Annotated in this window: 95 protein-coding genes (1 of these 95 running past the window's edge); 36 read left to right on the forward strand and 59 right to left on the reverse strand. The window is 42.4% G+C overall.

Annotated features, from left to right (window positions below; genetic code table 11):
- Nucleotides 1-369 precede the first annotated feature (369 nt).
- The 5 genes from ACFSYC_RS00005 to ACFSYC_RS00025 are packed head-to-tail and all read left to right on the forward strand — an operon-like array spanning nucleotide 370 to nucleotide 5824.
- Entirely contained in the window at nucleotides 370-1467 is a 1098-nt protein-coding gene (locus ACFSYC_RS00005) for a vWA domain-containing protein (protein ID WP_377121922.1), read from the forward strand.
- Between the two features lie 46 nt (nucleotides 1468-1513).
- Nucleotides 1514-3019: a sigma 54-interacting transcriptional regulator gene (locus tag ACFSYC_RS00010; RefSeq protein WP_377121925.1), complete on the forward strand. Its 1506-nt coding sequence runs from the start codon at nucleotides 1514-1516 to the stop codon at nucleotides 3017-3019.
- Between the two features lie 6 nt (nucleotides 3020-3025).
- Nucleotides 3026-4303 (forward strand): metallophosphoesterase, encoded by a 1278-nt coding sequence (locus ACFSYC_RS00015; protein WP_377121928.1) that lies wholly within the window; start codon nucleotides 3026-3028, stop codon nucleotides 4301-4303.
- A 27-nt stretch (nucleotides 4304-4330) separates the two neighbouring features.
- Nucleotides 4331-5206, forward strand: coding sequence for a UbiA family prenyltransferase (locus tag ACFSYC_RS00020; protein WP_377121931.1), 876 nt, complete (start codon nucleotides 4331-4333; stop codon nucleotides 5204-5206).
- Nucleotides 5207-5209: 3 nt separating this feature from the next.
- On the forward strand, nucleotides 5210-5824 hold the full coding sequence (locus tag ACFSYC_RS00025) for a class I SAM-dependent methyltransferase (RefSeq protein WP_377121934.1): 615 nt from the start codon (nucleotides 5210-5212) through the stop codon (nucleotides 5822-5824).
- Between the two features lie 81 nt (nucleotides 5825-5905).
- Here ACFSYC_RS00025 and ACFSYC_RS00030 read toward each other — a convergent pair whose 3' ends face one another.
- From ACFSYC_RS00030 to ACFSYC_RS00040, 3 genes are read right to left on the reverse strand one after another with little or no spacing between them, the layout of a single operon-like run.
- On the reverse strand, nucleotides 5906-6601 hold the full coding sequence (locus ACFSYC_RS00030; RefSeq protein ID WP_377121937.1) for a response regulator transcription factor: 696 nt from the start codon (nucleotides 6599-6601) through the stop codon (nucleotides 5906-5908).
- A gap of 4 nt (nucleotides 6602-6605) precedes the next feature.
- Nucleotides 6606-8252 (reverse strand): sensor histidine kinase, encoded by a 1647-nt coding sequence (locus ACFSYC_RS00035; protein WP_377121940.1) that lies wholly within the window; start codon nucleotides 8250-8252, stop codon nucleotides 6606-6608.
- 11 nt (nucleotides 8253-8263) lie between these two features.
- Nucleotides 8264-10147 carry an alpha/beta hydrolase family protein gene (locus ACFSYC_RS00040; RefSeq protein WP_377121943.1) on the reverse strand — a complete coding sequence of 628 codons (1884 nt, stop codon included), beginning with the start codon at nucleotides 10145-10147 and terminating at the stop codon, nucleotides 8264-8266.
- A 166-nt stretch (nucleotides 10148-10313) separates the two neighbouring features.
- Between ACFSYC_RS00040 and ACFSYC_RS00045 the strand changes: the two genes are divergently transcribed.
- The 3 genes from ACFSYC_RS00045 to rfbC are packed head-to-tail and all read left to right on the forward strand — an operon-like array spanning nucleotide 10314 to nucleotide 13020.
- Complete coding sequence (locus ACFSYC_RS00045) at nucleotides 10314-12116, forward strand: tetratricopeptide repeat protein (protein ID WP_377121946.1); 1803 nt, start codon at nucleotides 10314-10316, stop codon at nucleotides 12114-12116.
- A gap of 44 nt (nucleotides 12117-12160) precedes the next feature.
- Nucleotides 12161-12463, forward strand: coding sequence for a DUF4286 family protein (locus ACFSYC_RS00050; RefSeq protein WP_377121949.1), 303 nt, complete (start codon nucleotides 12161-12163; stop codon nucleotides 12461-12463).
- A gap of 2 nt (nucleotides 12464-12465) precedes the next feature.
- On the forward strand, nucleotides 12466-13020 hold the full coding sequence (gene rfbC, locus ACFSYC_RS00055) for a dTDP-4-dehydrorhamnose 3,5-epimerase (RefSeq protein ID WP_377121952.1): 555 nt from the start codon (nucleotides 12466-12468) through the stop codon (nucleotides 13018-13020).
- A 72-nt stretch (nucleotides 13021-13092) separates the two neighbouring features.
- On the opposite strand, the gene ACFSYC_RS00060 is transcribed toward rfbC, so the two are convergent.
- From ACFSYC_RS00060 to ACFSYC_RS00155, 20 genes are all read right to left on the reverse strand, one after another.
- On the reverse strand, nucleotides 13093-13962 hold the full coding sequence (locus ACFSYC_RS00060; protein ID WP_377121955.1) for an OmpA family protein: 870 nt from the start codon (nucleotides 13960-13962) through the stop codon (nucleotides 13093-13095).
- Nucleotides 13963-13976: 14 nt separating this feature from the next.
- Complete coding sequence (locus ACFSYC_RS00065) at nucleotides 13977-14642, reverse strand: DUF2461 domain-containing protein (RefSeq protein WP_377121958.1); 666 nt, start codon at nucleotides 14640-14642, stop codon at nucleotides 13977-13979.
- Nucleotides 14620-15027 carry a DUF983 domain-containing protein gene (locus tag ACFSYC_RS00070; RefSeq protein ID WP_377121961.1) on the reverse strand — a complete coding sequence of 136 codons (408 nt, stop codon included), beginning with the start codon at nucleotides 15025-15027 and terminating at the stop codon, nucleotides 14620-14622. Before ACFSYC_RS00070 ends, ACFSYC_RS00065 begins: the two co-directional genes overlap by 23 nt.
- 22 nt (nucleotides 15028-15049) lie before the next feature.
- A complete protein-coding gene (locus ACFSYC_RS00075) occupies nucleotides 15050-15325 on the reverse strand; it encodes a hypothetical protein (protein WP_377121964.1) in 276 nt (91 codons plus the stop codon).
- A 61-nt stretch (nucleotides 15326-15386) separates the two neighbouring features.
- Complete coding sequence (locus tag ACFSYC_RS00080) at nucleotides 15387-15962, reverse strand: DUF420 domain-containing protein (RefSeq protein WP_377121967.1); 576 nt, start codon at nucleotides 15960-15962, stop codon at nucleotides 15387-15389.
- Nucleotides 15963-16061: 99 nt separating this feature from the next.
- Entirely contained in the window at nucleotides 16062-16766 is a 705-nt protein-coding gene (locus ACFSYC_RS00085) for an SCO family protein (RefSeq protein ID WP_377121970.1), read from the reverse strand.
- Nucleotides 16767-17111, reverse strand: coding sequence for a cytochrome C oxidase subunit IV family protein (locus ACFSYC_RS00090; RefSeq protein ID WP_377121973.1), 345 nt, complete (start codon nucleotides 17109-17111; stop codon nucleotides 16767-16769).
- A 22-nt stretch (nucleotides 17112-17133) separates the two neighbouring features.
- Nucleotides 17134-17862, reverse strand: a complete 729-nt coding sequence (locus tag ACFSYC_RS00095; RefSeq protein WP_377121976.1) for a cytochrome c oxidase subunit 3 — start codon at nucleotides 17860-17862, stop codon at nucleotides 17134-17136.
- A gap of 26 nt (nucleotides 17863-17888) precedes the next feature.
- A complete protein-coding gene (locus ACFSYC_RS00100) occupies nucleotides 17889-18464 on the reverse strand; it encodes a cytochrome c oxidase subunit 3 (protein WP_377121979.1) in 576 nt (191 codons plus the stop codon).
- A 2-nt stretch (nucleotides 18465-18466) separates the two neighbouring features.
- Complete coding sequence (cyoE, locus tag ACFSYC_RS00105; RefSeq protein ID WP_377121982.1) at nucleotides 18467-19357, reverse strand: heme o synthase; 891 nt, start codon at nucleotides 19355-19357, stop codon at nucleotides 18467-18469.
- Nucleotides 19354-20415 (reverse strand): COX15/CtaA family protein, encoded by a 1062-nt coding sequence (locus tag ACFSYC_RS00110; RefSeq protein WP_377121985.1) that lies wholly within the window; start codon nucleotides 20413-20415, stop codon nucleotides 19354-19356. Before ACFSYC_RS00110 ends, cyoE begins: the two co-directional genes overlap by 4 nt.
- An 86-nt stretch (nucleotides 20416-20501) precedes the next feature.
- Entirely contained in the window at nucleotides 20502-22385 is a 1884-nt protein-coding gene (locus ACFSYC_RS00115; RefSeq protein ID WP_377121988.1) for a cytochrome c oxidase subunit I, read from the reverse strand.
- 9 nt (nucleotides 22386-22394) lie between these two features.
- Nucleotides 22395-23573: a cytochrome c oxidase subunit II gene (locus ACFSYC_RS00120; protein WP_377121991.1), complete on the reverse strand. Its 1179-nt coding sequence runs from the start codon at nucleotides 23571-23573 to the stop codon at nucleotides 22395-22397.
- A gap of 48 nt (nucleotides 23574-23621) precedes the next feature.
- On the reverse strand, nucleotides 23622-24902 hold the full coding sequence (locus ACFSYC_RS00125; protein ID WP_377121994.1) for a quinol:cytochrome C oxidoreductase: 1281 nt from the start codon (nucleotides 24900-24902) through the stop codon (nucleotides 23622-23624).
- Nucleotides 24903-24914: 12 nt separating this feature from the next.
- Nucleotides 24915-25490 (reverse strand): c-type cytochrome, encoded by a 576-nt coding sequence (locus tag ACFSYC_RS00130; protein ID WP_377121997.1) that lies wholly within the window; start codon nucleotides 25488-25490, stop codon nucleotides 24915-24917.
- On the reverse strand, nucleotides 25483-26019 hold the full coding sequence (locus ACFSYC_RS00135; RefSeq protein WP_377122000.1) for a DUF3341 domain-containing protein: 537 nt from the start codon (nucleotides 26017-26019) through the stop codon (nucleotides 25483-25485). The genes ACFSYC_RS00130 and ACFSYC_RS00135 overlap by 8 nt, the downstream gene beginning before the upstream one ends.
- Before the next feature lie 2 nt (nucleotides 26020-26021).
- Nucleotides 26022-27494 (reverse strand): NrfD/PsrC family molybdoenzyme membrane anchor subunit, encoded by a 1473-nt coding sequence (nrfD, locus tag ACFSYC_RS00140; RefSeq protein WP_377122003.1) that lies wholly within the window; start codon nucleotides 27492-27494, stop codon nucleotides 26022-26024.
- Nucleotides 27495-27513: 19 nt separating this feature from the next.
- Nucleotides 27514-30558, reverse strand: a complete 3045-nt coding sequence (locus tag ACFSYC_RS00145) for a TAT-variant-translocated molybdopterin oxidoreductase (protein WP_377122006.1) — start codon at nucleotides 30556-30558, stop codon at nucleotides 27514-27516.
- 41 nt (nucleotides 30559-30599) lie between these two features.
- Nucleotides 30600-31877, reverse strand: coding sequence for a c-type cytochrome (locus ACFSYC_RS00150; RefSeq protein WP_377122009.1), 1278 nt, complete (start codon nucleotides 31875-31877; stop codon nucleotides 30600-30602).
- A 196-nt stretch (nucleotides 31878-32073) separates the two neighbouring features.
- Nucleotides 32074-33054: a deoxyhypusine synthase family protein gene (locus tag ACFSYC_RS00155; protein ID WP_377122012.1), complete on the reverse strand. Its 981-nt coding sequence runs from the start codon at nucleotides 33052-33054 to the stop codon at nucleotides 32074-32076.
- A 175-nt stretch (nucleotides 33055-33229) separates the two neighbouring features.
- Here ACFSYC_RS00155 and ACFSYC_RS00160 point away from each other — a divergent pair, with 175 nt between their 5' ends.
- Nucleotides 33230-34372 carry a polymerase gene (locus tag ACFSYC_RS00160; protein WP_377122015.1) on the forward strand — a complete coding sequence of 381 codons (1143 nt, stop codon included), beginning with the start codon at nucleotides 33230-33232 and terminating at the stop codon, nucleotides 34370-34372.
- Nucleotides 34373-34389: 17 nt separating this feature from the next.
- On the opposite strand, the gene ACFSYC_RS00165 is transcribed toward ACFSYC_RS00160, so the two are convergent.
- Nucleotides 34390-34953 (reverse strand): SAM-dependent methyltransferase, encoded by a 564-nt coding sequence (locus tag ACFSYC_RS00165; protein ID WP_377122018.1) that lies wholly within the window; start codon nucleotides 34951-34953, stop codon nucleotides 34390-34392.
- Nucleotides 34954-34994: 41 nt separating this feature from the next.
- Between ACFSYC_RS00165 and ACFSYC_RS00170 the strand changes: the two genes are divergently transcribed.
- From ACFSYC_RS00170 to ACFSYC_RS00180, 3 genes are all read left to right on the forward strand, one after another.
- Nucleotides 34995-35852, forward strand: a complete 858-nt coding sequence (locus ACFSYC_RS00170; protein WP_377122021.1) for a transglutaminase-like domain-containing protein — start codon at nucleotides 34995-34997, stop codon at nucleotides 35850-35852.
- A gap of 19 nt (nucleotides 35853-35871) precedes the next feature.
- Entirely contained in the window at nucleotides 35872-36804 is a 933-nt protein-coding gene (locus ACFSYC_RS00175) for a hypothetical protein (RefSeq protein ID WP_377122024.1), read from the forward strand.
- A 138-nt stretch (nucleotides 36805-36942) separates the two neighbouring features.
- Nucleotides 36943-38010 carry a branched-chain amino acid aminotransferase gene (locus tag ACFSYC_RS00180; protein ID WP_377122027.1) on the forward strand — a complete coding sequence of 356 codons (1068 nt, stop codon included), beginning with the start codon at nucleotides 36943-36945 and terminating at the stop codon, nucleotides 38008-38010.
- 125 nt (nucleotides 38011-38135) lie between these two features.
- Here the strand turns inward: ACFSYC_RS00180 and ACFSYC_RS00185 are convergent, their stop codons facing one another.
- Together ACFSYC_RS00185 and dcd are read right to left on the reverse strand one after the other, a co-directional pair.
- On the reverse strand, nucleotides 38136-38420 hold the full coding sequence (locus tag ACFSYC_RS00185) for an ATP-dependent Clp protease adaptor ClpS (RefSeq protein WP_377122030.1): 285 nt from the start codon (nucleotides 38418-38420) through the stop codon (nucleotides 38136-38138).
- A 50-nt stretch (nucleotides 38421-38470) separates the two neighbouring features.
- Complete coding sequence (gene dcd, locus ACFSYC_RS00190; protein ID WP_377122033.1) at nucleotides 38471-39007, reverse strand: dCTP deaminase; 537 nt, start codon at nucleotides 39005-39007, stop codon at nucleotides 38471-38473.
- Between the two features lie 76 nt (nucleotides 39008-39083).
- Between dcd and ACFSYC_RS00195 the strand changes: the two genes are divergently transcribed.
- The 4 genes from ACFSYC_RS00195 (at nucleotide 39084) to ACFSYC_RS00210 (ending at nucleotide 41423) form a co-directional block, all read left to right on the forward strand.
- Nucleotides 39084-39722 carry a 4'-phosphopantetheinyl transferase family protein gene (locus ACFSYC_RS00195; protein WP_377122036.1) on the forward strand — a complete coding sequence of 213 codons (639 nt, stop codon included), beginning with the start codon at nucleotides 39084-39086 and terminating at the stop codon, nucleotides 39720-39722.
- Nucleotides 39723-39724: 2 nt separating this feature from the next.
- Nucleotides 39725-40450 (forward strand): lipoyl(octanoyl) transferase LipB, encoded by a 726-nt coding sequence (lipB, locus tag ACFSYC_RS00200; protein WP_377122039.1) that lies wholly within the window; start codon nucleotides 39725-39727, stop codon nucleotides 40448-40450.
- Between the two features lie 107 nt (nucleotides 40451-40557).
- On the forward strand, nucleotides 40558-40968 hold the full coding sequence (parS, locus tag ACFSYC_RS00205) for a type II RES/Xre toxin-antitoxin system antitoxin (RefSeq protein ID WP_377122042.1): 411 nt from the start codon (nucleotides 40558-40560) through the stop codon (nucleotides 40966-40968).
- Nucleotides 40965-41423, forward strand: a complete 459-nt coding sequence (locus ACFSYC_RS00210; protein WP_377122045.1) for an RES family NAD+ phosphorylase — start codon at nucleotides 40965-40967, stop codon at nucleotides 41421-41423. The genes parS and ACFSYC_RS00210 overlap by 4 nt, the downstream gene beginning before the upstream one ends.
- A gap of 21 nt (nucleotides 41424-41444) precedes the next feature.
- On the opposite strand, the gene ACFSYC_RS00215 is transcribed toward ACFSYC_RS00210, so the two are convergent.
- The gene (locus ACFSYC_RS00215; protein WP_377122048.1) at nucleotides 41445-42872 is read right to left on the reverse strand and encodes an L-serine ammonia-lyase; all 1428 of its coding nucleotides are present in this window, start codon (nucleotides 42870-42872) and stop codon (nucleotides 41445-41447) included.
- Between the two features lie 65 nt (nucleotides 42873-42937).
- Nucleotides 42938-43738, reverse strand: a complete 801-nt coding sequence (locus tag ACFSYC_RS00220) for a mechanosensitive ion channel family protein (protein WP_377122051.1) — start codon at nucleotides 43736-43738, stop codon at nucleotides 42938-42940.
- A 352-nt stretch (nucleotides 43739-44090) separates the two neighbouring features.
- On the opposite strand from ACFSYC_RS00220, the gene ACFSYC_RS00225 reads away from it, so the two are divergent.
- Nucleotides 44091-46571: a leucine-rich repeat domain-containing protein gene (locus ACFSYC_RS00225; RefSeq protein ID WP_377122054.1), complete on the forward strand. Its 2481-nt coding sequence runs from the start codon at nucleotides 44091-44093 to the stop codon at nucleotides 46569-46571.
- Nucleotides 46547-47854: a hypothetical protein gene (locus ACFSYC_RS00230; protein ID WP_377122057.1), complete on the forward strand. Its 1308-nt coding sequence runs from the start codon at nucleotides 46547-46549 to the stop codon at nucleotides 47852-47854. Before ACFSYC_RS00225 ends, ACFSYC_RS00230 begins: the two co-directional genes overlap by 25 nt.
- A gap of 61 nt (nucleotides 47855-47915) precedes the next feature.
- Here the strand turns inward: ACFSYC_RS00230 and groL are convergent, their stop codons facing one another.
- From groL to miaB, 7 genes are all read right to left on the reverse strand, one after another.
- Nucleotides 47916-49547, reverse strand: a complete 1632-nt coding sequence (groL, locus tag ACFSYC_RS00235) for a chaperonin GroEL (RefSeq protein ID WP_377122060.1) — start codon at nucleotides 49545-49547, stop codon at nucleotides 47916-47918.
- 97 nt (nucleotides 49548-49644) lie between these two features.
- Nucleotides 49645-49938: a co-chaperone GroES gene (locus ACFSYC_RS00240; protein ID WP_377122063.1), complete on the reverse strand. Its 294-nt coding sequence runs from the start codon at nucleotides 49936-49938 to the stop codon at nucleotides 49645-49647.
- Nucleotides 49939-50182: 244 nt separating this feature from the next.
- Complete coding sequence (secG, locus tag ACFSYC_RS00245) at nucleotides 50183-50512, reverse strand: preprotein translocase subunit SecG (RefSeq protein WP_377122066.1); 330 nt, start codon at nucleotides 50510-50512, stop codon at nucleotides 50183-50185.
- An 11-nt stretch (nucleotides 50513-50523) separates the two neighbouring features.
- On the reverse strand, nucleotides 50524-52206 hold the full coding sequence (locus ACFSYC_RS00250; protein WP_377122069.1) for a hypothetical protein: 1683 nt from the start codon (nucleotides 52204-52206) through the stop codon (nucleotides 50524-50526).
- 21 nt (nucleotides 52207-52227) lie between these two features.
- Entirely contained in the window at nucleotides 52228-52740 is a 513-nt protein-coding gene (lptE, locus tag ACFSYC_RS00255; protein WP_377122072.1) for an LPS assembly lipoprotein LptE, read from the reverse strand.
- A 5-nt stretch (nucleotides 52741-52745) separates the two neighbouring features.
- Entirely contained in the window at nucleotides 52746-53987 is a 1242-nt protein-coding gene (locus ACFSYC_RS00260) for a sigma-54 interaction domain-containing protein (RefSeq protein ID WP_377122075.1), read from the reverse strand.
- Nucleotides 53988-54030: 43 nt separating this feature from the next.
- On the reverse strand, nucleotides 54031-55452 hold the full coding sequence (gene miaB / locus ACFSYC_RS00265) for a tRNA (N6-isopentenyl adenosine(37)-C2)-methylthiotransferase MiaB (RefSeq protein WP_377122078.1): 1422 nt from the start codon (nucleotides 55450-55452) through the stop codon (nucleotides 54031-54033).
- A gap of 165 nt (nucleotides 55453-55617) precedes the next feature.
- Between miaB and ACFSYC_RS00270 the strand changes: the two genes are divergently transcribed.
- The gene (locus ACFSYC_RS00270) at nucleotides 55618-57480 is read left to right on the forward strand and encodes a hypothetical protein (RefSeq protein ID WP_377122081.1); all 1863 of its coding nucleotides are present in this window, start codon (nucleotides 55618-55620) and stop codon (nucleotides 57478-57480) included.
- Complete coding sequence (locus tag ACFSYC_RS00275; protein ID WP_377122084.1) at nucleotides 57481-59307, forward strand: hypothetical protein; 1827 nt, start codon at nucleotides 57481-57483, stop codon at nucleotides 59305-59307. It abuts the gene before it with no gap.
- 35 nt (nucleotides 59308-59342) lie between these two features.
- On the opposite strand, the gene sov is transcribed toward ACFSYC_RS00275, so the two are convergent.
- The 13 genes from sov to ACFSYC_RS00340 form a co-directional block, all read right to left on the reverse strand.
- Nucleotides 59343-66419: a T9SS outer membrane translocon Sov/SprA gene (sov, locus tag ACFSYC_RS00280; RefSeq protein ID WP_377122087.1), complete on the reverse strand. Its 7077-nt coding sequence runs from the start codon at nucleotides 66417-66419 to the stop codon at nucleotides 59343-59345.
- A gap of 24 nt (nucleotides 66420-66443) precedes the next feature.
- The gene (gene ruvA / locus ACFSYC_RS00285) at nucleotides 66444-67028 is read right to left on the reverse strand and encodes a Holliday junction branch migration protein RuvA (protein WP_377122090.1); all 585 of its coding nucleotides are present in this window, start codon (nucleotides 67026-67028) and stop codon (nucleotides 66444-66446) included.
- A gap of 96 nt (nucleotides 67029-67124) precedes the next feature.
- Nucleotides 67125-69401: an NADP-dependent malic enzyme gene (locus tag ACFSYC_RS00290; RefSeq protein WP_377122093.1), complete on the reverse strand. Its 2277-nt coding sequence runs from the start codon at nucleotides 69399-69401 to the stop codon at nucleotides 67125-67127.
- Nucleotides 69402-69550: 149 nt separating this feature from the next.
- On the reverse strand, nucleotides 69551-70801 hold the full coding sequence (locus tag ACFSYC_RS00295) for a lytic transglycosylase domain-containing protein (RefSeq protein WP_377122096.1): 1251 nt from the start codon (nucleotides 70799-70801) through the stop codon (nucleotides 69551-69553).
- 67 nt (nucleotides 70802-70868) lie between these two features.
- Nucleotides 70869-72296 carry an Asp-tRNA(Asn)/Glu-tRNA(Gln) amidotransferase subunit GatA gene (gene gatA, locus ACFSYC_RS00300; protein WP_377122099.1) on the reverse strand — a complete coding sequence of 476 codons (1428 nt, stop codon included), beginning with the start codon at nucleotides 72294-72296 and terminating at the stop codon, nucleotides 70869-70871.
- A gap of 82 nt (nucleotides 72297-72378) precedes the next feature.
- Nucleotides 72379-72546 (reverse strand): Sec-independent protein translocase subunit TatA/TatB, encoded by a 168-nt coding sequence (locus ACFSYC_RS00305; RefSeq protein ID WP_377122102.1) that lies wholly within the window; start codon nucleotides 72544-72546, stop codon nucleotides 72379-72381.
- 24 nt (nucleotides 72547-72570) lie between these two features.
- Complete coding sequence (locus tag ACFSYC_RS00310; protein ID WP_377122105.1) at nucleotides 72571-73041, reverse strand: Sec-independent protein translocase subunit TatA/TatB; 471 nt, start codon at nucleotides 73039-73041, stop codon at nucleotides 72571-72573.
- A gap of 49 nt (nucleotides 73042-73090) precedes the next feature.
- Nucleotides 73091-74377 carry a murein hydrolase activator EnvC family protein gene (locus ACFSYC_RS00315; protein WP_377122108.1) on the reverse strand — a complete coding sequence of 429 codons (1287 nt, stop codon included), beginning with the start codon at nucleotides 74375-74377 and terminating at the stop codon, nucleotides 73091-73093.
- A 19-nt stretch (nucleotides 74378-74396) separates the two neighbouring features.
- The gene (locus ACFSYC_RS00320; protein ID WP_377122111.1) at nucleotides 74397-75218 is read right to left on the reverse strand and encodes a DUF4292 domain-containing protein; all 822 of its coding nucleotides are present in this window, start codon (nucleotides 75216-75218) and stop codon (nucleotides 74397-74399) included.
- Nucleotides 75196-77004, reverse strand: a complete 1809-nt coding sequence (locus ACFSYC_RS00325; RefSeq protein ID WP_377122114.1) for a tetratricopeptide repeat protein — start codon at nucleotides 77002-77004, stop codon at nucleotides 75196-75198. The genes ACFSYC_RS00320 and ACFSYC_RS00325 overlap by 23 nt, the downstream gene beginning before the upstream one ends.
- Before the next feature lie 23 nt (nucleotides 77005-77027).
- Nucleotides 77028-78551: an MATE family efflux transporter gene (locus tag ACFSYC_RS00330; RefSeq protein ID WP_377122117.1), complete on the reverse strand. Its 1524-nt coding sequence runs from the start codon at nucleotides 78549-78551 to the stop codon at nucleotides 77028-77030.
- Between the two features lie 26 nt (nucleotides 78552-78577).
- Nucleotides 78578-78862, reverse strand: coding sequence for an acylphosphatase (locus tag ACFSYC_RS00335; RefSeq protein WP_377122120.1), 285 nt, complete (start codon nucleotides 78860-78862; stop codon nucleotides 78578-78580).
- 78 nt (nucleotides 78863-78940) lie between these two features.
- Nucleotides 78941-80122, reverse strand: coding sequence for an amidohydrolase family protein (locus ACFSYC_RS00340; RefSeq protein ID WP_377122123.1), 1182 nt, complete (start codon nucleotides 80120-80122; stop codon nucleotides 78941-78943).
- A 118-nt stretch (nucleotides 80123-80240) separates the two neighbouring features.
- On the opposite strand from ACFSYC_RS00340, the gene rlmN reads away from it, so the two are divergent.
- The 3 genes from rlmN to ACFSYC_RS00355 all read left to right on the forward strand — a co-directional run bounded on the left by rlmN (nucleotide 80241) and on the right by ACFSYC_RS00355 (nucleotide 83390).
- Nucleotides 80241-81305, forward strand: coding sequence for a 23S rRNA (adenine(2503)-C(2))-methyltransferase RlmN (rlmN, locus tag ACFSYC_RS00345; protein WP_377122126.1), 1065 nt, complete (start codon nucleotides 80241-80243; stop codon nucleotides 81303-81305).
- A gap of 82 nt (nucleotides 81306-81387) precedes the next feature.
- Nucleotides 81388-82686, forward strand: a complete 1299-nt coding sequence (locus ACFSYC_RS00350) for a hypothetical protein (RefSeq protein WP_377122129.1) — start codon at nucleotides 81388-81390, stop codon at nucleotides 82684-82686.
- Nucleotides 82687-82688: 2 nt separating this feature from the next.
- Nucleotides 82689-83390: a ComF family protein gene (locus ACFSYC_RS00355; protein WP_377122132.1), complete on the forward strand. Its 702-nt coding sequence runs from the start codon at nucleotides 82689-82691 to the stop codon at nucleotides 83388-83390.
- 84 nt (nucleotides 83391-83474) lie between these two features.
- Here ACFSYC_RS00355 and ACFSYC_RS00360 read toward each other — a convergent pair whose 3' ends face one another.
- From ACFSYC_RS00360 to ACFSYC_RS00370, 3 genes are all read right to left on the reverse strand, one after another.
- Nucleotides 83475-86606 carry a PAS domain S-box protein gene (locus ACFSYC_RS00360; RefSeq protein WP_377122135.1) on the reverse strand — a complete coding sequence of 1044 codons (3132 nt, stop codon included), beginning with the start codon at nucleotides 86604-86606 and terminating at the stop codon, nucleotides 83475-83477.
- A gap of 9 nt (nucleotides 86607-86615) precedes the next feature.
- A complete protein-coding gene (locus tag ACFSYC_RS00365) occupies nucleotides 86616-87890 on the reverse strand; it encodes a serine hydroxymethyltransferase (RefSeq protein ID WP_377122138.1) in 1275 nt (424 codons plus the stop codon).
- Nucleotides 87891-88011: 121 nt separating this feature from the next.
- Nucleotides 88012-90810, reverse strand: coding sequence for a S9 family peptidase (locus ACFSYC_RS00370; RefSeq protein ID WP_377122141.1), 2799 nt, complete (start codon nucleotides 90808-90810; stop codon nucleotides 88012-88014).
- 370 nt (nucleotides 90811-91180) lie between these two features.
- On the opposite strand from ACFSYC_RS00370, the gene ACFSYC_RS00375 reads away from it, so the two are divergent.
- The 11 genes from ACFSYC_RS00375 (at nucleotide 91181) to ACFSYC_RS00425 (ending at nucleotide 102804) form a co-directional block, all read left to right on the forward strand.
- Nucleotides 91181-92167: a DUF6427 family protein gene (locus ACFSYC_RS00375; RefSeq protein WP_377122144.1), complete on the forward strand. Its 987-nt coding sequence runs from the start codon at nucleotides 91181-91183 to the stop codon at nucleotides 92165-92167.
- Between the two features lie 102 nt (nucleotides 92168-92269).
- Complete coding sequence (gene purQ / locus ACFSYC_RS00380; protein WP_377122147.1) at nucleotides 92270-92962, forward strand: phosphoribosylformylglycinamidine synthase subunit PurQ; 693 nt, start codon at nucleotides 92270-92272, stop codon at nucleotides 92960-92962.
- Entirely contained in the window at nucleotides 92962-93705 is a 744-nt protein-coding gene (locus ACFSYC_RS00385) for a type III pantothenate kinase (RefSeq protein ID WP_377122150.1), read from the forward strand. Before purQ ends, ACFSYC_RS00385 begins: the two co-directional genes overlap by 1 nt.
- Nucleotides 93698-95035, forward strand: a complete 1338-nt coding sequence (locus ACFSYC_RS00390) for a hypothetical protein (RefSeq protein ID WP_377122153.1) — start codon at nucleotides 93698-93700, stop codon at nucleotides 95033-95035. Before ACFSYC_RS00385 ends, ACFSYC_RS00390 begins: the two co-directional genes overlap by 8 nt.
- Nucleotides 95036-95042: 7 nt before the next feature.
- Nucleotides 95043-95627 (forward strand): LPS export ABC transporter periplasmic protein LptC, encoded by a 585-nt coding sequence (gene lptC, locus ACFSYC_RS00395; RefSeq protein WP_377122156.1) that lies wholly within the window; start codon nucleotides 95043-95045, stop codon nucleotides 95625-95627.
- 111 nt (nucleotides 95628-95738) lie between these two features.
- Nucleotides 95739-97856, forward strand: a complete 2118-nt coding sequence (locus ACFSYC_RS00400; protein WP_377122159.1) for a peptidylprolyl isomerase — start codon at nucleotides 95739-95741, stop codon at nucleotides 97854-97856.
- 74 nt (nucleotides 97857-97930) lie between these two features.
- The gene (locus ACFSYC_RS00405) at nucleotides 97931-98446 is read left to right on the forward strand and encodes a DUF2480 family protein (RefSeq protein WP_377122162.1); all 516 of its coding nucleotides are present in this window, start codon (nucleotides 97931-97933) and stop codon (nucleotides 98444-98446) included.
- Nucleotides 98447-98530: 84 nt separating this feature from the next.
- A complete protein-coding gene (locus tag ACFSYC_RS00410) occupies nucleotides 98531-99307 on the forward strand; it encodes a DUF3108 domain-containing protein (protein ID WP_377122165.1) in 777 nt (258 codons plus the stop codon).
- A gap of 13 nt (nucleotides 99308-99320) precedes the next feature.
- The gene (locus tag ACFSYC_RS00415; protein ID WP_377122168.1) at nucleotides 99321-99884 is read left to right on the forward strand and encodes a DUF3109 family protein; all 564 of its coding nucleotides are present in this window, start codon (nucleotides 99321-99323) and stop codon (nucleotides 99882-99884) included.
- A 132-nt stretch (nucleotides 99885-100016) separates the two neighbouring features.
- Nucleotides 100017-101153, forward strand: a complete 1137-nt coding sequence (gmd, locus tag ACFSYC_RS00420; RefSeq protein WP_377122171.1) for a GDP-mannose 4,6-dehydratase — start codon at nucleotides 100017-100019, stop codon at nucleotides 101151-101153.
- A gap of 31 nt (nucleotides 101154-101184) precedes the next feature.
- Complete coding sequence (locus tag ACFSYC_RS00425; protein ID WP_377122174.1) at nucleotides 101185-102804, forward strand: gliding motility protein RemB; 1620 nt, start codon at nucleotides 101185-101187, stop codon at nucleotides 102802-102804.
- A gap of 119 nt (nucleotides 102805-102923) precedes the next feature.
- On the opposite strand, the gene dxs is transcribed toward ACFSYC_RS00425, so the two are convergent.
- Nucleotides 102924-104852: a 1-deoxy-D-xylulose-5-phosphate synthase gene (gene dxs, locus ACFSYC_RS00430; protein ID WP_377122177.1), complete on the reverse strand. Its 1929-nt coding sequence runs from the start codon at nucleotides 104850-104852 to the stop codon at nucleotides 102924-102926.
- Between the two features lie 128 nt (nucleotides 104853-104980).
- Between dxs and ACFSYC_RS00435 the strand changes: the two genes are divergently transcribed.
- On the forward strand, nucleotides 104981-105748 hold the full coding sequence (locus ACFSYC_RS00435; RefSeq protein WP_377122180.1) for a segregation and condensation protein A: 768 nt from the start codon (nucleotides 104981-104983) through the stop codon (nucleotides 105746-105748).
- Between the two features lie 11 nt (nucleotides 105749-105759).
- Here ACFSYC_RS00435 and ACFSYC_RS00440 read toward each other — a convergent pair whose 3' ends face one another.
- The 7 genes from ACFSYC_RS00440 to upp form a co-directional block, all read right to left on the reverse strand.
- A complete protein-coding gene (locus ACFSYC_RS00440) occupies nucleotides 105760-106749 on the reverse strand; it encodes a glycosyltransferase family protein (RefSeq protein ID WP_377122183.1) in 990 nt (329 codons plus the stop codon).
- Between the two features lie 391 nt (nucleotides 106750-107140).
- Nucleotides 107141-107995 carry a UDP-2,3-diacylglucosamine diphosphatase gene (locus ACFSYC_RS00445; RefSeq protein WP_377122186.1) on the reverse strand — a complete coding sequence of 285 codons (855 nt, stop codon included), beginning with the start codon at nucleotides 107993-107995 and terminating at the stop codon, nucleotides 107141-107143.
- Between the two features lie 385 nt (nucleotides 107996-108380).
- A complete protein-coding gene (locus ACFSYC_RS00450; protein ID WP_377122189.1) occupies nucleotides 108381-109115 on the reverse strand; it encodes a YjjG family noncanonical pyrimidine nucleotidase in 735 nt (244 codons plus the stop codon).
- A 37-nt stretch (nucleotides 109116-109152) separates the two neighbouring features.
- Complete coding sequence (locus tag ACFSYC_RS00455) at nucleotides 109153-111435, reverse strand: M60 family metallopeptidase (protein ID WP_377122192.1); 2283 nt, start codon at nucleotides 111433-111435, stop codon at nucleotides 109153-109155.
- Nucleotides 111436-111574: 139 nt separating this feature from the next.
- Nucleotides 111575-111937, reverse strand: a complete 363-nt coding sequence (locus ACFSYC_RS00460; RefSeq protein ID WP_377122195.1) for a hypothetical protein — start codon at nucleotides 111935-111937, stop codon at nucleotides 111575-111577.
- Between the two features lie 86 nt (nucleotides 111938-112023).
- Nucleotides 112024-112374, reverse strand: a complete 351-nt coding sequence (locus ACFSYC_RS00465) for a hypothetical protein (protein WP_377122198.1) — start codon at nucleotides 112372-112374, stop codon at nucleotides 112024-112026.
- A gap of 74 nt (nucleotides 112375-112448) precedes the next feature.
- A complete protein-coding gene (gene upp, locus ACFSYC_RS00470) occupies nucleotides 112449-113093 on the reverse strand; it encodes a uracil phosphoribosyltransferase (protein WP_377122201.1) in 645 nt (214 codons plus the stop codon).
- A gap of 278 nt (nucleotides 113094-113371) precedes the next feature.
- Here upp and uvrB point away from each other — a divergent pair, with 278 nt between their 5' ends.
- Nucleotides 113372-115343, forward strand: partial view of an excinuclease ABC subunit UvrB gene (gene uvrB / locus ACFSYC_RS00475; protein WP_377122204.1) — the 5' portion only. 56 nt of this gene lie beyond the right edge of the window; the window shows 1972 of its 2028 coding nt (coding positions 1-1972); it begins with the start codon at nucleotides 113372-113374; its stop codon lies beyond the right edge, outside the window.

The following is a 115343-nucleotide window of genomic DNA, read 5'->3' on the forward strand; positions in this document are numbered from 1 at the left end:
ACCGTAATTGTGTAAACCTATTTTAGTACTAACTTTAAAGTGTAAACTAACACCAGTATTAACAACCAATAGTGTAAACTTTTTTCAGGACGGGTCAATCAAAATCTTGTTTCATTTTGTTTCACTCTGTTTTCACAAACTCCTCATTAACAAAGCAATGAGTCAAAATCTTGTTTCACTTGTTTCATCTGTGTCACACACGCGTGAAACAAACAACGGTATCTGGGGCCTCGTACCTCACTGTACATCAAAACCCCGTTATTTACCCCATACACACATTGTCATCACAGCCTAACAATTACAATTAGCCTTGAGTGTTGCCATACTTTGCCCAAAATAATCCGTTACTTTATAACTGAAAGGCAAAATATGCGTGGTTTCGGATTTTCCAAGTTTACCCCAAACCAAATCCCCAAAGGCGGATTTGATGAATTACTTAAGTTATTTCTGGAGTTGCTCAACTACACCGCGGGCGATGCCGGCGAAGCGCTGGCCTGGCTAAATGAGCTGGACAAGCAGTACAAAATCACCAATGACGAGTACGGCATGGGCGACTTTATAGATGAGCTAAAGCAAAAAGGCTACCTAAGCGACGGTGAACAAGCTGGCGGGTTCAACATCACCGCAAAAACGGAGCAAAGCATTCGCGCGTCTGCACTCGAGGAGATCTTTGGCAAGCTGAAGAAGTCTGGCAAAGGCAACCACCGGTCGCCGCAAAGCGGGCAGGGCGACGAGCGCAACTCTGAGCGCCGCGAGTTTGAGTTTGGTGATAGCCTGGATCAGATAGATATGACACAGTCTATCCACAATGCCCAGGTTAACCACGGCATAGGCGACTTTAAGATGACTGAGCGCGACCTGGAAGTGGAGGAGATGGACTACAAAACCCTCACCAGCACCGTGTTGATGATCGATATATCGCACTCCATGATCCTATATGGCGAGGACCGCATAACTCCTGCCAAGAAGGTGGCCATGGCGCTGGCCGAGCTTATCCGTACCAAATACCCTAAGGATACCTTAGATATTGTGGTGTTTGGTAACGATGCCTGGCCGATTACATTGAAAGAATTGGCTTATCTGCAGGTTGGCCCCTACCATACTAACACCTATGCCGGATTAGAGCTGGCTACCGATATATTGCGTCGCCGTAAAACCTCTAATAAACAGATCTTTATGATCACCGATGGCAAACCTACCTGTTTAAAGGAAGGCACCAAGTACTACAAAAATAGCATAGGACTTGACCGCAAGGTGGTTAACAAAACCCTTAACATGGCAGCGCAGTGCAAACGCCTTAAGATCCCTATCACCACGTTTATGATTGCCAAGGACCCCTACCTGCAGCAATTTGTAAGGCAGTTTACAGAGACCAATGGTGGCAAGGCCTTTTACAGCTCATTGAATAACCTGGGCGAGTATATATTTGAAGATTACGCTAAAAACAGAAGGAAAAACGTCAGGTAGTTGTGCAGATGTGCGAATGACCAATGACCAATGATTAAATGTCAATATGAACAAACAAGATATTACAACCCTGGGCCAATTAAAGCAATCAGGGTATAAAAGTGAGTCGGTGAAGGATGAATTGCGCCGCAATTTGATCACCCAGCTAAAGAAAAAAGAAGAGGGTGGTTTTGAAGGCATCATCGGGTTTGAGGACACGGTGATTCCTGATCTGCAAACTGCTATCCTGTCTCGCCATAACATATTGTTACTGGGGTTACGTGGGCAGGCTAAAACACGTATTGCACGTTTGTTGGTCAACCTGTTGGACGAGTACGTCCCCTACATCGAAGGATCAGAACTATTTGACGACCCGCTGAACCCAATATCATGGTTTGGCCACAGTATCGTTCAGGAAAAAGGCGAGGACACACCGATAGCCTGGATTCATCGCAGCGAACGCTACACCGAAAAGCTGGCAACGCCGGATGTTACGGTTGCCGATTTAATTGGCGACGTGGACCCGATAAAGGCAGCTACGATGAAGCTAACTTATTCGGACGAGCGTGTTATCCACTTTGGCTTGATACCTCGTGCGCATCGAGGCATATTCGTGATCAATGAGCTGCCCGATCTGCAGGCTCGGATACAGGTGTCATTGTTTAACATCCTGCAGGAACGTGACATTCAGATCCGGGGCTTCAAGTTGCGTTTACCGTTGGATATTCAGTTCGTGTTCACCGCCAACCCCGAAGATTATACAAATCGTGGTTCGATAGTTACACCTTTGAAAGACCGTATCGAAAGTCAGATATTAACACACTATCCACGCTCGGTCGAGATCTCGCGCAAGATCACCCAGCAGGAAGCATCGCTTACACCAGACCAACGTGCTAATATTGAAGCTGATGGTTTGGTAAAGGACCTTGTTGAGCAAATTGCTTTCGAGGCGCGTAACTCTGAGTACATCGATAAAAAATCAGGGGTGTCTGCCCGTCTGACTATATCAGCTTACGAAAACCTTATCAGTAATGCGGAGCGCCGCATGATCATCAATCACGAGACAAAGACCTTTGTGCGGATCGCTGATTTCTTGGGTGTAATACCGGCGATAACGGGTAAAATAGAACTGGTTTACGAGGGCGAGTTGGAAGGCCCGGGTAAAGTGGCCAATATCCTGATAGGCAAAGCCATTAAGACATTGTTTGCTAAATACTTTCCTGATCCTGAAAAGGCTAAAAAAGCAAAGGCACCAAACCCCTACACAAAGATCATTAACTGGTTTAGCGACGGCAACACACTCGCCGTTTTAGACGACCTGCCATTGGCTGAGTACAAAAATGCACTAAATCAGGTAACCGGTTTAAAAGAGCTGATCAAGCAATTTCACCCTAGCTTAGCAGAAACACAACGATTGATACTAATGGAGTTTGTGCTGCATGGCCTGGCCGAGTACTCTCAGCTAAGCAAGGGCTTTTTAGATAATGGCTTTGCGTTCTCGGATATGTTTAACAGTTTGTTTAATTTGCAGCCTGACGACGACGATTTAAACCTGGACGACGATCGTTACTAAAGGAGAATGCAAAGTCAGCTGTTTACCATTATACTACTTGGCCTTGGGCTGATATTATTTGATCAATACTTGTTTGGCGGCTTTGTTGCGGCCTTCAAAAAAACCAGATGGGCCAACCATCCACTATTTAAAATAGCTTATACACTATTCTCGCTGGTATTAATTACAGGTACCATCTGCAGCATTTATTTAAACTTGCCTGTAGGTGTACGTGCGGGTTTTTTAATGCTCTTTTTTGTACTGATGGTGGTAAAGGTTACATTCTTCTTCTTTGTAGTTGCCGACGACATCCGCAGAATATCTATCCACAGCAAAAAAGTATCGCCACAAAAGAAAGCGGTGCCTGCCACTGCTAAAGCCGATAACATGCCCCGCTCTGAGTTTTTGATGCGTGCAGGATTGATAGCCGGCGCGGTACCGCTGGCATCTATAGGCATTGGTATTGTCGCCGGGGCTTATGATTATCGCATACGCAAACAAAACTTATATCTGCCCAACTTGCCTAAGGCTTTTGATGGCATGACCGTCGGGCAAATATCTGATGTACACTCGGGTAGCTTTTATAACAAAAAAGCAGTGGTTGGCGGCATAGATATGCTGCTAGGACAAAAGCCGGATGTGATATTCTTCACCGGAGATTTGGTAAATGAGCGCAGCGAAGAGATGAATGGCTACCAGGATGTTTTTAGTAAAGTAAAAGCGCCGCTGGGTGTATACTCCATCTTTGGCAACCATGATTATGGTGATTATTATAAAAAATGGCCAAGCCCGGCTCATAAAGCCAAAAACCTGCAAGACCTGGTGGTTACCCACAAAAACATGGGCTGGGATTTGTTGCGCAACGAAAACCGCCGACTAAAAGTTAATGGCGAAGAAATAGCTATACTTGGCTGCGAAAACTGGGGCGAGCTAACCCGTTTCCCAAAATATGGTAAAATGGAGCCTACCTTAAAAGGCACTGAAGAGTTGCCGGTAAGGCTACTTTTGTCGCACGACCCTTCGCATTGGCAGACAGAGATATTGCCGCATTACCCCCAGATAGACGCCATGTTTTCAGGACATACCCATGGCATGCAATTCGGTGTTCGCGCCGAACATTTTCAATGGAGCCCCGTGGAATATGTGTATAAGGAATGGGCAGGCTTATACCACGAGAAGCATCAGCAATTATATGTAAATGTAGGTTACGGTTTTCTAGGTTTCCCGGGGAGGGTTGGAATATTGCCGGAGATTACGATATTTACGTTACGGGCTGCCTATGACCCTTTACTGCAAAAAGGTTAACCACTAGTAAAGGGCCGCTCATTACCCATGAAAAAAATATTACAATCGGTTTTTGATTTCCTGCTGTACAGCAATATTTTTATGTCACTGTGCGCGGTGGCGCAGGGCTTGGTTACCTTTCATTTAATAGCCTCTGTGCCTAACTATACCGTATTGAGCCTGCTGTTTGTGTCTACGCTGGCCATCTACAATTTCTCTATCCTGTTAACCAGCTCAAAGCACCCCGAAAAATCTGACAAGGCTAGCATGCGATGGTTTTTTGGCCACCATAGGCTAATGGTAACGGTTACTATTATCTGTATACTATCGCTTATACCATTATTTTTCCTGATATCGATCGAATCACGACTACTCCTCATCTTCCTAGCGTTGATTTCCTTTGCCTACAGCTTGCCGCTGTTTACCCTGGGCGACCAAAAATTTGGTTTACGCAACATACCCGGCTTAAAGCAATTTCTGATCACCCTGGTATGGACGTTAAGTACCGTGTTGCTGCCTATTATGGAAGCACAAAATCTTAACTTCACAAATATCAACCTGCGCGATACCATGATATTGTTGGCCAAAAGGTTTTTGCTGATAGCAGCATTAACCGTCCCTTTTGATATTCGTGATTTATTTGAAGATCGCGAATCAGGCTTAAAAACCATCCCGGTCGCCGTCGGCGAAAAGCGGGCATACCTGTTTTGCCAGATCTTGTTGGGCGGATATATCGTGTTATTATTTTTGTTCCGAAACAACGGCTTTAACAAAGATTTTTTTGCTTTAACACTAACTGCCATACTTACCGGCTGGCTCATTTTTAAATCAAAATGGAAAAGTAAGCCATACTTTTACTTTTTTTACCTTGATGGCGTATTGATACTACAATATGCAATGCTGGTATTGTTTAGCTATTTGTAAGCTATGGCATCAACCAACTATGATAATGCTGCCTGGTTTTACGACCGATTATCTAAACTGGTTTATGGAAAAGCACTTGTCAGCTCGCAACTTTTTTTGTTACCATACATTACAGCTAATGCAACCATATTAATTGTAGGTGGCGGCACTGGATGGGTGCTGGATGAAATAACTCGCTTCCACCCCGCCGGGTTGAAGATCACTTATGTAGAAGTGTCTGAAAAAATGATGGCTAAATCGCGAAAACGACATATAGGCCAAAATGAAATAAATTACATAAATGAACCTATACAGGATACGCGCTTGACCGACAACTACGATATTGTAATTACCGCTTTTCTATTCGATAATTTTAAAGTGGACATCTTGCAAAAGGTATTTGCCGTGCTACATCGTCGCCTTAAACAAAACGGGCTTTGGTTGAATACCGATTTTCAACTAACCGGCAAATGGTGGCAAAGCGTAATGCTAAAAAGTATGCTGCAGTTTTTCAGAACGTTGTGCGATGTTGAGGCCAGTGCGTTGCCGGATATTGATGGGCTGTTTAAAGATTACCAAACAATTGAGAGCAAAACTTTCTTTGGGGACTTTATAAGCTCAAAAGTATTTAAAAAATAATGTCATTGCGAGCCTAGCGTGGCAATCGCGAACCTTGCAGCGTGCGATCGTGTCATCCTCGCAATGACAAAATTTAGAGCTTTACGCCATATAAGCAAACTTATACCCTACGCCTCTTACGGTTTGCAGGTATTGCGGATAATCCGGATTGGTTTCAATTTTTTTACGCAGGCGGACAATGTGCATGTCAAGCGTGCGGGTATTAACATCGGCATTGTAACCCCAAACTTCCATCATCAGCTCTTCGCGGTTAATTACCTTGTTTTTATTTTTCAGGAAGTATAAAAGAATGCGGTTCTCCAATATGGTCAACTCTATTTTACGGCCATCACGTAACAAAAGGTGCGTATTTGGATGATGCTCCATATTGGCAAACGCATAGGTTTCGCTTTTCTCGCTGCTGGTTAGCACAAACTTAATTTTGTTCTCAATCAGTGCCACCAAAACATCCATATTAAATGGCTTGGTCACATAGTCGGACACACCGAATCCGTACGCTGTAATTTTGTCAATATCCTGCTGTTTTGCGGTGGTCATAATTACAACGCCTTCAAATCCTTTATTGCGTACATTGGTACAAACTTCGGCGCCCTGTTTGCCCGGTAGCATCCAGTCTAACAAAACAATGTCTGGCTGCTCTGCTAATATCAGCGTTTCCGCGTCGTCGCCATTGCTAGCTTCTAATACTTTATAACCTTCAGACTCTAACCTTTCGGCAACCAAAAATCTTAAGTTTTCGTCGTCCTCAACAAGCGCAATCTTAATTTCCTTATTCATAAATTTAGTTTTCGTATGGAAGCGTTACCGTAAACTCAGACCCTTCGTCAACCTTACTTTTAACGGCTATGTCGCCTTCCATAAAGTTAACCAGTTCTTTGCAAAATGCCAGCCCAAGGCCCACACTCCCGTTTTGATTATATTGGTTCTCTAATCTATAAAATTTCCTGAATATATTACTCAACTCGTTTTTAGGTATCCCTATGCCCTTATCGGTAAACAAGAATATAATATTACGTTTTTCGAGGCTGATTTTTATAAAAAGTTCCTTTCGGTCAGGGTGCGAATATTTATAAGCATTCTCAATCAGGTTTTGAAAGACGCTACCTAACAACACGGTGTCAGTCTCAAAAGTTTTAATCTGCTTTTCAATGGCATAATCCAGCTTAAATAGCGGGTATTTTATTTTAAAAGTATCAATATATCCTTTTACAAAAGCTTCAACCTTAATTTTATCTCTTTTTATGGTGATGGACTTATTTTCCAATTGGGTAAATGATAGCAGCTTATTCATCAGCTCGTTTAGTTTGTCGGCTTCTTCATCCAAAATTCTGCCGTAATGTTTACGCTGCCGCTCGGTGAGTTCGTTGTCGCCTTTAAGGTTTGAGCCTGCAATTTTTATAACGCTTACCGGGGTTTTAAACTCGTGCGTAAAGTTGTTTATAAAATCATACTGCAGCTTAAACATCTTGTCGTTCACACTCAAGTTACGGTAGATGAGCCACCCTATCAGCATAAAAATAGCGTACACCAAAAATATAACAATGGCAACCGGCAAGAAGCGGCGATAGATCTCGCTGTTCAAATACTCGCGTGGAGAACTGAAATAGAGCTTATAATCAGAAAATGCACCGGGAAGGGCAACCTCGTCGGTAATTACCTTGCTATGGTCTATATCCGGTGGATCATACGACACTTGTTTAAGCGTTACAGATGTATATAGCTCAGGGTGTACGTTTCTTATCTGCACTTTGTACGGGTCCAGATAAAAGGTCATCATGTTTTGCCGATAAAACAACCCGGAGTTCCTACTCGCCTGCAGGTCATGATAGCTCTTTAAATCGGCATTCGAGGGGATATTTAAAAAGCTGACTTTACCGGGCCGTGTATTGTAAAACGATGCGGGCTGGTCAATGCCCGGGCCGCGCGTAGTGTCATACGTTGCTATATAGCTATTTAGCTTTTCGGCCATTTGCCTAAGATCTATCGTATTCACCTCTTCACTTGCGCGGGCGTTACTTTCAGTGTGGCCCACCGGGAAGTACTGCTGTATAGAACGCGCCTTAACGGCCAGGTTATTTGTAATATCAGTATTAGGCGGGCTATCAACAATTACCTGATAAAAAACAACTTTACTAACAAATTTAAAGTTTTTAAAAATGGAATCAGTGTAGCTTTTCGCTAAAGCAGAATCTAGTAAACCCGAATATGAATTTATCTCGAATATTTTATTTCGATACAGGTCATTATAGGGGCTGATAACGGATTGATCTGCAACGTTATTTTTTTTAACGGTAAAATCAACCTCCACATTTCGCGCGGTTAATTTATAAGCCACCACAAGCCCGACAATAAGCGTAGCGGTTACAAGCGTCAAAAAAGCAATAATGAGCGACGAGTTTTTTCGATAAACGGTATTAGGCTGTTTCATACCTTAATGGCTTAAGGTTTAACATGCATATTGGCATCAAGAAACTTCTCTATTTCGGCATAGTTATCCAGGCGTCTCTTATCGCCCCCTACAGATCCTCGCTCGCTTGTATCAAGAGAATACTTTACAGGCACATTACGTTTCTGTAATTCGCGTATGTAATGGTTCAATTCCGGTATGTTGGCGCGCCTGTCCCGCGAGTCTTGCAAAAAAAATACCGGCACTTTAGGCTTATCATAATGAAATACCGGCGATATGTTTTTTAATAGCGCCGGTTCTTTAAGTGGGTCGCCAATAGTGGCGTACATAATTTGCCGGCGTTGCAATAAATACGGCGGCGTTGTTATAATGTACGTAAAAAGATTGATCATACCATTTTGCACTATGGCGCAACTATACAATTTAGGATTAAATGACAGCGCGTGCAGCGCACAGAACCCACCAAACCCGCGGCCATAGATAGCAACTTTCTTAGGATTGGCAATTTTATTGGCAATAAGCCAGTTTACACCATCGGTAATGTCTTGCTGTATTTTGCCGCCCACTTCTTTAAAGCCCGCACTATAATAATACTTGCCATATCCCGATGACCCTCTATAGTTAACCTGCAAAACAGCAAAACCCCGATTAGCAAAAAACTGCACATCTGCATTATAATCCCATCTGTCTCGCTGCCCAAGCGGCGCATCATGAGGCATCACTATAACGGGCAGGTTAGTCTTGTCGTTAACAAGCGGCAGGGTTAGGTAACCGTTAATCACCAACCCGTCGCTGCTAGTGTAGTGAATTGGTTTTTTTTCACAAAGCAGCTCAGGATCTATGGTAGAGTTATCCACCAACTTAGTCAGTCGCTTTTCTTTACGTTCATAAAGATATATGGCCCCTCTGCTACGGTCTGTAAAAGTTTGTATTATAAATCTATTTTCGGCAATATCTCTATCCGTAATGTTTACTTCGTAACCGTCAACCAAGTCAGATAGTTCCTGGTAAAGTTTTTTGGTATCGTTATTAAAAAAATGCCGCTGTGGCTTACCGTCCTCCCAACCCACAAACTCAAGACGGCTTTTCATTTTGGAGTAATCTGCGCGTTGTATGTCTACATTCTTAGTTTCGTAAATCACGCGTTCTTCACGGCCATTTTCGGCATTAATTTCGACAAAAGCTGTTTTGTCCCGGCCAACATTTGATAGCGCATAAAAATTATTGCGTACACCATTAAAAGCTACCATGCGCACAGAGTTCCTGAAATTGTTTTTTATGATAGGTCTAAACGGGGTATTATCGTCGGGCCTGTATAATATGGTTTCGTCAATATTATCTGTTGACTTTACAAGGCGGATATTGGCATCAGCATCCACCAAAAAATCGGTTATGTTACCGGGATTAACCAGGTAAGTTTTCAATTCGCCGGTTCGGATATTTAAACGGTACACATCAAAATTTGCCGAGTCACGCTTGTTCATGCTGATGGTAATTACGTCAGGCGTAAGACGGTTTTTATTAAGTATTCTTACTTCTGCTTTCCCTTCGGACAAGATGGTTTTTACCGTTAGGGTATTTACGTCTAATACCGACAGAAGGCGTTTATCGCGCGACTTATCGTCCTGCGCAAAAAGCATCTGGTTATCATAAGTCCAGTTATAATCTCCGCGCACACTGTAATCACTAAACGATGTGGCCCTTATTACGTCGCTGGTGTCTATTAATGATTGTATAAAGATGTTTTGCCTGTCTTTATATTTTTTTAAGTAGGATATGTATCGACCGTCAGGCGAGATCCTGAAAGAAGTCTTTTCGGGGTTTTTAAGAAACTCTTCGATAGGTATCTGGGTGATCGTATTTTTATTGCACGAGCAAAGTGCAGCAACTACAAAAGCCAAAATAAACGTTTTCACTATGTTCCTCACTCTTCTTAAAATTCAGTTAATCCAACTTACTAGGATGTCAAAGTAGCTAAATAAGTTAGCTTGTGTAAATATGTCACTACAATTTTACTGCTTAAACACGTTATTTAATAACGCGTAAGCACTGCTTAAATTTAAAATATTTATTTTTATGGTTATGAAGCGATTGCTGATATTGTGTTTTCTTGTTTTTTGTTCTTGGGCTAACGCGTTTGCGCAAAGTAATGACCTGCTTTTAGCCCGTCAATACAACACGAACGGCGAATATCAAAAAGCGCTTGAAATATACCAGAAGCTTTATAAGCAGGATAACGATGCTTACTTTTCCGGCTATATAAATACCCTGTTAGCCCTTAAAAGGTTTGATGATGCCGAGAGCGCTACAAAAAAAATGATGCGAAAGTACCCTACCGCTATTGAATATACCATACAGTTAGGCACCATATACACGCAAAAAAAAACACCCGAAAAGGCCAACGCGCTTTACGACGACCTGATAAAAAATCTACCTGCCGACCAAGGCAAAATAACAATACTTGCATCGCAATTTTACCAGGGCGCAAACGCTAATTATGCTATTAAAACCTTTTTGCAAGGCCGCAAGCTGCTAAACATTGACGATGCCTTTGCTTATGAGTTGATTACACTTTACCGTTTCAAAAAAGATAAGCAGGCGTTAACCGAGGAGTACCTCAATATTCTGCCTAAAAACCCATTGATGGTTAACCAGGCACAAAATGCTTTGGTTACCTTATTTGAAGGCCCTGCCGACTATGACATGCTGCGCGTAGCGCTGCTTAAACGCATACAGAAAGATCCGCAGCAAGTTGTGTTTGTAAATATGCTAACCTGGCAATTTCTGCAGCAAAAAGATTTTGACCAGGCGCTTAACCAAGCTTTAGCCCTTAGCCGCCGTACTATTAATGATGGGAGCGATATTTATGAACTTTGCAGCACCCTGGTGTATAACGAAGCATATGACACCGCCATACGCGGGTACGAATATTTGATAAGCAAAGGTAAAGAGCAGCCTTTTTACGTTACCGCGAAAATTGAGCTCATTAACACTAAAAACTTAAAGGTAACAGCCGGCAAATATGTGGCCAGCGATCTTATCGAACTTGAAAAAAATTACATCGATCTGCTTGCCGAGTTTGGTCAAAACACGTCGACCGCTTTTGCTATGCAGCGGTTGGCCAATCTGCAAGTATTTAAGCTGCATAAGTTAAATGAGGCGCAAAAAGTACTAGAAGATGCCATAAAGCTGCCACAAATCAGACCAGCATTACTTGCAGCCTGTAAGCTGGATCTGGGCGACATTTACCTATTAAATGGCCAGCCTTGGGAAGCTACTTTACTGTATAGCCAGGTAGAAAAAGAAGCGCCTAATACGCCGGTTGGGCAGGACGCCAAATTTAAAAACGCGAAGTTTGCCTACTATACGGGCGATTTTAATTGGGCCAAGGGACAGTTGGATGTGCTAAAGGCTTCAACATCTCAATTGATAGCTAATGACGCGCTTAATTTGTCGTTGTTAATTGCCGACAATTTGGCAATAGACTCTGCTGGTACTGCATTAAAAATGTACGCCCGTGCAGATCTGCAGGTTTTTGCGCAACAACAAAACAAGGCGATACAAATATTGGATAGCATCAATATAAAATATCCTGATAATCAACTGAGCGACGATATCTCTATGGCTAAGGCACGCATAGCCATACAGCAAAAAAGCTATACCGACGCGGTTACCTACCTTAAAAAAATTGTCACCGAACACCCGGCCGAGTTATGGGCCGACGATGCTATTTTTATGCTGGGCGATATCTATGAGAACCAACTCAATGATAAAGAACAAGCCAAAACACTTTATCAAAAAATTATTACCGATTACGCCGGCAGCCTTTACATTAACGATGCGCGGAAACGTTTCAGAATTTTGCGCGGCGATACTGCATCATAATGATTTAACCAAAATACTAATGGCATAATTTGTACTTTTGCCGAATGATTACTTATAATGAAACCGTTATAGTGGACGAAGGCGTTCATAAACAATGGTTAAGCTGGGTGAAAACCGAGTACATCCCCATGGTAATAAAAACCGGCTTTTTTAACTCGTTCAAGATATTAAATGTTCTTGATTCGCCTAACGAGGGGGTTACGTACTGTCTCCAATTTTTTACAGATAGCCGCGAAAAATATAACGAGTACAATGTCCATCATTTTTTAGGTATACAGACCCTACATCAACAAAAATTTGAAAATAAATTTGTGTTATTTAACACATTAATGCAAAGCATAAACTAAATATGAAAATTATCCAGACCAGTATAAGAGACCTTGTAATTATTGAACCTCAGATATTTAAAGACGACCGTGGTTATTTTTTTGAAAGCTACAGTAAAACAAAGCTAGCCGAAGCTGGCATTAACATTGATTTTGTACAAGACAATCAGTCGTTCTCGCACAGAGGCACCGTTAGGGGTTTACACGCACAATCAAACCCTTTTGCACAGGCCAAATTAGTACGGGTTATACAAGGCCGCGTGCTTGATGTAGCGGTGGATATCCGTAAAGGGTCGCCTACTTATGGTAAATTTGAGACTATAGAATTAACGGGCGAAAACAATCGCCAGTTTTTAGTTCCTGAAGGATTTTTACATGGCTTTGCTACTTTAGAAGACAACACCATTTTTGCTTACAAGGTTAATAGCTACTACGCCAAAGGACATGAAGTAGGTGTTAAATGGAATGATCCTACCCTAGCTATCAACTGGGGTATCGACGAAAAAGACACTATTATATCCGCTAAAGACGAGCTGTTGCCTACCTTTGCAGATATGGACAGCCCCTTTACTTATTAGTAAGCTAAACTATACGTTATGAAACAAGAGAGGCTAACCGCGCGGTTAGCCTCTCTTGTTTATAGGGTATGACTACTTGGTGATGAGGTTATACAACTCATCCAGTTTAGGGCTCAACACAATTTCTATACGGCGATTTTTAGCTAGTGCCTCTTCGCTCTTAGCTTCGTCAATTGGCTGAAACTCGCTTTTACCGGTGGCGGTTAAACGTTTTGGGGCTATGTGCTCAACCTCGGTTAAATAACGCGTGACTGATGTCGCACGCAGTACGCTCAGATCCCAGTTATCTTTTATCTGGCCAAGGTTACGTATACGTTTATTGTCGGTGTGGCCCTCAACCGCCATGTTAATGTCGGCCTCTTTATTCATTACTGCGGCTAACTGTTTTAAGGCCGCCTTACCGCGCTCGTCTATAACAATACTGCCAGACGGGAATAACAATTTATCAGTTAAAGACACATATACCTTACCATTACGGATATCAACCGATAAACCGTTTTGCTGGAAACCGAGCAGGGCCTTTTGCAACTTATCTTTTAAAGCGTTGGTCGCTTCGTCGCGCTTGCGCAAAATATCCTCAACCTCTTTTAAACGCTTCTCACGAGTTTGTAAATCGGTCGAAAGTTGACTTACTTTAGAGTTTGTTGATGCCAGGTTATTATTTAGTGCGTTATACTTGTTGGTTAACGCGTCGTAACTTTCTTTTTGAGCAGCATTGGTTGTGCGCTGATCTGTCAGTAAGCCTTTAAGCGTTGCTATTTCTTTATGCAAGCGGGCGGTATCGCTTTGTAATTGAGTAATAAAGCCGCCAAGGGTACCGGTACGGTTAGTGAGCGAGTCGCACTCAGCGACCATACTTTTATATTTTTTGGTAGACAGGACTACGCACGAGTTTAAACCAGTGCAAATCAGTAGGGCAAAAAACAAATACTTTAATCTCATTAATGTTTATTTAATTATAAAATTGCGTTGCGTAAAAATACATTAAGGGGACATATTTTGCTACATAAAGCCGCAACGTTTTCTGCGGCTTTAGCGCTTAGAATGTCTTTATCTTTAATATGGTGCAGGGCTATAAAGCTTTTGAGCTTTAGCAACTCAATATGCTCGTGGTCGGCGGTGTAATCGCGGGGAAGCGTTTTCAATTTATCCTGCGCTCTAAAATCACCAAACAGCTTAACAAAAGCTGCATCATCAATCACGTTTGTCAAATCGTGCCCATTATAATCAATTTCCTGGCGTATAGCCTTTAGGTGAGCGGCATCGGGCATCCAGTAACCACCAGCTATAAATGATTTGCCGCCGGGCTGTATTTGAAAATAATACTCGGCTCCGCCTAACTTTGTACCGGTTGTGGGCAGGCTTATTCCAAAGTTATTTTTATAAGGTGTTTTATTTTTGCTAAAACGAACATCACGGTAAATACGCATAACACATTTTTTTGCATCCAGCTCTGGGGATAGCGCCGGATCCACCTTATGCATCAGCTTGATTAGCTCTGTAGTAAAATCAATGACGTTTTGACGTGCCTGGTCATATCGAACTTTGTTGTCCATAAACCACTCGCGGTTGTTATTGTCAACCAAATCGCTTAAAAAATCAAGTGTTTGCTGTTGTATCATCTACATCTAAATAAGCGTGATAATGGATCTTCGGCGACAGCCAAAATAAAAGCATTACTCTTGACGCCCTGAAAATTACCGGAGCAAATATAAAACATCCACCAATAATTACGCAGGTATATAACCACGGCGACGTGGTGTTGCCGGTAATAAGATAAGTAAGCATAGCTATGGTAAATGATGTACCCACATTTAAGGCATAGCTTATGTACATAGCTGCATAAAAATAACCAGGCTCAATCTCGAAATATAGATTACACCTTGGGCAATTTAAATTGATACGGTTAAATGAAAAGCTGTAAGTATGTCCCTCAAACATATTACCCCTGCGGCATCGCGGGCATTTAGCATGCAGCATTGCGCTTGCTTGAGATGTTTGAGCCATAATAGAAGGAAATGAAGCGGGCCTAATTCAGATTAAAGCGTTCGTCGCGCATGACCAGATCAACATTTTTGCGGCGATATTTTTTGTACCAGATAACGCCGACTATCATAACAGCTATGTAAGGCGCAGCCAACAAGTACATAATACCGTTGTTTAATCCCTTAGTAGTTGTATTACCGTTTTTAGCGTTTGATTCTACAGTGGCAGTACACATGGCGCACTGCGCGCTTACTGTGGCGACACCGCCCGCCAATAGGTAAACGGTAAATAATATCAATAACAACCTGTATATTCTCATCAGTACAAAAATAACAATTAATTGCTACCCAACGTTTTATCAGGCAACTTTGACAATACTATTAAAAATGATAAAATGGCCTTATCATTAAATACACCACTACACCGCTAGCTGTTACAAATAACCAAAACGGGAACGTCCACCTCACCAGTTTGCGGTGCTTCTCTACCTGCATTTGCAGGCCGCGATAAAAACTCAATAATATTAACGGAAACACGCCAGCAGCCAGTATAATATGCGGCACTAAAATAATTAAATACACCTTACGTAAGCTCCCATACTCCGTTAGCTCACTGCCCAATACCTTGCCGTCTCTGTTTACATCGCCATACACTGTATCAGTACGCATTAAATAGTGAAACAATACGTATGACACCAAAAACACTGCAGACAAGCAGAACGTAAGGATATTTAATCTTTTGTGCATGGTAATATTACCTCGCTTAATAAAGTAAAGAGACACCAGTAAAAGTACAGTGCAGGTGCCATTAATCACCGCGTTAAGCATGGGCAAATACGGAGTAAATGCCGGCGCGATAGCCGGACCGGGAATAAGGTGCCTGTTTAGCAACACCACTAACAATACTACAACTATTGTAACTATAGCAACGAAACGGAATATAAATTTATCGCTCATTTTTATGAAGAGTCTGGAGTCAAGATGCAACAATCAAGACTTTTTATTAATAATTATATGCACACGTTATCTCTTGATTCTTAGCTGTTACTTTTGAAACTAATATAGCGGTTTATCAATTTTACGCAATTCTTCGGCTATCATTACTTTGATCTCATCGTTTAACTTCGCGATATCTTTTATTGATGTGCCCGAGTAATATCCTCTAACGTGTTTTTCCTTGTCTATCATGATCAATTTATCGCTGTAGATAAATTCGTCTTTATTCACCTTAACCGCATCAACCAAAAACCCTTTACGCGCCAGTGGATAGATCACTGATGTATCGCCGGTTAAAAATTTCCACTCAATACCGGGTGGTTTAAAATTCTCCGCGTATTTCTGCAACGCAGCTACCGAGTCGCGCTCAGGGTCGACAGTTATCGATATAAAAACAAACATTTTGTTCTTGGCATAATCATTCAGCAAGCCTTTAATGTTGTTGTTAATGGTGTTACAAACCGCAGGGCAGTTGGTATAAAAAAAGTTGACGATGAAGATTTTGTTGGCCAGGCTTTCAGAACTTACGGTATCGCCGTTTTGGTCTACTAATTTAAAAGCAGGTAACTGGTGATAAGTGGTATCAGGTATCACTTCGCCATGAAACTTATGGCTGGTGCCCGACATTTCTTTAGGGCCAAAATAAGGCAACGGTTTATAGCGATTTTTGCCCTTTGTGTTTAGTAAATAATATAAAAATCCCGGTAATGCTAATATCATTACCAGGATCAATATTTTTTTTACGGGACTAATTTTTCGTATCATCTATCTCAGCGTAATCCAGTGATGACTTTCGTTTGTCAATACCAGGATTAAACCAATGATGAAAAGTATAGGTACGAGTATTGTATATACTAAACCTGCTTTTTCAAACTTTAAGTGCATAAAATAGGCAACTATATAAAATGCCTTAGCTAACGTCAAGATGATATAGATAGGGTTTGCAATGTTTAAACCCATGTGGTGATTTGGTACCAGGTAAAGCGCAATAAAGAACTCTACACAAGTGATGGCTAGCAGTACGAAAAATATTTTCCATATGCGGCCGCGGGTCATGGTATCACCGTGGTCGTGCTCGCCGTGTTTTATTTCAGTGTGTTCTGATGACATGTTATATCAGGTTAAATAATGATCAAACTAAATAAAAGAATGTAAATACAAATACCCATACAAGGTCTACAAAGTGCCAGTAAAGGCCAACTTTTTCAACCATAAGGTAGCTGCCGCGACGCTCATAAGTACCAACCAAAACGTTGATGGTAATAATGATATTGATAATAACACCGCTAAATACGTGGAAACCATGGAAACCTGTAATAGTAAAAAACAAGTTAGCAAACTGGTGTGCCGACATTTGCTGAGCTGCTACAGCAGGCTCGCCGTGAAAAAACTCTTTAAGGGTTTCCAGGTTAGTTGGAATGCTTGACCACCAAAAACCTTCATGGTGTAAGTGCGTCCACTCTAAGGCCTGGCAACCTAAAAACATTAAACCGCCTATAATAGTCGCAACCATCCAGCCCAATACTTCTTTTTTAGCGTTGCGGTGACCGGCTTCAACCGCCAATACCATCGTTACAGAGCTCATGATCAGGATAAAGGTCATGATACCAACAAACACTAACGGTGCGCCCTGCTCAATGCTGGTTAAAGGTACCGATTGAAAAACTTTATCGGCAGCAGGCCAAGCGCTTGCGCTGAAACGTAATGCACCGTAAGATATTAATAATGACGAAAAGGTAAATGCATCCGACAGGAGGAAAAACCACATCATCATTTTACCATACTCAATATTGAACGGCGATTTGCCGCCCGACCATGGCGTTGTTTTTAGTTCATCAATTTGTGATACTGTTGCGCTCATTTGTAATTAGCTATAGCGTTATTAAATTATTGGTTCAAAAGTAAAAAAACATACAGATAAATCCATATAATATCTAAGAAATGCCAAAAAATAGATGTCATCTCCATACGATACAAATTGCGGACCTGTGGTATACGTTTTATGCTGCCACTTAACGCGCTTATCAGCCACGCTATGCCACCAATAATGTGCAACACGTGCAGTAAGGTCATTACATAAACGAAAGACCGGGTTGCGTTTGGATCAACTAAATAGACGTGCATTTTGTAGGCCATATAATACCAGCCATACACCTGCAATATTAAAAAACCAATTCCAAGTCCCATTGTGGCCCAAAGCATTATTTGTTGCTTGCCATAATCAAGTCGCTTTGCCGCCCTTGACGCCAGGAACAATGTTAAGCTACTTAAAAGCAACGCGCCGGTACTATATCTAAAAGCATCGGGCAGAGTAAGATTAAGGCCTTTGCCATTACCGCCGATGTAAACTATAAAACCGCTGGTAAGCGCCGCGAAAAGCATAAACGAAGTGAATATAAAAATCCACATCACAAACTTCTTCGCGCCCAGGTTTACTTTATCTTCTTGCTGTATCGCCGCCATTATTACTTCGCTATAAAATCAAATAAAAACATTAGTTGCACTACAGGCAAATAAAAAAACGAGCCAAACATCAGCTTGCGGGCCTCTGCAATTTGCAGGGTACGTAACAAACCTATTGACTGGTATAAAAATATCAAGCTACAAACCAGCGATACGCCACCTACGTAGTAACCGCCATAGCCGTAAAAGGTTGGCAATAAACTCACAGGTACCAATATAATAGCAAACAGCACAGTTACTACAGCGCTGGCTCTATCCCTCTTCTGCGTTGGCAACAAACGGAAACCGGCTAATTTATAATCGTCGTCTAACACCCAGGCTATTGCCCAAAAGTGCACAAACTGCCATATAAACTGTATAGAGAATAAAATCAAAGCAATCTGGTCAATATGGCCGCGTGGCTGTCCTGCAACGTAACCTATTAGCGCCGGTAAGGCCCCAGGTATAGCCCCAACAAATACTGATATAGGCGATTTACGCTTTAGAGGCGTATAAGCAAACGCATATAATAAAATGGAGAACACAGATAACAAACCCGTCAGTAAGTTTAATGAGCCAAGTAAGTAAGTACCGGCTATACCCATGCCTAATCCTAATACCAAACCCTGGCCGGTAGTCATTCTGCCGGCAGGCATTGGGCGGTCCATAGTGCGTTTCATTAATTTATCAAGGTCAACCTCAATTACCTCGTTAAAGCAATTAGCCGCAGCGGTAACTAAAAAGCCACCGGCAACCAGCTTTAACCAGTTAATCCACATGGTGGCGCTATATAATGATCCCCAAGTGTCGCCACCGTTTGCTTTTACTGCAATGATAAAAGATATCGAGGCCGAAAACACTACGAGGAATGTGAGTCTGAATTTGATCAGTTTTGAAAAATCACTTCCCTTCATCGTCCTCCTCCGTGTATGTTAACCGACCGGTATAAATTTAACATTAAATAATACTGCGCTCCAAAAATCAGGCTAGCCAACAGTATGTGCAAGGCCTGCGCGTATGGCGGCAACGCCAGATATGATAATATTATTCCGGTAACTATCTGCAGCATAATAATTAAAAAGCTAAAGCTCATGATCTGTTGCTGTAAGGAGTGCCTGCTGAACGCTCTACGAATCAACCCAAACAGTAATAGATTTATGACCAAAACAAAAACAGCAAGGTCACGATGGTGCGCAAATATGTCGCCGGCGTTCTTGATCCATTCGGAACGGTAACCGCCCTGTAAACGATTTGACACCGCGTCTATCTTTTCGCGTACTTCGGTACCAAAAGTTATTTGCAGTAGCGTAATAGCTAACGATAGGAAAGTAACAATATGCGTAACCGGATTCACCCTTAGTTTTGGGCGGCCGGCCACCTTAGCCAAATGATAGGTAGTAATACAAATAGCCAATATAGCCAAAGCTATTAAGAGGTGTACAGTGATGATCCAGGCTACTAGGTTGCTTGATACCACTATTGACCCTAACCAAGCCTGAAAAGCGATCAACACCAGGTTAAATACACTTAAATAAGGTATCAGCTTACTAGCATCGCGATAACTAAAAGAGTAAACTGCCGTGAGCAACAAAAATATACCAGACAGCGCGCCTATCAAACGGTTACCGTACTCTGTCCAGGTTCTGGCTACATTAAACTCTTCGGGTATCAGTATCGATTTGTCCTCGCGCAGGCGCTTCGCTAAATCACTGTAACCGAATACATCAAGTGTGTTTGCAAAGCGCTGATTTTTGGCCAGGCGGCCTGCAACATATTTGTCTTTATACCCGGTCGGCAAATCAGTAACGTCTGTTGGTGGTATATATTGGCCGAAGCATTTAGGCCAATCCGGGCAGCCCATGCCCGAGCCGGTGCTACGCACTACACCACCCGCCAATATCAAAACAAAAAGCAGAGCTATACTCAAGAGGTTAGTCTTTCTGAATCTGTTTTTTGCTTTTGGGTTACTCATCTAAATGTTTTCTAACAAATTAGGGTACCTGTTATGGAATTTATTTCCGGTACAGATACCCTAAAAGATCAGATCGGTAAGTTTATTTACTTTACTTCTTCGTTTGTGCTTTTTGTGTTTGTCCACTTAGCCTGAGCATCTAAACCTGCAGGATTATCTTCAAAATCGTGCGGAAGGTTTGAACTCATGGTTTGCGAAAGCGGAACTGTTTGAGGAATATAATCATCTTCGGCACCCGGCTTACTGTAATCATATGGCCAACGGTAAACGCTTGGGATCTCGCCCGGCCAGTTACCGTGGATCCGCTCAACAGGTGTAGTCCACTCTAATGTATTAGACTGCCATGGATTTTGAGTTGCCTCTTTACCCCAGAAAATAGAGTGTATAAAGTTAAATAAGAATGCCACCTGCGCACATGCGGACATGATAGCTGCCCAGGTAATGAATAAGTTTACAGACATCCATTGGTTAAACGCAGGGAACTCGGTCATTGAATAATAACGACGTGGTACACCATCAAGGCCCATAAAGTGCATTGGGAAGAATACCAGGTAAGCGCCAATGAAAGTTAACCAGAAGTGCAGGTAGCCTAATTTTTCGTCCATTAAACGGCCAAACATTTTAGGGAACCAGTGGTACACACCCGCCAACATGCCAAATATAGCGGCCGAACCCATTACCAAGTGGAAGTGGGCTACCACAAAATAGGTATCGTGTAAATTGATGTCTAACGCGGCGTTACCTAAGAATATTCCGGTAATACCACCAGAAATAAAGAATGACACCATGCCGATAGCGAACAACATTGCAGGTGTAAACCTGATGTTACCGCGCCATAGTGTAGCTAACCAGTTAAAAGTTTTTACCGCCGATGGTACCGCGATAATCAAAGTAGTGATCATAAACACCCCACCCAGAAACGGGTTCATACCAGTAATAAACATGTGGTGACCCCATACTATGAAAGATAACACAGTAATACCTATCAGCGAGTAAACCATTGCGTGGTAACCAAAAATTGGTTTACGCGAGTTTACAGACATAACCTCTGACGAAATACCCATTGCAGGCATAATTACGATGTATACCTCCGGGTGACCAAGGAACCAGAATAAATGCTGGAACAGAATTGGGCTACCACCTTCAAACGGCATAACCTGACCGGCGACAACGATGTCTGATAGGTAAAAGCTCGTACCAAAGCTACGGTCAAATATCAATAACACCACCCCTGCAACTAATACAGGGAATGATAACACACCTAATATAGCGGTTAAGAAAAACGCCCAGATGGTCAAAGGCATCTTCCAAAGGTCCATCCCTTTAGTACGCATGTTTAATACTGTACTAACGTAGTTGATACCACCCATTAATGATGATGCTACGAAAAGTACCATACTAATTAACCATAACGTCATACCCGTCCCAGAACCTTTCATGGCCTGTGGCAATGCAGATAATGGCGGATAGATCGTCCATCCCGGACCGGCAGGGCCCTTTTGGATAAAGAATGATGACAACATGATAATACAAGCCATAAAGAAGAACCAGTATGACAACATATTCATAAATGGCGATGCCATATCTCGGGCGCCAATTTGAAGTGGTATTAGTAAGTTACTGAAAGTACCACTCAAGCCGGCCGTTAATACAAAGAATACCATAATGGTACCGTGGATAGTAACTAATGACAGGTAGAACTCCGGATCTAAGCGACCCTCTGGAGCAAAACGGCCCAATAATGTTTCCATTAACGGAAACGCTTTGTCAGGATACGCTAATTGGATCCTGAAAAGTATAGATAAAATCATCGCAATAACCGCCATCGTAATACCTGTTATCAGGAATTGCTTGGCAATCATTTTGTGATCCTGGCTAAATACGTATTTAGTAAGGAAAGTATCGTGGTGATGCTCGTGACCGTCTTCGTGATGTGCTACTCCGTGATCGTGAACTGATAATGTTGACATAATCGCTAATTAATTGTTTAACGCTAACTTTTGTGTAATACCTTGATTTTGATCTGCTGATGCCATTTTTAGCTCTGTACGCAATTGCGGGCTTAAATACAATTTTTGTTTGGTTATCCATTGGTTGTATTCGCCCTCTGTAACAACGCGTACAACTTTTTGCATGTTGTAGTGGCTGGCTCCGCAAATTTTGTTGCAGTAAAGGGTGTATTCAAACTCTGGATTCTCTGTCTTAGCACGCATCTGCTCCGTTGTTAACGTCGGTTTAAATTTGAAAAATGTTGGTAAACCCGGCACCGCATTTTGCTGCACCCTAAAGTGTGGCATGTAAACGCTATGTATTACGTCCTGGGCAAATATATTTAAGCGTATGGTTTTATTCACCGGCAATACTAAAGTATCAGCTAACAAATCGTCAAGGCCATTCTTGTCTTTAAAATCAAGGCCCAGTTTGTTGCTCCCAACAATTAGCTTGAAATTCTTTTTACCTAACACGTTATCAGTACCTGCGTAACGAATGTCCCACGAAAACTGTTTACCTGTAATATCTATGTTGATAGATGGTTTACCGGCAACCTCGGCACTGTTTTCCACTTCTTGCCACGTAAAGAAACCAAATATCACCAATACTGTTAAAACAATAGCCGGGATAATCGTCCAAACTTTCTCGATGGTATTGTTATGAGGTAAGTAGTAAGCTCTGCGTTTGTCTGAGTGTTTGTATCTAAATAAAAAGGTAAATAACAATATCTGGGTAACAACAGCTACAAACATAGTGATGATTGACGTCGTAAAAAACATTGCGTCTATTTTAACGCCGTGTTCTGAAGCTGCTGCAGGTAAGGTTTTAGTACCATGCTCGGTAAAATCCCAGTATGCGCCTGCTAAACCAAACACTAAAAACACCAGGCATATAATAGCCATAATATTGTTCCACTGGATACCTTTTTTACCTTGTATCTGCTGGCTTAGGTCATATACTTTTAGTACTTTACCTATAACAGCAATTGATATGCATGCTATAAAGAAAAGAAGTACGTAAAAACCTACGCTTAACCAGTTAACACCCGGTTTTTCAGCCTGGGCCGCTGCGGTAGCCTGTGCCATCAGTGTGTTAGTGCCCACAAGCATAAACACTGCTAAAAGCGCAGTTACCTTTTTAGAATCTATTATTTGTTTGAATGCCATTGTATTGGTCGTTTGGTATTCTTTATTGGGTTGCAAATTTAGTAATTATTATATGTGATGATGTAAGCTCTCACCGATGAATGGGTGGTTTTTAGGAATGAGCGATTTAAATTTGCTTAATGTGGTAAAAAACAGGAAACAAAACAATCCAACAAAACCTAAAAATATACCGATCTCTTCTACACCAAAACCTCTGTGGTGCGGGCCTACTGTAGCAGGCATGATCATCATATAGTAATCTAACCAGTGGCCGCATATTAAAACAATACAAGCTACTTTTAATACGCCTATCGCACGTTTTGAATCGCGGGACATTAATATTAAGAACGGTGCAAGAAAGTTAATAACAATATTTAACCAGAACCAAGGCTGAAATTCAGGTTCCCACCTTTTGTAAAAATATACAGTTTCTTCAGGGATGTTAGCGTAATAGATCAGCAAGAACTGAGCGAACCACAAATACGTCCAGAAAATAGAGAAGCCAAACATTAACTGGCCTAAATTGTGCAAATGATCCACGGTGATCCAGCTAAAGTAACCTTGTTTGCGCAGGGTAATAAGCAGTAGCGTTATAACTGCCAAACCACTAACCCACATCGCTGCAAAGTTGTACCAGCCAAACATCGTTGAAAACCAATGCGCATCTAATGACATAATGGTATCAAAAGCAAACAATGGCACAGTAAAACCAAATATAACTAAGAAAGTTACACCTATGTTAAAGCTCTTTTTGTAGTTAACCATACCCCCTAATTCATCCTCGTTAGTTGAATATTTTACTAAGAGTAAACCAAGTATACTGTACGCTACTAGGTAAGCCACGATACGGCCTATAAAAAAAGGAACATTTAAGTAGTCGGCTTTACCTGCAATAAGGTGATTATAGGCCGCATTACCATGCTCGGTAAACGCCTTAGAGGCCCACTCTTTATAAAGGTAAGTACCCGTGATTTGGTGGTGCCCTTCGTGAGTAACTATCTCTTGAGTTAAAAACAAGCCACAAGCCACAATCAATATCAATATTGCGGCAGCATAAGGTAACATCTTCGCAAAAGCCTGGGGCACACGTAATAGTGCTGCAGACCAACCTGCTTGTGCCGCATATTGCAATGAGCAAAAGAAAATACCGGCTATACATACGCAGGCAAAGTAGTAACCATTTAGCAAAAGGTTTGCAAATGTACGCTCAACATGGCTTTCACCGTGACTGTCCTTGTAAAGAAGCCCGAATGCTATAGCTAAAATGCCTATAACAATGCCTATAAGGCTCCAGGTTTTGCCTTTACTGCTAAATTCAAATTGTTCGTTAAAACTGTTATGAGTTTCCATTAATTCAGTTTCTTATAAAGTTTGTAAATGGTGAACGTACATGGTCACTTTCCAACGCTCTTCCGGCGATAGCTGCGAAGCGTAAGAGCCCATAGCATTTAAGCCGTAAGTAATCGTATGATAGATCTTACCATCGGTTAAATCTTTCATTGCACCACCACGTGATGATTGCCCTTTTGAGTACGATGGAGGCGCAGGGAAACCGTGTGTAGTAACCGTACCATCACCCTGGCCTGTTGCACCATGGCAAGGAGAGCAAAATGTGATATATAATTTTTTACCCTGCTCTATATTTGTTGATGTATAGGCCAATATGTTTTTAACCTCAACACTAGCCAGGGTATAACCTTCGGTTGTTGACGGATAATCAAATCTGGTAAAACCTACCGGTGTAGTACCCGCCGGTGGTAACTGAGCTGTTTTGCCATCTTTGAAGTTCGGATTTTTTTGATCCGGGTCAAATGCAAGATGCTCATACATATTGGGGGCATACTCCCATCCGGTACTTCTCTTATCATTGCACGACGTGGTAACTATCGCTGCAGCAACGGTAATAACCGCAATACCCAATACTTTATACTTATTCATAGCTAACATATTTTCTGTCGTTATGCTTAACTTCAACAGCTCCCGCTTCTTTAAGCAAGTTTGTAATATCATCATGTGGCGTGTTGCCCTTAGCGTCGATAGCTATAACAAAACGGTCATTAGTCGCTCTAAGGTCCATTACTCTCGGCGCACGGCCCGGGAATAAATGCGTAGCGTAAAAGAACGTAAATGCCATACCATATGAAGCAAATAATACAGTCCACTCAAACGTAACCGGGATAAAATCCGGAAGAGCGAAGTGTGGCTTGCCGCCTATGTTCATTGGCCAGTCATGCACCAGGAAATAGTATACTAAACTTAAGATAGTGGTACCACCTACACAGCCAAACATGAATGCAGCATAACCTAAACGCGAATCTTTGATACCTAATTTTGCTTCAATACCGTGGATAGGCATTGGCGTATATACATCATAAATAGGGACACTATTTTTCTGTAGCTTGTCGATACCGTGCATCATTACATCCGGATCGTCAAAAAGACCTAATATAAATTTAGTGCTGCTCATAATTATACGTTTTCATATGCTGATAGATCAACACTATCAAATTTCTTCAATGATTCCTTGTAGAATTTCACTTGCTCAGGATCAAGATTACCCTCTTTGATCTGTTTTAATTTGTATTCTTCGCTTTGCTCTTTCAACAGCAATTTAACCTCGGCCATTGCTATAGAAGGCAACACGCGGATAAACAACAGGAACAAGGTAAAGAATACGCCTATTGAACCGATGAACAACGACACGTCAACCCAGCTTGGATAAAACATAGCCCAGCTTGATGGTATGAAATCACGGTGTAATGAGGTTACGATGATCACGAAACGCTCAAACCACATACCGATATTTACGATGATTGACAATACCCATGACATAGCAATATTGGTACGAACGCGTTTAAACCACATTACCTGGGTCATCAATACGTTGCAGCCATACATCATACAAGCTGCCCACCAGTACGGCCCAACAAACCTGTTTAAGAAAGTATACTGCTCGTACTCGCCACCGCTATAGTAAGCGATAAAGAACTCAGTGATATAAGCCACACCTACTACCGAACCTGTTACAAGGATGATCTTGTTCATTGATTCGATGTGGAACATGGTGATATAGTTTTCCAGGCCTAATACCTTACGGGTGACCAGCAATAGTGTTTGCACCATTGCGAAACCAGAAAAGATAGCACCTGCAACGAAGTATGGAGGGAAAATGGTGGTGTGCCATCCTGGCTCCAACGAAGTTGCAAAGTCCATTGATACAATAGTGTGTACTGAAAGTACCAGTGGAGTTGAAACACCTGCCAATATTAATGACACAGTTTCAAAACGTTGCCAAGTTTTAACTGAACCTGTCCATCCAAAGGAAAGGATAGAGTAAACACGACGGTACCAACCTGTACCACGATCACGTATAGTAGCAATATCCGGTAATAAACCTGTGTACCAGAATACTAATGACACAGAAAAATAAGTAGAGATCGCAAATACGTCCCAAATCAACGGTGAGTTAAAGTTAACCCATAATGATCCGTATTGGTTGGGTAACGGTAAGCAATATAGTGCCATCCAGGGGCGGCCCATGTGCGCTACAATGTAAGTAGCTGCGCAAATTACTGCGAAGATGGTCATCGCCTCGGCAGAACGGTTAATTGAGTTACGCCATTTTTGACGGAATAATAACAATACAGCAGAGATAAGCGTACCGGCGTGACCGATACCTACCCACCATACGAAACCGGTGATGTCCCAGGCCCAGCCTACAGTTTTATTTAGGCCCCAAACGCCTATACCGTACCAAAACGTCCAACTTACTGCAAATACCCACAGTAAAGCGCCTAATGCCGAAACCACAAATCCAATCCACCACGCTTTATTAGGTTTATTTTCAACCGGGAACAATACGTCGTCGGTTACCTTGGCATAGGTTATGCCTGTGCCGGTAACTAACGGTTCCCTAATTATTGATTCTTTATGAGATGCCATATTATAGCTATTGTAAAAATTAAGCTTCTGATTCTGTTGTATTTCTCACTTTAACCTGGTAACCAATACCCGGCACTACGTTAAGCTCTTCTAACACATAGTAAGTTCTTTCACTTCTTAAAGCTTTTGATACTTCAGAGTTAGGGTCATTACCATTGCCAAATACAATCGCGTTAGCGGAGCAGGTTTGCGCGCAAGCTACCTGGATATCGCCATCTTTAACTGGGCGTTTCTCCATTTTAGCTTGTAGTTTACCAGCCTGGATACGTTGAACACACATCGAGCATTTCTCCATAACACCACGGAAACGGGTAGTTACGTCTGGGTTTAATACCAGTTGAGTATGTTGCTCTTGCAGGTAGTTTTCAAAACGAGAATCGTTCCAGTAGTTAAACCAGTTGAAGCGACGTACTTTAAACGGACAGTTGTTAGCGCAATAACGTGTTCCTACGCAACGGTTATAAGCCATGTGGTTCAAACCTTCGGACGAGTGTACGGTAGCTAAAACCGGGCAAACAGTCTCGCAAGGAGCGTGGTCACAGTGCTGGCAAAGCATTGGCTGGTGGACAACCGATACATTGTTAAAGTCTTCCAGTTTGTCTATTTCCTTCTCCTCGGTAATGCTTTCGCCTTTCTCGTTAAAGCTATAGTAACGGTCAATACGTATCCAGTGCATCTCGCGGCGTTTACGTACCTCATCACGGCCAACAACCGGGATATTATTTTCGGCATTACAAGCCACCACGCAGGCACCGCAACCGGTACAAGCATTAAGGTCGATAGCCATTACCCAGTTGTAGGTAGGAGTATCGTAGTTCTCCCACAAAGTTTCGTAAACCTTGTGTTCGCCGTCTTTACCACTGCCTTTAAATGGATTCTTTTGATATTCAACAAATTTAGCTTCGCGAACAACGTTACGACCTTCATAAGAGTGGTGCGTTTGTGTTTGCGCTAGGATGATCTGATCGCCGGTTGCTGATATTTTAACAACATTGTTGTTTTGCAGCGTACCGTTACGGAAACTGTATAGCGGGAACGCGTTTTTACCAACTCCTGATTCAATTACTTTACCACCTTTAGTACGGCCATAACCCACCGCTACCGATATTGTACCTTCTGCCTGGCCCGGTTGTAACAACACAGGTAAAGCGATAGAAGTACCGTTAGCGTCTAAAGTGATCACATCACCTTCCTGAAAACCCAATCTCTTAAGGTCAGTAAGCGACATGGCAGCATAGTTATCCCAGGTTACTTTAGATACGGCATCCGGTAACTCTTGTAACCAAGGGTTGTTTGCATGTCGACCGTCGCGGATAGCGTTATTTTGGTATAAATGTAGTTCAAAGTCTTTTTCGCCTGCTACTTGTTTAGCGCTTTGCGATATGATAGTCTGTGCTACGGCGTTCAAATCACGGCTAAAAGTGTAAGCAGTAAGCGGTGCACTTGCCGTTTTAACAAAACCTGTTTGCAATAAAGTTTCCCAACCCTTTGTACCAGTTACACCTACAAGTGGCAGGATGCCTGTTGTCCAAATATTAGTAACGTAAGTATAGTAGCTGGTAACAGGGTTGCTGCTCCATCTTAATAAACTTTCTTCGGCTTGACGAGTATTGTAAACGGGATTAATGGTTGGCTGCAATACTGTAAAGTAACCGTAAATAGCGTTATCATCACCCCACGATTCTAAGTAATGATGGTTAGGCGCTACAACATTACAAACAGCAGTAGTTTCGTCTAAGTTGGCTGCAAAAGAAATTTTCAACGGCACCTTAGCAAGTGCGTCCGTAACTGATTTTGCGTTAAAGTAATCGTAAACCGGGTTAGCGTTCAAGAATAATACCGCGCCAACTTCGCCTCTTTTTGCTTCGTTTATAAACTCGGCAAAATCAGCATCATTACCCTGGCATTGGTTTGACGGATTGTCAAGATCAATAGTAGTGCCATAGCTGCCTAAAGCGCCATTAATTGCGTTTACCAGTATTTGTACGGCAACATCGTTTGAGCCTGCAACAACCAATGCCTTACCTTTAGCGGCAGCTAATTCTTTAGCTGCAATAGTGATAGCGTTGTTGGTTGAGTTGCTTTCCAATTTTTTGCTACCTGGTAACGTTGTACCGGTAATAGCGTTATAAAGGTTGATTAAAGCTACCCCTTCTTCTGACGGTTTAAGAGGGATACGAACGTCAGCGTTAGTACCTGTCAAGCTCATACCGGTTTCAAACTGGATATGGCGAGACATCTTTTTAGCCTTTAATGATTTATCGTTACGGTTGGTTACGTACTGACGGGTAAACTCCTCTCCAGAAATCCATGTTCCAAGGAAATCTGCACCAAAGCTTACAATAACATCAGCCTTATCAAAACTGTAATGAGGCAATACTGCTTTACCAAAGCTGTTTTGGTTGGCCTGTATGATACCGGTATATGATACCGCGTCGTAGTTAATATGTTTAGACGTAGGGAAAGCTGCAACAAAATCAGCAATTACGCCTAAGGTTGACGGGCTGGTCACAGTTGATGTGATCAATCTGATCTTTTTGCCCGAGTCGGCAATTTTTGCAAGCTCTAACTTAACTAAATCGTCAAGATCGCTCCACTCTTTCTCGCTACCTTCATGCAAAGGTGCTTTAACGCGGCTAACGTCATAAAGATCAAGTACAGATGCTTGTGCTGTTGCACTTAAACCGCCTTTTGCTAATACATCATTTGGGTTACCCTCAACTTTAATAGGGCGGCCCTCGCGGGTTTTAACCAAAATAGCATGACCTTCTAAAGTTGATGCGTAGTAGTTAGCTACACCCGGAGTAATTTCTTCAGGCTTAATTAAATAAGGTATTGACTTGTGTACCGGTACTTTTTGGCAGGCTGCCAACGTAACCGCGCCTACACCAAAACCAACCGCCTTTAAAAAGTCGCGACGAGGTGTTTTTCCTAGTAAACCATCTCCGCTCAAAACATCTTCGATTGGAATGGGCTCCGCGAATTCATGTTTATTCTTTTCAACAAATTCTGGCGACTTGTTTAGCTCTTCTAAACCTTTCCAGTATTTTTTATTGCTATCCATTTAAGCTATAGTATAAACTGTAATGCTAAGTTCTGTTATAATTAATAGTGGCATTTACCACACTCGATACCACCCAATTGCGCGGGTGTAACTTTAGCGCCTTTTTTAATCAGGTCGTGCACCGCCAACATGTTTTCGTAGTAACCGTTACCTTTAATGTTAATGTCAGTACGTTTGTGGCACTGTATACACCATTTCATGGTAAGTGGCGAGTATTGGTAAACCTCTTTCATGGTTTCAACCGGGCCATGGCAGGTTTGGCATTTTATACCACCAACGGTAGTGTGTTGAGAGTGATTAAAGTAAGCGAAATCAGGCAGGTTATGAATACGTACCCATTGAATAGGTTTTGCCTTTTTCTCATCGTATTTCTGAGTCCCTGGATCGTAACCCAAAGCGTCGTAAATTTTGTGTATTTCCGGCGACTCTGTTTTAACAGATTTGTGGCAGTTCATACAAACGTTTAATGACGGGATTGAAGCGTTTTTAGATTTGAATGCGCCGCTGTGGCAATATTGACATTCAATTTTCATGACGCCTGCGTGTAACTCGTGCGAATATTTGATAGGCTGCACCGGCTGGTAACCCTGGTGAACGTTGGTGTTCCATAAAGTCACCCAAGTAAGGCTGCCCATTGCAACAGTACCACAAAGCAGGATAAAGAAAACCAGTTTCTTGTTTTTTAAGATCTTTCTTAAGAAAACGTATTTGTCAGCCAAAACAACTGATCCGTCCGCTGCTAAGGTTTCTTCAACAGGTAATAATCTTTTGCTGCTTAATAAACGCTCTAAAGCTGATATGATTCTGTTTAACACCAATATGATGATAAACGCGATAACAACAATAGCAATAAGGATATAAACAGTAACACTGCTTGGTCCCTGATCAACAGCCGCTCCTGCAACAGGCCCGGCTTTCGCTTTTGCTTCTTCCAGTTTTTTCCAGTCAGCACGTACGTAAGCTAAAATGTCGGCAACATCGCCGTCAGATAGTTGCGGATACGGAGGCATCACTGTCTGAGCGTAGTCATCAAATATCTTTTTCGCTTTCGGATCGCCTGCCTGAACCAAAGCCTGGCTGTTGTGTATCCACGCGGTTAACCATTTGTCGTTAGTATCAGATGAGATAAGCGGACCCAATGCCGGACCGGTTGAACGCACATCTATTTTATGACAACTGGTACAACCAGCAGACTTAAATGTGGCTTCACCTTTTGCAGGGTCGCCTTGCGCCTTAGCAGAAACTCCCCAAACAGCAAAACATGCAAGCAGTAAAACCGACTTTGAGAATTGTTTAAAAATTAATGAGATGCTACTCATAAAGTTGTATTGATGCTAAATAGTTATTTGTATAGTGTGCCAAACTGAGGAAAGAACATAGGTTTCCTCGGAATTTTCAGCCACAAAAGTATAATTTATTAAATAATCGCTGACAAATTAATGACAGTTATAACTAATTTATAATTATTCTAAATAATCAAAAAAGCAGCTATTTTATGATTATTCCAAGCCGATCTTATTGATCTAACAACCAGGCAAATATCAACGGTACAACGATGGTAGCATCGCTCTCTACAATAAACTTAGGCGTTGCAACATCCAACTTGCCCCAGGTGATCTTCTCGTTAGGTACCGCGCCCGAGTAAGAACCGTATGAAGTTGTCGAGTCTGAGATCTGGCAGAAGTAGCTCCAGAACGGAATGTCCTGCATCTCCATATCCTGGTAAAGCATAGGTACAACACATATCGGGAAGTCGCCAGCTATACCGCCACCTATCTGGAAAAAGCCCACACCTTTACCTCCAGAGTTTTTTGGGTACCAGTCTGCCAGCCAGGTCATGTATTCGATACCGCTTTTCATGGTTGTAGCCTTTATCTCATTTTTAATAACGTATGATGCAAAGATGTTGCCCATGGTCGAGTCTTCCCAACCCGGTACAACGATAGGCAGGTTCATTTCTGCTGCGGCCAGCATCCATGAGTTTTTTGGGTCAATCTCATAGTACTGCTCCAAATCGCCACTCAACAGCATTTTGTACATAAACTCATGCGGGAAATAGCGCTCGCCGGCATTATCAGCATCTTTCCAAATTTTATGGATATGCTTTTGCAGCCTGCGGAAAGCTTCTTCCTCAGGGATGCAAGTATCAGTTACACGGTTGTAATGGTTCTCTAAAAGATCCCACTCGTCCTGCGGACTAAGGTCGCGGTAATTAGGTACGCGTTTGTAGTGCGAGTGCGCTACAAGGTTCATAATATCTTCTTCCAGGTTTGCACCTGTACATGATATAATATCAATTTTGCCTTGACGGATCATCTCGGCCAGCGATATACCCAATTCGGCAGTACTCATGGCACCGGCAAGTGTAACCATCATTTTTCCGCCTTCAAGCAAATGAGTTTCGTAGCCTTTGGCAGCATCCATTAGCGCTGCGGCATTAAAATGCAGATAGTTTTTCTCGATAAACTGAGATACGGGTCCTTTAGTTGTGCTCATGATTATACTTTTTAAATATTGCGCAAAAGTAGGCATTTTGCGTAAAAGGGGGCTGTAAATTTAAAATGTTATAAACCACCGCAATTAACCAGCCAGCGACATTATCATATTGCTAATATTATCTGCCAAACAAAATTTAATTTGTAAACAGTATCTTGCGGTCCCAACAACCGGTATGAAAAAAATCCTGTTTTTACTTATCACCCTAAGTGTTTTTGAAAGCGCCCAGCCCGCACAGGCACAGCGCATTGTCCCAAAGTTTATACGTAAAATGTATTTTGAAAAAGATACAACCAAACGCGGCAGCTTTGTAGTGTTACCCGTGCTTTCATCGGCGCCCGAAACCGGAGTTGAAGCAGGTGGAGCGGCACTTTACTCCTTTTATACTGATACCATTCACCGCGAAACCCGCCTGTCAAACATATATGCTTACGCTACCCTTACCACCAAAGGGCAAAACCGCTTAAACCTAAGCACCAATTACTGGTCGCCACAAAATAAATACAATTTAACCGCGCAACTGGGTCGTATAGATTTCCCCGTAAATTTTTACGGCGTGGGCAACAATACAGTAAAAGCTAACGAAGATTATCTGCAGCAAAAACGCTACAGGCTAAATTTAAGCGCTCTTAGAAACCTGGGGAGCAACATATACGTTGGCTTGGTAGGCGGAGCATATAAATATGATTTGGGCAGCGACAACGCCACCGGCACGCTTAATACCGTGATACCATCGTCGGATCGTGGCGGCGGCTCGTTTATTTACCTGGGGCCAAGCTTTAGTTACGACAATCGGAATAATAACACCTACACCACTAAAGGGATTTATGTACATGCCTACTACAACTTAATGCAGGGCGTATTTGGCAATAACAGCTACCAGGGTGGCTTTTTCAATATTGAATACGTACAATTTTTTGCCCTGAGTAAAAAGCTTGTTTTGGGTATAGATATACAAGAACAAAGCCTTACCGGCAGGCGCTCGCCTTTTTATTTACTCCCGCTTATGGGTAATGACGAAATAATGCGGGGGTATTACGAGGGCCGCTACCGCGACCGTAACTTGCTGGCTGGGCAAGCCGAATTACGTTACCGCCTAAGCGAGCGCATAGGGCTAGCAGCCTTTGCAGGTAGTGGCGAGGTATTCCAATCTTCATTCAAAATATCGGCTTTAAAACCGAATTATGGGGGTGGTATTCGTTATTTCTTTGATTTAGAAAAAGGCCTGGCAGTACGTATAGACTACGGCATGGGGCAGCAACCCGTTGGCGAGAAACGTTTGAGCGGTTTGTATGTGGGGCTAGGGCAGTCTTTTTAATTGATGTGCGTATAGCTTTAAAGCTTTATCAAAAAATCCTCTTTAACCTGTCCTTTCCTAAAGTAAACCAAACCTATAAAAAACAGATCGATAGTCACAGTAACACTTGGTTCAGCTTTAATCTGGGTCCAGGCTTGCTTATTAGCTTTATGCTTATAGATATCGATTACGATCAACATCGTCCTTTCGTGCGCTTTGGGTAGACATAGTTCAAAATCCTTATAAACGTCAGCACTGTCGTTTATAACCATACAATCTACCCGGCCGGGGCTATTTTCAATGTTGTAAACTTTTGCATGGGGCGCGGCTTTGTGTAGGTAAGCAGATAGGTTACCTTCTCCCCTACCCAGCTTAATTATATTTTCGGGCTGCCAGTCGGCTACCAGGCGATAAATTAACCTTTCTGTTTTTTTATCTATATTGTTATTGCTATTTTCGATATCAGCATATACTTTTTTGGGATAAAAATCGTAAATTACTTTATCAACCAATCTGTAAACAAATGGCGAGTGTGTGCCGTGCCTGGTTTTTGATTTAAGCCGGTGCAATAGGTAGTCGGCAGCGTACCTTAAATTGAACATGGTTGTAAAATTATACAAACTTTGTATTTTAGCAGTATATAATGATAAATCTGACAGAAGTAAACTCATTGATACTCCTGCTGGACGACCCGGATCAGGAGATATATACGCATGTTCATGAAAAGCTGCTCTCTTACGGCCCCGAAGCAATTGGCTATCTGGAATCTGCCTTTGAACAAGCGTTTGACGCCATACAGCAAGACCGCATTGCTAACCTGGTGCACGAAATCCAATTTGGTACCGTTAAAAACGACCTAAAGCTTTGGTACCAAGGTGGCGCTTTTGATTTGCTGCAAGGGATACTGATCATCAATAGGTACCAATACCCTGACCTGGATGAGCAGAAGATAATCAATCAGCTCGAAGCTATTAAGCGCGACATTTGGATACAAATGATGCACGAGGCCAGCCCTGTTGAGCAGGTTAAATTGTTTAACCATGTATTTTACCACATGTATGGCTTTAGCGGTAATACTACCAATCATCAGGATCCGCAAAACAGCTATCTGAGCCAGGTGATAGAAACCAAAAGAGGCAATCAGATCTTGCTGGCTACTATCTACGCCATTATTGCCCAAAAACTGGATATTCCGGTTTATGGCGTTAACCTGCCGCAGCACTTTATTTTAGCTTATGTTGATGAAAGCCAGGAAAGCGAGTTTGAAAACGGCATCCTTTTTTATATTAACGCTTTTAACAAAGGGTTCATTTTTGGGCGTCGCGATGTAGATATGTTTTTGAAACAATTGAACCTGAGCTTTGATAAACAGTTTTATGAGCCCTGCTCAAACACCGACATTATAAAGCGTGTATTGCGCAACCTCATCAGTTCTTACGAACACCTTGGTTCGGCAGATAAAGTTGACGAGTTGAATGAATTACTGGTCATTTTAGGATAAGCGGATCTTTGAATCTCTAATGAAAAAATATTTAATCCTGCTGTTGTTAGCAAGCAGCACTGCTGCATTTGCGCAATTTAAGCTAAATGGCAAAATAGCTAACTATGCAGGCACTTCCGATCTGCATATAAACATACCCGTAGTATACGGCTTTTTAAGTGAGAATTCTGTTGCTATACCGGTAAACAAAAATGGTTCATTTGCTATAACGCTGCCGGTTAAAGGCCCTAAGTTTGCCAACCTGATGTTTCAGGCCTACCCTTACTGGTTATTATTACACCCCAACAAAGCCATTACTATTGAGCTTGATGCAGGCAATAAAATCATAAAGATAATTAGTGGCTCCGGGCAGCCGGAAAACATCATATTACAAAAAGTAAACCTAACCGAGACTCCACAGTTTTTATTGGATGACCGCTATACCACGCTTGACAATAATGCCCTGAACAACCAGTTACTGAAGCCCTATTTTGCAGCGCGCGACTGGAAGATAGCCCTGGTAAATCAATCGACAATAAACCCCGCATATAAAAAATTGATAGCTGCCGAGATAAAATATTTCGCCTATAACAACCTGCACGAATTAACGGATATAGGCGCCGCAAACCCTGCGGTTTTGAATAAATTCGTTGCCGATATTTATAGCAGAGCTGATGTTAAACCAGCAACTATGCCCGCGGGGCCACTTTACTATATATTTGTAAATAACTATTTGCAGGAGATAGAAAAAAAGGTGCCTGGCAAACCAGCATCCTTACTCAAACGATGGGAGAGCGCGGTAAAATACTTACCTGCCCCAGTGGTAGAGCAGTTTGGTTACCAAATGATCATTAATGCCTTTTTCACTAACAACGCCGCGCTGTGCAAGGCACTAACTGCAGCGTATTTGAAGAAGTTTCCGGCCGGGGTTTATATCGCTGATGTCAAGGCAAAAGCCCGCAAATTTAAGTAAACTGACAGCTTAACAATATTATTAAATGTCATGCCCCGGCAAAATGTTACTGTGCATGCATAATAAATTATCAATTTCTTTCGCTAAAGATATTGGGAATTAGGTAAATTGCCGATCCTGAATATAATATGCAAAGAAATGACTGAGACGCTGGACATAAAGATCACGAAGACACTTAAATCGCGCTTAGCCGAAACTGATTTCGATAATTTAGTTTTTGGGCGCACTTTTACAGATCATATGCTAGTTGCTGACTACAGCGACGGCGAATGGAAAAATTTTGAAATTCTTCCTTATGGAGAAATTTCCGTCAGTCCGGGTATTTCGTCACTTCATTATGGCCAATCGTTTTTTGAAGGCATAAAAGCTTACAAACATGCCGATGGTAAGGTATCTATTTTCCGTCCGGATAAAAACGCGCAACGCTTTAACAAATCGGCCGAGCGCTTGTGCATGCCCCCTATGCCCGAAGATATCTTTTTGCAAAGCCTTTTGGCTGTGGTAGATATCGACCGCAATTGGATCCCTACTGCTCCGGGCCACTCGTTATACATCCGCCCGTTTATGTTCGCTACGGACCAATACCTGGGTGTAGCGCCATCCCTAAGTTATAAATACATGGTTTTACTTTGTCCGGTTGGCCCGTACTTTACCAAGGCTTTAAGGACAAAAATTGAAACGCATTATACCCGCTCTGCAGCAGGTGGCATGGGTTACGCAAAATCATCCGGCAATTACGGCGGTTCAATGTATCCTGCCAAAAAAGCTGCCGAAGAAGGTTTTGACCAATTGATTTGGACCGACGCTAAAGAGCACAAATATATTGAAGAAATGGGTGCTGCTAACGCTATGTTTGTGTTAGACGGCAAACTTGTTACGCCGCTAACCCAAGACACTATCCTTGACGGCGTAACCCGCGACACGGTCATCACTTTAGCTCACGATTGGGGTTTCCCGGTTGAAGAGCGAAACGTATCGGTAGACGAATTAATAGCAGGCGCAAAAAGCGGAAAATTGACTGATGCCTTTGGAGCCGGCACTGCCGCTACCATTGCCCCGGTTGGTTCTATCAGTTATCAGGGCGAAGAATATACGCTCATCGATCCGTCGCAAAGAGAGTTCTCACAAAAGGTATTGAAAACCCTCGACGCCATCCGTTATGGCCAAGGCCCTGATGTGCATGGCTGGAATTGTTTTGTTGAATAAGATAAGAGATTGATTTGTCAAATAAAACAATAAAACCCTTGTAAAATGCAAGGGTTTTATTGTTTATGACGTCTGTTATGTGTTGTATTCTGTGTGTTTTCTGACCGGAACTTTGTATTTTCAGACTAATCTACACTAACCGTCAACCCTTCTTGCTGAAGAATTTTTCGGTAAACTTCTACCTCGGTAAATGATCCTTCAAGGATGGCACATTTGCCTTCGTTGTGTACTTTCCAGGCTATGCGTTCGGCCTGAGTTTCGTTATAGTCAAGGTATTTTATCATGCAATGAATAACGTGATCAAAGGAGTTATGATCATCGTTCCATAATATCAGCCGGTGTAGTTCCTTAAATCCAGCCAGTAGCTCCTCAAGCGTAAAGGTTTGTTCCTGTGTTTCTGTAGTCGACATCTGTACCTACAAAATTACTTAAAAATCAATTAGATTTCAGCGTTTTAAAGCTAAAACTTGTTTTTAAACATCATGCTCTCTACGGGGCGGGTAGTTTTATTATTGTATTTGGCGTTTCCTTTAGTATTGTATAAAGTCTCAACATCGCCATCAACCACAAAATAAATCAACTGGCCTATTGGCATTCCAGCGTAAATCTTTACCGGTTGCGTACATGATATTTCAAGCGTCCAGGTATTGCAAAAACCTACGTCGCCTTTCCCGGCTGTGGCATGTATATCAATACCTAAGCGGCCCGTGCTTGATTTACCTTCCAGAAACGGAACATGGTTATGTGTTTCGGTATACTCCACTGTAACGCCCAAGTATAGGGTGTTAGGTTGTAAAACAAAACCGTCTTTTGGTATCTCAAAATGATCTATCTCATTATGCAATTTGGCATCCAATACGCGGCTCTTGTAGGTGGCCAGGTATTTACCTAAATGCACGTCGTATGAGTTTGTGCCCAAACATTCTCGGTCAAAGGGCTCAATAATGATTTGACCTTTATCAATTTCTTCGAGAATGCGCTTATCTGACAGTATCATATGACGGGGTTGGGATTTTTGGCTAAAATTAGAATAATTTGCTCTAAGTTTGTGTTACTATTTTGCATTCACCGATATGGCCATAGCTTACAGGCAACGGGTTGATGAAGATACTGAATTTGCGCTCTGGAAAATTGAAGAGCAGGCAGAGGATTTATATAATCAGCTACAACTTAATGATGATGAAAAAGCCTTTGTTGAAAATATCAGCAATGGCAAGCGTCATCTGCATTGGCTGGGCACGCGGGTATTGCTGCGCAGAATGTTAAATACAGAAGAATACATTGATTGCCAGGTTGATGAGCATGGAAAACCTTACCTGGTTACCTTACCCTACCATATATCGCTGAGCCACTCTTATGATTATGCCGCAGTAATGATCAGCAAAAAAAGCCCTGTGGGAATAGATATAGAGCAGGTAAAGCAAAAAGTAGAGCGAATTGCCGCGCGTTTTCTATCGCCGGAAGAGCTGGCTTTTATTGACGATAATCAAAAGATTGCCCAACTATACGCCTGTTGGTGCGCTAAAGAAGCTATTTACAAATGTTACGGGCAAAAGGAGGTATCATTTATGGATGATATACTATTATCATCATTCGATTATAAAGCTACCGGTCAGTTAAGTGCCATTTTAACTAAAGGCGACATCAAAAAAGATTATTCCGTTGGATATTTGCAGTACGAAGATTACATGCTAGGGTACGTAAAGGGATAAGGATGATGAATAAACAGGTTGAAGTACAAGACTGGGGACTGATTGATTATAAGGAAGCCTGGGCAAAGCAAGAAAGTTTGTTTAATGCAACCATAGCCCTTAAAATGGCGATACGCAACCGCGAGCTAGCGATTGCGGGGGACACCTCCGACGAGATCATCACACCCAATTATCTTGTTTTTTGCGAACACCCGCACGTATATACTTTAGGCAACAGCGGCAAGCCCGAGCATTTGCTACTTGACGAGAAAGGCCTTGAAGAGAAAGAGGCTACCTACTATCATATAAACCGTGGCGGCGACATTACTTATCACGGCCCAGGCCAGATAGTGGGATATCCTATACTGGATTTGGACAACTTTTTTACCGATATACACCTTTACTTGCGCACCCTTGAGGAAGCCGTAATATTTACCCTTGCAGACTATGGCATTAATGCCGGCCGCTACCTGGGCTATACAGGTGTGTGGATTGACGCCGATAACGCGCGTGCCCGTAAAATTAGCGCTATGGGCGTACGTTGCAGCCGCTGGGTTACCATGCATGGGCTGGCGTTTAACGTAAATAATGATCTCTCTTATTTTAAAAACATCATTCCGTGCGGTATTGATGATAAAGCGGTGACTTCTATGCAATACGAATTGGGCCGTGAAATTGATATTAAGGAGGTGCAACAAACGCTACAACACCATATAGCTGCTTTGTTTAATATGCAAATAATACCCTAAAGCACGCTCGTTAAAATCTTACTGTCAATGGTTTGTGAAAACAAAATGTTGAAAAAACTTGTATATCCAAGACAAGTGTCGTAAATTTGATGACAGATGTCAATACAATGAGTAAAGAGCCAAAAGAATATCAGTTTAACGAGGACGATGCCTTTGAGCTAACCAGCATGGTTAGAGAAGGGGTGCCATTTCCATATTTTACTAAGCTTTCTAACCAAATTCATTTTGGTTTTGAGGATTGGTCATCGTATCTGCATTTGTCTGAGCGTACCATTCAACGCTACAAAAAAGAAAACAAATCTTTTGATCCGCTTTACTCTGAAAGGATACTGCAAATTGAGTTGCTGTATAAAAAAGGGATAGAGGTTTTTGGTGTAGCTGATAATTTTTATACCTGGATGGATACCCTCAGTATCTCTTTAGGCAATGTCAAACCTAAACAACTTTTAGATACCTCATTTGGCATTGATGCAGTTTACGACGAATTAGGCCGCATAGAGCACGGTGTATTTGCATGATTGTTTTTAGGCTTAGCAAAAAAGCTTTTATCAATGACCTATCCGGAATGGGTGCCGAGAAAACCGGCGGCCGGTGGAACAGTAAAGGCATCCCGCTACTTTACACTGCTGCATCAAGAGCTTTAGCCGTTGTTGAGGTTGCCGTCCATGTTCCGTTGGGCATTATCCCTGTAGATTACCATTTAGCTACTATAGAAATTCCTGACGATGAAATAATAGAGGCAGATTTTAATACGCTACCGAAGAACTGGGCCACCAACCCTTTTATACGCCAAACACAAAATATTGGAAATAACTTCATCAAAAATAACTATCACCTTGCCTTGCAGGTCCCTTCGGCAAGCGTAGCAGGCGATTTCAACTATCTTATAAACCCAAGGCACTCTGAATTTTATCGCGTAAAGATCAAAACTATTGAGCCTTTTGTTTTCGACGTCCGATTGTTTAAGAAGTAATCAGGGCTACATTGTAAAGTATTAACACTCAGGTAAACTTATTGGGATATTTATAGCCAAGCCACCATCGGCAGTTTCTTTGTATTTAGAGTTCATATCCTGCGCGGTTTGCCACATCGTTTTAACCACAGCATCTAAGCTTACCTTGGCGTTGTCCGGGTTGGTTTGAAGTGCCAGCTGCGATGCGGTAATCGCTTTAATAGCACCCATTGTGTTTCGTTCGATACAGGGAATTTGAACCAACCCTCCTATTGGGTCGCAAGTTAAGCCAAGGTGATGCTCCATGGCTATCTCCGCTGCCATCATCACTTGCCTTTGAGATCCCCCCAGGCACTCTGTAAGCGCCGCTGCAGCCATCGCAGATGAAACACCTATCTCTGCCTGGCAACCGCCCATAGCGGCAGATATAGTAGCTCCTTTTTTAAAGATGCAACCTATCTCAGATGCTGTATGTAAAAACTGCAGAATACGCTTATCGTCAAACCCATCACAAAAGGCAATAAAGTATTGCAGCACCGCTGGGATAACACCGGCAGCACCGTTAGTAGGTGCAGTAACAACACGACCGAAAGAGGCATTCTCTTCGTTAACAGCCAATGCGAAGCAGCTAACCCAATCAAGGATATTTTGAAAACCGGTGCCTGTTTCTCTGATAGCGGTTACCCACTCTTTATAATTTGAGTAAGCGCGGTCACCAAGCAGCCGTTTATTCAAAGCGGCGGCGCGGCGGGCTACATTTAGCCCCCCGGGCAGTTTACCACTAGCATGACTGCCGCGATACATGCACTCGGCCATTGTATTAAAGATATTGAGAACGCCTGCGCGGGTTTCAGGCTCAGGGCGCCAGGCCAGCTCGTTCTCTTGTACTACTTCTGAGATTTTTAGTCCGGTTTTTATACACCAGTGTAACAGGTCTGCGGCAGTTTCTATCGGGAAAGGCAGATCAACTTCGGCTTTTTGTTGGTTCGAGCCGCCCTCTTTAACTACAAAGCCACCACCTATGGAGTAATAAGTTTCTGACAAGGCTTTCTCGGTACTTAAAAAAGCTTGGAATGTAACCGCATTTGGATGAAAAGGCAAACTCTCGTTAAAAAGAAATAACAGATCGTCGGCCACTATAAAGTCAACCTCGTGCTTGCCGCTCAATGATAATTTGTTAGCTGTAGAGATCTGATTAATTTTAGGCGTCACCTCATCAACCGCAAAGGTGACAGGGTCATCGCCACTTAAACCAAGTAACACAGCTATATCTGTTCCATGACCACGTCCCGTTTTAGCTAATGATCCGTAGAGTAAAATCTTTACGCCTACAATATCTTGTAATACGGTCTGCTGTTCGAGCATCTGCACAAATTGCTGCGCAGCACGCCATGGCCCAAGCGTATGTGAGCTTGACGGGCCGATGCCGATCTTAAACATGTCAAAAACCGAAAGTTGTTCGCGTTGCATAGGGCTAAATTTACAGCTAAAACACCGTAGTTATACAGAGAAAATGATTATAATGTTGTTAATCTTTAGGTACCCAGCAGCCTAATGCCACCAGCTTTCAGGTCTTTAATAATCCGTTCTTGCAGCGCTATCTTGGTGTTTAAAAAATCGCCGGGTAATACCCATACCGTTACTGTATACCGGACATGATCAACCTCAAAAGCAATTACTCCAACTCTTGTAACTTCCCTTTTTAGTACTTTGTCTGTAGTGTGTATAGCTTTGCTTATGATTTCTTTAGCCTGGTCAACATCTACATAATAACCTAGCTTTACTTCAAAGTCAAGGCGACGCTTGCCCTCGCGGGTCACGTTTACAATTACCTCGTTAAATAGCTTACCGTTAGGGATGATAACCGTTTTGTTATCGGCAGTTAATAGTACCGTGTAAAAAATCTGAATAGATGTCACTTTACCATCTTGCCCTTGAGCAATAATACTGTCTTCCAGTTCAAACGGCTTTAATAAAAGTATGAGTACCCCACCTGCAAAGTTTTGAAACGTACCAGATAAAGCCAGGCCCACTGCAACGGTGGCGCCGCCAAGTATAGAAGCAAACGAGTTAAATGGCACCCCAACTATGCTTAATACATAGATTATTAGCGACACGTATAGCGAAGTTATTGCAAGGCTAAGAAAAAATGGCTGAAGCGAAGAGTGAACCGAGCGCTGGCTCATCCGGTAACGGATACGAACGCCAAGGTATTTGATGATTTTTAAACCAATTAATAATACTGCGAGAGCTATTACTAAATTAAGACCTTTATTTAACAGCCATGTATTGGCGAGGTAATAAAATGCGTGTATATCGAAATTTTGTAACTCCATAATGAAGTTGCAAAGCTACAATTTTTTAACGTCCGTAAATAGTTACAAAAATTACCGGCACTTTAAATAGTACCAGATCGACAAGTGCCGTGTGAATATTTTTGGTGGTGTGCATTAAGCATTTCATGATAAGTATTATTCAATTGTTGTGCCCCTTTTGGCTCTTACAATATTATATACAAAAATAGATGTAAATATTACCCCTTTGTTACGTTTTTAATCATTTGATTAATAAATGACCATCCGTTTACTCCACAATGACAATGACTTATGTTAACGGAAAATACAGCGTGTACACATTAAAATACAGATGTTTTAAAAAGAATGCTTAATTTCAAGTATGCCTAAACACATGTCGCTTGCTTTATTCATCATTCTCTTTTTTGCCTGTAGCAATATCATAGCGCAAGAAGCAAAATGGTTACACAATGAAGGCTTTAATGAACATAAATCAGTCGAAACATATTTGAACCCAGTGTACGCCGAAGCTCAGCATCTGCCAGATAGCATCAAGCTATGGATAAGTGACGCAGGTAGTGCACAAAAAGTAATTGAAAGCGGCTTACATGTGCGCGTGTACGCAGTAGAGATTCCAAGTACATATAGGCCCAACATCGCCGCGATACTTAACAAGCTGGCGCAATTTCCCATGCTTCAATATGTTACCATTTTCGAAAGTCAACGGGGTGCTGAGAATGACAAACCGTACCAGCTACCGGCAGATATCGATCTACTACAAAACCTTAAGGGAATTGAATTTGCGTATACCGCCAATTTGGACATGGAGGATGCACTTAAAAAGCTGATCCCTCTAAAACAATTAAAAAGTCTGGCCATAACAGGCTACTACCGTCCATTGGTAAACGGCTTAACCGATCTGAAACAAATAGACGAGGTAAGGATCAATTCGCTAAATATTCGGGATATTGAGCTTAGCAAAGTTACTTGGACAACTGTTTATTTAGCAGAAGGCCAGTTAACTGCCATTAACAAACGATATGTTGATAATGGGGATGATCAAAAAGCGTTGCTCAACTTATCTAAAGTACAATCATTACGCATGCTCGAGATAGGACTTTTTAATCTTACAGATGCTGGAGTTTTACAAAACTTTGGCCAACTTAAGGGCATAAAGCTTTATGCAAAAAAAAAGCTTAGCAATCTAATTACAGGCATCGCAACACTTAGCAATCTGGAGAGTTTGTCTATTTCTAACCTGGATGATCAAGTTCAAATTCCGATAGATGAAGTAGGCAGGCTTAGTAAATTAAAAAATCTTTCCATAAGCTTAAATGTTTACGGGGAAAACAAGACTCCATCATCGCAATTAGAGCCAATTCGCAATCTTACTAATTTAGAATCGCTCAATTTGGGTTACAATGGCCTTGGCAGTATGCCCGACATTTTTGGTGGAATGATACACTTAAAACGGCTTTCGCTATCCAGTAATGGCCTTACCCAATTACCCGAGAGTGTGTATAACCTGCCCGAGCTTGAATACCTAAACCTTTCATTTAATCCGCTTGGTTCGCTGCCAGACAGACGCACTTACGGCTGGCTTAAATTAAACACGATACTGTTAAATTATACTAAGCTAACAGAACTGCCAACAGCTATTGTGCACCTGCCTGCATTAGCAAATCTAAGTGCCACTAACAACCGGATATCAATTTTACCTAAAGGCTGGCAAAATTTAAAAAACTTAAAAACCGTGAACCTTGCCGATAACAAGTTAACGGACTTTAATTATGGCTTGTTGGATAACCCAAGTATCGAGCGGTTAGAAATTCAAAACAACAACATTGCCGTAATGGCCGACGTAACGGGCGATAATAACACTTTAAGATTTTTAAATATCAGTAATAATTTACTGACTAATTTACCGCCCCAAATTGGCAAACTGCATAGTTTAGAAACACTACAAGGCTATAATTTAAAACTTCAGGGCTTGCCCGCATCATTGGGCGATTGCCTTAAATTGAAAGAACTTTCGCTGCCGGGCAGTATTGTTGAAACAACTGCATTGCCGCTAGGTTTAAAAAATGCATCTGATTTGCAGTTTATAAACCTGTCAGGCTGCCCGCTTATTGATCATGAGAGTATTTTTGAAGTACTACTTACCGCCCGCAAAAAGCCTTTAAATGCTAACTTAAGCGGCAATAATATTAGCCATCTGCCGGCAACAAAAGAATGGAGCAACGCTAATTTTGGCTCGCTCAACTTAATTGGCAATAAATTAACTACCCTGCCAATTGAAATTGCCGGCACGAAATTTTCTGCAGGTTTACTTTTATACCATAATCAATTAGATTTTGATTATGGATCGGCCGGTGACTTATTTAAAACGCCCGGCGACATCAAAGTTTTATTTGAAGAAATGGGGCTTAGCTATCCCACACTGGTTGACGACAGCGTTTACGCCCTGGCGCTTACCAACCGTATACGGGCTCGCGCAAAAGCCAAGAACTGGCACGGCGCGTTAGCCTATGCAGAAAAGGCAAAACAATTAGCGCCTATGGTGTATCAAAATCACGCGCCATGGAATATGATTGGTCTTAGCAGATTTAACTTGAAAGATTATAACGGAGCTATTGCCGACTTTGATAATTACATTAATCAGCAAGCTAAACCCGGCCCGGGCGTAAGGTATGACACTTCTACCGAACTTAAATATAAGTTAAAAGCTGACTCAGCGTTGAATAATCCTGTGGGCATGGCCAAAACTTATGTTCAAACGGGGTCAATGAAAAACTTCATACAGGCACTTTCCTTGACTAAACGGATAAACGATAAAAGGTTGTATCAACAATGGCAGGCAAAATGGTGGCAATGACCAGATACAATGTTGAATGGTATGGAAAAAACGATCATTACAACCCGCATGAAAATTATATGGTTATTAAAGACCAATACCCCGATGATGTAATAATAAGGCATGCGACTATCCTTTTAATTACCGGTAATGCATTAAAAGTTGTTGATACGTTACGGCTGTCAAATAAGATATACAGACCAGGAGATCGCTATTATCCTTTTAAACAATTGCTATTAGCCGCCGCAAATTATATCATCAAACCATCGGCTTTTGAACAGTTAAAAAACGCATTGGCTGACACTATAGCTAAAACAGGCCCTATCCTTGAAGATGAATATACTTCTTTTTCTTTTGCGCGCTGGTTATCAGCATCAAATTATACCGACATACAACAACAAAATCTATCCGCCCTATATAATATCGCATTAACACCCCTACCTGTAGTAGTGGTAGATTTAATAAAGACAGATAGCACCCAATCAAGAGCTAATCGTATCGCCTTACTTTTTAAACGTTTTGACAACGTCAGAAAAGGGAGTATGGATGATAAAAAACAGTGGCAAACAATCGTGGATTTAGCCGATGAAATGATTCGTATCGACTCGCTTGCTTACAATCGATTTATAGACTGGTATTTTATTGGCCTTGGCCGTTTTAAAACCGGCGATTTTCAAGGCACTGTAAATGATTTCGATCGTTATCTGAAGCAAAACCCAATCGATTTTTATGATAATGTGCGTGGCGCCAAATACAAAGTACAGGCTCATTTAGCATTAGGGCAAACACTTAAAGCAGCAAAAACTTTTGAAGATTTAGACATAAGACGTGGCCCCAAAACAAATGGTTTACAAGAAGCCGCAGTAATTTACAAAGGAGCGGGAGAGAATGCTAAATTCAAAACATTGATTAATACCGCCTTAAAACGGAGCAAGAAAAACCTGGACAGCGTTACTATCGACCTGGCTTATAATCGTGGCGGCTTTGCATTGGACCATGCAGAGCTTTTGGTTATTGCCGATAAACGAAAAGAAGCGGCAAAGTTGCTTAATACCTACGATGCTCCTTATGACAGGGGCAATTTGGCTGTAAAAGCGTATCTGCTGAATGGCATAAATGTTTTAAATGGAAAAAAATCGTCGAGTGTATCAACAAAACAGATAATAGAATTTATGGGCGGGCAATATAAATTTAACGTGTGGGATTTTACCATGTTTAACCGCTGGCTAAAATATAGCGGTTTAGATGAAGTTAAGCAGAAAGAACTATTAGATTTGCAGAAATTGATAGACGAAAATAGCTAACAAAAAAACCCCGCCTAAATTATAAGCGGGGTTCTTTTTTATTTGCCAAGGCCGCAGCTGATTACATCATGCCACCCATGCCGCCGCCGCCCATTGGTGGGCCTGCTGGTGCATCTTCCGGATCGTCTGCTAATACGCATTCTGTTGTTAACAACATTGATGCGATAGAAGCTGCGTTCTCTAAGGCTACACGGCTTACTTTAGTTGGGTCAATTACACCTGCTGCAATTAAGTTTTCAAACTTATCAGTACGTGCATTGTAACCGAAGTCGCCAGTGCCTTCTTTAACTTTCTGTACGATGATAGAACCTTCAATACCTGCATTCTCGCATATTTGACGTAATGGCTCTTCGATAGCACGACGTATGATCTGGATACCAGTATTCTCATCCTCGTTTTCACCTTTAAGGTCAGCCAATGCTGCTACAGCACGGATGAAGGCTACACCACCACCTGCAACAATACCTTCTTCAACAGCTGCACGGGTTGCGTGTAAAGCGTCGTCAACACGGTCTTTCTTTTCTTTCATCTCAACTTCAGATGCAGCACCGATATATAATACCGCAACACCACCCGATAGTTTAGCTAAACGCTCTTGTAATTTTTCTTTATCATAATCAGAAGTAGTTGCATCCATTTGCGTTCTAATCTCGTTGACACGAGCCTGGATAGCGTCAGTTGAGCCTGAACCATTGATGATAGTTGTATTGTCTTTATCAATGATAACTTTCTCTGCAATACCTAAGTGCTCTAGTTCTGCATTTTCTAATTTGTAACCTCTTTCTTCAGAAATTACAGTACCACCTGTTAAGATAGCAATGTCTTCTAAGATAGCTTTACGACGGTCGCCAAACCCTGGTGCTTTAACAGCAGCAACTTTTAGTGAGCCACGTATTTTGTTAACTACCAAAGTAGATAGCGCTTCGCCGTCTAAATCTTCAGCAATAATCAACAAAGGTTTGCCGGTTTGTACTTGTTTCTCCAATATCGGCAATAACTCTTTCATCGAAGAGATCTTTTTGTCGTAGATCAAAATGTAAGGGTTCTCTAACTCAGCTTCCATTTTGTCTGTATTGGTTACAAAGTAAGCAGACAGGTAACCACGGTCAAACTGCATACCTTCAACCGTTTTAACTTCGGTTTCAGTACCTTTTGCTTCTTCAACAGTAATAACACCACCGGTACCAACTTTTTGCATCGCGTCAGCAATCATTTCGCCGATAACGTCATCGTTGTTCGCAGAAATAGATGCTACTTGTTTTACTTTGCTAAAGTCGTCGCCAACGTCTTGTTTTTGAGTTTTTAGGTTCTCAACAACACGTTTAACAGCTTTGTCAATACCACGTTTTAAATCCATTGGGTTTGCACCCGCAGCAACGTTTTTAATACCTGCAGTAACAATAGCCTGCGCTAATACAGTTGCAGTCGTAGTACCGTCACCTGCTATATCAGCAGTTTTAGATGCTACTTCTTTAACCATCTGAGCACCCATGTTTTCGATAGGGTCTTTCAGTTCAATCTCTTTAGCTACAGTTACACCATCTTTAGTTACGATAGGTGAGCCAAATTTTTTGTCGATAATTACGTGACGACCTTTAGGACCTAACGTTACTTTTACCGCGTTAGCTAAAATATCAACACCTCTTTTAAGGGCGTCTCTAGCTTCAACATTATATTTTACTTGCTTTGACATGCTTTTGTTTGATTTTTTAATTTGATGAATTATTGAACTACAATTTAAGCTACAAGTATTGTTTACTTATATGCTAAATCACGCATTCAGTAATTAATTATAACACGATATAAATATCAGATTCTCTCATTATCAGGTAATCTTTACCTTCAATGGTAACATCCTGACCAGAAAATTTTCCGTAAAGAACTTTATCGCCCACGTTTACTGATAATGGAACTAAATTACCGGTTGCCTCTGCGTATCTGCCAGGGCCTACAGCTACAACAAGACCATGTTGTGGTTTTTCCTGAGCGGTTTCAGGGATGTAAATACCTGAAGCGGTTTTTGTTTCGGCCGGAGCAGCTTCAACTACTATCCTGTCTCCGATAGGTTTAACGTTTAATGACATACTTATATTTATTTTTGGTTATGTAATTTATTAACCCATAGTAACAATGGGATGCTTGCTTTTGCACATCAATTATGCCAAGGCTCAAATTTGACACATTTACTGTTGTATTGTCAGTTTTGAGTAACTGCGTTAATTTGTGGTTTACATTACGGCGTTTTGCCGTGTCATGATGACAGTACCAAAACATAAAAAAGGCTTTGAAGTTTCGCTTCAAAGCCTTTCCATATAGCTTTACCGGTTCTTATTTTTGAGCCGGGATTTGCAATGGCTGTGTAGCTGGTACAGATGGCTTTGCTTTTAATGATTTTTCAACCTGCTCCTGATACTCACTGCTAGTAGCGCCGGAACCACCTTTGCTAACAACGTTAACTGCCAGCGACAATACCATTAATGTGATAGCCAAAGCCCAGGTACCTTTTTCTAAAAAGTCGCCGGTTTTTTGAACACCCATTAATTGCGATGAGCTTGAAAAATTTGATGATAAACCCCCACCTTTAGGATTTTGAATTAAAACGATAAGCCCTAACAGCGTGCACACTAAAACAATAAGGATAACAAGTACTAAATACATTTCTTTATATATTAATTTATTTTACTTTCTAACTGTTCAATTTGGCCTGCAAAGTAAAGGCTTTTTTCCGGATATTTCAACATCAATTTTTTATACGTTAATATCGCTTTGTGATAAAGCATTTGTTCGGTATAAATCCGGGCTAAAGTCTCTGTTACAAGTTCTTCTTTATCTTCGGAGCTGCTTTTAGCTTTGTTCTCATTATTTAGCTTTACACCTGCCGGATGCTGGATCTGAGGCTCTTCTTGTATAAAGCGCTCAATGATCTTATCCTCCCGGCGTATTGACCCTGTGCCTACAGTTTTGGGAGCCACTTTATCCAGCTCCGTAAAGGCTGTGGTGCTTACGATGTTTTGATAATATTGTTTTTGTAGCTCATCAACCGGTATTTTTGGTTCTGCCGATGGTGCAGTAGCCGGAGCGGGTGCAGCGCTATTATGCTTTGCGTAGGGCTGGTAAGCGGCTGCATGCTCCCTGCGGGTTTTATCCAGCCACCACATAAACGAGTACGGCATGGTCTCGTCATGATACATGGACATCTCCTTTTTTGCATCAAAGCTACGTGCTTGCTGCTCATACGCGGCATTAGCAATCACAACAGGATGCAGATTGGCCGGCGACACCTGTTTTTCTTCGACCGCCGGGTAAGTTACTGGCTCTGGCACCTGCTGTTCGGCCGCAGAATCTTCAGTAATCGGCGCGACATTTTCAGTAATGCCCGACGCGGGTTCGGCTATCTCTGGCTCAAAAACGAAATAGCTTTCGCCGCCTTCAGCGGCAGCTTTATTTAGTATAGCTAATTGCTCAAGGCCAATGTCCTCAATACTAACTATCTCATCATATACCTCATCCTCTATAGGTTGATGAAAATATCTATCGCCCGTGCTTTCATATGATGATACAAGGGCAACTGGGGCAGCCTCACTCTCGGCTAAATAAGCATCGTATTGCTGAGCTAGCGACTCCTCAGCCTCTTCGGCTATTTCGGGTTGCTTAATCTCAACTTGCTCAACTATCGGCGCTTCGGCTATTTCCTCGTGTATCGGGTCTTCTTCAATCGCTGTACCGGTATCTAACGCAGTATATGACGTGTGTGTTTCCGGCTCTTCTTCTACATAAGTAATCTCCTCTGTATAAATGCCTTCACTTTGCTGCTGGGTTTCGCCGTCTTCAAGATATGCGATTTCTTCATGCGATTGATCAGCTATAGGCTCGCCTATATAATGATCGGCCAGAGTTTTCTGAGGTTCAGAAAATCCATTGTAACTTGTTTCAACTTCTGGCTCAAAAACCTCCATCGGCGCAAACTCTTCAACACTGTCGTCACCAACGGCGGTGTCGGCAGATTCTGTTATAGGTGGTTCAAAAGTTTCCGTTACAGGCAAATTAAAATAGGTATCAGCAACTACCTCTTCGGGCTCGTCGCTAAATACAATTTGATCCTGGTTAACTTTTGCTAAACTATCCGGAGCAGTGGCTAGTTTATGTAATACCCGTGGGTTGAAATATGCGGCGGCATGTTTTAAATGCTTCTTGTCGCCATTTGGCATTAACAAGGCGCGCAACACGCCACTCTGTGGAAAATCAGAAACCAACGATTGTAAACTGAAGATATAGGAATGGTTAGGATCAGCCGGATTGGCTAAAAGTTTCCATAAAAATTCGTACTCTGCTGTGTCTACTTGTTCGTTCACGGGGATGAAGCTATAAAATACTTACCAATTATTAAAGGCCTTATTAAAAATTTCGTCAACCAGCTGTTTTACAACACCCCGTATCAGGTTTTGTTCCTGTGAGTTGATATCGCCGGTGAAGTTGACCGTTTTTGTAAAAGCCTGATCAAAATTAAGCTTTTTATCAGCATCATAAGTAAACTTGGCCCTTACTGTTATGGTTAAAATAGATGCACCCGCAATTGGCGGCTGGTTTGGGTTTGTCGCCTGTATGGATGCGGGGGCGTACGAGTAACCCGTAATTGATCCACCCATATTGGCATCGCCTTCGCCGGTGACAATACTTAGCTTGGTAGTAGTGCGGATCCGTTCTTTTAAAGCCTCGGTAAATTGTAAACTCAGGTAGGATACAACAATCGGCGCATCGTTTTCAAAAAAATCAATATGCACAGTACGCATGGCCGGCGGCACGGCCGAACCTGACAAAGAATAACAACCCGGCGATAAAAAGATCAAAGCGCTTAGCGCAATAATAATACCCGTTAACCTTTTCATCAACCTTATAAGTTTAGTTCTTTTATTTTTCTGTACAATGTACGTTCTGATATACCGAGCTCGTTTGCGGCAAGCTTGCGTTTACCCTTATGTTTTTTAAGCGCCTTACGTATCAGGTCCGATTCTTTTTCTATCAACGATAAAGACTCTTCTACCTCTTCGGCATCATGTGTAATATTGTACCCTTCTTGCTGTTTATTGTTATTGATAACGGGTTGTTGGATAGTAAATTGTGGCTCGGCATGTCCGGCCGGCATTTCAATATCGCGGTACAGCTGGTTTATAGCTTGCGACTGATTTGCAAAGCTTGGCGTTACACCCCCGTGCTCTATAATATCGGCTACAAGCTTTTTTAGCTCCACCATATCGCGTTTCATATCAAACAATACTTTGTACAATATATCGCGTTCAGAAAAGTCTTCTTTGGTCTGATTGCCAACACGCATGGGCAAATTTTTGCCGTTTGCTTCCTGCGGGATATAGGTTAACAAGGTTGGACCGGTTATAACATGATCGCGCTCTAAAACCGCCAATTGCTCGGCCATGTTTTTTAGCTGGCGCACGTTGCCAGGCCAGGAATAATTGATCAGTATTTGCTGAGCTTCTTCGTCTAATTGGATAGGCGGCGTGCGGTATTTATCAGTAAAATCCGATGTAAACTTTCTGAATAAAAGATAAACATCTTCTTTTCTGTCGCGCAGTGGTGGTATCCGCAAAGGCACAGTGTTTAAACGATAGTAAAGATCTTCGCGAAACTTGCCATTCTTTACTGCATCATATACATCAACATTAGTTGCTGCAATTACACGCACATTTGTTTTCTCAACCTTTGATGACCCTACCTTTATGTACTGGCCAGATTCTAATACACGCAGCAAACGTGCTTGTGTTCCCAAAGGCATCTCGGCAATCTCATCTAAGAAAATCGTTCCGCCGTTTACGGTTTCAAAATATCCTTTACGCTCGCCAACGGCACCGGTATAGGCACCTTTTTCGTGACCAAAAAGTTCTGAGTCTATAGTGCCTTCTGGTATCGCACCGCAGTTAACCGCGATAAAGGGCCCATGCTTGCGCGGGCTCATTTGGTGTATAATGTGCGAGAAAACCTCTTTACCGCTACCACTCTCGCCGGTAATCAATACAGAAATATCGGTTGGCGAAACCTGGTTGGCTATATCTATGGCCCGGCTTAACAAAGGCGAGTTGCCAATGATACCGAAGCGTTGTTTAATTTCTTGTATCTCCATGCCCCTTAGCCCCCTAACGGGAGAATAATTAAGGTGTAATTTATTAGTCTATTATATGGCCCATCAAAGTAGCGCTAGTGCTGCGCTCAGCGATCACATTAACATACATCCCTGGTTTAAATCTTTCATCAACCGGGAAAACCATCATGGCGTTCTGGTCTGTACGGCCTGCGTAATCGTTTTTTGATTTTTTTGAGAAACCTTCAATCAGTACCCTTTGCACTTTACCTATTTGCGCCTGTAAACGTACCAGCGAGTACTTTTGCTGTAAAGCAACTATCTCTGTCAATCGCGCGGCTTTAACTGGCTCAGGAATATCGTCAGCATAGCGCTTGGCGGCTAAAGTGCCCGGGCGTTCGCTGTACATAAACATGTAAGCAAAGTCGTACTGAACGTACTCCATCATGCTTACCGTTTCCTTATGCTCTTCGTCTGTCTCGGTGCAAAAGCCGGTAATAATATCTGTTGATATAGCGCAGTCAGGCATAATACGGCGGATAGCATCTATACGGTTAATATACCAATCGCGAGTGTAGGTACGATTCATTAAATCCAACACACGGGTATTACCCGACTGTACCGGCAGATGAATGTATTTGCAAATGTTATCATACTTAGCCATTGTATATAACACCTCGTCAGTAATGTCCTTGGGGTGAGAGGTTGAAAAACGAATCCGCAATTCAGGGTTGATCAAAGCTACCCGCTCCAATAAGTTAGCAAAATTCACTTTCTGGCTCTCGTCGTCGTTTTGCCATTTGTATGAGTCTACGTTTTGACCCAGTAAGGTCACCTCGCGATAGCCACTATTAAATAAATCTGTAGCTTCCTGAACAATGGAGAACGGATCTCGGCTACGCTCACGGCCGCGGGTAAAAGGCACCACGCAGAACGAGCACATATTATCGCAACCGCGCATAATAGATACAAAGGCGTTGATGCCATTGCTATTTAAACGCACCGGGCTGATATCCGCATAAGTTTCCTCGCGGGATAGCAGTACGTTTACAGCTTTCTGGCCGCTATCAACCTGGTCTATCAAGTTTGGCAAATCGCGGTAAGCATCGGGGCCTACGACAACGTCAACCAGCTTTTCCTCTTCTAAAAATTTAGCCTTCAAGCGCTCCGCCATACAGCCTAATACGCCTACCACCATACCCGGCCTGCTGGTTTTAGCTGCCTTAAATTCTTTAAGGCGGTTACGTACTCGGGTTTCAGCGTTTTCCCGGATAGAACAAGTATTGATAAAAATCACATCGGCGCTGGTATAATCACTGGTAGTTTCAAATCCTTGCTCAGACAATATAGATGCAACTATCTCGCTATCAGAAAAATTCATGGCGCAGCCATAGCTTTCTATGTATAGTTTACGCCCATTATTCTTTCCAACGACAGGATCTAAAACTAGAGCTTCGCCCTGCCTGCTCTCATCGTGTGCTTTATCCGGTATAACCAAATCAATCATTCGTATCAAAATTTGAGCAGCAAAAATACACAATTTTTACATACCATGTGACAGATTGGCAGAATAATACGGTACAAAAAGTTACAACAATATTCGGCGGGGGGAGAATAATTAAAGTAACAAAATACGCTACTTGTTGTTAATCAGCAATTAAAGCATCTGCAAATGACAGAACAAGATACTCCGAAGAAATCCACCATACGGATATGGCCCATTGTAATACTAGTGCTAATACTTACTATTGGTGGTGCCGGATGGTACATCTATAACAGCTATTTTGCCGGCGACAAATGGAAACCACTGTTGCAAGCAAAACTTAAGGAACTGGTTATAAGCACATCAGACAGCTTATACCGCATAGAGTATACCGATTTCGACCTTAACCTCACATCCGGCGATGCTACTCTTAGTAACTTCAAACTGATACCTGATAGCGCAGTATATCAAAAACTGGTAGCTGAGCAAAAAGCACCCAACAACCTGTTTACCCTAAGCGTTAAGAAACTGACCATTAAAAATGTGGGCGCTAAAAAAGCCTATACCGACAAGATACTGATCATTGACAATATCACCATTGACAAACCTAACTTAACCATTGTCAATAAACGTTTTAGCTTTAATGATACCGTTAAAGTAGGCAGGTCTAAAACACCTTACGAGATCATAAAAAAAGTATTTAAGCAGTTGCGCATTGATGCAATATCTCTTAAAGATATCAGTGTAAATTACATTAATAAAAACAATCCGGTTACCAGGCAAACAGCCATTAACCACTTGGATATCAACATATCTAATATCGCTATCGATTCAGTTTCGGCATTGGATAGCAGCCGGTTTTACTATACTAAGGGCGTTGATTTTACTCTGCACGGCTACAAGGTTGCTACGCCCGACAGCATGTATTACAGCGAGATAAAACAGCTCTATTTTTCGACGGCAAAACGAGAGATAATTCTAGACAATGTAGACTTCACGCCACGCTATAATAAGGCTGATTTTTACAAGAAACTAGGCCGTTCGAGTGAAATTTTCACACTAAAATTCAAGAAAATAGCAATAACAGACATCGATTTACAACGTTTTTTGCGCGATCAAAAACTACACGCCGGGCAGCTTGATATTGTGCATGGGGATGTACAGATTTACAACAATAGTAATTATAAAGGCAAAAAATCCATCAAGATTGGCAAAGACCCGCACCAGGCTTTACAGAAGGTGGCGCTGGAAATGAAACTGGCAAAACTTAATATCAGCAAAACCAATATCGAATATTCTGAGCTTGATGCCACCACACAACGCACAGGTGTCATAAAGTTCTCCAATACCAGCGGCCACTTTACTAACGTTACAAATGACCCTGAGGTTAAAAAACAAAACCACTTTATGACCGCCACTATCAACACCCATTTTATGGATGTGGCGCCATTGCAGGTAAATTTTAAGTTTAACCTTAATGATCCTAAAGGAGCGTTTAACTACTCAGGGACGTTAGGTAAATTTAACGGACAGGTGTTAGATAAGCTGGTTAAGCCGCTGGCCATGGTGCACGTAAAAAGCGCCGATGTAGAACGCCTTACCTTTAACGTAAATGCAAACAATTATGGCGGGAGTGGCCACCTGGAGTTTTACTACAAAAACCTGAATGTTGAGCTGCTGAAAAAGGTGGAAGGCACCAATCAGTTAAAAACTCAGGGCTTTATATCAAAAGTTGCTAACTCGTTGATCATTGTTAATGATAACCCGGATAAGAAAGGCAACTTCAGGCCGGGCCCTATAAACCTTACGCGCGAGCCTACGGTATCATTCTTTAGCTTTTTGTACAAAGGTTTGCTGGATGGCTTAAAACCCAGCGTGGGTTTCAGCAAAAAAACAGAGGGTACTGTAAACAAAATAGTTACTAAAGTAAGTACCTTGGTTGACAAGTTCAATCAGTTTAAAGAAAACCGCAAGCAACGTAAATTAGAACGCCAGGCCCGCCGCAAAGCAGAGCAGGACTCGATTGCTAAAGCAAAAAAAGAAAAGAATTAAATGGCGTTAGGCTTTCTAAAACATAAATGGCAAAAAGTAACGCTGATATCCGTCGGTGTTTTTATTGTAGTGCTGTTCGGTGCGGCTATTATCATCAATCGCTCGTGGTCTGCTATCCTATCTTCGAAAATTAAAAAGGCGGTAACCGAGGCTACCGACGGTATATATACTATCAACTTTAGCTCTGCCGAAGTGAGAGTACTGGAGGGTAAGATATTACTGTATAATATTGATTTTAAACTTGATTCGGCCGTTTACAAGCACCGTCAGCAACAAGGACTTGCACCAAACAATCTTGTTGAGCTTCATGTAAAAAGATTAGTGTTATCACACATACACCCCTTTAAACTATATTTTAAAAAGATAGTTGACATTGATCGGATTACCCTTAACGAGCCCGAGGTACATGTAACTTACCAATTAAATCATGTAAAAGATACGCTGGATAAGGACAACCGTACCGTTTGGCAAAAAGTGTCACAATCGGTAAAATACATACATGTCGGTGATATTTTTTTGAATGATGCCAAACTTAAATATACCGACTACTCGGGCAAAAAGGTTGGTATTACTGAGCTAAAAGAGGTGAACATACAAGTTAATGATCTACTGATAGACTCGCTTACCCAAACAGACACTACGCGTTTTTTATATTGCAAGGATGTAATAGCCGATATCAACAACTTTAAAGGCAACTCGCCCGATGGTTTGTATAGTTATACTTTAAAGCGGGCCAGGTTTTCTACCCTCACTTCGCAATTAAAAATACAGGATTTTAAGTTAGTGCCTACAGCAAACTACTTTGCCAAAACCCACAAAATACGCTACGCCATAAAACTTGATTCAATTATACTAAACCGGTTTGATTTTAAAACCTACAATAAATACAAATCATTTTCGGCATCTAATCTTATTATTAGTCGCGGAGCTTTTGACATATTCGCTAATCCGAATGCACCGAAGATATATAAAGATAAGATCAGAAGTTTCCCGCATGTAGCGCTCTTTCTAGTCGAGAGCCCCTTTAAATTGGATACGTTGCAGATAAAAAAACTTGACGTTAGCTACAGCGAATACGGCAAAAAATCCCATCGTAGTGGCACTATAACATTTAACCGCACCAATGCCGATTTTTATAATATCAGTAATAACAAAGCGGCGCTTCAAAAAAACAAGCTGCTCACCGCACGGGTAAGCAGTCATTTTATGGACAGAGCAAAACTCAACGTATCTTTTACTTTTAACCTTACTGATAAGTTGGCCACTTTTAGCTACAAAGGCCACCTTGGGGCTATCAAACTATCGGCACTAAACGAGGCTACCGTACCATTAGCCATGGTCAAAATCACCTCGGGAACGCTAAAAAGCTTCGACTTTGATTTTGATGCCAATCGCAACTTTTTTAATGGTAAAGTAACTATGCTTTACAACGATTTGAAGGTAAGCGTGCTTAAAAACGATGAAGTAGATCAACAGCTTAAAAAGAAGTTCATTGTATCCATGTTTGCTAATTTGTTTATTCTGAAGCATAACAATCCGGATAACGAGGGCGAGATTCCACGCTCATTCAAAGTAAACTTCAAACGCCCTATTGATTTCCCATTCTTTAAAACCATTTGGAACACGTTGCTATTAGGCATTAAGTCCGCCGTAGGTTTAGATGATAAAACCCAGAAAGCCGCCACAGCGCGCATGTCAGCCGAAAACCTAAAAAAGGAAGACCGGCAAACCAGAAAAGAAAAGCGCAAAGCCAAGCGAGCGCTAAAGAAAAAACAAAAGGAAGCAGAGAAGAAAAGGGAAGCGGCCGAGAAGGCGGCTAAAGGTTGATAAAGGGCGGTACCCTGCCAATTTAAACGTGATCTTTATTGCAAGGTCAGCACCAAGTTAAAGCCGAAGGTGGTAAATGATGTATTAAACGCCTGCGAGGTATATGGCTTAGTAAGATTTGAATCATAAAAGATATTTAATACAAACCTTTGGTTAAGGATATAATTAATTGATGGGCGATAGGTAATATTCTTAGCACCGGCCGATATTTCGGCAGCGGTTACATCGGCCTGATAAATGATAGTCTTGTTATCACGTAAGGAAAAATCAAGCTTAAAATTAAGGTCATTTTTCAAAATGGTATTGTTAAACAACCCAAATGGGAATCTGAAGTCCCGGGTTTTGTAGCCAAAGCCAAACGTCAAATTCTTCATATTTAATTGCGTAAGCTGGCTATTGAGTAAGCTCAAACTCAGCTCGCGGCTTTGGCGATACTCCAGGTTGGCAGTCATATTGTTTTTAAACCTTACATCGATACCCAGCAAAGGCACAAATTCCTCTATGATACTTACCTGCGAGATCTGGTAAAACGGAAGAAAATCGTTATTCACATCGCGCACTACAGACTTCCCCCGCGACTCATTGTATTGTAGCAGCGTGTTATAACTATTAACCAAATAGGTTGACTGATAACCATTGCGGATATCAAACGAATCGAACACCTCTGCTAAAAAGGGCAGGCGGTTAAGACCACGGTAGGTTAGCTGCCAGTTTGGTACCGGTATGCTCGGGAACTGGTTCAGGCTCACCCCAGCTGCATCTTTACCTGTGTACGCGGCCAGGAAAGCAGGTATTACAACGTTTTGCGAGTTGGGTCCGTAACCATCGGCATAACCGTTGCCGCCAACGCCGGTTGAGTTAGGATTGTCCTGCCCTAAACGCTTTGAAATTGCTGCCCTGTTCTCTAAAAACTTCTGGAACGGGCCTGATGAATTATTAATACCATCTTCTTTTGAAAAGGCGGTAGCTAACGAGAAGAATGAAATGTTGTAAGAGCCGCTGGTAACCGGCGACAGATTTTCGAACCTATTGCTGCTTGCCAAATACTTAAAGTTGGTTTGATAGCTGCGTAAGCTGCGCTTAAAGAAACTTACCTGCACATCCAACTGTGATATTGGCGATACGTTAGCCCGCAAGCGTAACTCCTCCTCAACACTTTGTACATACAACTGATTTTGAAGCGTATCTCTGGAAAGCCATCCCCTTGAGAGCGCCTTGCCTCGGATATCAGCCTGGCTGCCTAAAAGGAAACCTAATCCGGGGGCATCATAACTTAAGTCTTCGCCAAATAAATTTGAATGTGGCAAATACCCGGGCAAAAATGTAGCGTCTGTACGAGTAAAGTTACCGTTAATGCCCTTAACGCTGGTTAGCAAACCAACAGCAATACGGGTTAGCGGGCTGCGTGCATCAACAGCACCGGCTGGTGTCTTTAAAAAACCTATCTTGTTATAGAGGGCAGTCAGGTTCAGATCAGGATCAAACTGGATCTTGCGCGCGTTTTGAATGCTGTTACCTACGTTAAGCTGCGGGTTACCAATTGCAAACTCTGGTGCCGACCGCCAGGTAAAGTTTGTGCTGTAATGCGCGGTAAGGTTAGCCCAATCCATATACGGTATTTTGTTTAGCGGCACCGCGTAGTTAAAATTTAACGTGTGGTTGTAATTAGTGGTTCGGCCAAGCCTGCGGATATTGCGCCAAAGGGTATCAATTTTTAAACCATCTAAGCGGCCATAAGGCTCATCAACCACCGATAGATTGGTAGCGTCAATATCGATGCTTAATGATTTGGTTAAATTCCAGCTGAAACCGTAAAAACGGGTAATGTTAAAGTTTTTGTTAAAGTTAGTTGGTATTGGCAGCGGGTTTGACGGATCAAGGTTACGCAGGGTGTTTTCTGAATAAAACCTGTCAAAATTAATGGCAAAGTTTATCCGTGTGGGCGACAGATTAAAGTTAATGTCTTTAATCAGCGTCAGCAAATTACTCTTTATAATTCGCTCAAACGGGTTTATATAATTGGGTTTGTTAGCATAATTATAAGCTAAGCCAACCCTGTAGGTTTTTTGCAGATCGTTCTCTGTTATAAAGTCATGGTGTACGTATTCGGTATAAGCATACGTAGCGTTCAGGTTTTCTATGTCGTAAATCTTAGGCTTATCATCCGGGTCGGTACGTTCTTTGCGTACGTTGGTAAAGTTGATGCTTTTACGCATGGTATAATCCTGCGCGGCGTTATTTATCGAGTCGCGTTGCTCGGTTGTTTTTGCGCCGTCTAAACTTTGCTTTAGCAGGATATCAGATTGTGCGGGGTCGTACTGAGGCGTGTTTACCTGGTTAGATACGTTGACATAAGCCGGGATTTTAATACCTGTTTTGGTTGGGAAGAACCTACCCAGGTCCATATTGGCCGATATATCATACCCCTGGTTGTTGCTTAGCTGCCGGTCCTCTAACTTAGAATCAAGCGCACCAAAGCCGGCGGTACTTTTATTGCCCGATACGGTAACGGTAGCAAAGTCGGCCAGTTTAACATCGGCGCGGACAGTTGCCGCCCAGCCGCCCTGATTATTAAAATCAGTTAAGCGTAATTCATCAAACCAAACATAAGCCGATTTTACTAGTCCGTCATCAGCTCCGTTGGTTGAGTTTGGTCGGTAGGGGTTGCGTACCCCCAGCATAATAGTGCGCAGCCTGCTCAGATCGGGCACACCCACAATGGTAATACGGTTACGGCCATTACTATAGGTAAACGGCCTGTTTATTGGCCACGGTAAGCCATTAAACTTTGCGTTGTTACGGGCTATTTTGGCATCGGTTAATATAGTAAGGTCAATATCAAGCTCGTTAGCCTCGGGCCATATCGAGCTTTCATTGGTAGTACCCGGCAATGTTACCACCAGTGGTATCTCATATTCGTAGTAGTTATCCTTATAATCAGCTCCTAAACGGATAAAGGCATGCAGGTCATTATCTCTTAAAACTGTTTGGTTAGCTTCGGCATGGATAAACATTTGCAGGCGCTTGTAGCGGCGCAAATCGTTATAAAAGGTTTTAAACGCTGCTCTTGAATAACCGTCGCTCAGGTTTTTTACGTTTAATGATAACGATTGCTCATTAAGTTGTGTGTTTGATTGCAGGTTGTTGTAGTCGCGCTGGCGTTGTATACCCGGTGGTACCACGTAAGGCACCGGTATACGTTTACCATTTTGTTCGATATTTACCGATTCAACTGTAAGTGTCGAGTTATCTAATGGAGCGTTCGGCAGCGCCGGATCGACAATAACATTTAGCGGATTGTTCTCTGAATTAAACTCGCGCCAATCGCCGCGCACCATTTGCAGTGTGGCAAAACGCAACACAGCCGTATCGGCAAAGTTGGTCATAAACATACGCATGTATCTTATGGCCTTAAAATCCTGTATGCCGCCAACGGCAGTTTGATACGCGCTGATAGGGATGCGAAACTGGTACCAGTTGGCAGCTTGCGTACTACCGTCGGCCATTTTAACTTGCGCGGTAATTTTATCATTGATGAAGTTTTGTCCAGTAACCAGATCCTGCGGGCGCATAGACACCTTGTACTGAAAGTACTGATCGTCCTGGCTCATGTTGTTATCACGATCAATATCCTCGCCATCCGGCAGGGCAGTGTTTGCTGAGGTTTGAAGGCCCAACTGAGCCTGCGATTGTTCGGCGGTCTTAGAGTTGCCTTCGTTGCTGTTAAAGCGACTGTAGCGCTCTAATATCCCTGCGCGGGCTGCATCCTGCTCAGGCCCCAGGTAGTAGCGGTAGTTATCAGAAGATGGATCATTGGCAAATGCCTGGGCCGCCTGCCTATTAACCAAGTTTGACATCTGCTGGATGACCGATCCAAACTTACCCTGCTCATCAGCATCATTCAAACCGTCTAAACCAATGTCTTGCAAAGCGCGCGACGACGGGTTACTATCGAAAGCATTAACAACAGGCTGCTTTTTAGGCACGCGACCCCAAGCTGTAGTGTCAACGGTACTTAAGTCGCCGTTAACAGGCAAGCCATTCTCTAAACTTTTGCGGCCGTCTTTTAAAACATCCTCTGAAATGCTACCCAGATTGAAATAAAGATCGCCACCAGGCGAATTCTTTTTATACATAAATGGGTCCATCACCCAAAACTCAATATACTCTACGTTTTGCGCCTGAAAATCGTTGGTTGAGATGCCCCGGTAAATGCCACCCCAGCGCGACGTTGGGTTTTGCAGCGTACCGTCGGTATTTAAGCCCGTGGTAGCGTAATTGTACGGACCACGGATGGTTGGGTAAAAAGCCATATCAAGCGTGGTTAAACTTAAAGGCTGGCCCGTAACTGTTTGCCTGTAGGGAAAAACCTCGTTCTGTAAAACCTGCCTGGTATAATGATTTGACAGTTGTGCCCGGGTTACACCCGTAGAGCTCGTGTTGGTATAAAATATGGGGTCGATGTTGTAAAACGCCAGCCTTGCACGATTATAACCATAACCCAGATTATTATATAATTGCGACTCGGGAAATAATTGCGGCGTCGCTGCCAGTTGCCAGCTGTTGGCGCTTTTTATGTCAATGATGGATTGGCTGTTCTCAAAATCATCAAGGTACGATGTGCCGTTTTTTGATCCGGCATAGTTTAGTATGCTGGGGCTACCCGGCAATAGTTGTGCAAACTCGCCACTTAGCGTTACAGATGAGGGCACTTTGGTTTGAATGAATGGAATTTTATCGACCAAACGTGTCAGGAAACGAGAGTCTGAGGCATAGTTAAAATCAAAACCCCAAATGGAGTTTGATATAGACTCTTGCCCCACCGCCTCATTTTGTGATATAGGCTGCTCGGTTAAATGCAAAAATGTACCGCCTAAAGCGAGTTTTGGGCTGGCGCGATAGTCAAATCTCGAACCATATAACGACCGCTGCTGAACGCCAAACAGTTCATTATTTTCCAGATGTACATTAATGGGTTGGCCGGATTGCAGGATAGCCGTATTGATAACGTTTAAACGGCCGGAGCTGTAGTCAATCGTATAATCTGTGCCCTCCGTAAGCTTGTTTGAACCTGCCGATACGGTAACAGAGCCCTGCGGGATATTAATAGCGTTAAGTGTGTACTCGCCGCCACCACCCTGCGAGGTGTAGGTACCTCTGATGGCATAGCGGTTAAGCTTAGGGAAAAATTGCTGCGCTACGGTTTTGGTAGAGTCATACAGCTGTTGGTATACATATCGGTTAACCAGGTCTGTTTCGCCCGGGCCAAACTGCCGGGCCAAGTCAGAGCCAAATGGCTCGACGGTAGGGAATATAATGCGTCCGTTTTGCGGGTCGATAGTGATACCTTCTAGAAAGTCGAAGTAACCATCGGGCTGCTTGTCGCGTTGCTGATTAAGGTTATCAAGTCCGGTCAGTCTGAGCCAGAGCTTGTTGGCTGTATTTTGACCTTCTTCCATCACCGGTTTATCAACGCCGGTTTTATCATCCAAACGCGCAATAGTAAGCGTAAAATTAATAGGGCTAACCTGGAAAGCGTTAAGTGAGTAGATGTTTTTCATCATCAGATCCCAGGTTGGAAGGTTGGTTTTAAGCAGGGTGTTTTTTAACAACTTGGTATATAATACTTTCGGGGCTGTAGGGCTGGCAGGTATATCGCTAGAGAACTCGCCCACCTGGTATTGCTTGCCGTTGTAAGTATATTGATAAGCTACAGTCAGTACCTCATCGTTATTTAAAGGATAGTTTAAGGAGATGAAACCCAATTGGGGGCTCAGCGTATAATCTTTATTTAACACCAACTTACGGGCGTAAGTTAACTTGGCGTAATTGTCTGTACCCCCATTAGCGGCAAAATAAGTGATCAATGAGTTGGCCGGATCATTGGTTTGCCGTGCGCCGGCAGGCAGATTGGTTAACAAACTATTCGACTGATCTGTAAAACCTGGCCCCTGGAATCCCGCCGGGAAACCCGAAAAGCCCGGGCCGCCCTGCACTTGTGCTGTATTGTAAGGAGCGTTTTCACCAAGATCTAATAAACCGACTACGTCGCGAGAGTCGGTAGTTGAGTTTATTCGGTTGGTTGTCCATACCTCAATTTTGGTAATGTTAGCATTTGAAGCAATAACCGGGATATTGGCCAGTGCCCTGTTATAGTTATTGCGAAAAAACTGCGACAGGAAGTAGTGCTTGTTAGCCTCATAATCAGACGCCATAGCCGAGAATGCGGCCTGCTGCCCCTGACTGGACAGCGTAATGTTTTTTGACTGCGACCGCTGCTGCGAAAAGATGGATGTAACATCTAGCTTCCCAAACTTGAGCTTGGTTTTTAAACCAAACAAGGCCTGTGTACCGGTAATAAGTTGCGTGTTTAAGGGCATGCTCACCGTACCAGCCTGTATGCTTTGGATGATTTCGTCTGGTCGGCCTGTATAATCAAGCTTAATTTGATTATCAAACTGGAACTGGGCGTCTGTATTATAATTGGTGGCAATTTTCAGTTTGTCGCCAATCTCGCCGGTGAGGTTTAATTGTATGTGCTGATCAAAGTTAAAGTTAAACTGCTTGCGCTGCTTGGTATTAAACAGCGGATTCTCGTTACTATTAATCTGCCCCGATAAAACAGCCTCCGCAGTACCCTGCGGGCGGATATTGATTGTGGGGCTGCCAAATATGCGCTCAAAAGTTTGGTTACGTACCTGTATCTGCGGTATAAACCCCGGTTGCGTTTGTTGATATGAGTAATTTTCAGCTAGTTTTTTAAAATAGTCGCGCTTGTCTTCGGTTTGCCTTAAGCGCATGTACTCGTTAAAACTCAGGTAAACCGGCGGGCGGTATAACAGGTTGCCTACACGCTCATAGAGAATGTAACGGTTGCTCATGATATCGTACTCAACCGTGCGGGTTACTCCAGCCGATGGCGGATCAAAGATGCCTTGGCGTAATAACGCGTTTTTAGATTGGGTACCTTTAAGTGGCGGGGCAATAATTCTTACAGTATCTTTACGTGCTGCGGTAGGGCGTGGTTGTTGGGCATAGGCTCTCCTAATCCCCCCAAGGGCGGCTATAAAAAGTATTCCGATAAATATTTTACAAGTAAAATTTTTTACCACACGCAAAACTATAAGCTCACGTAACTACAAATTTTTTAAGGCGAATTTTATCAACTGCTCCACGGTTAACGACGCGCCATTCTTCTTTATTTCCTGCTCTAAAACCTTCTCTGCAGTATTACGGGCAAAGCCAAGCATTACTAATGCCGCAAGGGCTTCATCTTTCACAGTTTGAGCTATAGGGGCCGTACTTAGGGTTTCAGAACCTTCTTTTCGCAGCTTGTCCTGAAGCTCTAAAATAACTCTTTGGGCCGATTTAGGGCCAATTCCTTTTATTCGTTGTATTAATGAAACGTTACCATTTATGATAGCCGTCTGAATTTCAAGCGGAGTAATAGATGACAGCATCATACGCCCTGTGTTGGGGCCAATCCCTGATATGGATATCAGGTGTAAAAACAACCTGCGTTCGCCTTCATCAGCAAAACCGTAAAGGGTATGGCCATCCTCTTTAACGTGTAGCCAGGTGTACAGTTTGCAACGCTCAGCATCGCCCAATAAAGAGTAAGTGTTTAATGATATATTGATATGGTAGCCTACGCCACCTGCATCAATTACCACGTAAGCAGGGCTTTTAAAAGCAAGCTTGCCGTCAATATAAGCGTACATATTTTATCTATAGATGAAGGGTTAATGTGTATAAGCAAACAATTGCAATAATAAAGATGGCTTAAATCTTGATTAAGACCATAACTCAAAAAACAACTATTTGTTGTGAGCCTTTGCCTGCGCGTCAACCACAGCAATGGTTACCATATTTACTATCTCACGTACGGAACTGTCTAATTGCAGCACATGTACCGGTTTGTTCAATCCTAATAATATCGGCCCAACTGCTTCGGCCCCGCCAATCTCTTGCAATAACTTATAAGCAATATTGCCCGATTCTAAATTAGGGAATATCAGCGTATTGGCGGCCTTACCTTTTAATGTCGAAAACGGAAAGTTATCGGCCAGCAACTCGGCGTTTAATGCAAAGTTGGCCTGCATATCACCATCAACTATCATGTCCGGGTAACGCTCATGCAGCACACGTACAGTTTCGCGGGTACCTTCGGGCACGGGGCCTTCATTTGATCCAAAGTTCGAATACGATAATATAGCTACCCTTGGCTGGATATTGAATCGCTTAACAGATCGTTCTATCAAAACGGTAATATCGACTAACTCTTCTACTGTAGGGTTAACATTTACTGTTGTATCGCCAAAAAACACCGGGCCTTTTGGGGTAATCATCATGTACATACCCGCTACACGCGTAACACCTTTTTCGGTACCGATGATTTGCAGGGCAGGCTTAACTGTAGTAGCGTAGTTTTTACTCAAACCGGATATCAAAGCATCTGCTTCCCCAAACTCTACCATACATGAACCGTAGTAATTTGAATCTGTCATCAGCTTGCGGGCCTCAAACAAGGTGATACCGCGGCGCTGGCGCTTTTTAAAATAGTATTGCGCGTATTTCTCGCAATTCTCCGCACCTAAATGCGGGTCGATGATCTCAACATCGTCCAGATCCATGTCGTGTTCTTTAATGATCTGTTTTATGCGCTTTACATCGCCCAATAGTATCGGTGTCGCTATGCACTCATCCTTAACTATTTGAGCAGCACGTAATATTTTGTAGTTATCAGCATCGGCTAACACCACGCGTTTAGGGTTACTTTTGGCTATGTTGGTAATGTTGCGCAACAATTTATCATCAACCCCAACTCTGGTGTGCAGCTCCTCGGCATAAGCGTCCCAGTCAGTAATAGCAATGCGCGCCACTCCCGATGCAATAGCCGCTTTAGCCACCGCCGATGATACCTCGGTTATTAACCTTTGATCCATCGGTTTTGGAATGATATACTCGCGGCCAAATTTTAAATTTTTGGCGTCGTAAGCTAAATTCACCGCTTCGGGCACCGGCTTTTTAGCAATGCCTGCAATAGCGTGCACCGCGGCCAGTTTCATCTCTTCGTTAATGGCACTGGCCCTAACATCAAGCGCGCCCCTGAAAATATAAGGAAAACCCAGCACGTTGTTTACCTGGTTAGGAAAATCAGAACGGCCGGTAGCTATAATGATATCCTTGCGGGCTTTAATAGCCAGATCGTAAGCTATCTCTGGCACCGGGTTAGCCATCGCAAAAACAATAGGATTTTTAGCCATCGCCTTTAACATATCCGGTGTAACTACGTTACCTGCTGATAAGCCAATAAATACGTCTGCACCTTTCATGGCGTCGGCTAAAGTCTTAATATCCTTGCGCTCGGTTGCAAAGAACATCCGTGTGTCGTCAAGATCTGTACGGCTAGGCGTAATCAGTCCGTTGATGTCAAACATCACCAGGTTCTCTTTTTTAACCCCTAAGGACAGGTATATTTTCGAACATGATACAGCCGCCGCCCCCGCCCCGTTGATAACCATTTTTATCTTATCCAACTTTTTGCTCTGCAACTCGCAAGCATTTAGCAATGCAGCGCCCGATATGATGGCCGTGCCATGCTGATCGTCGTGCATTACCGGAATATTCATTTCGGCTTTTAGCCTGCGCTCAATTTCAAAGCAGGTTGGGGCAGATATATCTTCTAAATTGATACCACCGAATGTTGGCTCCAACGCCTTTACGATCATAACAAATTCGTCGACTGATTTGGTGTTCAATTCCAAGTCGAACACATCAATATCCGCATAAATTTTAAACAGCAGGCCCTTGCCTTCCATTACCGGCTTACTGGCTTCGGGGCCAATATTGCCCAAACCCAACACGGCAGTACCATTGCTGATAACAGCTACAAGGTTACCTTTGGCTGTATATTTATAAACGTCGTCTACATTTTCAGCTATGCGTAAACACGGCTCGGCAACACCAGGCGAGTATGCCATGGTTAAGTCGCGCTGCGAGTTGGTAGGCTTTGTTGGCACCACCTGTATTTTGCCCGGCCTACCGTTAGCGTGGTAGTTTAAGGCATCTTGTTTACGATTAGCTTTGTCCATAGATAACAGTTATCATTCAAAGTTAGTGCTTTTTTACACTCCAAAAGGATGTATTCGGGGGATAAAACGACTAACTGCGGTTATGCGCTGTTTAAAGACACAAAAAAGCCGGCTTTGAAAACAAAACCGGCTTTTTTATATTAAAATTTTTATCCTTTTACCGCTTTGGCAAAGGGGTTTAACCTGAGCTTTTGCCCGGCTGTAACCTTTGTACTTTGCTGACGGTTCCAGGCTTTTATCTCGCGGACGTCAAGGCCATACATATCGGCAATGGCCTCTAGCGTGTCGCCGGATTTGGTAATATAGTAGTCCGGTGTTTTTGATCCTTTTAATACCGGTAAAGGTGTCTCGTTGCCCGCAATTGCTTCCGTTGCCTGTATAACAGGCAGGGCAGCCGGCGGCGGTACTGGCAGCATAGGTGCGGCGATGTTATTTAACACATTGTATAAATTTGTGTAGGCTACCTGGCCAACTTTTGGTATAACCAGCCTGCGCGGAGCCGCTTTAGTACCATTCACAATCAATCTCTTGTAGGCCGGATTTAGCAACGTAATATCAGCCATATTAGCGTTTAACGCCCTGGCCACGTTGCTCAAATCTACCATTCTGTCAACCATAACCGTATCTGTGTTAGCCGCAATAGCCCAGTGGTCTGCAACTATATTATGCTTTTCGCCATAGTTCATGACATACGACATAGCGATATAGGCAGGCACATAGCTGCGCGTTTCGGGCGGCAAATATTGGCGAATAGTCCAAAAGTTTAATGATCCGGCTTGTTCTACGGCACGGGCAATATTGCTTTTGCCACTATTGTAAGCAGCAATTGCCAGCAACCAGTCGCCAAACTCCATGTAAGCGTCTTTTAAATAAGCCGCGGCTGCATAGCACGATTGAATCGGATCTTTGCGCTCATCAACATAGTTATCCATGTTAAGGCCAAACATTTTGGCTGTAGGTGCCATAAACTGCCAAGGACCGGTAGCACCAACGCGGGATACGGCATTTGGATTAAGTTTAGACTCCACGACTGACAAATATTTTATTTCCGTTGGGATACCCGCCTCGCGAAAAATTTTCTCGTAAATAGGGAAATAGTATTTTGAAAGGCCTAAAACATGGCCCATTTCAGACTTGTTGCGCATATACAGGTCTATATATTCCTGCACAAAAGGGTTATAATCAAGCTGAATTTCTTTTTGGATTGCATCCAGGCGCGTTTTGTACAACGATCCTTCGTAAGGGTTGTAAGCATTGTTTAAAATAGTATCGCGGGTGTTGTTTTGCGCGTAGCTCCCACGCATCATGCGTACAGTCGAGTCGGCAATGGTAGTTAGTGAATGAGCTTGTACAATTTGCTGTGATAAGAGTATGGTGGCAAAAGTCAATAGTCTCTTCATTCTTTTTCTTTAGGGTAAAGCTGTATACGCTTATTAAACAAACAAGTTTTACTAAAATTAATAAATTTTATAGCTCCACGAAATATTTGGAGAAACTTAATAATTCTTGTTCGTTAAAATGTTTGGTTAATAATTGTAATCCTAACGGTAATCCTTTGCTGTTATTGCCGGCAGGTAAAGAAATGGCCGGGACGCCGGTTAGTGATGCCTGCACTGTGAAAATATCTGCCAGGTAACTTACAACCGGATCTTTTTCTTCTTTGCCGATATTAAAGGCCGGCTCGGGTGCCGTAGGCATCAGTATAAAATCGTATTCTTTTAAAATTTGATCTGTTTTTTGCTGTATCAGGCGGCGTACTTTTTGGGCTTTAGCGTAATAGGCGTCATAATAACCTGCGCTTAACACAAACGTGCCCAGCATAATTCGGCGCTTAACCTCTTTGCCAAATCCTTCGGACCGTGATTTTTTATAGGTCGACATCAAATCGGTAGTGTTAGGGCTGCGGTAGCCATAATGCACGCCATCAAAGCGCGACAGGTTAGATGACGCTTCGGCAGTAACCAAAATATAATAAGCCGGTACCAGGTAATCTAAATATTCAAAAGCTATTGGTGTAACCGTATGTCCTTCGGCACGTAGTTTCTCAATAGCGGTTATTAATGTTTGTTTTATTTCCGGATCCACACCAGGACTTGATATAGACTCTTGCAGATAGGCTATTTTTTTCTTTCCTTCAGGAGATTGCAAGTTGGCTGAATAAGCCGGCACGGGGTTGCTGGCTGTGGTGCTATCATAATCGTCGGCACCCGCCATAACCTCTAACAACAAAGCCGCATCCTCAACAGAATTTGTGATAGGCCCGGCCTGATCAAACGACGACGCATAAGCTATTAACCCGTAACGTGATACACGCCCGTAGGTAGGCTTTAACCCTACAACACCGCAAAACGCTGCCGGTTGCCGTACAGAGCCGCCGGTATCTGTACCTATGGCTGCATGACACATGCCAGCCTGTACCACCACCGCCGAACCGCCCGATGAACCGCCGGACACTTTAGTATTATCCGCATGATTTTTTACCGGGCCGTAGTACGATGTTTCGTTAGCGCCGCCCATAGCAAACTCATCGCAGTTGCAACGCCCTATAATAATAGCATCTTCTGCAAGCAAACGCTCAACAATAGTTGCCGAATATATTGATGTAAAACCTGATAATATTTTTGATGACGCGCTTACCTTATGGTCTTTATAGCAGATATTATCTTTTATGGCGATAACCATGCCGGCAAGTTTGCCCGCATTGCCTTGGGTAAGGCGGCTATCTATATCTTTTGCTCGCTGTAATGCTTCCTGGCCAAAAACCTCATTAAAAGCATTTAAGTGAGCATTTTGTTCTATCGTTTTAAGATAGTTGTTTACCAACCCTACTACGGTAGTTTTACCGTTTTGCAACTCACTCTTTATCTCACTTAAAGAGGAATAATTTTTAGTCATGGGCCGAAAATAAAAAACTTATCCATTGAAACCGAAATTAATTTCAACGGATAAGTATATACAGTAAAATTACAACTAAAATCTAAACCTGAGTTTTAGATTTTTCTTCTTCTTCGTTGCCGTTTGTAGCGTCTTTAAACTCTTTAACGCCTTTACCTAAACCTTTCATCAGTTCGGGAATTTTTTTACCGCCGAATAGTATCAATACTACGGCTAGAATAAGAATAATTTCTGGAGCACCTAATCCCATTTTATTTATTTATTTATATTTGGTTTATACTTCGTTTTCCTTCTTTACAGGTTCTTCAATTACGTTAGTTGTTGGCTCTTGGTTTTCTGTAATACCATGATAATGATTACGGATCGCTTCGTCATCAGTATCATAGTGTGCAACGTTATCACTTGCAACGTGGGTTTGGCTTACCGGCACTGTATTAGCAACCGGGCTAATGGTTGGTGTTTCTATAGCGCTGCCATCGGCATTATCCGTTGAGTGCTCAGCAATTAGTGGCGTTTCATCAACTTTAACCGCCTTCTCTTTCTGCTTGCTTTCGTAGTTGTCTATTTGATTATTGATCTCGCGTTTAACACCGTCAGATGCATCCTTAAATTCGCGAATGCCTTTCCCTAACCCCTTAGCCAACCCCGGCAATTTATCACCGCCGAATAACAATAATGTCACAAAAAGGATCAACATTATCTCTGGCGCCGAAAACTCAAAAAAGCACAATACTGAACTTAACATAATCTAATTTTAATTTACAAATATAATCATTTAAAACTCACAATGTCACTTACCTATCAGCTAACCAGAATTTAGGATTAACTGCCGCACCAGCTTTATACAGCTCAAAATGCACCATTGTATCACTTGTACCTACATCAGCAGCCGCGGTGCCTATATTCTGTTTCGTGCTTACCTTTTGCCCGGCAGATACCGACGTTGTCTTGAGGTTTGAATACACTGTAAAGTATTCGCCATGATTTACTATAATCATATAAGTACCCAAAACGTTTGACACCTTTGACACAGTCCCTTCAAAAACTGCCCTTACCGGCGCATTATTGTTTGTTCTTATATCCAAACCATTACTTTCGCTGCGGATACCCTCAGTCATGTAAGTGCCAAAACCTTGCGTTATCTCGCCTGCGGATACCGGCCATGGCAATCTTCCCCTGTTACCCAAAAAGTCGCTTGATAACTTAGCTGCTTCCGGGGTTGCGTTCAACAACTGGCTGTCCGTTTTGCGCGGAACAACTTTTGCTACCACCGGCGCGTCTTTACCCGCTGCCGCCGCCGCCGCCGCTGCCCTGGCACGCTCAGCTCTAAGCGCTGCTGCGCGTCGCTCTTCTTCCTCGCGGCGCTCTCTCAATTCTGCATTAATTACCGCACGGGTAACACGTTTCACTTCAGCTTGGATTGATTGACGCTGACGCAATAACGATTTTTCTTGCTTGGTAAGGTTTTTTGCTGCTACGGACTGGGTATTACGTTCTTTACCAAGCGTTTCTTTCTCTTTCTCCTGGTCTACAAGTAACGTATGTTTTTCTGTTTTGGTTTTATCAAGCTCAACAATTTTATTGTTAAGCGATTTTTGCTTACCTTCTATAGATGCCGCTTGACGCTCTCGGTAGGTGGCAAACTGCTGCAGGTATTTTAGCCTTTTGTAAGCCTGGTTAAAATCTTGCGCGGCAAAAATAAACATCAGCTTGTTATGAGCACTTTTGTTGCGATAGGCAAACAGCACCATATCAGCATACTTGCGCTTAAGCAAATCAAGCTGTCCCTGCAAATCGTGCACGGTATTTGTATTCTCTGATATTTGGTTGTTAAGGTTACGCACCTCGCCATTTATAACGTCAATCTTCCGTTCGCGCAAGGATATTTGTGCTTTTAATATACTTAGCTGTTTTAAAGTAGACTTTTTGTTCGATTGGGTTTGAGCAAGCTCCCGGGTTAACTCGTTTAATTCGTTAGTTATCCTCTCGCGCTGCTTTTTTAGTTCGCTGCTGCTTTGAGCACGCGCGTTTAACGCCGCAAATACTACAACAAATAACAAAAATGCTTTAAGAAATTTCATCCGGTCAAAAATATCAATTTTATTGAGCCGAAGTGTAACTTTCCGGAATATTGAACGGATACGCTAACACTAAGTCAAAATCCATCTTAGTGTAACGCAAGTTTGCCTGTATTTTTTTATCGTCTATAGTTGATAAAATATCTATTTGACCCGGAATGATACGATTTTGGGCTTGTGTAAAATTACTGTTATTAACCAGTAAAGCCTGCCCTGCTTCAACATTTGAAAGGTTAAACTGCGTTACGCGCATATTGGCACCCAGCATCATTTTATATACAAGGTCCACCAAACTTCCGGATAGGGTTACATTGCCCATGTCTGACGTTATAATGCTTCGCTCGGTCAAAACCTCCGGCATTGCATTACCTACCAATAAAGACTCCACGGTTTTATAGTTAATTTGCTGGCTGGCATATTGATGAATAAAGCCGAACGGCTTTTTGATATACACGCCCTGTAGCTTATTAATAATTTTTATACTGTCTGGAGTAATAACTGCACGTGCAACCTCAATAGTAATCAAGATAGTTTTAGTTATTGACACCCATATCCGTTTGTCTTTTTCAATCCTGATATTTATTACAACATCATTAGCATCCCCGTTGACATCAAGCTTAGCGTCGGCTCGGCCAGAGAAAGTCCTGAAATTTACCTGCCTGCTCTTTATAGCCGCGAGCTGATTTTTAACGGTAGTTAAATCGGGCGGGGTGGTAGGTATAGTAACCGTATTATTTGTTTGCGGCGGAGCGACGGTGGTCATGGCTTTTTTGCGTGCCTTGCAACTTACCATTGCCAGCAAACAGCAAGCAATTATTACTTTATTCAATATACTTTTTTTCATTGATCTTTCTGTCTAACAGCGGTGTGTTGCCGCCATATTCCTTCGCTTTCTTCCAATTTGTTACAGCCGCTTCCGTATCGCCTAAATAAAATAAGATGTCGCCATAATGTTCAGTTTGGGTGGCGCTTTTGGTTTTATTATTTGCAAGGGCCTTGTCCATCCAGGTTTTGGCCTCTTTATAGTTTTTTTGTTTGAATAGTATCCATGCGTAAGTATCTTTAAAAGACGCGTTAGCCGGCTCCAGTTCGTTAGAGCGTTTAGACATTTTAGCAGCCTTGTCTAATTGCTCGCCCCTTATTGACAAATAATAAGCGTAGTTGTTTAAGGTATATTTATTATCGGCATTATACTCCAACGCTTTATCGTAGGACGCGTCGCTGCTTTTATTATCTGCCATGGCATGGTAACAATCACCAAGAGATGAGTAAACCATGGTTAACAATTCTTTATCCTGAAACTCTAAAGCCGCGGCATTGCGCAAGTAGCTCAACGCCTTTTTGTAATCCTTTTTCAACAGCCAGCCGGTACCTACATAATAATTCATCCAACCCTGGTTAGGGAAATAGGATAATGCGGCCTCGCCATCGCGAATAACGCCATCAACATCATTACTTGCCAGCTGCAAACGCACCAACTGCTCGCGGGTTTCGTAAATTTGACCGTTAAGTTCAATTGATTTTTGGTACTCGGGTTTGGCTTCAGCATACTTTTCGCTTTGCACCAAAACGTCGCCGTACAGGGCATGGGCCTTAGCTTCGTTAGGATGCGTTTCGGCAATAAGTTTAACGAGCGCCAGGGCACTGGTAAGCGCCCCGGGGCGAGATGCCGGATCAACAAACTTGGGGAAATACCCCATTACAATACGTATTTTTTGATCGATACTTAAATCAGGGATACTAAATGCAGCTTGTAACTCCTTATAACTAGCCTCAGTATCTTTACGCTCACGGTAGATATCGGCAAGTCCTAAATGGATAAAAGCGTTGTTTGGCTCAAGGCTTTTTGCTTTTTCTAATACTTTAAAAGCTTTATCAGGGGCTTTATTGCTGGTGTAAATTTCGGCCAGCATCAGGTAGTATTTTAGCTGGGTGGGGTTATTGGCAATCATCTGCTCTAAACCCGCGGCAGCCTTATCAACCTTGTTTTGCTTTAGGTAAATTTTTTGACGGGCAATGATAAGGTCATCACTGCTGCCTGTAATGGTTTCTATTTGATCATAAACCTTCAAAGCCTCGTCATACTTACTCATAACATAGTACGCGTTGGCCTTATCAAAGTAATAATCAACACGTTGGGGGCTAAGCCTAATCAACTGGTTAAAAACATTCTCTAGCTTAGCCACATCATTGCTACGTTCATAAATATCAGCAAGCGATGCCCAGTACCACTCGTTATCGGGTTTTACCACCACGGCCCTTTCAAGTAGGGGCTGCGCTTCGGCAAACTTGTTCTGGCGTTTTTTTATGCCGGCCAGCTCATACAATGACGCGTCATTTGATGGCTCAATAGCCAATATCTTATTAAACAGGTCGGCAGCTTGAGTATTGTTGTCAATGGTTTTTTCGCGCAGGGCAGCGTAGAATAAGGTTTGAACACTATTCTCGCTGCCTTTACCAAAAGCATTCTTGATAGTGGCTACGCTGTCTTTAACATTCTGATCATTTTTAAAGAGGTTTGGCAACTGTGCAAAGGCGGGCATGTTGACACATAATATGCCAACCAACAATGTTGCACGAGTATATATGGCTTTGTTCGATTTGAAAATAGGTCTTAATAGTTGCGCCATGATACTGCTTTACCCCGATGATCTTATTTTTTAATAAAAATAGCTTTTAAATTTCGCCACTCAAAATACAGGGCTGCGCCTCCAAATATTAACAGGAAGACGTTGCCTATAAATATATTACGGTTAAACACGTAGAACGATAGATAAACGAGAACAGCCGACGAAATGATATAAGCCAGGTTCTTTTTTAAGTTGTACGGGATAGGATAATTTTTTTGCCCCCACAAGTAGGACATAATCATCATGGATGCATATGCAATAAGTGATATCCATGCAGATGCCATATAGCTGTATTTGGGTATAAATATCCAGTTTAACAGGATGGTAAGAATAGCACCAATGGTTGATATATATAAACCATATTTTGTCTGATCTGACAGTTTATACCAGACTGATAAATTCATATATATTCCTAAGCTTAAATAGCCAAATAATAATAAAGGCACTACACCCAATCCGGACCAATATGGGTTATTTACTATATGATTGTTTATCAGATGGGTTTCTTTACCAATAATTAAAGCAGCCAATATATTCACGTTGGCAACCACAGCTACGGTAATTACTGCTACAGTGATTACAAAATAATTCATTATCCGTGCATAGGTATCGCCAGAGTTTTTGTTTTTTGCGTGACTAAAAAAGAATGGCTCAGCACCAAGCCTGAAAGCGTTTATAAAAATGCTAAGGAAGATGGCAATTTTCGCGCAAATACCGTAAATGCCTACGTCCCTATCGCTTATGGCTTCGGGCAACATATGCTTAAGCATGGTTTTATCCAACGCTTCATTAATTATAAATGAGATATTAGCGATCAGTATTGGGTAGCTGTATAAAAACATCTCTTTATACATAGCAATATCAAACCTAAGCTTTACCTTAAATATTTCTGGTAACAACAAAAATATGGTAAAAACGCTGGCGGTAGCATTAGCTAAAAAAACGTAACCTACCCAGTGCGGCCGGTACCAACCAATCATCCATTGCGCGCCTGGTAATTGATAGTCAATGATAAAAGGTATCCCGTATAAAAAAAACAGATTGAGTAAAACAACAAATACGATATTAGTGCATTTTACAAACGCAAACTTCATGGGTCTGCCATCTGCCCGTATTTTAGCAAATGGGATAACGCAAAAAGCATCAGCCACTAATATTACAAGGAAATTTTCTACGTAAAAAGCATAGTCCGCGTGGTCTTTAACCGAACCTGCCTTGGCAAAATCAATAACATTATCAAGAAACAGCAAACAGAAGAGCAAAAATATTATAGATACAGCAATAACTAACCCGAATGCATTATTGTAAACCTGCTGCTTGTTATTTTCGTGTTTTTGTAAATACCTGAAATAGGTAGTCTCCATCCCGAAAGCCAATACCGCATTTACGATAGCGGCATTACTGTACATCGCCGTAAAAATGCCATTGCCGCCAACCGGCAAAGCGCGGGCATAAATTGGAGTCAATATAAAATATATCATCCTGGAGATGATGGTACTTAATCCATATATGGCGGTTTGCCCGGCAAATTTCTTAGCTGTTGACAATAGATAGTGCTTTAAGTTACAGAGGCCTATTTAAACAAGCCCCGTTTTAACACCTCAAAATTACGATAGTTTTTTGATTCGCCTTCACTGCTTTCAACAGTTGTTACCTGTGCGCCTTGCGGGCCTTCATTTACCCAATCTAAAAACAAATCCAGCATGGTTGGCTCACCCTCGGCTTCCATAATTACATCGCCGTTGGGGTCATTCCTTACTGTTCCACGTACGCCCAACTGATCAGCAACTGCTTTTGCGGACGCGCGAAATTGCACACCTTGCACCTTGCCCTTTACTGTAATATCCAAATGTTTCATGTTAAGCCAAAAGTAAAAATTAAAAAGGCAAAAAAATAGCGATGAAGTTGAACTCATCGCTATTTATATATGATGAAGCTACAACAATCGCCGCACTTTGGTATCAGCGGTAATCATCAAATCGCTATTCAAACCACTTATCAGGTTTAAGCCGGGCTGCTTGCCTGCTTCAAGGCTGCCTTTACTTTTCTCTATACCCAAAAATGTAGCGCCATTCAGTGTAGCCCATTTTAGTAGCCTTTCTATCGTCAAAGCCGGGAATTTAGCTTGCAGGGTGCTCATCTCGCTTAAAATACACAGCTTTTTGTTTGACGCCAGGCTATCAGTACCCAAGGTGATGTTGAAGCCCTGATCTAAAAACAAATCTACCTTTGGTAATGACCCCTCGATATAAAGGTTAGCATTTGGGCAAAAACACCAATTTATGCGGCGGTCAAATCGTTTTATAAAGTATATATCTTTTAAGTTAGTACAAGTATTATGCACCAGCAAAATACCTTGCTTATTGGTAAGCAACGGTAATATTGATTGTAACGAGTTACGCGCCTGTGGTTTAAAATAACTTATATCAATGCCGAAGTGCTCATATAACTCATTAAAACTACCTAGCTTATAACGGTAAAACTTATTCTCATCCTCGCACTCCTGGTTATGTATACTGATCAGGTTTTTATAAGGATTATCGTCGCTGTATTTTTTTATCAGCTTTAATAATTCTTTAGATACCGAGTATGGGGCATGTGGTGTCACCGAGCACGGCTGCGACTTAAACTGTTCAGCTAAAGCCAGAGCGTTTTCAAAAACCGATTCGGCCTTTTCGGGTGTAAAGCCAAAGGTTTCAACAAACGTATGATAGTATATTTTGCTTTTGGCCTTTAAGGCTATGGTTGCGTTACTATTTGATATATCGCCTACGGCAACAATCCCGCTCTCGTACATATCACTATCCGCTTTAATCGCGGCCGCCTCAACTTCTTCAGGGTCAGAATTACGAATAAGTTGTATGTTTTTGATAAAGTTAATCAGTCCCTCACCTTCTGTAATTTTACCTTGAAGGTGCGATAATTCTAAGTGGCAGTGGGTATTAACAAATCCGGGGCAGATAATGCCATCCAGGCGTGTAATTGTAGCAGGGTCGGTTCCCGAGGGAGGCTGGTCTGTTACTGAAATGATGGTTCCCTCATCATCAACAGTAACTACCCCATCTTTAATTGGATCAGCATGAATAGGAAAAACGTAATCGGCTTTAAAAATTTTCATTGGTTATAGCTTAATTTGCCATTTCACTTTCAACATAACTTAATACATTAACTTTTGGTTATTGTTTTTAACTTATTGATTTAAAAAGATAGATTTTATTTTTTCGTATTTTTGCAACGTGATTGCTGAAAAAGAAAAAATTGATATCCGTAGCCTTAGCCTCGAGGGCTTACAGAAGCACTTCGTCCAAATGGAGGAAAAAGGGTTCAGGGCCAAACAAGTTTATGAGTGGCTATGGAAAAAATCATGCTTCTCTTTTGATGAGATGAGCAATATTTCAAAAGAACTGCGTACCAAACTTGAGGCAAATTTTGTAATTAATAATGTACAAATTAATAACTCACAGTTTAGTGCGGATAAAACTATAAAAAATTCTTTTATTTTACACGACAAGCATTTAATTGAAGGCGTTTTAATTCCGACTCCCGAGAGAATGACTGCGTGTGTATCCTCCCAAGTGGGTTGCAGCCTTACTTGTAAATTTTGTGCCACGGGTTACATGGAGCGTAAACGCAACCTGAATCCTGACGAGATTTACGACCAGGTTGTATTGATTGACAAGCAAGCCCGCGAGAACTATAATATCCCGTTAACTAACATTGTATACATGGGCATGGGCGAACCCTTGCTTAACTACAAAAATGTTATGGACTCGATAGAGAAAATAACCTCGCCTGACGGATTGAACATGGCGGCTAAGCGCATCACGGTGTCAACTGCCGGTATTGCCAAAATGATTAAAAAATTGGGCGACGATGATGTTAGGTTTAACCTTGCCTTGTCGCTACATGCCGCTAACGACGAGAAGCGCAATACCATTATGCCTATAAATGAGCAAAACTCATTAAATGCACTGGCCGAAGCACTTAAGTATTACTACGCCAAAACCAAAAACCCAGTAACTTACGAGTATATTATTTTTGACGGCTTTAATGACAACATTGAAGACGCCGAAGAACTAGCTCGTTTTTGCAAGCACCTGCCTTGCAAGGTTAACATCATTGAATACAACCCTATAGCTTTTGCAGACTTTGTAAACGCCGGTGTTGATAAGGTTGAAGCTTTTGCCGAGCATTTGCGCAAACGCGGCGTAAACACCCACATACGCCGTAGCCGCGGAAAAGATATAGATGCTGCCTGCGGGCAGCTGGCTATTAAAGATAAGGAGACCACTAAAGTCTGATGCCCTGCTGCCTATTACAACTAAATCATTAGGCATAAACTTTCTTTTTTAATATATTTAGAGCGACAACCTACCTATTGCTATGAATGTATCGTCGGTAAACCCTACATGGTCGCTTTGGAAAAAGATCCTTTTCCGCTTCGTGTTTTTATATTTGGCGTTACAGATATCACCCTGGACATGGCTTGACATTACCGGTCAATTTGTAAATAAATATTATAGTCAACTCTTGGGATGGCTTGTAACCTTATCCAATACTTACCTGTACCATGTACGCCCAGTGTTGGTGCCTTTAAACGGCAGTGGCGACACCTCTTTCGGCTGGGCACAGTTGCTTTTTTATTTAACTGTTGCGGCATTAGGATGCCTTATATGGTCATTGGCTGACAGGAAGCGCCCCAACTACATTCAACTTAATTACTGGCTTTGTCTTTTTGCTCGTTACTATCTCATCACCTATTTGTTTATTTATGGCGTTATAAAAATATTTGCGTTGCAAATGGTTTTCCCGAGCCTCCATGCACTGGCTACTCCATTAGGCGATTTCTTGCCAATGCGGTTTTCATGGTATTTTATAGGCTATTCTACGCCTTACCAGGTATTTTCTGGTTTTATGGAAATGCTGGCGGCCTTGCTGCTATTAAACTGGCGCACTGCTACACTTGGTGTATTGTTAGCCACAGCAGTATTAACTAATGTAATGGCGCTTAACTTGTGCTTCGATATACCTGTCAAAATATTTTCGGCTCAATTAGTATTTACCTGCCTTGTTTTACTGGTTAATGAAAGCCGGCGTATCATTAACTTTTTTGTACTTAACAAACCCGCGGACACTGGTAGCATTTATGAATTTACTTATAATAAAAAGTGGAAGCGCGTTACAAGGATAATAGTCAAGGTGTGTTTTATCGCTTTTGCATTAGCCCCGCGGGTCTATCAATCGGCAAAACAATATAAAGCTTATAATGCACCAAAGCCTAATTTACTGGTAAAGAATGGGGTGTATGAGCCTGTATCAGTAATTGTTAATAACAAGCCTGTTCAGTTATTGCTTACTGATTCATTACTCTGGCAGGATTTGATTTTAGAGGATGGAACAGGCAGCATTAAAACCGGCGAAAAGCTATTTAAACGAAGGTATAACCGCGTATACTTTGTCTACGAGATCGATTCGGCAAATCATACTTTCGTTTTTAAAGAAAACGTAGACGCCGCTTCGGTAAAAACCATCACGTTAAACTACTCGCTCCCCGATACCAATACCATTAAGCTTTGGGGCAAAAAGAACACCGATAGTGTTGCAATGATATTTAAACGCAAAAATCGCCATTTTCAATTAGCCGAGCGGCAGTTTCATTGGCTCACCGAGTATAACAGATAATTATGTTGAAAGCACTGCATTTATACTTGACAAATTTCTTGTCGCTAATCTTCCCAAACCTTTGCCCGGCTTGTGGTGCAGAATTGGTCGTTAACGAAGAAATCATCTGTACCAATTGCAGGTATAATCTGCCGCAAACTAATTTTCACTTGCAGGCAGATAATATTGTAGCCAGGCAATTTTGGGGCAAATTAAGATTGGAAGGCGCCTATGCCTTGTATTACTTTACCAAAGGCGGCAAAGTGCAAAACTTGATGCATCATTTTAAATATAAAGGCATGCATAAAATAGGCAACCTGATGGGTGACATTGCTGGTGTACAGCTCAGTAAAAATGAAATTTTTGCGGGAGTAGATTATATTATACCGGTACCGCTGCATAAAAACCGGTTAAGAGAGCGTGGCTATAATCAGGCTGCCTGCTTTGCACAAGGGCTTGCCGGCCAACTGAACGCGGTGGTCGAAGAGAATAATTTAATACGCACAAAGGCTACAAAAACACAAACTAAAAGATCGCGCTTTGCCCGGTTTGAAAACATGAAAGAAGTTTTTACTGTCGCAAACGCCGAAAAGCTCAAGGGCAAACACGTATTGCTGGTAGACGATATTGTAACTACAGGCTCAACGCTCGAAGCCTGCGCCATCCCACTACTAGAAATCCCCGGATTAAAGCTAAGTATAGCTACAATAGCGTATGCGGAGTAAGAAGATAGATTGGAGATTAAAGATTGGGCTTATCTGTTCAAGGTGAACTTCCAATCTTTAATCTTCAAAAACTAATCTCTAAAGCTACTGCTTCTGAAACCTGCTTAGTTTCTCAAATAAGATCTTTGGTTCAAACGGCTTCAGGATATAATCGTTCATACCAGCGTTGCCTATATCGCCCATTTGGCTGGTAAGCATTGAAGCTGTTAGCGCAATAATAGGTAATTGCTTAAAGTAAGGCTCCGGTTTATCACGAATGATCTGGGTTGCTTCAAGGCCACCCATCTCCGGCATGTGTATATCCATCAATACAACATCATATTTATTAGTCTCAATCTTGTTAACCGCCTGTAAGCCATTCTCGGCAAAGTCTATAGTTGCCCCCCATTTGGTCAAGATCTTGTTGATTAATAATCTGTTGATTTGATTATCATCAACAACAAGTACGCTTATGTTTAATGTCGATTCCACGTTAATATTATTACTCTTTTTGTTTTTTGCCTTATCAAAAGTTATTGTGAACGAGAAAGCGGAGCCTTGGCCCGGTGTGCTATCTACATTCACCCGCGAGTCATGCAGCTCAATTAACCGCTTGCTAATGGCCAACCCTAAGCCTGTACCTCCATATTTACGGGTGGTGCTTGTGTCTGCTTGCTTAAACGACTCAAATATCGTATTTAATTTATCATTTGCTATACCTATACCGGTATCTGTCACAGAAAAACGTACACGAACATTTTTCTTAGTTTGATCAACTACAACCAGCTCAATTTTAACGCCCCCCTTGTCTGTAAACTTTATTGCATTACTTGCCAGGTTTATCAATATCTGTGATAGCCTGGTGCTGTCGCCAACAATAGTTTCGGGAATTGCCTCATCAATAACGGCATCAAGGTATATATTTTTTTCTTTAGTTTGGTATTGTAAAGACGCGGCGATGCTTTGTACCAGTACGCGCAAGTCTACATCAGCCTGCTCAAGGTCAATATTTCCGGTTTCTATCTTGGTAAAATCCAGCACGTCATTAATTAACGTCAGCAAATTATCAGCAGAAAACTTAAGCACCTTCAAATTTTCTTTTTGCGACTCGAGCGGGTTGTCGTCTACCAATAAGTTAGACATACCTATTACGGCATTTAATGGGGTGCGTATTTCATGGCTCATTACAGAGATGAACATATCCTTGGCGCGGCTTAGCTGAAGCGCTTCTTCTTTTGCACTTATCAGCTCCATCTCCACCTTTTTCTTGGCGCTTATATCAATAACAACTTCAATGTATTTATCAACCACACCTTCTTTATTCAATATAACCGAGTTGATAACGGTAATCCATATCGGCGTACCATCTTTTTTGTAGGCTAATAAATCAACCTCAAACGATTGCTTGTTTTTAGATAGTTCGCGGCCTTTTTCAATAATAGTTATATCAGTAAGCTCCCCCTGCAAAACATCGCCCAGGTGGGTGCCACCCACATCGGTAATATTGAAACCGGTTATTTTTTCAAAAGCACCGTTAACCCACTCTATCTCACCATCAGCATTATTGATAACTACGCCGCTGGTGGTATTACTGGCGACTAACGATAACAGCTTAGACTCCTCTTCTGCCTTTTTACGCTCTGTAATATCAAGCATGGTAGTTATCTGGCGCTCTACATCACCGGCTTCGTCAAACAAAGGGCTGTTAGACATAGATACCCATGCCGGAGTCCTGTCTTTTCTGTATATCAGTATCTCGCAGTTATATGGTCTTTGTTCGCTAACAGCCTTTACAGCATTCTTAAACACATCCATGTCGGTATCTTCGCCTATAAGGATAGTTCCAAATCGCTTGCCTTGCATTTCGGCAAAGGTGTAGCCCGTTATATTCTCTAACGCCTCGTTCATCCAGATTACGGTGCCCGTAGCGTCGCGACTTAACATTCCGCTAGGCGATTTACGGGCGGCAAACGAAAGCACCTCTAAATCTTTTTGAATAGCCTTACGGGCCGTGATATCAGACCATACCCTGATATATTTTTCAACCTCTCCTGCCTCATCAAAAATTATAGAGGTAGTTTGCGACAGCCATATATCCTCGCCATTTTTGCGGGTGGCGTATACATGTACTGAGTACGATGATTTTCCTTTAATAAGATCGTTATATTGCTGTATAGGGTTATTATTTGCGTTATTAGCATCATTAACCAGTATACTACGTAAGCGCTTGCCCTGTACATCTTCAAAGGCATATCCGGTTATTTTTTCAAAAGCTTCATTGGTCCATATAACATTGTCATCTTTATCACTAACCGATACCCCGTTGATCATTTTACTGGCAACAAGCGACAATTGTTCTAGCTCGGCCAAAATGCTCTTTTGATAGGTGATATCGCGGCCATTAGCATACCATTTTTCGTCTTTGTAGATACCGCACCACCCTATCCATTTTTCTTTACCCTCAACTGTAAAAGTTTTAGTTTCCAAATCAAAGGACTGCCCGGTCGATAACGCCTTTTCAATAAGGGGGACAAACTGTTCTCTTGGCGTGTTGCCAACAACAAAGCTCCAAAGTGGCTTACCTAAAGCGTCCTCTGGCTCATAACCTAAAATATTTTTGACAGATTTATTGATCAGCTCAATATTGGCGTCCTTATCGGCAATAAAATGAATATCGGGCGATGAATTAAAAAGGTTATAAAACTGTTTGTGAATTGCTAAAGACTGTTGCAGTTCGCGGCGTTGTTTGCGTAGCACCAGGTGCGACATCACCTCGTCCGCCAGGGTGCGCAAGGCATCTCGTTGCTCAAAGGTAAGCTGGCGTGGCACCACATCAACCACACATAACGAACCAAGGCGGTTGCCATCCGGATCAATCAATGGCGCGCCGGCGTAAAAACGTATTTGGGCGGCGCCCTTTACAAAAGGATTCTCCTTAAAAGTATCGTCCTCGGCAGCGTTGCTTACTTCTAATATTTCATCGTTTAAGATGGTGTAATTACAAAAAGCGTCGGCGCGGGATGTTTCTGAAGCGTCTACCCCTACAACGGATTTAAACCATTGCCTGTCGGCATCTATTAGGGATATAAGAGCCATTGGCACCTGGCATATATAGGACGCCAGGCGGGTGATAGCATCGTATTCTTTCTCAGGCAAGGTGTCAAGGACAGCATATGAACTAAGCGCCGCTAGGCGCTTAGTTTCTATATCTGTCGTGACATGCTGCCCGTGTATCATTATTTTTTTCTATTCCTTATATAACGGAAACTTCTCCGTTAACTTGTGCACCTTTTTACGAACTTTTTCTAAAGAAAGTTCGTTTTCCGGGTCATTTATTACTTCGTCTACTAATGCGGCTATCGCTTCCATCTGTTTCTCTTTCATTCCGCGTGTAGTTACAGCAGCTGTACCTATACGAATGCCCGATGTTGTAAACGGCGATTTATCATCGTAAGGTACCATATTTTTATTTATGGTGATGTCTGCTTTAACCAACGCGTTTTCGGCAGCTTTACCGGTTACGTTTTTGTTGCGCAGATCTATCAGTACTAAATGATTATCTGTACCGCCCGATACTATCTCGTAACCTCTTTCTATGAATGCTTTTGCAATTGCCGCGCCATTTTTCTTAACCTGCAAAATATATTTCATATAGCTGTCAGAAAGGGCCTCGCCAAACGCAATTGCCTTGGCAGCAATAATATGCTCTAACGGCCCACCTTGTGTACCCGGAAAAACTGCCATATCTAATAACGTCGACATCATTTTGATCTCTCCTTTCGGGGTTTTATGTCCCCACGGATTTTCAAAATCTTTGCCCATCATGATAAGGCCGCCACGCGGGCCGCGTAAGGTTTTGTGGGTAGTTGTAGTAACTATATGGCAATGCGGAAGCGGGTCTGTTAACAAACCGCGTGCAATTAAACCTGCAGGGTGTGATATGTCAGCCAGTACCAAAGCGCCAATCTTATCGGCGACAGCACGGATACGGACATAATCCCAATCGCGAGAGTAAGCTGATGCACCGCAAATAATCATTTTTGGTTTTTCTTTAAGCGCTACTTTCTCCAGCAACTCATAATCAACATAGCCGGTATCTTTTTTAACACCGTAAAAGTGGGGATCATACAATTTACCCGAAAAGTTTACCGCAGAACCATGCGTTAAGTGGCCACCATGCGAAAGATCAAAACCTAATATTTTATCGCCCGGATTTAAGCAAGCCAGCATTACCGCTGCGTTAGCCTGCGCGCCAGAGTGTGGCTGCACATTAACCCATTCGGCATTAAACAATTGTTTAGCGCGCTCAATAGCAATGGTTTCAATTTCATCAACTATTTGGCAGCCACCATAATAACGTTTACCCGGCAGACCTTCGGCATATTTGTTGGTTGCAACAGAACCTGCCGCTTCCATAACCTGTCTGCTTACAAAGTTTTCAGACGCTATAAGCTCTAAACCCTCTTCCTGGCGCTGTTGCTCTTCGTCTAACAGCTTAAATATTAACTTGTCTCTTTTCATTATGATGGTTAAAAACGCCGCAAAGGTAATAAAGATTATAGTATACTTAATTAATAGATTACCTAATTAATTGGGTATGTGAGTAATTTGGAGTTGTTAACAAATACCCACATCTTTTTATCTATTTAGCCAACTCAAATCCCCAGTTCTTCCCCTTTTCTACAGCAGGCAGACCTTTGCTCATCCATTGCGGCATAGGCGCGCCTTTTAGGTAGTGATCAAAAAATTGCTGTTCGCGTATGGTAATGTCTTTACGGTTTTGGCGCTGTACCAGGTTGTGCGCTTCGCCATTGTAAATTAATAGCCAGGTGGGTTTGCCTAATCTGCGTAGGGCCGTAAACATTTCTATTCCCTGGTAAAATGGCACCGCGCCGTCGGCATCGTTACTCATAATAGCTACCGGAGTTTTAACCTTAGGCAGATGGAACAATGGCGAGTTCTCCATATATAAATCAGGCCTTGACCATAAACTAGCACCTATACGGCTTTGCCCATGCTCATATTGCGACTGCCTGTTATTGCCACTCTCCCAGCGGATACCGCCGTAGGCAGATGTCATGTTTACTACCGGCGCACCAGCCCAGGCAGCTGCGTACATATTATTTACCGTTATCAGGTATGCTACCTGGTAACCACCCCAGCTTTGGCCTTGTATACCAATGTGTTTACTATCAACCCAGGCATTCTTCTTCAAGTATTCAACGCCTGAGTTAACATATTCAACTGCCGATTTACCCGGATGCCCGGTCTCATAGCTAATATCGGGCGTAAAAACCAAATAGCCATTGCTCACAAAAAACGAAATAGGCAAGCGCGATGGCGTAGGCGCAGGAGCTTGATAGTTATATAATGTCTCTGTTACCTTTTCATAGAAATAAGCGATCATTGGGTACTTCTTTTTAGGGTCAAAGTTTTCGGGTTTGTAAAGTATGCCATCAGCAGCGAAGCCTTTGGGTGTTTTCCAATGCACCAATTCGGCTGTGCCCCAATTATAATCTGCTTGTTGCGGGTTGATGGCGCTAAGCTTTGTTTCGGCTTTCAAATCGGCAGATAAATACAGATCGGGCGAGTGCTGGTAGTTTGCCTTGGTATAAATATAAGTATCTGCGTTTTTTGCCTTTTGCAATGAACTGTAGGCATAAGGCCCCATTACCACTTTCTCCGGAGCGGCACTACCATCTATTGCATCCTTATAGTAACCCCATTGTTTAGTCGCATCATTTTGCGTAATAAGCCAAAGCGACTTGTCAGACGGGATGGCTTTCTCGTCAGGATCGGTCATCCGGTAACGAAATACCAACTTATTTTTACGGCCCGCACCATTGGTTAAGTTGATAGCTGCCCCGTTGGCCGGGTTAACTTTCCAAATATCAAATCGATCGTAAATCAGCACGCTTTTATCATCCTGCTCCCAGCCTGCAATGCCATATGGCGAGGGGCTATCAGGTACATCATTATCCTCTTCGCCCATTTTGGTTGGTATGTTGACGCTTAGGTTTGTTTTTTTGCCGGTGGCAATATTGTAGCTATTCCAATTTTGCTTTTGGGCGTCAAACCAGATCACATAATTTCCAGCTGTTGAAATACTGTAGCGTGCTTTAAGTCTGGGGTTAATCAGTGTACGTACTCCTGTTTTGGTGTTGATTAAAAAGGCTTGCTCCCGCGATCCTCCTTCCCATTGCGCCTGTACACGTGCGCCGGTGTCAGCAACGCCTAAAACATAATCGCCGTTGCTGTTCTCAGGTATCTGGATAGTGCGGATAGCCTCGTCGCCCAACTGAATTATCTTGCTTTCACCAGCCGGACGTACAACCGCAGTATAATTGCGGCGCAGGTCGCGGCTTAAACTATTTAACTGTTGCGATTGCAGGTAGTCGTCTTTATAATTCCAGATATCCAACTTGGCTACCTCAAAATCAACAATAGTTGTATCAACTGGCTTGGGTATGGGCGCGGTGCCAAAAAACAAGCTGCTGCCATCTTTGCTAAATGCTAAACGCCCGCCATCGGCCACCGCCCACTTCGCAGGCATACCCGCCGAGTTCGGCGCAGCTAATATATTAGCAGTATCGCCCGGCAGTGTGGTACTATAATAATAAAGGCTGTATGGTTTAATTTTAGTTTTCTCTGGATTTTTTTCTGCCACAAAAGCCAGCCTGGTGCCCGTTTCATCAAAGGTTAGGTTTTTATAGGTGCCATTACCAGTGCTTATCTGCTTAAGGTTATTTTGCTCAATATCATATACAAATATCCCCGCCTTAACATCTTTCACCTTCTTTTGCGATGTGATAGAAAACGCCAGTAAGGTTCCGGCTTTGTTGAGCTGATAATCGGTTACATACTCAAACGTTCGTGTTTTACCGCTGGTCATCTGCCTGACCGTCAGCTTAGCGCCCGGCAAATTAGCGGTAGCTTTTGCGGTGTCCGCAGGCTTTTTGGCTACAGCTGCGCTGCTATCGACAGGAATAAAATAGGCCAATACCGGTGCTTTCTCGGCCATCTTAAAGTTTTTTACCGCGGGCACTTTCTCAATACCCGGTTTACCCAGGGTGATAATTGCCAACGTATCTTTAGGATACTCGGCCGGCTTTTTCTTTTTTATTTTAAGTTGGCGGATGGCTGCAAAGGCGGGCTTGATCACCAGCACCGCGTATTTCGAATCAGAAGTAAACCTGGCAGTATCCGCTCGGGGTATGCTTACCTTACTGGTATTCGCTGCGTCGGCTATCACCAATTGCGCATCGCCTGCCTGAGGCTTTATGGTATAGAGCACCCATTTGCCGTCGTTACTAATTCGTTCGCCATTTATGCTTTGCCAACTGTCAAAAACAGAATGGTCTAAAGGTTTTTTATTAATTTTTTGTGCGGATGCGGACATAGCGGCGCCCAAAATCAAAGCAGAGATCAGTAGTTTTTTCATTATTAGCGATTAATCTTTAAATATGCTAAAAAATATATAACACTCATAGCCGTAACACATCCATTACAAAACCATCTTAGGTCAATCAATCATAAGTGATCCACCGCGCGTGCCTATCCTTTTTGGATCACTTGGATCACCTGTTTTATACAACACATTTAAAATCAATAAATTAAATTAAATTAATCAAACTATTTGAATCAGTCATGATCAACTTGGATCACCTTTTAGGAATATTTGACAATTGGATCCCCCCTTTTTGCAGACTAACAGCGTCGCCAGCAGTTGCCCGTCACACCCCAACTAAACTTGGCGCTCAAATCTTTCTATTCCCATAAATCCCAGTACGTTTTTGCTTAATATTGCAGTGATGATAAACGCATTCAGAACCTATAATCCGCTTAATATATTGTGGCTGGCTGTTTTGTTGTTTGTGTTGCGCGCGGGGTATGTTTACAGTGCGCCGCCCACACTAACCTTTACGTATCTTGAACCCTTTGCACGTTTATTAGCTCCCGGCACTTATACCTATGTTTTTCCGCCGGCTATAAATATATTTTTAGCGGGGGTTATAGTTTTTGGGCAGGCCCTGCTGGTTAACCGCCTGGTAAATCAATACAACCTGTTAGGCAAGCCCAGCTTTTTACCCGCCCTTATGTACATTGTACTCACCGGGCTGTTTACCCCATTTTTAGTTTTGAGCCCACCCCTTATATGTGGCTTTTTAATGATATGGATGTTTTACAAACTCTTCGCGCTTTACAAGGCGGATGACGCCAAGTCGATAACTTACGATTCGGGGATGATTGTTGCCCTTGGCTCGTTGATATACTTCCCATTCATTTATCTTTTCCTCGCCATCTGGGTTTCATTAATACTATACAGGCCTTTTAATTGGCGCGAGTGGGTTATAGGCATTATGGGTTATGGTACCATATTCTTCTTTTTAGCAGTAGCCTATTACTTGAGCAACAAACTACACATATTTAAAAACATTTGGACACCTCTTACTACCGCCTTCCCCACGCATGTAAATATCAACTACTATAATTACCTGGTGCTTTTGCCGGTTATCGTTATGTTGATTCTGGGCTCCATCAGTTTGCGCCAGGTGTTTTTCAGAAGTTATGTACAAGTGCGCAAATCGTTTCAATTATTGTTTGCAGTGTTGCTAATAACCGGCTTATCTTTTTATGTAAAAGCCCAGTTTAGCCTTACCCACTTTTTACTTTGCGTTATCCCCCTTGCCATACTTTTTGCTTATTATTTCCTCTACGCCAAAGTTCGCTGGTTTTACGAGAGCCTGTTTATCATCCTTCTGGCGAGTATAATTTACTTTCAGTTTAACACTTTTTAACTTTTACATTCGTTCAAATTTGCGGCGTTATGTTAGATTTGCAGCACAATAACATCATGGGCTGGTTGTATACCCATGATATTCACTTAAATACGATAGTAGATGAAATTTGGAGTAGTAATATTTCCGGGGTCTAATTGTGATGAGGATATCATACACGTATTAGAAAAAGTAATGGGCCAGCAGGTTGTTCGCCTTTGGCACAAAGATCATGACCTGCAAGGGGCTGAATTTGTTATACTTCCCGGCGGTTTCTCCTTCGGCGATTACCTACGCTCTGGCGCTATCGCCCGCTTCTCTCCTATTATGGAGCAAGTAATTCAGTTTGCCAACAATGGTGGTTATGTATTGGGCATTTGCAACGGTTTCCAGATATTAACCGAGGCCGGTTTGTTACCCGGCGCATTGCTGCATAACAATACCCGCAAGTTTATCTGCCGCAATATCCACATGATAGCTCAAACAGGCGACTCATTAGTTACCGCGCAGATAGACCCGCAACGCGCTTTAAAAATACCCGTAGCACATGGCGAGGGTAACTACTTTGCAGAGCCTGATGTGTTGAAACAAATAAACGACAACAACCAGGTTTTGTTTAGATATTGCGACGAAGCTGGCAACATTACCGCTGATGCTAATCCTAACGGATCATTAGAAAACATTGCAGGTGTAACCAACGCTAACCGTAACGTATTTGGCTTTATGCCTCACCCTGAACGGGCTGCCGACTCATTACTGGCTAACGAAGATGGTTTGGCAATTTTTGAATCGATATTATCAATGGTTAAGGCCTAATGGCTAACCTGGTTATTGATATAGGCAATACCTTTATTAAAGCAGCAATTTTTGAGGATGATGATCTGGTTTTTACCGATCAATACCCGTTGCTTGATAACCAGATTATAGCGGGTGTTTTTAACAGCCACACCATTGATAAAGCAATGGTATCATCAGTTAAAAAACAAGGCAGCGAGTGGGAAACCACGCTAAGCCAAAAAACAAAGCTTATTTATTTTAACGCTGCGATGGCTGAAGGTATAAACAACCATTACAAAACCCCGCATACTTTAGGGCTTGACAGGTTGGCTGCGGTAACAGGCGCAAACTATTTATACCCACAACAAAACAACCTGGTAATTGACGGTGGCACGTGTATAACCTATGACTTTATAGATGCCGGCGCAAATTATTTTGGCGGCAGTATATCTCCCGGGTTAAATATGCGTTATAAAGCACTTAACTACTACACCGCAGTTTTACCGGTGGTTAATCAGGATAAGAATTTTGCAGACGACGCCGGCGACGATACTGAAACAGCTATCAAATCGGGTGTGCAAAACGGAATAAAACATGAGCTTATGGGCTTTATTGACAGCTATGCTAAACATAGCCCGCAGCTAAATATCATACTAACCGGGGGAGACGGTATTTTTTTTGATACCCTATTAAAAAATAGCATCTTTGCCCCCTATATAAAAAACGAACCATACCTGGTTTTAAAAGGATTGAACGCAGCTACACAGAAGCATAATGATTAAATATACTAAGCTTTTTATAACATTTTTATTGGCGGTTAGTGCTGTTGGCGCTGTTGCACAAACTACAGCAAACACCAGTTCGCCATACTCGCAATACGGTATAGGCGACCTTACGCCAATGCTATTACCACAAAACCAGGCTATGGGTGGTATATCAACCGGTACCAATATTATTAACCGGTACATGAGCATCAACCCGCAAAATCCGGCTTCGCACGCAATGATATCCTTAACTACTATTGACGCGGGTTTGTCATTGCACTCGGTCAACCTTAGTCAGGCGGGCCAACCAACACAACGTAATTCAAACTTTAGGTTAAGCCATATAACGTTTGCAATACCGGTTACACAAACATCGGCTTTAAGCTTTGGTTTAATGCCCTATAGCCAGGTTGGGTATAACTACACAAAATCCAGCAAAGGCTTTGGCAGCGGCTCAAGTGTTGACACCAACCTTATAAATAACATTTACAGCGGCCAGGGCGGCCTTACCAAGGCTTACTTTGGCTATGGCTTCGCGGTAAAACGCAACCTGCTTTTAGGCGCCAATGTTGGTTACATATTTGGCAACATTAAACACTTTCAACAAGTAGAAATGCCAAAGTTGTTTGGGGCATTAAACACCCGGGTTGAGCGTAACAACGCTGCAGGTGGCTTTACTTATGATTTAGGCGCCCAATACATATGGGACCTATCGCTAAGCCGTCACGTAGTGTTTGGTTACTCAACCTCTGCAAGCTCAAAGCTCAATTCACAAAACAGTTACATCATTAGCCACTATACATTTGACTCGGCCGGCAATGAAAATGCTGACGTTGACTCTGTGGTGAATGAACAAAACGCAAAGTCTAAAATTCAATTACCGCAAATACACCGCTTCGGTATCTCGTATCAGCAAGATCTTAAATTTTTGGTGGGTGCTGACTATAGTATCGGCAATTGGTCTGAGCTTAGTATAAACGGCGTCAATGCAGGCATGGCAAACAGCAGCACGTTTAATGTTGGTGGCCAGTACACCCCTAAAATGGATGCTTTAAACAACTATTTTGCAACTGTTGATTACCGCTTGGGTTTTATGTTAGATAAAACTTACTACAACGTACCTAACCCAACAGGCGGCGGCAGCACAAACATTACATCAAAAGCAGTTACAGTTGGTTTAGGCTTACCGCTTAGGGGCAGCATCAGCAGTTTTTATAAAATGAATTTAACTGCCGAATTCGGCCAGCGCGGCACGCTAAATAACGGCTTGGTAAAAGAGGGCTACTTTAATGTGCGTTTAGGTTTTACGCTGAACGATAAATGGTTCCAGCGTTACAAATTTGATTAACCAGGCTATGCGTTATCAGGCAAAACAAGCATCGCGTTTTATTTTGCCGGCATTGCTTTTTGGCATGCTGTTTTTTACAGCGTGCGAAAATGACCTGAACAAGATTAAACAGGTATCCGCACTGCAGCTTATTCAGCCTATTGACACTTCCCGTGGGATCGAAATCATTTACAGCGACTCGGCAATTGTTAAAGCACGGGTGATTTCGCCGCTAATGATTGAATACACAACTGCCAAACCTTACTATAAAATGCCTGACGGTATTAAGGTTATTCATTATGACATATATGCCCGGGAAGACGGTAATATTGTAGCCGATTCCGGCGTATTACGTAAAAACGAGAAAATCTTCGAGTTTCATAAAAACGTTGTGGCTACCGATGCCAAAGGCAGAACGTTTAAATCTGACGAGTTGATTTGGGATCAGGTTAAAAAGATCATATACTCCAATAAGCCTGTACAAATGACCAATAAAGAAGGGGACGTTTTGTATAGTATAAACTTTAAAAGCGACGAGGATTTTAAAGATCCAAAATGGGAGCAGGCTACCGGCTTTGGCAATATCGGCGCCTTCAGTGACATCGCTCATTAGGTATTTATCCGACCTAAAAAATTGTGCGATAAAGTCTTACTAAAAATTGTATCTTGCGCCCTCTTTTTAGGATTATAAATAGAACTATTAATTAAAATACAAGTATAAGTTATGGCTGTAATGGGTTATTTGCGCGACCGTATGGGTAAAATCGTCGCAGGTGTGATAGGGCTTTCGCTTGTTGCTTTTGTTGCGACAGAAGCGGTACAAAGCGGTGGGTCTTTTTTAAGAGATGATAATAATGAATTAGGTAATGTTGGTGGCGAGAAGATCGCTTACGATCAGTTTAACGCTGCTGTTGAGCAAAATGTAAGTCAGTTTAAACAGCAATCGGGCCAAAGCCGTGTTACCCCGCAAATTACAACCTACGTACAAGAAAATACCTGGAACCAATTTGTAACTAAAGCCATCGTTAAAAAAGAAGTTGAAAAACTAGGCCTTACCGTAGGTGGAGACGAGATACAGTCTATGACAAGCGGCAGCAACCCTGCCCCACAAATTGTACAGGCATTTACCGATCCGCAAACCGGCAAGTTTGATCCGGCATCTGTAAGCAACGCTATCAACGCTCTTAAAGGATTAAGAGATGACGATCCGCAGAAAAAGCAATGGACAACATTTATTGCTGATTTGATAAACGGTAAAAAAGCTGAGAAATACATGGTATTGGTAACCAACGGCTTGTATGTTAACTCGCTAGAGGCTAAAGATGCTTACGAGAGCAAAAACCGTTTGGCTAACTTTAAGTACGCGGTATTGCCTTACGCGTCAATACCTGACAGCAAGATAACTTTAACAGACGCAGACTATAGTGCTTATTACGACGAGCACAAAGGCGAATTTAAAAACGCTCAGGAATCGAGATCAATTTCTTACGTAGCTTTTAATGCGGCGCCATCAGCTACTGACACGGCTGCTATTAAGGCTCAAATGACTAAACTACTGCCTGGCTTTATAGCAAGCACAAACGATTCGTTGTTTGTACAGATCAACTCAGAAAATAAAGCACCACTTGCTTACCAACGCAAAGGCGAATTAGAGCCTAAACTTGATAGCATGATGTTTAACGAGGCTCCCGGGTTTATATATGGCCCCTACCTTGCAGGTAGCAGCTACAAAATTGCAAAGCTGGTTGAAGCCCGCATGAGCCCCGACTCGGTTAAAGCCAGACACATTTTAGTTACCCCTACAGAAAGTGGCGGTACTATTGAAAAAGCACTAGCCAGAGCCGACTCGTTAAAAGCACTGATTGAAAGCGGTAAAGGTTCTTTTGAAAGCCTTGCCCCTATTTTCTCTGTTGACAAAGCATCAGGCAGTAAAGGCGGTGATTTAGGCACTTTCGGTCGCGGCGCAATGGTTCCTGCTTTTGAAACTGCTGTATTTAACGGCAAAAAAGGCGATCTTAAAGTAGTTACTTCACAGTTTGGTGTTCACCTGGTTCAAATTCAGGATCAAATAGGTTCATCAAAGGTGGTTAAAGTTGCTGTGGTTGATAAAGCTTTGTCTGCAAGCAGCACAACGCAATCTTCAGCTTACGGTAAAGCACAAGCTTTCCTGGCTAATGTCAACAAAGACAATTTTGCTGCTGAAGCTAAAAAATCAGGTTTGCCTTTACAGGCTGGCGAGGATATCAACGGTACAGCATCAAGCCTACCGGGCTTAAACGACGCCCGCGAACTAGTAAGATGGGTATTTAAGGCAGAGAAAAATGCAGTATCTGACCAGGTATTTACTGTAGGCGATCAATATGTGGTAGCTCAAGTAAAATCTATTAAACCTAAAGGTATTTTGCCACTTGACGTTATCAAAGAGCAAATCAAACCTTCTGTTCTTCAGTTTGTAAAATCTAAACAGTTAACTGATAAACTTACCGCTGCTTTAAACGGTGCTAAGTCTATTGAGCAAGTTGCTCAAAAAGCCGGCGTGCCCGTTACACCAGTACAAAACATTGTATTTTCTAACCCGGTTCTTCCTGGTTCATCTGCAGAATATAAAGCCGTAGGTACCGTATTTGGCCTGGCTCCAAACAAATTATCTAAACCAATTGCCGGCATGCAAGGTGTGTATGTGTTATCACCAGATAGCTTTGTAAACCCGGCTCCGCTTACAAACACAGTAAGAGAGAAAGAGCAAATAGCCCAAACGCTTATTCAGCGTGCCGATGCACAGTTGTTTGAGGCCTTGAAAGATAAGGCTAATGTAAAAGATAACAGAGCTAAGATGTTATAGCCAATATTTAAAGTAATTTTGCATCCGGTATAGCGTTTAGTAAAGCTATACCGGATTTCTTATTTTAAGAGCACATGGACATACAAGAAACCTTTGTAAATAAAGTGGCCCAAAGTGGGTTGGTAACTTTAGATCCGGCCCAATTTTATACACCCGGCGAAAGGGTAGTTTATGACATAAAAGATAATCTTTTTCAAGGCCTCATGCTGCGGGAGAAAGATTTCAGGGAATTTGTAAAAGACCACGATTTCACCTTATATCAGGGTAAAAACGTTGCAATTTACTGCTCTGCAGATGCTATTGTACCTGCCTGGGCTTACCTTTTACTGGCCAACCGCATGGCTCCCTATGCCAACGAAGTTGTATTTGGAGATGCCGATGTGCTGGAAACGGTTTTATACGTAAAGGCCCTGGCTAACCTTAATGTAGAGCAATACCGCGACCAGCGCCTGGTTATAAAAGGCTGCGGCGACATTGATGTACCGGTATCAGCCTATGTTGAACTGGGCAAAAAGCTTACCCCGGTAGTAAAAAGCCTGATGTTTGGCGAACCATGCTCGACCGTACCCATATACAAACGTAAAGATTAAACTATTGCCCGGTTATATCATCAAAATACAAAAGTCAACCTTAGTGCCGGTAAATTAGTGATTGCCTTTTGTAAAAGATATAAAATGAAAAATCATCATAGCACACTCTTAATGTTCATGTTACTGTTTGCAGCATCCGCTTTTGGCCAGGTTGCAAAAGAAGTAGCCGAGCCTGTTTTTAAAGCAGACGAACAATTAAGTTACAAGTTCAAATATGGCTTTTTTACCGGCGCTGAGGGCGAGTTAAAGGTGGAGGATGGTCAAAAAGTAAATGGCAAGCCTACTTATCATATAACTGCACAGGGCAATACCGCCGGCGCTTTTGATGTATTTTACAAGGTACGCAATCAATACGAAAGCACCATAGATCGAGAAACGCTGCGACCTTACTTATACACAGAAAACCGCAAGGAAGGTAGCTGGAAACACACCGACAAGGTAAGCTTTGACCATCAGACAGGAAAGATCACAGCCGACAAGGGTGTTTTTCAATCGCAGGGTAAGGTTTTTGATTTTGTATCAGCCTACTACTTTGCACGCAGTATTGATGTTGCAAGGTTAAAAGTGGGCGATAAATTTGATATCCCCTATTTTTTAGACGACGGGATTTATAAATTGAATGTGACTTATCTGGGTAAAGAATCGGTTAAAATAGGCTTAGGCAAGTTTAATTGCCATAAGTTTAACCCAAGTATTTTACCCGGCCGCATATTTAAGAAAAACAGTAAGCTATATTTGTGGATCACTGATGACGGTAACCACATACCTGTTAAGGCTAATGTTGACTTAGTAGTTGGCAGCGTTACCATGGAACTTACCGGGACCAAAGGTCTTAAATATCCTTTAAACCCCATAAATTAACGATTTACAGTAAATGATAGAGGTTGGTAGCGTTTTAGTACACGAGGATGTAGTTAAAGAGAACTTTGTTTGCAACTTAACCAAGTGCAAAGGCGCATGTTGTTTAGAGGGCGACTCGGGCGCGCCACTTAATCATGATGAGTTACAAATACTGGCAGACATATATCCTAAAGTAAAACCTTACATGACCGAAAAGGGCATTAAGACTATTGAGGAGGTAGGTACCCACGTAACCGATTTTGAAGGTGACTATACCACCCCTTGCGTTGATGTAAACAAAGAATGCGCTTACGTTACCTGGGAAGGCGGCATTACCAAATGCGCCATTGAAAAAGCTTACGAAGAAGGTGCGGTGGATTGGAAGAAACCTATATCATGCCACTTATACCCTATCCGCATAACAACCTACCCTGAGTTTGATGTACTGCATTACGATCGTTGGAATATTTGCAGCCCGGCTTGCAGCTTTGGCAACGAATTAAAGGTACACGTGCATGAGTTTTTGAAAGGCCCTTTAATTCGCAAATACGGCCAGCAATGGTACCAGGAGTTAGAAGATACCGTTGCCGGTATTTAATTTATTCTAAATCAAAAAATAAGCTATCTTTTTTGTAATAAATGCGTATAAAACATATCCGGGTTAATGTAACTTTTTACAAAAAATTTGGATAATATTGTATCTCGAAAATATTACTTACTAAACACATACATGAAAGTAGCGTTAATCACAGGTATTACCGGACAAGATGGAGCTTATCTTGCTGAATTTTTGTTAAAAAAAGGGTATTTCGTACATGGTATTAAAAGAAGAATTTCTTTATTTAATACTGACCGCATTGATCATCTGTACCATGATCCACATGAGCCTAACGTTAAGTTTAAGCTGCATTATGGCGATTTGACAGATTCGACCAATTTGATCAGGCTTGTACAAGAAATCCAGCCTGATGAAATTTATAACCTGGGTGCGATGTCGCACGTACAGGTTAGTTTTGAAACCCCCGAATATACTGCTAACGCAGACGGTATAGGTACGCTACGTATTTTAGAAGCTGTACGTTTATTAGGCTTAACCCAAAAAACCCGTGTTTACCAAGCGTCAACCTCTGAGCTTTACGGTCTGGTACAGGCAGTTCCGCAAAGCGAAACTACCCCGTTTTACCCACGTTCGCCCTATGCGGTAGCTAAATTGTACGGATATTGGATCATTGTTAACTATCGAGAAGCTTACGATATGTATGCTTGTAACGGTATTTTATTTAACCACGAGAGCCCTGTACGTGGCGAAACTTTCGTAACACGTAAAATCACCCGTGCTGCTTCTAAAATAGCATTAGGATTGCAAGGCACGCTTTACGTTGGGAACCTATCTGCACGCCGCGACTGGGGCCATGCAAAAGACTACGTAGAAGCTATGTGGTTAATGCTACAACAGGACGTTGCCGAAGATTACGTTATTGCTACCGGTGTTACTACTACGGTAAGAGACTTTATAAAAATGGCATTTGACGAGGTTGGTATAGAAGTTGAGTTTAGCGGGAAAGACGAAAACGAAAAAGGCGTTGTAATTAATATCAACAAAGAAAAAGCTGCTACTTTGGGTCTGGATCCGGATACCGTTAAATTAGGCCAAACTGTTGTTAAAGTTGACTCAAAATATTTCCGTCCTACCGAGGTAGAACTGTTAATTGGCGACCCAACTAAAGCGAATACCCAATTAGGTTGGAAACCTAAATATGACTTACCGGCATTGGTTAAAGACATGATGGAGTCTGACTTATTGATGGTAAAAAAGGATGACTACCTTAAAAAAGGTGGATTTAAGATCATGAACTATTTTGAATAAGTGTATGTTTGTAGGATAATCATTATCCCGCATGAAAAAAATACTAAGCAGTGCAATATTGCTTTTAATATTTGTTAAGGTTGGTATGGCGCAAGCGCAATACCAACCTTATTCATATCAGTTCTATCAGAAGTTTAACGAGGATCTATATTCTACTCAAACCAGTATCCACACTTCGCTTAGGCCTTTTGTTATTGACAATGCATTGCGCCATCGTTACGACTCTTTGATGAACTATGGCACCGACAGTACAAAAAAACGCAGTTGGGCACACCGTAAGCTTTTTAACGAGCATTTACTTGAAATAAAACAGTCGGACTATACATTTTTTGCAGACATTGTTGGAGATGTAAACATTGGCCGCGACTTATCTGGTAAAAAAAGCACTTGGTTAAATAGCCGTGGGTATCAGTTAGGGGGTACCATTGGCAAAAACTTCTACTTCTTCTCTAGCGGTTGGGAAAACCAGGCCGTTTTTGCCGATTACATGACCAATTACATAAACCAGGTAGGTATTGTACCAGGCCAGGCATACGACAGAAGTTTTGGTAAAAACACTAAAGATTGGTCTGATGTTACGGCTATAATTTCATTTACACCGGTAAAGTATTTAAATGTAGAGTTAGGTCAGGACAGAAATTTTATTGGCGATGGTTACCGGTCTTTATTGTTATCAGACTTTGCTTCAACTTACCCTTTTCTGAAATTAACCGGCACCTTAGGCAACGTAAAATATATGGCGATGTGGTCGCACATGACGGACCCTGCCAGACCTGCTTTTCAATACACTAACGGCTATAAACGTAAATGGGGCGTTTTCCATTATCTGGACTGGAACGTAAACAAACGATTGTCTGTGGGTTTCTTTGATGCAGTTATTTGGGCAGACAGAGACTCTGTAAGTGGTGGGAAACGAGGTTTTGACGTCGCTTACGCCAATCCCATCATTTTTTTGAGACCGATAGAGGCGGGCAACGGTTCGCCCGACAATGCAATGATTGGCGTTAATGCCAAATACAAAATCACCAATGGCGTAACAGCTTACGGCCAGTTTTATTTGGATGAATTTAGGGCACAGGACTTTTTTGCCGGCGATGGCAGCATAAAAAACAAATACGCTTGGCAGATTGGTTTAAAGGGGGCTAACCTCCTTAATATAAAATCGCTTAATTATTTGGTTGAATATAATGGGGCCTTGCCTTTCACCTATAGCGAAACTACTTACATAACCAACTATACACACAATGGCGAGCCTTTGGCACACCCGTTTGGAGCTAACTTTAAAGAAGTGGTGGCCATGTTGAACTACAGCTACAAACGTTTTGATTTTAGCGGGCAGTTAAATTATGGGCATTATGGACTTGACTTAACTAACCAATATTTTGGCAAGGATATTTTTATACCCTATACTCAAACAGCTAAACTTTACGCTAATTACATAGGGCAGGGCTTAACCACAGATATGACTTTTGGCGAATTTAAAGTAGCTTACTTGTTAAACCCTAAATACAATTTAAGGGTAGAACTTGGTGGCCTATATCGCCAGGAAAAAAATGCGCAATTTACAGATAAGACGATGTTAATTCAGTTCGGTATCCGCAGCTCGTTCCGTACTATTTATAATGATCTTGCAAGCTACAGAAGGCGGTAATTGATAAGATTAGTGTGGGAGGAGCAGGAGTTGATTAGCTAAGGTCCGAATAAAACAAAGGCGATGAATGTAAATGTTCATCGCCTTTATAATAGCTGTAGAATTCAATTACTGATTTATTAACTAGCTATGGTATGCGCAGCAGGCTTTATAGCTAACTTTTTTACCTTGGCGGCAATGCCGTTGGCATCATACCCGCACTCGGCCCAAAGCTCCGGCTGATCGCCGTGTTCAATGTAGCTGTCAGGTATGCCCAAACGGACTACCTGAGATTTGTAATTATTATCTGCCATAAACTCTAATATGGCGCTACCCATACCACCTTCTATACAACCGTCTTCAACCGTAACTACTTTATCAAATTTTTTAAATACTTCATGTAATAATGCTTCATCCAGCGGCTTTACAAAACGTATATCGTAATGTGCAGGGTAATAACCTTCAGCGTTTAAAGCCGCAGTGGCCTTAACGGCTTCGTTGCCGATATGGCCAATAGTTAATAGGGCAATTTCCTCCCCGTCACATATCTTACGTCCCTTGCCTACCTGAATAGCTTTAAACGGACGCTGCCAGTCAACCATCACTCCATTGCCACGGGGATACCGGATCACAAAAGGGCCCATGTTATCCAACTGTGCAGTATACATAAGGTTACGCAGCTCTTCTTCGTTCATTGGGGCAGATACCGTCATGTTGGGTATACAGCGCATATAAGCCAAATCATATGCACCATGATGGGTCGGGCCGTCCGCGCCTGCAATACCGGCACGGTCAAGGCAAAACACTACATTAAGCTTTTGTATGGCCACGTCGTGGATCACCTGGTCATAAGCGCGCTGCATAAAGCTGGAGTAAATGTTACAGAATGGCACTAAACCTTGCGTAGCTAAACCAGCCGAAAACGTCACGGCATGCTGCTCTGCAATACCCACATCAAAAGCGCGGTTAGGCATAACCTTCATCATCAAATTTAGCGAGCAACCCGACGGCATCGCGGGCGTTATGCCCATTATTTTTGAGTTAGCTTCAGCAAGCTCTATGATAGAATGGCCAAATACATCCTGGTATTTAGGCGGCTGCGGTTTTTCGTAAGTAGCCTTCTTAATCTCGCCGGTTATCTTATCAAACAGCCCTGGAGCGTGCCACTTAGTTTGATCTTTTTCAGCCAGCGCATAACCTTTGCCTTTAACGGTAATGCAATGCAAAAGCTTCGGTCCGGGTATATCGCGTAAATCGTTTAATACCTTAACCAGGTTCTTAACGTCGTGCCCGTCTATCGGGCCAAAATATCTAAACTTAAGGGCTTCAAAAAAATTACTTCGTTTGAGCAATGTCCCTTTTATGCTTTTCTCTATTTTCAAGGCCATATTATACGCGTCGGGGCCAATGGCTGATATTTTTGCCAGCACGGTGGCGATATCGTCCCTGAAACGATTATAGGGCTTTGATGTCGTAATAGATGTAAGGTAATCTTTCAGCGCGCCAACATTAGGATCAATAGCCATATTGTTGTCGTTGAGGATAACCAGTAGGTTTGAGTTTTCGATACCGGCATGGTTAAGCGCCTCAAATGCCATACCGGCGGTCATTGATCCGTCGCCAATAACAGCTACGTGCTGCCTGTCGATTTCGCCTTTATATTGCGATGCAACAGCCATACCCAAAGCTGCGGAAATAGAGGTTGACGAGTGGCCTACACCAAAGGTATCGTACTCGCTTTCTGAACGTTTTGGAAAGCCACTGATACCACCATATAAACGGTTGGTATCAAACATATCGCGGCGCCCGGTTAGTATCTTATGTCCGTATGCCTGATGGCCAACATCCCATACTAATTGATCGTACGGAGTGTTTAAAATGTAATGCAGGGCAACGGTAAGCTCAACAACACCAAGGCTGGCGGCAAAGTGCCCGCCGTTTACTGATACGACATCAATAATGTATTGACGCAGTTCCTGGCAAACCTGTTCAAGTTCGTTTTCACTAAGCTTCTTTAAATCAGATGGATAGTTAATATTTTCTAATAAATCACCGGCTTTTACCTGCATTGATCCTGTACGCGTATTATAAATACAAAGTTAACTAAGTTTAATTTATAATTTAAGGACATTTTAGCATAATTACATGATATTGCATTTTTATATGTAATGCAATAGGGTATTTTTTACCGTTAGATATGGAGCAAGAAGCTTTTGAAATTAAACTTCCCCAATTTGAAGGTCCGTTCGATCTTTTGCTTTTCTTTATTGAAAGGGATGAGCTTGAAATTCAGGACATTTCTATAGCGCGCATTGCCGATGATTTTTTGAACTACCTTCATCAGATGGCTGGCCTTAACATAGAAATAGCCAGCGAATTTATTTTTGTTGCCGCTACGCTGATGAGGATCAAGGCTAAAATGCTGCTGCCACGCCATGACGCGGACGAAGCCGGCAACGAGATAGACACCCGCGAAGAGCTGATACGCAAACTGCTTGAATACAAAAAGTTTAAGCAGACATGCGAAGAGCTGCGCCCCATGGAAGACGAACGCTTTAAGCAAGAACGCCGCGGAAACATTAAAATAGACATTGAGCAGGCCGTACGCGTGACCACCCCGGGTGAAGAATTATCGGAATTAAGCCTATACCGCCTGATGATGGTGTATAGCCGCATGATGCGCAGCTACAACACCCGCAGCGAGCAGGTTACACATACCGTAACGCAATACCCCTACACTATCGAAAAACAAAAGAAAGCTATTGACGACCTGCTACGCATTAATAAAATGATGGACTTTAAAGCCATCGCCAACGAATCAGAAAACAGGGTACATTTTGTATACAACTTTTTAGCCGTGTTAGAGATGCTGCAACAGGAATTGATAGATATCCAAATTGGCCTGGGCTATAATAATTTTTGGATATCGGCGAAAGGGAGAATCAATAAGTTGATCAGAGCTTAAGTAAGAATGACTTATCTCGCATATTTTTTCACCATCCCATCAACTATTTCAGCTGTTTCATCGGCAAAACTAACCCATACCCGGTCATCACTCTTTATCCAGGCGTTAAGGCGTTTTACAAAGCTGGTATCTATGGCCTTTACAACCGGCACGCCAAGTTTAGAGGCTGCAAGAGCGTTAGCTTGTTGTTCATATTGGCCCACCATAGGTATCATCATTACCTTTTTTTGTAAGAAAAGCGCTTCAGCGGGTCCTTCAAAACCACCACCGGTGAGCAATCCGTCACAGCTAGCCAGGCTAACATTAAAACCCTCGTTATTTACCGGGATAACCTGCACGTTGCCATCTGTGTAAGCTACTTTTTGGCGTTTAGAAAAAACATGCCAATGTACATCGGTTTGTTTTAGTAGCTCGGTTAGCTTTTTATCATCATATGCGGGCAGGTAAACCGTATAATGTCCAAGATTACTGGTTTGCAGGCTCCGTATTTCGCTACGGATAACCGGTGTATGTATAAAGTCATCATATCGCTCAAAATGGAACCCTATACGATGCGTAGTTGGCGAATAGTTATTCAATATCAACGACCCGTAATTGAACAAACCCGTTTTAGGCCTCGGTGTGTTGGGCGATAGAAAGGAACATTGGTGACTTAAAGAGACGGACGGAACACGTTGTGTTTTGCAAGCCCAGGCGCTAACAGGTTCAAAATCATTGATAATCAGATCATAATCCCTTAACGGCAGGCTACGCATGTCGCGCCACATTTGCGGCAGGTTCATCAGTTTCGCCGTGGCCCATTTGTCAACGCCGCCATTTGAACCAAACACAAAGCTAAAACCGTGAAATTGATATTTTAGGGGCTGCGCTAAAGACACTTCGGCTTCGGTGCCGCTAACCAACAAATCCAGATCGCCGTACTGCTGCAATAGCGGCACTATCTCGCGGGCGCGGCTGATATGGCCGTTACCGGTCCCTTGTATGGCATATAATATCTTCATCAGTTGTGGTGTCCTGACAAAGATATTATTTGCAATACATTTTTGTTTATCTGCTTGAAATTAAAATGAATATCCTTAAGCCAGATCGGAGCTGGGGTTTTTGGTTTTGCCCTGGTTAATGTTGTTATTAGCACGACTTTCAAAATCCATAGCATAATTAACATTCATAATGCTATTATATTGATATTATAACCCTTCTACATGCTGCCAATTAAGCTTAAGTCATCCTTGTTATTGGTATGTTGAAGAGCCTACAGCCATTACGCTAAAACCTGGCTTTGATGCCGATGGATTTCCTTTTGCAAATGTTGAAATAGTGGTCGCTATCAAAGCGACTTATCCCACCAGAATAGATAATAGCTAATACTCAAACTAACCCGAAAAAAATTAACTAAGAAAGCTCCTGCCTAAACCTTTGCAGTAAAATATTAACGTCAAGTTTTGCATCAAGATCCTCGGTATCAGTTTGATCATCATCTTCATTTTCTTTTGCAAAATCTTCAGGGCGATATTTAAAAATATCCCAATTACCCGCATGATATTCAAGCGCAGTCAGGCTCTCCACCCAGTCGCCGCTATTTAGGTATAACACCTTGCCTGGGGCGTCGGTAGAGGTAATTTCTTTGATTTCGGCCTGGTGTATATGGCCGCATATTACGTATTGATAATCTTTTGCCACGGCCAAATCTGCTGCGGTTTGCTCAAACTGGTTTATAAACTTAACAGCATCTTTAAACTTAGCCTTTATTTTTTGCGAGAAACTCATTTTTTGGCGCCCCATAGCGGTTAAAAGCCAGTTAGTTATACTGTTTAATATAATCAATGAATCATAACCTACCGCGCCCAATTTTGCCAGCCATTTTGAATGCTGCATGGTAACATCAAACACATCGCCATGAAAGATCCATGCCTTTTTGCCATCGATGTTTAGCACAATTTTATTAGACAGCTTGAACGACCCCAGATCAAAATCTGCAAATTTGCGTAGCATCTCATCATGGTTGCCGGTTAGGTAATGTACCGGGACACCATCCGTAATAAACTTCATAATGCGGCGCACTACTTTCATGTGCGAGTCTGGCCAGTAGCTTTTGCTAAACTGCCAAATATCAATAATATCGCCGTTCAAGATCAACATCTTGGGCTTGACGCTTTTAAGATATTTAAGCAACTCTTTAGCATGGCAACCATAGGTACCTAAGTGCACATCAGAGATAATTACAATATCAACTTCGCGTTTGGCCATGAAAATTTAGGGGGATGAAAGTACCTCCGGCAGTGTTACCGGCTAACATTTGAGGCGAAGTATATAGAAAACGATTAGTCTTCGCTTTCCTCTTCATTAACTGTAAGTTCATATGGGCTTAAATAAAATGCGGCTACTAAGAGCAGCAAAATTATGACAACCATATATGCGCATTCAAACTGCATGATAATGTTTTTACAAAGGTGGGTAACGTTTATTATTTTAACGTTAAGACTGCATTAAATGTAAAAGGTTTCATTATCAGGCACTTTTATTTTTAAACGCACAACTTGTTTTAATATGTTTAAAAAGTGGCGCTAAACTTATCTTAGGCATGAGGCTTCCTCAATATCAAAACCGCAGGCGACATTTCACATAAATTAGCTTATAAAAGTAAAGTTAACTCTTTCAGATCACTGATCTGCATTTTTACCTCATCGGGTTTTTCCGCTTTAAAGGGGTTAAAATAAATGGCGTCCATACCAAAATTAAGCGCGCCTAATACATCGGCCTCAAGGCTGTCGCCTATCATTAAGCTTTGATATTTTGTAGTGCCGGCAATATTAACGGCATGCTCAAAAATGGCCGGATCAGGTTTATTAGCACCCACCAATTCGGATATGATGACATGGGTAAAATACTTGCCGATGTCTGTACCGCTGATTTTAATATCCTGCGACTCTTTAAAACCGTTGGTTATTAAATGCAGTGTATATTTTGATTGCAGGTAAGCCAGCGTCTCGTGCGTGTTGGGGAACAGGTTTGTTTTGGTTGGGCATAGCTGTACGTAAGCATCCTCAAATCCAACAGGTATTACATCCGGATGTACACCCAGATCTAGAAACGTCTGCTTAAAGCGCGCCTCGCGCAATGCCTCTTTGGTGATGTTACCTATATGATACTCACGCCACAGGCGATGGTTATTTTGCGTGTACGTTTCGATGAAAACGTCCGCAGAACTCAAGCCGATATCGCTCAGCTTATGGATAGCATAAAGCTCATGCAAGGTTTCCTCGGCATTTTTGTCAAAATCCCAAATAGTATGATCAAGGTCGAAGAAAATGTGTTGGTATTGTTTTATGTTGGACTTTGGATTTTCGACTTCGGATACATTTTTCATCACAACAAAATTAACCTATCTCAAAGCAAATTCGAAATCATTTATACCCTGCCAACTCCTCCGGAAACCAAACCTTGTAGCCTATCGCTGCGTCTTTAGCTACCTCACTTAAGGGTACTTTCCAAACTTCAAAAAAGCGAGCGAGGTTGCTGTTTGTAGCTTTGCATATTAACTTAAACCACAGGTCAATTTTCTCTTGATCCGTTTTGGGATATTGATCTTTAGGCAGTTGGCGATAACTGGTGTGCGCGGCCTTAATAGCATCCCAACTAAAAGCGTTGATGATCTGGGTATACATACTTAATGCCAGGAACGGATCATTGCCCCATTTCTCAAAGGTAGGATCGTGATCCAGATAACTTTTAATGGCTTTCACCATCAGCTCCTTAGTTTCCATGCCCTCGTGGTTATACATGCCCTTATGCAGCACTTGGTCATATACGTACATTGTATACAGGTTGACAGTGACCTCCCCCGTACCGCTAAAGCCAAATTGCGGAAACTGATGCCTGTGCCCCAACTCATGAAAAGTACCCCATGAACCATGCGAGCGGATAAAAGCCTCGTCCAACATCCATTCGCAGCTTTGATCGTCCGGTACTACGATACGGTCAATACTGGTAAACATATACCCGTAAGCTACATCGCTATCTACAATGATGCGTTCCTGGTGCACGCGCTTTCGGTCGATGACGGCCAAGTCAGCATCGGCATTCATAACCTCGTCCCAAAATTGCATTAGCTTAACCGGGTTGCTTAAGTTACGGATACGGTATGATGGCACCGTAAGCACAATATTATCTGTAGCCAGTTCAGCCCATGGCGCGGGATAGTTGCGGATGGTTGTGTTCCACTGCTCCTCGCTTGTCTCTCCTAACTTAAAATACGGTGCCTTAACCGCACCTTTAACGTTTACTTTAACGGCTTTAAGCTTGGTAGTGTCGGGTATATTAATGAGTAGCAAACCACCGTACGGCGAGTAAACTTCCACTTCTTTTTTGTCCAGATTGAACACAGTTACCAAATCCAGCGGGATACGTTTAAACTCATCCAGGCTGGTTAAGTCGTCAAAATGTACACCTATCTGGGCTTTAAGACCTTGCATTGAATCAGCATCGCTTAAGGTAATAGTTACCTTCTCGCCTGCAGGTACATACAAACCGGTGGTATGCGACCGGTGATAAACCGAAGACGGATCGCTTAAGCCCTGGGTACCTACTTTTACCGGGATGGTAAGCATTTGTGTTACCCGGCTAGCACCCTCCTGTACATCACCGGGGAAGACTTTATAGCCAATGGCTTTAGCTTCTGGATGTTCTTTAAATTTCTGCTGATGTTGGTAAAGCCAATAAGCGGCCTTGTTGGCCGCTTTTAAAGCCGGTGTGTTGTTTAAAACGGGCGCGTCAGGCGACGGTACCGTTAATACTGCCGGTATCTTAAGTGTTTGTTTGATCTTTTTGATGATAGCCGATGTGCTGTCTTTGTACTTAAAAATCTGATCCAGCGCCAATGTCACAAAGAAATCCGCGCTTTCGCTGAATTTAGTTTCGCTTTGCAGCAGGGGTAACAGGGTGGTTATATGTAAATGACCAGGAACGGTATCCGTCATCAACCTTTCATAGCCTGGCGATTGGACGATGATAGCGTTGGGGTTAACCAAGCCGGCCTTTGCCAGTAACTTGTTCATGCCCAACTCAAACGTGCTCAGATTTTTTGTCGTATCACGGTTGATATATAAGTCTGAAAATGGCGAAGCGAACATTAGCGTTCCACCCGCAGAAACAAACGCTTCTATTTGATTAATGCTTTCATTATCCGCAACATCAGTATTTAAAAATAAGAGGTCAGTATTTTTTTTGAGGATTAAATTTGTGGTGGTGTAGACATTAGCATGCTGCTTTTTCAGGAAGTCTGTAAAGCCGGGATCGATACCTTTTACCACTGCAATGCTTCGTGTTTTGGAGCCGGGACTGGCCCAGTCAATGATGTTTTTAAGCAGTCGCGCTACGTTTTTATCTTCAAGCATCATCGCCTTAAAATATGCTGACGCACCGAACAACACCACCTTGCCCTTACCCAAACGGGACGTTACTATAGCGTTTGCCCTAAAAATTTCGCCTGCGAAATCAGAGCGCAGCATGGCAATGATCTCCGGCTGCTCATCAACCGTGACAAAGAAAGAACTGCCTTGCGGTGTTGGTGGCATAGGCAAGCTATCTACCCCTTTGAGCAAAATTTGTTTTGTATTTTGCGCAGTAGCGGCAAAACTCAACAATACCAGCAGGGTGACATACAAAAAACGGGAGGGTGGGCTAATCATTCAAGGTAAAAGTTTGATTTTACTAAGAACGTAAATAAACCTTAACTAAAAATGTCCCGAAAAGGAGTTTAACTATTTTTAACAGTCGGCAGGCGAATGAAAATCGGGATAGGTTTTAAACCCGTCCCGATTATAAGTGCTATTTGAAAGTATAAGTCAGGGTGCCAGCTTGCTTAGCAGGCGCTTTTTTGTTCTTGTCAAATTTCATGGCCAACACCGCGGCTTCAAGCTTGCTGATAATTACTTTGTCTCTTACGGTGCTGCGTTTAGGGTTGGCAATTGCCACCAGTACGTTGCCTTTGCGGTCCATCACTACATCAACAGCAACTGTACCTTTCGCATGGCCTATGTTGTTAATGGCGGCCTGCATGGCTATACCGCGACCCGCAGGGATACTAACCGAAGTTAATTTGTTTGCCAGCTTATCGCCATCGTCGGCAAATGAGTTTACAGCGCACGCCAGCATTAAGGCGGTAAATAATGTTATGATCGGCTTTTTCATATTGCTGTGAATTTTATATCTACACAACTCATTATCAACACTATTGTTTATCGAAGCGCTAATTTAAAATACCTGAACTACAGCTGTTAATTAAACACGTAAGCAAGGCTGCCGTTTTGCGTCTCGGGGCCGGCCCAATAGGTGTTAAACCTGGTAGCCAATACGGCCTTTACAACCTTGCTTACAAAGGTTTTATCTTTTACGCTGGTGTTGGCATTATCAACCTTAGCTGATAGTACTTTACCTTGTTTACCAATCACAAAGTTAATCGCCACCACACCCTTAGCATTGCCCAGTTTACTGATGGCTGTTTGTGAGAGGATACTGCGCCCTTTAGGAATATTAAAATAAGCCACCTTAGGTAACTGGTCTGCAAGTAAAACGGCTGGGGTGGTCAATAACAAAAAAGAAGTTATAAAGGCAAGTAGTGTTTTCATAGCAGCAGGTATGATGAAGTAACTAGCCACCGACGTAATTGTTGGGTAATAAGTTTGATACCTGATACGGCAAGCTACACCTTCTCCCCAAAAGCCAAATCCCCTGCGTCGCCCAAACCGGGAACAATGTACGATTTGCTGGTCATCTCCTCATCTACCGCGCAAACCCAAATTTTAGCTTTGGGCAGGTTGGCTTTTACGTGTTGTATGCCCTCGGTGCTGGCAATTATTGCGGCAATGTGCAGGTCGGCAATTTTGTAGGTGGCGATTAATTCTTTACAAACATCAACAACGCTTTGGCCCGTAGCCAGCATGGTATCACACAAAATCAATATGCGGCCGTCAAGGTTTGGGGTTGATATATGATCTATCCGGATAGTAAAAGCCCCGGACCGTTTTACTTTGCGGCAAGCGGTGATAAAAGCACTGTCAGACTGATCAAAAAAATTAATGAAGCCCTGATGAAAAGGCAAGCCTGCTCGTAATATGGTGCCTATTACCGGCTGTTCATCGGCTAAATTTAACGTGCAGGTGCCCAGTGGGGTTTGTATTTCGCTGGCGGTATATTTTAAAGTCTTACTAATTTCATACGACAATATGCTCCCCAACTTTTCCTGATTTTGCCTAAACCGCTGTTTATCCTGTTGCACATTAACATCGCGCATTTCGGCCAAAAAAGTATTGGCAACGGTATTGATCTGGTTAAGTACAAAAAGCATAATGCAGGGGTTTAAAAATTAGCTATCATAAATTGGGGGTAACGGCTATTATATATTGGTCATTAAAACTAATCTTAAATATATAAATAAACAATCTAAAATAATTCTTACCGCTACTGACATAATGCTGTCAATACTCCATTGTTTCTTTGCCCGTAGTACTGAACATTACAGTGTCACAAACGTTTATTAAAATGCTATACCAATTACGTAACACGTTATTACCCGGTTGCTCATTAATTATGTTTAATCATTAAAAGCGTAACTTTACATTATCAATGGATTTTAAATTAACATCGCAATATAAACCTACCGGCGACCAGCCAGAAGCCATCCGCCAACTTGTAGAAGGTGTAAACAACGGCGACAACTATCAAACCCTGCTAGGTGTTACCGGTTCTGGTAAAACGTTTACTGTTGCTAACATGATACAGCAAACGCAAAAGCCTACGCTTATATTGAGTCATAATAAAACGCTGGCGGCACAGCTCTACGGCGAGTTCAAACAATTTTTTCCGGAAAACTCGGTAAACTACTTTGTTTCTTATTACGATTATTATCAGCCCGAAGCTTTTATCCCAACAACAAATACCTATATAGAAAAGGACCTGCAGATAAACGAGGAAATTGAAAAACTACGCTTGCGTACTACCTCGGCTTTAATGAGCGGGCGCAGAGATGTTATTGTGGTATCGTCTATATCCTGCATTTATGGCATGGGTAACCCGGAGGATTTTGCCAACTCGGTATTCAAATTCGCGGTGGGCACACGCATAAGCCGCAATGCTTTTTTACACCGTTTGGTAGAAATATTGTACTCGCGCACCACGGCCGATTTTAAACGCGGCACGTTCCGGGTTAAGGGTGATACAGTTGATATTTTCCCGGCTTACATGGACTTCGCCTACCGCATTTCTTTTTTTGGGGATGACATTGAAGAGCTAAGTACCTTTGACATTGGCACCGGCAAAACCGTGGAGAAAATGACGCACATGGTGCTTTACCCGGCCAACCTGTACGTTGCCCCACGCGAACGCTTTACACAATCTATTTGGGCCATACAGGAAGAGCTGGAAACACGCAAAAAGCAGTTTATTAACGACGGCCGCTTTTTAGAAGCTAAGCGATTGGAAGAAAGGGTTAATTACGATCTGGAAATGATTCGCGAACTGGGCTACTGCTCCGGTATTGAAAATTATTCGCGCTTTTTTGATGGGCGCGCGCCGGGTGCAAGGCCCTTCTGCCTGTTAGATTATTTCCCGGATGATTACCTGATGGTGATTGACGAGAGCCACGTTACTGTGCCGCAGATTCGCGCTATGTACGGTGGTGACCGCTCGCGAAAGATCTCGTTGGTTGACTATGGTTTCCGTTTGCCTGCCGCGATGGATAACCGCCCGCTTAACTTCCAGGAGTTTGAACGTTTGGCACCGCAAACCGTATATGTTAGCGCTACCCCTGCAGATTTTGAACTCGAAAAGTCAGGCGGTGTAGTTGTTGAGCAGGTAATACGCCCTACCGGCTTGCTTGACCCGATTATAGAAGTTAGACCGGTAATAAACCAGGTGGATGACTTGTTAGACGAGGTTGATAAAATAGTTAAGCAAGGCGACCGCGTGTTGGTGACTACACTAACCAAACGCATGTCTGAAGAGTTGGCCAAATACATGGACCGCCTGGGTATTAAATGCCGCTATATCCACTCGGAAGTTAAAACTTTGCAACGGGTTGAAATTTTGCGAGACCTGCGTTTGGGTGTGTTTGACGTGCTGATAGGGATCAACCTATTGCGTGAGGGGTTGGATTTGCCCGAAGTGTCATTAGTGGCAATTTTAGATGCTGACAAAGAAGGCTTTCTACGCAGTGAACGTTCGCTGATACAAACTATAGGGCGGGCCGCGCGTAACGACCGCGGGCGGGTAATTATGTATGCCGATAAGATAACCGACTCGATGGCGATAACCATGAGCGAAACTACCCGCAGGCGCGAATTGCAGATGGCCTATAACGCAGAGCATGGCATTACCCCATTAACGGTTGGTAAAACCCGGGCGGAGATCATTGAGCAAACATCCGTAATGGATTTTGCCGGTGGTGTACAAAAAGCATATGTAGAACAAGATGTTATCAGCATGGCTGCCGACCCCATTGTTCAATACATGTCAAAACCTGATCTTAAAAAATCTATAGACAACACCAAAAAAGACATGCTTGCTGCTGCCAAGGATATGAACTTTTTGCTGGCTGCCA

Source organism: Mucilaginibacter antarcticus (assembly GCF_042686155.1).
Lineage (GTDB): Bacteria > Bacteroidota > Bacteroidia > Sphingobacteriales > Sphingobacteriaceae > Mucilaginibacter > Mucilaginibacter antarcticus.

What these genes read in the sequence shown, in the direction of transcription:
- ACFSYC_RS00005 (WP_377121922.1), top strand. Translation starts at nt 370, where the DNA reads ATGCGTGGTTTCGGATTTTCCAAGTTTACCCCAAACCAAATCCCCAAA.
- ACFSYC_RS00010 (WP_377121925.1), top strand. Translation starts at nt 1,514, where the DNA reads ATGAACAAACAAGATATTACAACCCTGGGCCAATTAAAGCAATCAGGG.
- ACFSYC_RS00015 (WP_377121928.1), top strand. Translation starts at nt 3,026, where the DNA reads ATGCAAAGTCAGCTGTTTACCATTATACTACTTGGCCTTGGGCTGATA.
- ACFSYC_RS00020 (WP_377121931.1), top strand. Translation starts at nt 4,331, where the DNA reads ATGAAAAAAATATTACAATCGGTTTTTGATTTCCTGCTGTACAGCAAT.
- ACFSYC_RS00025 (WP_377121934.1), top strand. Translation starts at nt 5,210, where the DNA reads ATGGCATCAACCAACTATGATAATGCTGCCTGGTTTTACGACCGATTA.
- ACFSYC_RS00030 (WP_377121937.1), bottom strand. Translation starts at nt 6,601, where the DNA reads ATGAATAAGGAAATTAAGATTGCGCTTGTTGAGGACGACGAAAACTTA.
- ACFSYC_RS00035 (WP_377121940.1), bottom strand. Translation starts at nt 8,252, where the DNA reads ATGAAACAGCCTAATACCGTTTATCGAAAAAACTCGTCGCTCATTATT.
- ACFSYC_RS00045 (WP_377121946.1), top strand. Translation starts at nt 10,314, where the DNA reads ATGAAGCGATTGCTGATATTGTGTTTTCTTGTTTTTTGTTCTTGGGCT.
- ACFSYC_RS00050 (WP_377121949.1), top strand. Translation starts at nt 12,161, where the DNA reads ATGATTACTTATAATGAAACCGTTATAGTGGACGAAGGCGTTCATAAA.
- rfbC (WP_377121952.1), top strand. Translation starts at nt 12,466, where the DNA reads ATGAAAATTATCCAGACCAGTATAAGAGACCTTGTAATTATTGAACCT.
- ACFSYC_RS00060 (WP_377121955.1), bottom strand. Translation starts at nt 13,962, where the DNA reads ATGAGATTAAAGTATTTGTTTTTTGCCCTACTGATTTGCACTGGTTTA.
- ACFSYC_RS00065 (WP_377121958.1), bottom strand. Translation starts at nt 14,642, where the DNA reads ATGATACAACAGCAAACACTTGATTTTTTAAGCGATTTGGTTGACAAT.
- ACFSYC_RS00070 (WP_377121961.1), bottom strand. Translation starts at nt 15,027, where the DNA reads ATGGCTCAAACATCTCAAGCAAGCGCAATGCTGCATGCTAAATGCCCG.
- ACFSYC_RS00075 (WP_377121964.1), bottom strand. Translation starts at nt 15,325, where the DNA reads ATGAGAATATACAGGTTGTTATTGATATTATTTACCGTTTACCTATTG.
- ACFSYC_RS00080 (WP_377121967.1), bottom strand. Translation starts at nt 15,962, where the DNA reads ATGAGCGATAAATTTATATTCCGTTTCGTTGCTATAGTTACAATAGTT.
- ACFSYC_RS00085 (WP_377121970.1), bottom strand. Translation starts at nt 16,766, where the DNA reads ATGATACGAAAAATTAGTCCCGTAAAAAAAATATTGATCCTGGTAATG.
- ACFSYC_RS00090 (WP_377121973.1), bottom strand. Translation starts at nt 17,111, where the DNA reads ATGTCATCAGAACACACTGAAATAAAACACGGCGAGCACGACCACGGT.
- ACFSYC_RS00095 (WP_377121976.1), bottom strand. Translation starts at nt 17,862, where the DNA reads ATGAGCGCAACAGTATCACAAATTGATGAACTAAAAACAACGCCATGG.
- ACFSYC_RS00100 (WP_377121979.1), bottom strand. Translation starts at nt 18,464, where the DNA reads ATGGCGGCGATACAGCAAGAAGATAAAGTAAACCTGGGCGCGAAGAAG.
- cyoE (WP_377121982.1), bottom strand. Translation starts at nt 19,357, where the DNA reads ATGAAGGGAAGTGATTTTTCAAAACTGATCAAATTCAGACTCACATTC.
- ACFSYC_RS00110 (WP_377121985.1), bottom strand. Translation starts at nt 20,415, where the DNA reads ATGAGTAACCCAAAAGCAAAAAACAGATTCAGAAAGACTAACCTCTTG.
- ACFSYC_RS00115 (WP_377121988.1), bottom strand. Translation starts at nt 22,385, where the DNA reads ATGTCAACATTATCAGTTCACGATCACGGAGTAGCACATCACGAAGAC.
- ACFSYC_RS00120 (WP_377121991.1), bottom strand. Translation starts at nt 23,573, where the DNA reads ATGGCATTCAAACAAATAATAGATTCTAAAAAGGTAACTGCGCTTTTA.
- ACFSYC_RS00125 (WP_377121994.1), bottom strand. Translation starts at nt 24,902, where the DNA reads ATGGAAACTCATAACAGTTTTAACGAACAATTTGAATTTAGCAGTAAA.
- ACFSYC_RS00130 (WP_377121997.1), bottom strand. Translation starts at nt 25,490, where the DNA reads ATGAATAAGTATAAAGTATTGGGTATTGCGGTTATTACCGTTGCTGCA.
- ACFSYC_RS00135 (WP_377122000.1), bottom strand. Translation starts at nt 26,019, where the DNA reads ATGAGCAGCACTAAATTTATATTAGGTCTTTTTGACGATCCGGATGTA.
- nrfD (WP_377122003.1), bottom strand. Translation starts at nt 27,494, where the DNA reads ATGGCATCTCATAAAGAATCAATAATTAGGGAACCGTTAGTTACCGGC.
- ACFSYC_RS00145 (WP_377122006.1), bottom strand. Translation starts at nt 30,558, where the DNA reads ATGGATAGCAATAAAAAATACTGGAAAGGTTTAGAAGAGCTAAACAAG.
- ACFSYC_RS00150 (WP_377122009.1), bottom strand. Translation starts at nt 31,877, where the DNA reads ATGAGTAGCATCTCATTAATTTTTAAACAATTCTCAAAGTCGGTTTTA.
- ACFSYC_RS00155 (WP_377122012.1), bottom strand. Translation starts at nt 33,054, where the DNA reads ATGAGCACAACTAAAGGACCCGTATCTCAGTTTATCGAGAAAAACTAT.
- ACFSYC_RS00160 (WP_377122015.1), top strand. Translation starts at nt 33,230, where the DNA reads ATGAAAAAAATCCTGTTTTTACTTATCACCCTAAGTGTTTTTGAAAGC.
- ACFSYC_RS00165 (WP_377122018.1), bottom strand. Translation starts at nt 34,953, where the DNA reads ATGTTCAATTTAAGGTACGCTGCCGACTACCTATTGCACCGGCTTAAA.
- ACFSYC_RS00170 (WP_377122021.1), top strand. Translation starts at nt 34,995, where the DNA reads ATGATAAATCTGACAGAAGTAAACTCATTGATACTCCTGCTGGACGAC.
- ACFSYC_RS00175 (WP_377122024.1), top strand. Translation starts at nt 35,872, where the DNA reads ATGAAAAAATATTTAATCCTGCTGTTGTTAGCAAGCAGCACTGCTGCA.
- ACFSYC_RS00180 (WP_377122027.1), top strand. Translation starts at nt 36,943, where the DNA reads ATGACTGAGACGCTGGACATAAAGATCACGAAGACACTTAAATCGCGC.
- ACFSYC_RS00185 (WP_377122030.1), bottom strand. Translation starts at nt 38,420, where the DNA reads ATGTCGACTACAGAAACACAGGAACAAACCTTTACGCTTGAGGAGCTA.
- dcd (WP_377122033.1), bottom strand. Translation starts at nt 39,007, where the DNA reads ATGATACTGTCAGATAAGCGCATTCTCGAAGAAATTGATAAAGGTCAA.
- ACFSYC_RS00195 (WP_377122036.1), top strand. Translation starts at nt 39,084, where the DNA reads ATGGCCATAGCTTACAGGCAACGGGTTGATGAAGATACTGAATTTGCG.
- lipB (WP_377122039.1), top strand. Translation starts at nt 39,725, where the DNA reads ATGATGAATAAACAGGTTGAAGTACAAGACTGGGGACTGATTGATTAT.
- parS (WP_377122042.1), top strand. Translation starts at nt 40,558, where the DNA reads ATGAGTAAAGAGCCAAAAGAATATCAGTTTAACGAGGACGATGCCTTT.
- ACFSYC_RS00210 (WP_377122045.1), top strand. Translation starts at nt 40,965, where the DNA reads ATGATTGTTTTTAGGCTTAGCAAAAAAGCTTTTATCAATGACCTATCC.
- ACFSYC_RS00215 (WP_377122048.1), bottom strand. Translation starts at nt 42,872, where the DNA reads ATGCAACGCGAACAACTTTCGGTTTTTGACATGTTTAAGATCGGCATC.
- ACFSYC_RS00220 (WP_377122051.1), bottom strand. Translation starts at nt 43,738, where the DNA reads ATGGAGTTACAAAATTTCGATATACACGCATTTTATTACCTCGCCAAT.
- ACFSYC_RS00225 (WP_377122054.1), top strand. Translation starts at nt 44,091, where the DNA reads ATGTCGCTTGCTTTATTCATCATTCTCTTTTTTGCCTGTAGCAATATC.
- ACFSYC_RS00230 (WP_377122057.1), top strand. Translation starts at nt 46,547, where the DNA reads ATGGCAGGCAAAATGGTGGCAATGACCAGATACAATGTTGAATGGTAT.
- groL (WP_377122060.1), bottom strand. Translation starts at nt 49,547, where the DNA reads ATGTCAAAGCAAGTAAAATATAATGTTGAAGCTAGAGACGCCCTTAAA.
- ACFSYC_RS00240 (WP_377122063.1), bottom strand. Translation starts at nt 49,938, where the DNA reads ATGTCATTAAACGTTAAACCTATCGGAGACAGGATAGTAGTTGAAGCT.
- secG (WP_377122066.1), bottom strand. Translation starts at nt 50,512, where the DNA reads ATGTATTTAGTACTTGTTATCCTTATTGTTTTAGTGTGCACGCTGTTA.
- lptE (WP_377122072.1), bottom strand. Translation starts at nt 52,740, where the DNA reads ATGAAAAGGTTAACGGGTATTATTATTGCGCTAAGCGCTTTGATCTTT.
- ACFSYC_RS00260 (WP_377122075.1), bottom strand. Translation starts at nt 53,987, where the DNA reads ATGGAGATACAAGAAATTAAACAACGCTTCGGTATCATTGGCAACTCG.
- miaB (WP_377122078.1), bottom strand. Translation starts at nt 55,452, where the DNA reads ATGATTGATTTGGTTATACCGGATAAAGCACACGATGAGAGCAGGCAG.
- ACFSYC_RS00270 (WP_377122081.1), top strand. Translation starts at nt 55,618, where the DNA reads ATGACAGAACAAGATACTCCGAAGAAATCCACCATACGGATATGGCCC.
- ACFSYC_RS00275 (WP_377122084.1), top strand. Translation starts at nt 57,481, where the DNA reads ATGGCGTTAGGCTTTCTAAAACATAAATGGCAAAAAGTAACGCTGATA.
- ruvA (WP_377122090.1), bottom strand. Translation starts at nt 67,028, where the DNA reads ATGTACGCTTATATTGACGGCAAGCTTGCTTTTAAAAGCCCTGCTTAC.
- ACFSYC_RS00290 (WP_377122093.1), bottom strand. Translation starts at nt 69,401, where the DNA reads ATGGACAAAGCTAATCGTAAACAAGATGCCTTAAACTACCACGCTAAC.
- ACFSYC_RS00295 (WP_377122096.1), bottom strand. Translation starts at nt 70,801, where the DNA reads ATGAAGAGACTATTGACTTTTGCCACCATACTCTTATCACAGCAAATT.
- gatA (WP_377122099.1), bottom strand. Translation starts at nt 72,296, where the DNA reads ATGACTAAAAATTATTCCTCTTTAAGTGAGATAAAGAGTGAGTTGCAA.
- ACFSYC_RS00305 (WP_377122102.1), bottom strand. Translation starts at nt 72,546, where the DNA reads ATGGGATTAGGTGCTCCAGAAATTATTCTTATTCTAGCCGTAGTATTG.
- ACFSYC_RS00310 (WP_377122105.1), bottom strand. Translation starts at nt 73,041, where the DNA reads ATGTTAAGTTCAGTATTGTGCTTTTTTGAGTTTTCGGCGCCAGAGATA.
- ACFSYC_RS00315 (WP_377122108.1), bottom strand. Translation starts at nt 74,377, where the DNA reads ATGAAATTTCTTAAAGCATTTTTGTTATTTGTTGTAGTATTTGCGGCG.
- ACFSYC_RS00320 (WP_377122111.1), bottom strand. Translation starts at nt 75,218, where the DNA reads ATGAAAAAAAGTATATTGAATAAAGTAATAATTGCTTGCTGTTTGCTG.
- ACFSYC_RS00325 (WP_377122114.1), bottom strand. Translation starts at nt 77,004, where the DNA reads ATGGCGCAACTATTAAGACCTATTTTCAAATCGAACAAAGCCATATAT.
- ACFSYC_RS00335 (WP_377122120.1), bottom strand. Translation starts at nt 78,862, where the DNA reads ATGAAACATTTGGATATTACAGTAAAGGGCAAGGTGCAAGGTGTGCAA.
- ACFSYC_RS00340 (WP_377122123.1), bottom strand. Translation starts at nt 80,122, where the DNA reads ATGAAAATTTTTAAAGCCGATTACGTTTTTCCTATTCATGCTGATCCA.
- ACFSYC_RS00350 (WP_377122129.1), top strand. Translation starts at nt 81,388, where the DNA reads ATGAATGTATCGTCGGTAAACCCTACATGGTCGCTTTGGAAAAAGATC.
- ACFSYC_RS00355 (WP_377122132.1), top strand. Translation starts at nt 82,689, where the DNA reads ATGTTGAAAGCACTGCATTTATACTTGACAAATTTCTTGTCGCTAATC.
- ACFSYC_RS00360 (WP_377122135.1), bottom strand. Translation starts at nt 86,606, where the DNA reads ATGATACACGGGCAGCATGTCACGACAGATATAGAAACTAAGCGCCTA.
- ACFSYC_RS00365 (WP_377122138.1), bottom strand. Translation starts at nt 87,890, where the DNA reads ATGAAAAGAGACAAGTTAATATTTAAGCTGTTAGACGAAGAGCAACAG.
- ACFSYC_RS00370 (WP_377122141.1), bottom strand. Translation starts at nt 90,810, where the DNA reads ATGAAAAAACTACTGATCTCTGCTTTGATTTTGGGCGCCGCTATGTCC.
- ACFSYC_RS00375 (WP_377122144.1), top strand. Translation starts at nt 91,181, where the DNA reads ATGATAAACGCATTCAGAACCTATAATCCGCTTAATATATTGTGGCTG.
- purQ (WP_377122147.1), top strand. Translation starts at nt 92,270, where the DNA reads ATGAAATTTGGAGTAGTAATATTTCCGGGGTCTAATTGTGATGAGGAT.
- ACFSYC_RS00385 (WP_377122150.1), top strand. Translation starts at nt 92,962, where the DNA reads ATGGCTAACCTGGTTATTGATATAGGCAATACCTTTATTAAAGCAGCA.
- ACFSYC_RS00390 (WP_377122153.1), top strand. Translation starts at nt 93,698, where the DNA reads ATGATTAAATATACTAAGCTTTTTATAACATTTTTATTGGCGGTTAGT.
- lptC (WP_377122156.1), top strand. Translation starts at nt 95,043, where the DNA reads ATGCGTTATCAGGCAAAACAAGCATCGCGTTTTATTTTGCCGGCATTG.
- ACFSYC_RS00400 (WP_377122159.1), top strand. Translation starts at nt 95,739, where the DNA reads ATGGCTGTAATGGGTTATTTGCGCGACCGTATGGGTAAAATCGTCGCA.
- ACFSYC_RS00405 (WP_377122162.1), top strand. Translation starts at nt 97,931, where the DNA reads ATGGACATACAAGAAACCTTTGTAAATAAAGTGGCCCAAAGTGGGTTG.
- ACFSYC_RS00410 (WP_377122165.1), top strand. Translation starts at nt 98,531, where the DNA reads ATGAAAAATCATCATAGCACACTCTTAATGTTCATGTTACTGTTTGCA.
- ACFSYC_RS00415 (WP_377122168.1), top strand. Translation starts at nt 99,321, where the DNA reads ATGATAGAGGTTGGTAGCGTTTTAGTACACGAGGATGTAGTTAAAGAG.
- gmd (WP_377122171.1), top strand. Translation starts at nt 100,017, where the DNA reads ATGAAAGTAGCGTTAATCACAGGTATTACCGGACAAGATGGAGCTTAT.
- ACFSYC_RS00425 (WP_377122174.1), top strand. Translation starts at nt 101,185, where the DNA reads ATGAAAAAAATACTAAGCAGTGCAATATTGCTTTTAATATTTGTTAAG.
- dxs (WP_377122177.1), bottom strand. Translation starts at nt 104,852, where the DNA reads ATGCAGGTAAAAGCCGGTGATTTATTAGAAAATATTAACTATCCATCT.
- ACFSYC_RS00435 (WP_377122180.1), top strand. Translation starts at nt 104,981, where the DNA reads ATGGAGCAAGAAGCTTTTGAAATTAAACTTCCCCAATTTGAAGGTCCG.
- ACFSYC_RS00440 (WP_377122183.1), bottom strand. Translation starts at nt 106,749, where the DNA reads ATGAAGATATTATATGCCATACAAGGGACCGGTAACGGCCATATCAGC.
- ACFSYC_RS00445 (WP_377122186.1), bottom strand. Translation starts at nt 107,995, where the DNA reads ATGGCCAAACGCGAAGTTGATATTGTAATTATCTCTGATGTGCACTTA.
- ACFSYC_RS00450 (WP_377122189.1), bottom strand. Translation starts at nt 109,115, where the DNA reads ATGAAAAATGTATCCGAAGTCGAAAATCCAAAGTCCAACATAAAACAA.
- ACFSYC_RS00455 (WP_377122192.1), bottom strand. Translation starts at nt 111,435, where the DNA reads ATGATTAGCCCACCCTCCCGTTTTTTGTATGTCACCCTGCTGGTATTG.
- ACFSYC_RS00460 (WP_377122195.1), bottom strand. Translation starts at nt 111,937, where the DNA reads ATGAAAAAGCCGATCATAACATTATTTACCGCCTTAATGCTGGCGTGC.
- ACFSYC_RS00465 (WP_377122198.1), bottom strand. Translation starts at nt 112,374, where the DNA reads ATGAAAACACTACTTGCCTTTATAACTTCTTTTTTGTTATTGACCACC.
- upp (WP_377122201.1), bottom strand. Translation starts at nt 113,093, where the DNA reads ATGCTTTTTGTACTTAACCAGATCAATACCGTTGCCAATACTTTTTTG.